At 68.3% G+C, this 113825-nt stretch carries 104 protein-coding genes, 1 tRNA gene and 1 pseudogene (1 of these 106 running past the window's edge); 69 read left to right on the top strand and 37 right to left on the bottom strand.

Annotation, left to right across the window (positions count from 1 at the left end; translation table 11 throughout):
• Positions 1 to 947, bottom strand: partial view of a Pls/PosA family non-ribosomal peptide synthetase gene (locus AC5RV3_RS07510; RefSeq protein WP_494121583.1) — the 5' portion only. The gene continues 3184 nt to the left of window position 1, outside the view; the window shows 947 of its 4131 coding nt (coding positions 1-947); its start codon is at positions 945 to 947; the stop codon falls past the left edge of the window.
• Between the two features lie 445 nt (positions 948 to 1392).
• On the opposite strand from AC5RV3_RS07510, the gene AC5RV3_RS07505 reads away from it, so the two are divergent.
• Positions 1393 to 2100, top strand: coding sequence for an AfsR/SARP family transcriptional regulator (locus AC5RV3_RS07505; RefSeq protein WP_494121582.1), 708 nt, complete (start codon positions 1393 to 1395; stop codon positions 2098 to 2100).
• Between the two features lie 50 nt (positions 2101 to 2150).
• On the opposite strand, the gene AC5RV3_RS07500 is transcribed toward AC5RV3_RS07505, so the two are convergent.
• The 12 genes from AC5RV3_RS07500 to AC5RV3_RS07445 all read right to left on the bottom strand — a co-directional run bounded on the left by AC5RV3_RS07500 (position 2151) and on the right by AC5RV3_RS07445 (position 12383).
• Entirely contained in the window at positions 2151 to 3251 is a 1101-nt protein-coding gene (locus AC5RV3_RS07500) for a carboxylate-amine ligase (RefSeq protein WP_494121581.1), read from the bottom strand.
• 123 nt (positions 3252 to 3374) lie between these two features.
• Entirely contained in the window at positions 3375 to 3779 is a 405-nt protein-coding gene (locus AC5RV3_RS07495) for a fluoride efflux transporter FluC (RefSeq protein ID WP_494121580.1), read from the bottom strand.
• On the bottom strand, positions 3776 to 4234 hold the full coding sequence (locus AC5RV3_RS07490; protein ID WP_494121579.1) for a fluoride efflux transporter FluC: 459 nt from the start codon (positions 4232 to 4234) through the stop codon (positions 3776 to 3778). The genes AC5RV3_RS07495 and AC5RV3_RS07490 overlap by 4 nt, the downstream gene beginning before the upstream one ends.
• A complete protein-coding gene (locus AC5RV3_RS07485; RefSeq protein WP_494121578.1) occupies positions 4231 to 4956 on the bottom strand; it encodes a metal-dependent transcriptional regulator in 726 nt (241 codons plus the stop codon). The genes AC5RV3_RS07490 and AC5RV3_RS07485 overlap by 4 nt, the downstream gene beginning before the upstream one ends.
• Positions 4957 to 4996: 40 nt before the next feature.
• Complete coding sequence (locus tag AC5RV3_RS07480; protein ID WP_494121577.1) at positions 4997 to 5890, bottom strand: metal ABC transporter permease; 894 nt, start codon at positions 5888 to 5890, stop codon at positions 4997 to 4999.
• Entirely contained in the window at positions 5877 to 6656 is a 780-nt protein-coding gene (locus AC5RV3_RS07475) for a metal ABC transporter ATP-binding protein (RefSeq protein ID WP_494121576.1), read from the bottom strand. Before AC5RV3_RS07475 ends, AC5RV3_RS07480 begins: the two co-directional genes overlap by 14 nt.
• Positions 6653 to 7564, bottom strand: coding sequence for a metal ABC transporter substrate-binding protein (locus tag AC5RV3_RS07470; protein WP_494121575.1), 912 nt, complete (start codon positions 7562 to 7564; stop codon positions 6653 to 6655). Before AC5RV3_RS07470 ends, AC5RV3_RS07475 begins: the two co-directional genes overlap by 4 nt.
• 64 nt (positions 7565 to 7628) lie before the next feature.
• Positions 7629 to 8387: a class I SAM-dependent methyltransferase gene (locus AC5RV3_RS07465; RefSeq protein ID WP_494121574.1), complete on the bottom strand. Its 759-nt coding sequence runs from the start codon at positions 8385 to 8387 to the stop codon at positions 7629 to 7631.
• Between the two features lie 25 nt (positions 8388 to 8412).
• Positions 8413 to 9297: a histidinol-phosphatase gene (hisN, locus tag AC5RV3_RS07460; RefSeq protein ID WP_494121573.1), complete on the bottom strand. Its 885-nt coding sequence runs from the start codon at positions 9295 to 9297 to the stop codon at positions 8413 to 8415.
• 67 nt (positions 9298 to 9364) lie between these two features.
• Positions 9365 to 10468, bottom strand: a complete 1104-nt coding sequence (gene rsgA, locus AC5RV3_RS07455; RefSeq protein WP_494121572.1) for a ribosome small subunit-dependent GTPase A — start codon at positions 10466 to 10468, stop codon at positions 9365 to 9367.
• A 2-nt stretch (positions 10469 to 10470) separates the two neighbouring features.
• Positions 10471 to 11796 carry a 3-phosphoshikimate 1-carboxyvinyltransferase gene (gene aroA / locus AC5RV3_RS07450; RefSeq protein WP_494121571.1) on the bottom strand — a complete coding sequence of 442 codons (1326 nt, stop codon included), beginning with the start codon at positions 11794 to 11796 and terminating at the stop codon, positions 10471 to 10473.
• 5 nt (positions 11797 to 11801) lie between these two features.
• Positions 11802 to 12383: a DoxX family protein gene (locus AC5RV3_RS07445; protein WP_493989211.1), complete on the bottom strand. Its 582-nt coding sequence runs from the start codon at positions 12381 to 12383 to the stop codon at positions 11802 to 11804.
• A gap of 328 nt (positions 12384 to 12711) precedes the next feature.
• Here AC5RV3_RS07445 and AC5RV3_RS07440 point away from each other — a divergent pair, with 328 nt between their 5' ends.
• Both AC5RV3_RS07440 and rsrA read left to right on the top strand, forming a co-directional pair.
• Positions 12712 to 13416, top strand: a complete 705-nt coding sequence (locus AC5RV3_RS07440) for a sigma-70 family RNA polymerase sigma factor (protein ID WP_494121570.1) — start codon at positions 12712 to 12714, stop codon at positions 13414 to 13416.
• Positions 13413 to 13676, top strand: a complete 264-nt coding sequence (rsrA, locus tag AC5RV3_RS07435; RefSeq protein ID WP_493989213.1) for a mycothiol system anti-sigma-R factor — start codon at positions 13413 to 13415, stop codon at positions 13674 to 13676. The genes AC5RV3_RS07440 and rsrA overlap by 4 nt, the downstream gene beginning before the upstream one ends.
• Before the next feature lie 127 nt (positions 13677 to 13803).
• On the opposite strand, the gene AC5RV3_RS07430 is transcribed toward rsrA, so the two are convergent.
• The 5 genes from AC5RV3_RS07430 to AC5RV3_RS07410 all read right to left on the bottom strand — a co-directional run bounded on the left by AC5RV3_RS07430 (position 13804) and on the right by AC5RV3_RS07410 (position 20080).
• Entirely contained in the window at positions 13804 to 13878 is a 75-nt protein-coding gene (locus AC5RV3_RS07430) for a 50S ribosomal protein bL37 (RefSeq protein WP_369299106.1), read from the bottom strand.
• A gap of 89 nt (positions 13879 to 13967) precedes the next feature.
• Positions 13968 to 14564: a PadR family transcriptional regulator gene (locus AC5RV3_RS07425; protein ID WP_494121569.1), complete on the bottom strand. Its 597-nt coding sequence runs from the start codon at positions 14562 to 14564 to the stop codon at positions 13968 to 13970.
• Complete coding sequence (locus tag AC5RV3_RS07420) at positions 14564 to 15388, bottom strand: DUF4097 family beta strand repeat-containing protein (protein ID WP_494121568.1); 825 nt, start codon at positions 15386 to 15388, stop codon at positions 14564 to 14566. The genes AC5RV3_RS07425 and AC5RV3_RS07420 overlap by 1 nt, the downstream gene beginning before the upstream one ends.
• Positions 15389 to 15585: 197 nt before the next feature.
• Positions 15586 to 16185, bottom strand: a complete 600-nt coding sequence (locus AC5RV3_RS07415) for a GDSL-type esterase/lipase family protein (RefSeq protein WP_493989216.1) — start codon at positions 16183 to 16185, stop codon at positions 15586 to 15588.
• 85 nt (positions 16186 to 16270) lie between these two features.
• Positions 16271 to 20080: a multifunctional oxoglutarate decarboxylase/oxoglutarate dehydrogenase thiamine pyrophosphate-binding subunit/dihydrolipoyllysine-residue succinyltransferase subunit gene (locus AC5RV3_RS07410; protein ID WP_494121567.1), complete on the bottom strand. Its 3810-nt coding sequence runs from the start codon at positions 20078 to 20080 to the stop codon at positions 16271 to 16273.
• Positions 20081 to 20479: 399 nt separating this feature from the next.
• On the opposite strand from AC5RV3_RS07410, the gene guaB1 reads away from it, so the two are divergent.
• The 6 genes from guaB1 to AC5RV3_RS07380 all read left to right on the top strand — a co-directional run bounded on the left by guaB1 (position 20480) and on the right by AC5RV3_RS07380 (position 27748).
• Positions 20480 to 21934 carry a GMP reductase gene (gene guaB1 / locus AC5RV3_RS07405; protein ID WP_494121566.1) on the top strand — a complete coding sequence of 485 codons (1455 nt, stop codon included), beginning with the start codon at positions 20480 to 20482 and terminating at the stop codon, positions 21932 to 21934.
• A gap of 393 nt (positions 21935 to 22327) precedes the next feature.
• Positions 22328 to 23671: a hemolysin family protein gene (locus AC5RV3_RS07400; protein ID WP_494121565.1), complete on the top strand. Its 1344-nt coding sequence runs from the start codon at positions 22328 to 22330 to the stop codon at positions 23669 to 23671.
• Between the two features lie 8 nt (positions 23672 to 23679).
• Positions 23680 to 24729 carry a hemolysin family protein gene (locus tag AC5RV3_RS07395; protein WP_494113625.1) on the top strand — a complete coding sequence of 350 codons (1050 nt, stop codon included), beginning with the start codon at positions 23680 to 23682 and terminating at the stop codon, positions 24727 to 24729.
• A 163-nt stretch (positions 24730 to 24892) separates the two neighbouring features.
• On the top strand, positions 24893 to 25945 hold the full coding sequence (locus tag AC5RV3_RS07390) for a metal ABC transporter solute-binding protein, Zn/Mn family (RefSeq protein WP_494121564.1): 1053 nt from the start codon (positions 24893 to 24895) through the stop codon (positions 25943 to 25945).
• A gap of 112 nt (positions 25946 to 26057) precedes the next feature.
• A complete protein-coding gene (locus AC5RV3_RS07385; protein WP_494121563.1) occupies positions 26058 to 26852 on the top strand; it encodes a metal ABC transporter ATP-binding protein in 795 nt (264 codons plus the stop codon).
• A 2-nt stretch (positions 26853 to 26854) separates the two neighbouring features.
• Entirely contained in the window at positions 26855 to 27748 is an 894-nt protein-coding gene (locus AC5RV3_RS07380; protein ID WP_494121562.1) for a metal ABC transporter permease, read from the top strand.
• On the opposite strand, the gene AC5RV3_RS07375 is transcribed toward AC5RV3_RS07380, so the two are convergent.
• The gene (locus tag AC5RV3_RS07375; protein ID WP_494121561.1) at positions 27745 to 28188 is read right to left on the bottom strand and encodes a Fur family transcriptional regulator; all 444 of its coding nucleotides are present in this window, start codon (positions 28186 to 28188) and stop codon (positions 27745 to 27747) included. The two genes, AC5RV3_RS07380 and AC5RV3_RS07375, sit on opposite strands and share 4 nt — an antisense overlap.
• A 129-nt stretch (positions 28189 to 28317) precedes the next feature.
• Between AC5RV3_RS07375 and AC5RV3_RS07370 the strand changes: the two genes are divergently transcribed.
• The 4 genes from AC5RV3_RS07370 to AC5RV3_RS07355 all read left to right on the top strand — a co-directional run bounded on the left by AC5RV3_RS07370 (position 28318) and on the right by AC5RV3_RS07355 (position 31738).
• Positions 28318 to 28977 carry an MBL fold metallo-hydrolase gene (locus AC5RV3_RS07370; protein ID WP_494121560.1) on the top strand — a complete coding sequence of 220 codons (660 nt, stop codon included), beginning with the start codon at positions 28318 to 28320 and terminating at the stop codon, positions 28975 to 28977.
• Positions 28978 to 29084: 107 nt separating this feature from the next.
• A complete protein-coding gene (locus AC5RV3_RS07365; RefSeq protein ID WP_494121559.1) occupies positions 29085 to 29918 on the top strand; it encodes a sulfurtransferase in 834 nt (277 codons plus the stop codon).
• A 109-nt stretch (positions 29919 to 30027) separates the two neighbouring features.
• Complete coding sequence (locus tag AC5RV3_RS07360; RefSeq protein ID WP_494121558.1) at positions 30028 to 31188, top strand: NAD(P)-dependent alcohol dehydrogenase; 1161 nt, start codon at positions 30028 to 30030, stop codon at positions 31186 to 31188.
• 121 nt (positions 31189 to 31309) lie between these two features.
• Positions 31310 to 31738, top strand: a complete 429-nt coding sequence (locus tag AC5RV3_RS07355; RefSeq protein ID WP_494113633.1) for an HIT family protein — start codon at positions 31310 to 31312, stop codon at positions 31736 to 31738.
• A 390-nt stretch (positions 31739 to 32128) separates the two neighbouring features.
• On the opposite strand, the gene hrpA is transcribed toward AC5RV3_RS07355, so the two are convergent.
• Positions 32129 to 36130, bottom strand: coding sequence for an ATP-dependent RNA helicase HrpA (gene hrpA, locus AC5RV3_RS07350; protein ID WP_494121557.1), 4002 nt, complete (start codon positions 36128 to 36130; stop codon positions 32129 to 32131).
• 370 nt (positions 36131 to 36500) lie between these two features.
• On the opposite strand from hrpA, the gene AC5RV3_RS07345 reads away from it, so the two are divergent.
• The 3 genes from AC5RV3_RS07345 (at position 36501) to AC5RV3_RS07335 (ending at position 39282) form a co-directional block, all read left to right on the top strand.
• The gene (locus AC5RV3_RS07345; protein WP_494121927.1) at positions 36501 to 37490 is read left to right on the top strand and encodes an ABC transporter substrate-binding protein; all 990 of its coding nucleotides are present in this window, start codon (positions 36501 to 36503) and stop codon (positions 37488 to 37490) included.
• Positions 37491 to 37592: 102 nt separating this feature from the next.
• Positions 37593 to 38492 (top strand): ABC transporter permease, encoded by a 900-nt coding sequence (locus tag AC5RV3_RS07340; RefSeq protein WP_494113415.1) that lies wholly within the window; start codon positions 37593 to 37595, stop codon positions 38490 to 38492.
• A gap of 1 nt (position 38493) precedes the next feature.
• A complete protein-coding gene (locus tag AC5RV3_RS07335) occupies positions 38494 to 39282 on the top strand; it encodes an ABC transporter ATP-binding protein (RefSeq protein WP_493989231.1) in 789 nt (262 codons plus the stop codon).
• A 56-nt stretch (positions 39283 to 39338) separates the two neighbouring features.
• Here the strand turns inward: AC5RV3_RS07335 and AC5RV3_RS07330 are convergent, their stop codons facing one another.
• The gene (locus AC5RV3_RS07330; protein ID WP_494121556.1) at positions 39339 to 40316 is read right to left on the bottom strand and encodes a helix-turn-helix transcriptional regulator; all 978 of its coding nucleotides are present in this window, start codon (positions 40314 to 40316) and stop codon (positions 39339 to 39341) included.
• 248 nt (positions 40317 to 40564) lie between these two features.
• On the opposite strand from AC5RV3_RS07330, the gene AC5RV3_RS07325 reads away from it, so the two are divergent.
• Positions 40565 to 41122 carry a DinB family protein gene (locus tag AC5RV3_RS07325; RefSeq protein WP_494113417.1) on the top strand — a complete coding sequence of 186 codons (558 nt, stop codon included), beginning with the start codon at positions 40565 to 40567 and terminating at the stop codon, positions 41120 to 41122.
• Positions 41123 to 41299: 177 nt separating this feature from the next.
• Here the strand turns inward: AC5RV3_RS07325 and AC5RV3_RS07320 are convergent, their stop codons facing one another.
• Entirely contained in the window at positions 41300 to 41467 is a 168-nt protein-coding gene (locus AC5RV3_RS07320; protein WP_494113418.1) for a hypothetical protein, read from the bottom strand.
• Positions 41468 to 41548: 81 nt separating this feature from the next.
• On the opposite strand from AC5RV3_RS07320, the gene AC5RV3_RS07315 reads away from it, so the two are divergent.
• Both AC5RV3_RS07315 and AC5RV3_RS07310 read left to right on the top strand, forming a co-directional pair.
• Entirely contained in the window at positions 41549 to 42547 is a 999-nt protein-coding gene (locus AC5RV3_RS07315; RefSeq protein WP_494121555.1) for a GlxA family transcriptional regulator, read from the top strand.
• Positions 42548 to 42714: 167 nt separating this feature from the next.
• Positions 42715 to 43344, top strand: coding sequence for a hypothetical protein (locus tag AC5RV3_RS07310; RefSeq protein ID WP_494113420.1), 630 nt, complete (start codon positions 42715 to 42717; stop codon positions 43342 to 43344).
• Between the two features lie 94 nt (positions 43345 to 43438).
• On the opposite strand, the gene AC5RV3_RS07305 is transcribed toward AC5RV3_RS07310, so the two are convergent.
• Positions 43439 to 43511 (bottom strand) — tRNA-Arg (locus tag AC5RV3_RS07305).
• Between the two features lie 217 nt (positions 43512 to 43728).
• Here AC5RV3_RS07305 and argS point away from each other — a divergent pair.
• The 23 genes and pseudogenes from argS (at position 43729) to murA (ending at position 68165) form a co-directional block, all read left to right on the top strand.
• Complete coding sequence (gene argS / locus AC5RV3_RS07300) at positions 43729 to 45372, top strand: arginine--tRNA ligase (RefSeq protein ID WP_493989237.1); 1644 nt, start codon at positions 43729 to 43731, stop codon at positions 45370 to 45372.
• Entirely contained in the window at positions 45372 to 46847 is a 1476-nt protein-coding gene (gene lysA, locus AC5RV3_RS07295) for a diaminopimelate decarboxylase (RefSeq protein WP_494121554.1), read from the top strand. The genes argS and lysA overlap by 1 nt, the downstream gene beginning before the upstream one ends.
• 56 nt (positions 46848 to 46903) lie before the next feature.
• Complete coding sequence (locus tag AC5RV3_RS07290) at positions 46904 to 48229, top strand: homoserine dehydrogenase (protein WP_494121926.1); 1326 nt, start codon at positions 46904 to 46906, stop codon at positions 48227 to 48229.
• A complete protein-coding gene (gene thrC / locus AC5RV3_RS07285; RefSeq protein ID WP_494113423.1) occupies positions 48230 to 49330 on the top strand; it encodes a threonine synthase in 1101 nt (366 codons plus the stop codon).
• Positions 49323 to 50309, top strand: coding sequence for a homoserine kinase (gene thrB, locus AC5RV3_RS07280; protein WP_494121553.1), 987 nt, complete (start codon positions 49323 to 49325; stop codon positions 50307 to 50309). The genes thrC and thrB overlap by 8 nt, the downstream gene beginning before the upstream one ends.
• Positions 50310 to 50628: 319 nt before the next feature.
• Complete coding sequence (gene rho, locus AC5RV3_RS07275) at positions 50629 to 52737, top strand: transcription termination factor Rho (protein ID WP_494121552.1); 2109 nt, start codon at positions 50629 to 50631, stop codon at positions 52735 to 52737.
• Between the two features lie 140 nt (positions 52738 to 52877).
• Positions 52878 to 53957, top strand: coding sequence for a peptide chain release factor 1 (gene prfA / locus AC5RV3_RS07270; protein ID WP_494113426.1), 1080 nt, complete (start codon positions 52878 to 52880; stop codon positions 53955 to 53957).
• A 6-nt stretch (positions 53958 to 53963) separates the two neighbouring features.
• Positions 53964 to 54809, top strand: coding sequence for a peptide chain release factor N(5)-glutamine methyltransferase (prmC, locus tag AC5RV3_RS07265; RefSeq protein ID WP_494121551.1), 846 nt, complete (start codon positions 53964 to 53966; stop codon positions 54807 to 54809).
• Positions 54810 to 54827: 18 nt separating this feature from the next.
• Positions 54828 to 55487 (top strand): annotated as a pseudogene (locus AC5RV3_RS07260) (L-threonylcarbamoyladenylate synthase); the annotation flags it as partial.
• An 11-nt stretch (positions 55488 to 55498) separates the two neighbouring features.
• Positions 55499 to 57385, top strand: a complete 1887-nt coding sequence (locus AC5RV3_RS07255; RefSeq protein WP_494121550.1) for a polysaccharide biosynthesis protein — start codon at positions 55499 to 55501, stop codon at positions 57383 to 57385.
• The gene (locus AC5RV3_RS07250; protein WP_494121549.1) at positions 57382 to 58395 is read left to right on the top strand and encodes an MraY family glycosyltransferase; all 1014 of its coding nucleotides are present in this window, start codon (positions 57382 to 57384) and stop codon (positions 58393 to 58395) included. The genes AC5RV3_RS07255 and AC5RV3_RS07250 overlap by 4 nt, the downstream gene beginning before the upstream one ends.
• Positions 58396 to 58484: 89 nt before the next feature.
• Positions 58485 to 59000 (top strand): Cg1360 family ATP-synthase-associated protein, encoded by a 516-nt coding sequence (locus AC5RV3_RS07245; protein ID WP_494121548.1) that lies wholly within the window; start codon positions 58485 to 58487, stop codon positions 58998 to 59000.
• Positions 58990 to 59262: a hypothetical protein gene (locus tag AC5RV3_RS07240; protein ID WP_493989248.1), complete on the top strand. Its 273-nt coding sequence runs from the start codon at positions 58990 to 58992 to the stop codon at positions 59260 to 59262. Before AC5RV3_RS07245 ends, AC5RV3_RS07240 begins: the two co-directional genes overlap by 11 nt.
• An 86-nt stretch (positions 59263 to 59348) precedes the next feature.
• Positions 59349 to 60155, top strand: coding sequence for a F0F1 ATP synthase subunit A (gene atpB / locus AC5RV3_RS07235; protein ID WP_494113431.1), 807 nt, complete (start codon positions 59349 to 59351; stop codon positions 60153 to 60155).
• Positions 60156 to 60220: 65 nt separating this feature from the next.
• On the top strand, positions 60221 to 60424 hold the full coding sequence (gene atpE, locus AC5RV3_RS07230; RefSeq protein WP_074701684.1) for an ATP synthase F0 subunit C: 204 nt from the start codon (positions 60221 to 60223) through the stop codon (positions 60422 to 60424).
• A gap of 48 nt (positions 60425 to 60472) precedes the next feature.
• Complete coding sequence (locus AC5RV3_RS07225; RefSeq protein ID WP_493979718.1) at positions 60473 to 61021, top strand: F0F1 ATP synthase subunit B; 549 nt, start codon at positions 60473 to 60475, stop codon at positions 61019 to 61021.
• On the top strand, positions 61021 to 61830 hold the full coding sequence (locus AC5RV3_RS07220; RefSeq protein ID WP_493979719.1) for a F0F1 ATP synthase subunit delta: 810 nt from the start codon (positions 61021 to 61023) through the stop codon (positions 61828 to 61830). The genes AC5RV3_RS07225 and AC5RV3_RS07220 overlap by 1 nt, the downstream gene beginning before the upstream one ends.
• Positions 61831 to 61933: 103 nt before the next feature.
• Positions 61934 to 63571, top strand: a complete 1638-nt coding sequence (atpA, locus tag AC5RV3_RS07215) for a F0F1 ATP synthase subunit alpha (RefSeq protein WP_494000121.1) — start codon at positions 61934 to 61936, stop codon at positions 63569 to 63571.
• A gap of 70 nt (positions 63572 to 63641) precedes the next feature.
• On the top strand, positions 63642 to 64535 hold the full coding sequence (locus tag AC5RV3_RS07210) for a F0F1 ATP synthase subunit gamma (protein WP_494113432.1): 894 nt from the start codon (positions 63642 to 63644) through the stop codon (positions 64533 to 64535).
• Positions 64536 to 64593: 58 nt separating this feature from the next.
• A complete protein-coding gene (gene atpD / locus AC5RV3_RS07205) occupies positions 64594 to 66057 on the top strand; it encodes a F0F1 ATP synthase subunit beta (protein WP_493979722.1) in 1464 nt (487 codons plus the stop codon).
• Between the two features lie 5 nt (positions 66058 to 66062).
• Positions 66063 to 66359, top strand: coding sequence for a F0F1 ATP synthase subunit epsilon (locus AC5RV3_RS07200; protein ID WP_494121547.1), 297 nt, complete (start codon positions 66063 to 66065; stop codon positions 66357 to 66359).
• Positions 66360 to 66365: 6 nt separating this feature from the next.
• Positions 66366 to 66797 (top strand): DUF2550 domain-containing protein, encoded by a 432-nt coding sequence (locus AC5RV3_RS07195; protein WP_493989254.1) that lies wholly within the window; start codon positions 66366 to 66368, stop codon positions 66795 to 66797.
• 87 nt (positions 66798 to 66884) lie between these two features.
• Positions 66885 to 68165 (top strand): UDP-N-acetylglucosamine 1-carboxyvinyltransferase, encoded by a 1281-nt coding sequence (murA, locus tag AC5RV3_RS07190; RefSeq protein ID WP_494121546.1) that lies wholly within the window; start codon positions 66885 to 66887, stop codon positions 68163 to 68165.
• Between the two features lie 93 nt (positions 68166 to 68258).
• On the opposite strand, the gene AC5RV3_RS07185 is transcribed toward murA, so the two are convergent.
• Positions 68259 to 68462, bottom strand: coding sequence for a cold-shock protein (locus AC5RV3_RS07185; RefSeq protein ID WP_136787594.1), 204 nt, complete (start codon positions 68460 to 68462; stop codon positions 68259 to 68261).
• A 311-nt stretch (positions 68463 to 68773) separates the two neighbouring features.
• The gene (gene nucS / locus AC5RV3_RS07180) at positions 68774 to 69469 is read right to left on the bottom strand and encodes an endonuclease NucS (protein WP_494113435.1); all 696 of its coding nucleotides are present in this window, start codon (positions 69467 to 69469) and stop codon (positions 68774 to 68776) included.
• A 156-nt stretch (positions 69470 to 69625) separates the two neighbouring features.
• On the opposite strand from nucS, the gene AC5RV3_RS07175 reads away from it, so the two are divergent.
• Positions 69626 to 69952: an Rv1322 family protein gene (locus tag AC5RV3_RS07175; protein ID WP_493989258.1), complete on the top strand. Its 327-nt coding sequence runs from the start codon at positions 69626 to 69628 to the stop codon at positions 69950 to 69952.
• Between the two features lie 9 nt (positions 69953 to 69961).
• Here the strand turns inward: AC5RV3_RS07175 and AC5RV3_RS07170 are convergent, their stop codons facing one another.
• Positions 69962 to 71278: an AI-2E family transporter gene (locus tag AC5RV3_RS07170; protein WP_494121545.1), complete on the bottom strand. Its 1317-nt coding sequence runs from the start codon at positions 71276 to 71278 to the stop codon at positions 69962 to 69964.
• Between the two features lie 321 nt (positions 71279 to 71599).
• On the opposite strand from AC5RV3_RS07170, the gene AC5RV3_RS07165 reads away from it, so the two are divergent.
• The 8 genes from AC5RV3_RS07165 (at position 71600) to AC5RV3_RS07130 (ending at position 81849) form a co-directional block, all read left to right on the top strand.
• A complete protein-coding gene (locus tag AC5RV3_RS07165) occupies positions 71600 to 73426 on the top strand; it encodes a DUF8094 domain-containing protein (RefSeq protein WP_494121544.1) in 1827 nt (608 codons plus the stop codon).
• Positions 73427 to 73504: 78 nt separating this feature from the next.
• Entirely contained in the window at positions 73505 to 74470 is a 966-nt protein-coding gene (locus AC5RV3_RS07160) for a tetratricopeptide repeat protein (RefSeq protein WP_494121543.1), read from the top strand.
• The gene (locus AC5RV3_RS07155) at positions 74471 to 75583 is read left to right on the top strand and encodes an NADH:flavin oxidoreductase/NADH oxidase (protein WP_494121542.1); all 1113 of its coding nucleotides are present in this window, start codon (positions 74471 to 74473) and stop codon (positions 75581 to 75583) included.
• Positions 75584 to 75631: 48 nt separating this feature from the next.
• Positions 75632 to 76594, top strand: coding sequence for an ABC transporter ATP-binding protein (locus AC5RV3_RS07150; protein ID WP_494121541.1), 963 nt, complete (start codon positions 75632 to 75634; stop codon positions 76592 to 76594).
• Entirely contained in the window at positions 76576 to 78147 is a 1572-nt protein-coding gene (locus tag AC5RV3_RS07145) for a transporter (protein ID WP_494121540.1), read from the top strand. Before AC5RV3_RS07150 ends, AC5RV3_RS07145 begins: the two co-directional genes overlap by 19 nt.
• Before the next feature lie 91 nt (positions 78148 to 78238).
• The gene (locus AC5RV3_RS07140) at positions 78239 to 78547 is read left to right on the top strand and encodes a DUF3039 domain-containing protein (protein WP_493979734.1); all 309 of its coding nucleotides are present in this window, start codon (positions 78239 to 78241) and stop codon (positions 78545 to 78547) included.
• Between the two features lie 87 nt (positions 78548 to 78634).
• Entirely contained in the window at positions 78635 to 80065 is a 1431-nt protein-coding gene (locus AC5RV3_RS07135) for an MFS transporter (RefSeq protein WP_494121539.1), read from the top strand.
• Positions 80062 to 81849: a DEAD/DEAH box helicase gene (locus tag AC5RV3_RS07130; protein ID WP_494121538.1), complete on the top strand. Its 1788-nt coding sequence runs from the start codon at positions 80062 to 80064 to the stop codon at positions 81847 to 81849. The genes AC5RV3_RS07135 and AC5RV3_RS07130 overlap by 4 nt, the downstream gene beginning before the upstream one ends.
• 186 nt (positions 81850 to 82035) lie before the next feature.
• On the opposite strand, the gene AC5RV3_RS07125 is transcribed toward AC5RV3_RS07130, so the two are convergent.
• A complete protein-coding gene (locus AC5RV3_RS07125) occupies positions 82036 to 82653 on the bottom strand; it encodes an isochorismatase family protein (RefSeq protein ID WP_494121537.1) in 618 nt (205 codons plus the stop codon).
• Positions 82650 to 83981, bottom strand: a complete 1332-nt coding sequence (locus AC5RV3_RS07120; protein WP_494113791.1) for a nicotinate phosphoribosyltransferase — start codon at positions 83979 to 83981, stop codon at positions 82650 to 82652. Before AC5RV3_RS07120 ends, AC5RV3_RS07125 begins: the two co-directional genes overlap by 4 nt.
• Positions 83982 to 84068: 87 nt before the next feature.
• Here AC5RV3_RS07120 and clpS point away from each other — a divergent pair, with 87 nt between their 5' ends.
• The 11 genes from clpS to AC5RV3_RS07065 all read left to right on the top strand — a co-directional run bounded on the left by clpS (position 84069) and on the right by AC5RV3_RS07065 (position 92895).
• Positions 84069 to 84401, top strand: a complete 333-nt coding sequence (clpS, locus tag AC5RV3_RS07115; RefSeq protein WP_494121536.1) for an ATP-dependent Clp protease adapter ClpS — start codon at positions 84069 to 84071, stop codon at positions 84399 to 84401.
• Positions 84402 to 84974, top strand: coding sequence for a DUF2017 domain-containing protein (locus AC5RV3_RS07110; protein WP_494113789.1), 573 nt, complete (start codon positions 84402 to 84404; stop codon positions 84972 to 84974).
• A 296-nt stretch (positions 84975 to 85270) separates the two neighbouring features.
• Positions 85271 to 86227: a glutamate racemase gene (gene murI, locus AC5RV3_RS07105; RefSeq protein WP_494121535.1), complete on the top strand. Its 957-nt coding sequence runs from the start codon at positions 85271 to 85273 to the stop codon at positions 86225 to 86227.
• Positions 86224 to 87018, top strand: a complete 795-nt coding sequence (locus AC5RV3_RS07100; protein WP_494121534.1) for an MBL fold metallo-hydrolase — start codon at positions 86224 to 86226, stop codon at positions 87016 to 87018. Before murI ends, AC5RV3_RS07100 begins: the two co-directional genes overlap by 4 nt.
• A 126-nt stretch (positions 87019 to 87144) precedes the next feature.
• Positions 87145 to 87933, top strand: a complete 789-nt coding sequence (gene rph, locus AC5RV3_RS07095) for a ribonuclease PH (RefSeq protein WP_493979743.1) — start codon at positions 87145 to 87147, stop codon at positions 87931 to 87933.
• A 52-nt stretch (positions 87934 to 87985) separates the two neighbouring features.
• On the top strand, positions 87986 to 88606 hold the full coding sequence (rdgB, locus tag AC5RV3_RS07090; protein ID WP_494121925.1) for an RdgB/HAM1 family non-canonical purine NTP pyrophosphatase: 621 nt from the start codon (positions 87986 to 87988) through the stop codon (positions 88604 to 88606).
• A gap of 63 nt (positions 88607 to 88669) precedes the next feature.
• Positions 88670 to 89347, top strand: a complete 678-nt coding sequence (locus tag AC5RV3_RS07085) for a DedA family protein (RefSeq protein ID WP_494121924.1) — start codon at positions 88670 to 88672, stop codon at positions 89345 to 89347.
• Positions 89348 to 89768: 421 nt separating this feature from the next.
• On the top strand, positions 89769 to 90158 hold the full coding sequence (locus AC5RV3_RS07080) for a GntR family transcriptional regulator (RefSeq protein ID WP_494121533.1): 390 nt from the start codon (positions 89769 to 89771) through the stop codon (positions 90156 to 90158).
• On the top strand, positions 90155 to 91081 hold the full coding sequence (locus AC5RV3_RS07075; RefSeq protein ID WP_494121532.1) for an ABC transporter ATP-binding protein: 927 nt from the start codon (positions 90155 to 90157) through the stop codon (positions 91079 to 91081). The genes AC5RV3_RS07080 and AC5RV3_RS07075 overlap by 4 nt, the downstream gene beginning before the upstream one ends.
• A complete protein-coding gene (locus AC5RV3_RS07070) occupies positions 91078 to 91767 on the top strand; it encodes a hypothetical protein (protein ID WP_494121531.1) in 690 nt (229 codons plus the stop codon). Before AC5RV3_RS07075 ends, AC5RV3_RS07070 begins: the two co-directional genes overlap by 4 nt.
• A gap of 111 nt (positions 91768 to 91878) precedes the next feature.
• Positions 91879 to 92895 carry a 3'-5' exonuclease gene (locus AC5RV3_RS07065; RefSeq protein ID WP_494121530.1) on the top strand — a complete coding sequence of 339 codons (1017 nt, stop codon included), beginning with the start codon at positions 91879 to 91881 and terminating at the stop codon, positions 92893 to 92895.
• 30 nt (positions 92896 to 92925) lie between these two features.
• On the opposite strand, the gene AC5RV3_RS07060 is transcribed toward AC5RV3_RS07065, so the two are convergent.
• Complete coding sequence (locus AC5RV3_RS07060) at positions 92926 to 93852, bottom strand: SDR family NAD(P)-dependent oxidoreductase (RefSeq protein ID WP_494121529.1); 927 nt, start codon at positions 93850 to 93852, stop codon at positions 92926 to 92928.
• A gap of 4 nt (positions 93853 to 93856) precedes the next feature.
• A complete protein-coding gene (locus tag AC5RV3_RS07055; RefSeq protein WP_494121923.1) occupies positions 93857 to 94900 on the bottom strand; it encodes an ADP-ribosylglycohydrolase family protein in 1044 nt (347 codons plus the stop codon).
• A gap of 295 nt (positions 94901 to 95195) precedes the next feature.
• On the opposite strand from AC5RV3_RS07055, the gene AC5RV3_RS07050 reads away from it, so the two are divergent.
• The 4 genes from AC5RV3_RS07050 (at position 95196) to AC5RV3_RS07035 (ending at position 101888) form a co-directional block, all read left to right on the top strand.
• Positions 95196 to 96209: an MIP/aquaporin family protein gene (locus tag AC5RV3_RS07050; protein ID WP_494121528.1), complete on the top strand. Its 1014-nt coding sequence runs from the start codon at positions 95196 to 95198 to the stop codon at positions 96207 to 96209.
• Between the two features lie 90 nt (positions 96210 to 96299).
• Entirely contained in the window at positions 96300 to 97460 is a 1161-nt protein-coding gene (locus AC5RV3_RS07045; protein WP_494121527.1) for an exonuclease SbcCD subunit D, read from the top strand.
• Positions 97457 to 100495 (top strand): AAA family ATPase, encoded by a 3039-nt coding sequence (locus AC5RV3_RS07040; RefSeq protein ID WP_494121526.1) that lies wholly within the window; start codon positions 97457 to 97459, stop codon positions 100493 to 100495. The genes AC5RV3_RS07045 and AC5RV3_RS07040 overlap by 4 nt, the downstream gene beginning before the upstream one ends.
• Positions 100496 to 100577: 82 nt before the next feature.
• On the top strand, positions 100578 to 101888 hold the full coding sequence (locus AC5RV3_RS07035) for an MFS transporter (protein WP_494121525.1): 1311 nt from the start codon (positions 100578 to 100580) through the stop codon (positions 101886 to 101888).
• A 40-nt stretch (positions 101889 to 101928) separates the two neighbouring features.
• Here AC5RV3_RS07035 and AC5RV3_RS07030 read toward each other — a convergent pair whose 3' ends face one another.
• On the bottom strand, positions 101929 to 102642 hold the full coding sequence (locus AC5RV3_RS07030) for an IclR family transcriptional regulator (protein ID WP_493989282.1): 714 nt from the start codon (positions 102640 to 102642) through the stop codon (positions 101929 to 101931).
• 428 nt (positions 102643 to 103070) lie between these two features.
• On the opposite strand from AC5RV3_RS07030, the gene AC5RV3_RS07025 reads away from it, so the two are divergent.
• On the top strand, positions 103071 to 104453 hold the full coding sequence (locus AC5RV3_RS07025) for an MFS transporter (protein WP_494111235.1): 1383 nt from the start codon (positions 103071 to 103073) through the stop codon (positions 104451 to 104453).
• Positions 104454 to 104550: 97 nt separating this feature from the next.
• On the opposite strand, the gene AC5RV3_RS07020 is transcribed toward AC5RV3_RS07025, so the two are convergent.
• A complete protein-coding gene (locus AC5RV3_RS07020) occupies positions 104551 to 105219 on the bottom strand; it encodes a phosphoribosyltransferase (RefSeq protein WP_494121524.1) in 669 nt (222 codons plus the stop codon).
• A gap of 498 nt (positions 105220 to 105717) precedes the next feature.
• Between AC5RV3_RS07020 and AC5RV3_RS07015 the strand changes: the two genes are divergently transcribed.
• Positions 105718 to 107277 carry an MFS transporter gene (locus AC5RV3_RS07015; protein WP_494121922.1) on the top strand — a complete coding sequence of 520 codons (1560 nt, stop codon included), beginning with the start codon at positions 105718 to 105720 and terminating at the stop codon, positions 107275 to 107277.
• Positions 107278 to 107282: 5 nt separating this feature from the next.
• On the opposite strand, the gene AC5RV3_RS07010 is transcribed toward AC5RV3_RS07015, so the two are convergent.
• The 5 genes from AC5RV3_RS07010 to AC5RV3_RS06990 form a co-directional block, all read right to left on the bottom strand.
• Complete coding sequence (locus tag AC5RV3_RS07010; protein WP_494121523.1) at positions 107283 to 108131, bottom strand: Rieske (2Fe-2S) protein; 849 nt, start codon at positions 108129 to 108131, stop codon at positions 107283 to 107285.
• Between the two features lie 182 nt (positions 108132 to 108313).
• Positions 108314 to 109411 carry a 3,4-dihydroxyphenylacetate 2,3-dioxygenase gene (hpaD, locus tag AC5RV3_RS07005; protein WP_494111238.1) on the bottom strand — a complete coding sequence of 366 codons (1098 nt, stop codon included), beginning with the start codon at positions 109409 to 109411 and terminating at the stop codon, positions 108314 to 108316.
• A 31-nt stretch (positions 109412 to 109442) separates the two neighbouring features.
• A complete protein-coding gene (hpaE, locus tag AC5RV3_RS07000; protein WP_493989288.1) occupies positions 109443 to 110972 on the bottom strand; it encodes a 5-carboxymethyl-2-hydroxymuconate semialdehyde dehydrogenase in 1530 nt (509 codons plus the stop codon).
• A 111-nt stretch (positions 110973 to 111083) separates the two neighbouring features.
• Entirely contained in the window at positions 111084 to 111794 is a 711-nt protein-coding gene (locus tag AC5RV3_RS06995) for a GntR family transcriptional regulator (RefSeq protein ID WP_494121522.1), read from the bottom strand.
• Entirely contained in the window at positions 111749 to 113221 is a 1473-nt protein-coding gene (locus AC5RV3_RS06990) for a fumarylacetoacetate hydrolase family protein (RefSeq protein WP_494121921.1), read from the bottom strand. The genes AC5RV3_RS06995 and AC5RV3_RS06990 overlap by 46 nt, the downstream gene beginning before the upstream one ends.
• 299 nt (positions 113222 to 113520) lie before the next feature.
• Between AC5RV3_RS06990 and AC5RV3_RS06985 the strand changes: the two genes are divergently transcribed.
• Positions 113521 to 113825, top strand: a 305-nt coding sequence (locus AC5RV3_RS06985; protein WP_494121521.1) for a hypothetical protein, incomplete at its 3' end; no start/stop codon positions are given.

Raw genomic sequence — 113825 nt, 5'->3', positions numbered from 1 at the left:
CCGGAAACCAGTAGGAACCGCAGGTCGGGCAGTTCCTCGTCGAGGGTGGCCAGCAGCGTTGGAACGCAGCACATGGCGGTCACCCGCTGGTCCCGCAGGAACTGGCCCAGTTCCATGCCAAGAAGGCTGACGCCGCCGGGTTTGGGCACCAGCGTTGCACCGACCATCCACGGGACCCAGGTCTCCTCCACCGAGAAGTCGAAGGCGATCGTCATGCCTTGGTAGACGCGGTCCGTCGGCTGGTAGCCGTACACTTCGGCTGCCACGAGCACGAAGTTGCAGATGCTGGGATGGTCGATGGCCACACCCTTGGGGCGGCCGGTCGAGCCGGAGGTGTAGATGATGTAGGCCAGATCGCCCGCGGGCCCCGCCTGTTCTCCCCGGGACAAGCGCGAGGGATCCTGCGTGGCCACCAGCGGTTCATCCTCGTCGAGGCAGAGGATGGTCGCAGCCGTTTCGGGCATCCGGTCACGCAGGTGGGAGAGCGACAGGACAAAATTCACGCCCGCATCCTCGACAATGTACGCGAGACGCTCGGAGGGGTATCCGGCGTCGAGGGGAACAAATGCGGCACCGGCCTTCAGAACTCCCAGGATGGCCGTGTAGGACCGGATTGGCTGGTCAAAGAGCAGCGCGATCCGGTCGCCCGGCCGCGCGCCGCGCGAGATCAGGTACCGCGCAAGCTGGTTCGCCCGGGCGTCGAGCTGATTGTAGGTCAGCGACTGCCCGGCGCTGTCGACGGCGAGCCGTCCCCCCTCGCCGTCGCGCCGCAGCTCGTCGCAGCGGTTCTCGAAGAGCCGTTCGAGCCTGTCCCCGTCGTGCCAACGTGCCGCGCCGTTGCCGGGGGCGCCGGTGAGGATGGTGCTGGCGGCCGCGGCGGGGCCGGGGCGTTTCGGGGTGTGGTCTGTCTGCCGATGCCGGGCACTGCGGTCTGCAGGAGCGCTCATGCCGCTTCCTGCTGCCGCTTGCCCGGTTGCCGGACAGCCTCGAACACGATCGCGCAGGCGGTGGACTCGAGTAAGTCCGAATATGTCGCCATGGCAGTCCTCCTCGCCTCAGGTACCGGCAGGGGCCTGGCAGTAGTGTCGATCAATTCGCCGATGACGGGCCTCTAGACGACATTGGACGATGTCCGGTGTTACGCAGGCGTTATTGGACTAACTGCCATCGGCCAAGGCCCGGCACCGGCCAGGATCTTGAAGAACCGGCTAGGCAGCAGCTGCCATCCGAACGCCGGAGCCCGTCAGCGGCCGGGCTCTCTGTCACCGGGATCAGGTCCCTTCCGGATGCATCCTTTAGCTGCGTTGACAAGGCGGTTCGCGGTGGGAACCTAGAATCGGGGAGACGTTCGGCAGTGGCTTGGGGGCCACAATGCCCTTGGGGGGCACGAAAATGAATGCAACAGAGCCCATGTGGGAAGTCCAATTACTGGGAGGGTGGCAGATTCGCCATGGAAAGCTTCCCGTCAGGGTAACTATCCGACAGCAGCGCCTGATTGCCGTCCTGGCCCTTTACGGCAGCGAGCCGCGCGCTTTCCTGGCCGGGCTGCTCTGGCCGGACAGCTCGGAGAGGCAGGCAACGGGTAGCCTGCGGGAGACGATCTGGACGATTTCGCACCAGTTGCCTGGACTGCTGGCGGAGCGCAGGGATCCGCTGGCACTGGCTCCGGACGTGGCAGTGGACGTTCACGAAGTTCGCCGGCGACTCGCCGCCCTCGACGGGGACCGCGGGCTCCGCCTTCGGCCGGCCATGCTCGACCTGCTGCGCACGGCCGAACTGCTGCCCGGGTGGTACGAGGACTGGGTCACGGCCGAGCAGGAACGGTGGAGGCAGTTGAGGCTGACGGCCCTGGAACGCCTCGCCAGCCAGTATCTCGAACGCGGCGAGACCGACCAGGCGACGGACGCCGCGAGATTGGCCATCGCCATCGAGCCGCTGCGCGAAAGCGCGCAGCGGCTGTTGCTGGAGACGCACATCGCCGACGGCAATTATGCGCAGGCGCTGCAGGCGTTCGAGGTCTTCAAGTCCCGGCTCTGGAAGGAATTCGGGGTGGAGCCTTCGGCCCAGATCATGAAGCTCATGGCACCCCTGCTCACGTAGCCGCTGCCGCGTGCAGCGCACCAAACCGGGCAGCCCGCCAGCGCCGCGGACTAAGGCTCGGCGGTCAGGGATGAGGCATACAGGTCCATCAGCGCCGGCAGCCCGCCGGATTCCATGGCCCTGCGCTGCCGGTCGGCGCCGGTTCCCGTGGCGAAGAGCCGTTCGATGCTGGCATCAACCCAGGCCGAGTCGCCTTCCTCCTCGAGTGCCGGCCGAATGTAGCGCAGCAGCATGCCCACCACATCCCGTGCCGGCAGCAGCACGCCGGACTCCGGATCCACCAACCGGTCGGACAGGCCTTGGCGTCCCGCCTGCCAGACGGCAGCATCCAGAAGCTCCGGCTCGGGCTGCAAAAAGGACCGCGCGGACGCTTCGTCGGTCAGCACAGTGGATATCAGTCCCCGGACTACCGCAGCGATCAGCACGGAGTCCTGGGCCTCGAGCTGCACGTCGGCGGCACGGACCTCCAGGGTGGGGTAGCGGTCGGACAGCCGTGCCAGCCACGTGATGACGCCCCGGTCGATGACCACGCCGGAGTCGACCAGGCGCTGGATCCGGCGCTCGTAGTCGGCCGCGTCGCGGAAGACCGGCGCGCAGCCCTGGATCGGCCAGCGGCGGTAATGGACGATCCGCCAGCTGCCGAACCCGCTGTCGCGGTCCAGCCAGTAGGGCGAGTTGGCACCCAGCGCCACCACCGCCGGCAGCCACGGCCTGATCCGGTTCAGGGCCTGCACCCCGGCTTCCTTGTCGGGGACGGACACGTGCACGTGTTGGCCATTGACGAACTGGTCGGCCACAATGCCCTTCGCACTGGCCTTGAGCTGGTGGTAGCGCTGCTTGTCCGTGACCTCCGGATAGTCGTCCTGGATCCGTGGTGCCGTGCCGGTGGCCGCCGCCCGCACCCCGGCCTTCCGGGCGGCGGCATCCAGTTCGCGGCGGAAGTTGAGCAGCGACTCCTCGGCCTCGGTGAGCGTGGCGCAGACTGCGGTGGCAGTTTCGATCTGGCAAGTGAGCAGCTCCCGCTGGATGTCATCCCTGGCTACTTGCAGTGAGCCCTCCAGGTTTTCGGCGACCGCGTCCGCCACCGGGGCGGGTAAACCGGTGGCCGGATCCAGCAGCAGGTATTCTTCCTCAATTCCCAGAGTTGCCATGGGGCACCTTTCTTCTGCCGACGCTCAGACAAGCCGAGCCTAACCGATCCGCAGGCGGTTATGCTCACGGCCGGGACCGCCCGGGCCCCGCCGGATAGCCGTCCGGCGGGGCGTTCGGAGGCCTCAGGGCAGCGGCACGGTCAGGGCGGCTGCCGCGAGTCCGAGCGCGGCTGCGGCGGTGCCCAGCAGCAGGTTCGCCGCTAGATTGACGACGGCGGCGCCCGCGCGGCGCTCTGCCCACAGCTTAACAGTGGCGACGGTGAAGGAACTGAAGGTGGTCAGTCCGCCGGCCAGGCCACTGGCCAGGGCCAGGCGCCAAGGGTCCGGCATGGCCGGCTCCTGGCCGACCACCCCGCCGGCGACGAGCCCGAGGATGAACGACCCGGTGACATTGACCAGCAGGGTAGCCCAGGGCCAGTGCTGCTCCGGCCGCCGGCGGGCAGCCTGCAATTGGGCGAGCCAAGTGTCGGCGGCGAAGCGCAGCAGGGCGCCGCCGGCGCCGAACAGCCCGACGAGCAGCGCCGTCACGCGGCAGCCCCCCGGGTAATCCGGCGGCCCAGCTTGCGGCCGCAGTACAGCCCGGCGACGGCGGCGGCGAGGCCCGCGGTCAAGGACAGGCCCAGATACAGCAGCCAGTCGGCGTGGCGGCCCTGCGCCGCCAACCGGTCGATGGCCAGCGCCACGGCCGAGAAGGTGGTGAAGGACGCCAGCAGCCCCGGCCCCAGCGCTGCCCGCAGCCAGAACGCGGCGCCGGGGCGTTCGGTCCAGAGGGCCGTGAGCATGCCCAGCAGCAGGCTGCCCGAAATGTTGATGGCCAGCGTGGTCCATGGAATGGAGCCGTCTTCAGGGAAGGCGATACCCAGCAGGTAGCGCGCCTCGGCGCCCGCGAAGCCGCCGACCGCAACGGCGGCCCAGGCGCCCCAGCCGGGCAGCGCAGACGGCGCCGCCGCGATGCGAAGCCGCGCGCGCGGCGTCGTGCTCACGAAGCGAGCCGGCAGCCGGGATGCGGATCACCGTGCACCCACAGGGCGGCGGCGGCCTGGTCGCCCAGATCCAGTTCCCGGGCCGCCCCGTCGGGGCCGAACCGGACCACCAACGCACCGCCGAAGGGGCGCCGGCCGACGACTTCCACGCGGTCGTCGAGTCCGATCCGTTCGGCGCTGAAGAAGCGCAGGAGGTCGGCATTGGCGTCGCTGATCCGTGTGATTCGGCCGGTGTGTCCGCCGTCGAGCTCTTCCAGCTGCACGGCGCTGGGCACGTGGACGGTACCGTCCGCCGTCGGGATGGGGTCGCCGTGCGGATCGCGCTGCGGGTTGCCGAGCTTGGCCGCCATCCGGTCGATGAACATATCGGAGACGGTGTGTTCGAGCAGTTCGGCTTCATCGTGGACCTCGTCCCAGGCATAGCCGAGTTCCTGGACCAGGAAGGTCTCCAGGATCCGATGCCGGCGGACCATGGTCAGGGCCAGCCGGCGACCGGCGTCGGTCAGTTCGATGGCGCTGTACGGCCGGTGGTCCACCAGCTGCAGCTCCACCAGCTTGCGCACCATCTCGGAGACCGACGAGTTGGCCACGCCGAGCCGGCCGGCCAGCTGCGAGGACGTGATGGGCTTGTCCTGCCACTCGGTGAAGGCATAGATGACCTTCACGTAGTCCTGCACGCTGGACGAGCCGCTGCTGAGCGCGGTCTTCCTGGCCGGGGGCATGCGTCTCACTCTCTCGTCGAACGTCTGCCAAGAAGGCAGGCTACTGGGTGGCGGCGCCGGTGCCGGACTGCACGGCGGAGCCCTGCCCTGCGCGGCGCCGGGCCATCTGCCAGATTACCCCGGTCCGCGGCGCGCCCAGGTAGACCACGAGGAAGACCAGCGCCTGGGCCAAAACCACCGCAGCGCCGGTGGCGACGTCCAGGTAGTAGCTGGCGTAGATGCCGGCGACCGAGGCGGCGGCCGTGAGCGAGGCGGCAATCGCCAGCATGGCATCGAACCGCCGGGTCAAGAGGAACGCGGTGGCCCCCGGGGTGATCAGCATGGCCACCACCAGCACGATGCCGACCGCCTGCAGTCCGACGACGACGGTGAGCGCCAGCAGCCCGAGCAGCAGCACCGACAGCCAGCGGGTGTTGAGCCCGATGGCGTGGGCGTGGATGCGGTCGAAGGCGAACAGCGTGAGGTCGCGGCGCTTGAACAGCAGCACGCACAGCGCCACGGCGCCGAGGATGAGCACCTGCAGCAGTTCGCCGTCGCTGACGCCCAGCACGTTGCCGAACAGGATGTGCTGCAGGTCGGTCTGGCTTGGCGTTTTGGAGATGATGGCCAACCCGGCCGCGAAGAACGCGGTGAACACCACGCCGATCACGGTGTCGCCCTTCAGGCGGGTGGAGGACCGCACGCCGCCGATCAACGCCACCGCCGCCGCGCCGAAGATGAAGGCGCCGAGCGAGAACGGCACCCCGACGATGTAAGCCAGCGCGACACCGGGGAGCACGGCGTGGGAGACCGCGTCGCCCATCAGCGACCAGCCCATCAGGATCAGCCAGCAGGACAATACTGCCGACACGACGGAGGCTGCCAGCGTGACCACCAGGGCGCGGGTGAGGAACCCGTACTGCAGCGGTTCCAGCAGCCAGCTAAACAACTCCACTGCGTGATCCTTCCCCTGGGCCGGCCAGCGCGGAGCCAAAGGCCAAGGCCAGGTTTTCGTTGGTGAGCACGTCTGCCGGCCGGCCGTGCGCCAGTATTTTCTGGTGCAGCAGGATGGCCTCGTCGCACAGTTGCGGGATGCCGGCCAGATCATGGGTGGAGATCAGGATCGTCCTGCCCTCGTCGCGCAGTTCCTTCAGCAGGGCGATCAGGACCGCTTCGGAGGCCTTGTCCACTCCGGCGAATGGCTCGTCGAGCAGCAGCAGGCCGGCGTGCTGGGCTATGCCGCGGGCCACGAAGGCGCGCTTGCGCTGGCCGCCGGAGAGTTCGCCGATCTGCCGGTGCTGCAGATGGCGCAGGCCGGTGCGTTCCAAGGCTGCGTCGACTGCCTCGCGGTCGGGGCGGCGGGAGCGACGCATGGGTCCAAGCCGGCCGTAACGGCCCATCATCACCACGTCGCGCACCGAAACCGGAAAAGTCCAGTCCACGTCTTCGGACTGCGGCACGTAGCTGGCCAGGTTCAGCTTCCTCGCCTGCCGGGGCGACAGCCCAAACAGTTCCACCTTGCCCGACTCCGGGTGGACCAGCCCCATCAGCGACTTGAACAGCGTCGACTTGCCGGAGCCGTTGACCCCGATCAGCCCGCAGATGGTTCCCCGTGCCACCGTGGCGGAAACGCGGTCCAGGGCGACGACGTCGTTGTAGGCCACGGTGAGGCCGAGCACCGAAATGGCGGCGGCGCCGGCCGGGATGTCGGGCGTGCTCACGGGACCAGTCCTTCCTTGATCAGGGAGATGTCGTGCCGGATCAGCTCCAGATGGGTGGGGACCGGGCCGTCCGGTCCGGAGAGGGAGTCCACATACAGCGGCGTGATGAGCCGGGCCCCGGTGGCGGCGGCGACCTGCTGCATCGACTCCGGGTTGACGGTCGATTCGCAGAACACCGACGGGATCCGGTGTTCGGCGACCTGTCCGATCACGTCCTTGATTTGCCCCGGCGTGCCCTCGGCGTCGGAGTTCACCGGCCAGAGATAGGCCTCACGCAGCCCGGCGTCGCGGGCCAGATAGGAGAACGCGCCTTCACAGCTGACCAGGGCAGGAACGGCGGTCGGATCGGCGAAGGCCGACTCCAGGTCGGCCATCAGGACGTCCAGTTCCCGCCGGTATTCCGCGCCGTTGCGGCGAAAATCGGCCGCCTGTGCCGGCAGCAGGCGGCTGAAGGCGTCCACGATGTTGTCCACGTAGACCTTCGCTGCCTTCGGAGACATCCACGCGTGCGGGTTCGGCTTGCCGGCATAATTCCCGGCGGTGATGCCCACCGGCTCCACGCCGTCGCTGAGGACCACATGCGGGGCCGGCACGGCATCCAGGAACCGTGCGAACCAGCGTTCGAGGCCCAGCCCGTTGTCCAGGATGAGGTCCGCGTCCTGGGCCCTCACCAAGTCCGACGGCGTGGGCTGGTAGCCGTGGATCTCCGCGCCGACCTTGGTGATGGACGCGACTTCCACGTGGCCGCCGCCGATCGTGTCGGCCATGTCCGCCAGCACGGTGAACGTAGTCAGCACCAGGGGCCGCTCGGCCGTCGCGGCGGCGGACCCCGGCGGCGGAGCGCAGCCGGTCGCCGCCAGCACGAATGCAACGGCCAGCAGGATCCCCCTCGCGCAAAGTTTCGGCATGCCTAAATTTTGCAGGACGGACAGCCTCAAAACAAGCGCCGGAGGGGAAATGCCCGGGACCGGATCAGGTTTTTCTGGCCCGCCAGCTGTGCGTCAGGTAGGGCAGGTCGATCAGGGCCCCGGGGGAGTGGCCCAGGTGGTCGTGGAGGTACCAGTCGAGGTTGCCCAGGACTTTCGCCCGGGTGGCCTCGTTTGCGCGCAGGTAGTAGCTGCGGGTCTTGACCAGCTCCATCACGTCGCCGGTGCTGAGCGGGTCCCGCCACCGGGTTTCATGCCCTTCCAGCGCGCCGAACTCCCGGCCGACGCGGGGGCGGAAATCGGGTTTGAGCACGTCGCCGGCATGCATGATGCGGGAGAGGCGGTGCACCCACGGCACACCGGTATCCAACTGGTTCCACACCAATCCCAAGGTCCCGCCGGGCCTGAGGATGCGGGCGGCTTCCGTGCTCGCCCGCAGCGGATCGATCCAGTGCCAGGCCTGGGCCACGGTGACCACGTCCACGACGGCGTCGGGGAGGCCGGTATCCTCGGCGGTCCCCACCACGGTGGTCACGCCCGGAAGGTTGCGCTCCAGCTGCGCCAGCATGTCCGCCGAGGGATCCACCGCGACCACCCGCAGACCGCGGGCGGTCAGGGCGGCCGTGTACTTTCCGGTGCCGGCTCCAACGTCGGCGGCGTCCCGGGCGCCGGCCGGCAGCAGCCAGTCGACGGCGTCGTCGGGGTAGCCGGGGCGGATGCGGTCGTAGTGTTCGCCGCCCTGCTGGAAGGTGCCGGCGTAGGCGCGCCGCTGCTCATCGTCCATGCGGGGGCCGCTGTGTGCCACGTGGTGCTCCTCGTGCGGCGGGGCGCTACCGGCCCTCGCCGGCCGCTTCGACGCTGCCGGCAGCTTCGTCGTCGTAGGCCGCCGAGGCCGACCCGGCGGGACGCTGTCCGCGCAGTTCGGGGTTCAGGCGGTGCAGGGCCTCCGCATGGAGCAGGCCGTTGGTGGCCAGCGCGTTGCCGCCGAACGGACCGTCTTCGCCCTCCAGCGAGCTGAACCGCCCGCCGGCTTCGGTCACGATCGGCACCAGGGCGGCCATGTCGTAGAGGTTCAGTTCCGGTTCGCAGGCGATGTCCACGGCGCCTTCGGCCACCAGGCAGTAGGACCAGAAATCGCCGAAAGCGCGGGTGCGCCAGACGGATTCGGTCAGGCCAAGGAAGTGGTCCAGGTTCCCGCGTTCCTTCCAGCCGCCCAGGCTGGAGTAGGACAGCGACGCGTCCTCCAGCCGGTCCACGGCGGAAACCTGGAGCCGGGTCGCGGTGGCCAGCGAGCGTCCCGTGTAGGCGCCGGTTCCCTTGGCGGCCCACCAGCGCTTGCCCAGCGCCGGCGCGCTGACCAGGCCGACGACCGGCTGCCCCTCGTCCACCAACGCGATCAGGGTGGCCCAGACCGGCACGCCCCGGACAAAGTTCTTGGTGCCGTCAATCGGGTCGATGATCCAGCGGCGGGCGCCGTGGCCGCTGCTGCCGAATTCTTCGCCGAGCACGGCGTCGCGCGGCCGGGAGCGGGAGAGCTGCCCGCGGATTGCTTCTTCGGCTGCACGGTCGGCGTCCGTGACCGGAGTCAGGTCCGGTTTGGTCTCCACCTTCAGGTCGAGGGCCTTGAAGCGGGCCATGGTCTGCGCATCCACGGAGTCGGCCATCACGTGGGCCAGGCGCAGATCGTCGTTGTAGCTTTGCGAAGCGTGGGTCATAGGTTTCAACCTATCGGTAAGTGAAGTGCGGACGCGGGAGGCGGAGCCTCCAGCCGGGCAGGAGGCCTCAGACGGTGCCGAGTTCCTTGGCCTCGGGGCGCTCTTCGGCCCCCAGCAGGCGGCGCAGCGACGCGAGCCTCGCCGCACCCGCGTCGCCGGCCCCGCCGTCCGCGACGTAGGGGCCCAGCCCGCAGCCGATGGCGGCCGCGTCGTGTTTGCAGCCGCGCGGACAGTCGGCGGTGCCCGGCTCCAGGTCCGGGAAGGCGGACAGGATCCGGTCGGGGTCCACGTAGGCAAGCCCGAAGGAACGGATGCCCGGGGTGTCGATGATCCAGGTGCCGGCCGGCGAGTCCTGGACCTTCAGTGCCAGGGCCGACGACGACGTGTGCCTGCCGCGCCCGGTGACAGCGTTGACTCCGCCGGTGGCGCGCTGGGCTCCGGTGAGCGCGTTGACCATGGTGGACTTGCCGACGCCCGAGTGGCCGAGGGTGACGGTGACCTTGCCATCGAGATAACCGCGCAGCTGGGCCACGGCCTCGGTATCGAGCCGCGCCGACAGGCCCTCGTCGGAGGCGGTGTCCACGCCGAGGGCGTCGGCGGCCGCGGTGCGGCTGACGATGACCGGCAGCTCCAGGTGCTCGTAATTGGACAGCAGCTCGGCGGGATCCTTTAGGTCAGCCTTGGTGACGCACAACAGCGGGCGGATCCCGGCGTCGTACGCGGCCACCAGCGCCCGGTCGATGAACCCGGTGCGGGGTTCGGGGTTCGCCGCGGCCACCACGATGACCAGTTGGTCGGCATTGGCCACCACCGCGCGTTCAACCGGGTCGGTGTCGTCAGCGCTGCGGCGCAGCAGGGTGCGCCGTTCCTCCACCCGGACCAGCCGGGCGAGGCTGTCGGGTTCGCCGGAAACATCGCCGACCAGGGCCACGAAGTCTCCGGTGACCACCGGGGTGCGGCGCAGCTCGCGGGCTCGGGCGGCGACGACGATGCGCTCGCGGGGAGTGTCTTCATCGACGACGGCGGTGTACCGGCCGCGGTCAACGGTAACAATCCGCCCGAGCTCTGCATCCTCGTGGGCCGGGCGGTCCTTGGTACGCGGACGGGAGCCGCGCTTGTTCGGGCGGATGCGCACATCCGATTCGTCCCAGCTGCCGGTACTGCGCGACACCGTCAGCCCTCGGTGGCCGAGGCGGCCGGAGCAACGGTGAACATGTCCTGCCACAGCTGCGGGAATTCGGGCATGGTCTTCGCCGTGGTTTCGATGTCCTCGACCTCCACGCCGCGCACGGCCAGGCCGAGGATCGCGCCCGCGGTAGCCATGCGGTGGTCCTCGTAGGAGTGGAACAGGCCGCCGTGCAGCGGCCTTGGCCGGATCAGCAAACCGTCGTCCGTCTCCTCGGCGTCACCGCCCAGCCGGTTGATTTCCGCCACCAAGGCGGCCAAACGGTCCGTCTCATGGCCACGCAGGTGGGCAATGCCGCTCAGGCGGGACTCGCCGTCGGCCAACGCACACAGCGCTGCCGCGGTCGGCGCCAGCTCGCTGGTGTCGGCGAGGTCGGCGGCGGTGATCGACGCGCCGCCGGTGACGGTCAAGGTGCCGCCCTCCAGCGTGACGGTGGCGCCGAGCCGCGGCAGGATGTCCCGCCAGGCGTCGCCGACTTGGGTGGTGGCAGTGGGCCAGTTGGGGATCCTGACCCGGCCGCGCGTGGCCAGGGCCGCGGCCAGGAACGGGCCGGCGTTGGAAAGATCCTGCTCGATCCGGGTGTCGAAGGCACGGATCGGGCCCGGGGAGACCACCCAGTGGTTGGGGGTGGAGTCGTCGACGCCAACACCCAGGTCCCGCAGCAGCTGGACCGTCATCGAGATGTGGTCCAGGCTGGGCACGCGGTCGCCGGTGTGCTCGAGGTGCAGTCCGTCGCGGAAACGGGGACCGACCAGCAGGAGGGCGGAGACGAATTGCGAGGAGGCGCTGGCATCGATCGCCAGGTGGCCTCCGGCCACTTCACCGCTGCCGGTGATGCGGAACGGCAGGCTGCCGTGTCCGCCATCATCCACCGCCACGCCCAGCTGGCGCAGTGCATCGATGGTGGGGGACATGGGCCGGCGCCGCGCAGCCGGGTCGCCGTCGAACTCCACTGCTCCGCTGCACAGCGCGGCCAGCGGCGGCACGAACCGCATGACCGTGCCAGCCAGCCCGCAGTCGATGGCGGCAGCGCCCAGCGGACGCGACGGGTCGATCGGGTCCACCAACAGATCCGGGCCGAACCTGCCGTCGCCCTCGGTCTCGGTGATGCCGGCTCCCAAGGACCGCAGCGCCTCCACCATCAGAACGGTGTCCCGCGAGTGCAGCGGGGAGCGTAGCCGGGAGGGGCCGTCGGCCAGCGCGGCGAGCACCAGGTAACGGTTGGTGAGGGACTTGGAGGCCGGAACCTCTACTGTTGCATCGATCGGCCGCTCCGCGAAGGGGGCGGGCCAGTGGTTGGCAGTGTGGGGCATTACGTTCAGGATGCCACCACGTCCGTCGTGGCTTCGCGCACCGCGCGCTCGGCCTTCTTCAGCTGCTTCCGTGCGTCATGGCCGATCGAACCGGCATTGCGGCGGGCGTCTTTGCCGATGGAGCGGACGTTGCGCCGGGCGTCAGCGGCAAGATGCTCGGCCCGCCACACCAGGCCGGGCCGGCCATTGGTATCCACAGCGGCGAGCAGGACCGCCCCGATCAAGGACAGATTCTTTAACAGGTGGTTGCGGCGGGTGCGCCTGGCTTCCGGCGTTGCGGAATCGGCGGCGCGGTAATCCACCACGGTATTGAGGGCCGTGGTGCCGGCCAGTACGGCAGCCGCGAGCCGCGAGAACTTGCCCATGCCCAAGAGCACACCTGCTCCCACCTGGGCCGCGCCGATAGCGCGGGCCATCAGCTTCTCCTGCCCGGCCAGGGCGCCAGCCGCGGGAAGGACGGATTCCGTCTGCTGGACCAGCGGCCGCAGGGACACCGCCGTTTCGTCGGTGTGGCGCAGACGGTCTATGCCGGTGGCTACAAAGCTTGTGGCCAGCAGCGGGCGGGCGGCAAGGCGGACGATTGACATTGGAAGCCTCCTGGCTGTCAGCGTGCGTCGAAGGATCTGCGCCTTTCCCGGAGCCGGGCCCCGGGAAGGTGGCACTGGACACTAGTCTGGCACTTTTGTTGCCACCGCACACCTTGCGGGGGCGTTTGTCGGGGTCGGCGGGGAATAGTTGCGGGGCATCGGCGGTTAGCCATGGGAGGAAGGCCGGTGCATTGTCTCCGGCCGACAAGGTGTCGGAACGGAGGGAGATCCTGTGGCTACAGCGCTTGCCGAACGGGGCCCTGCAGGTCCGGTTGCGGGCGCAGCGTCCGCCCCGGCGTCTGTGCGGCTCAGCGTAGACTGGGAGCCAATGACGACTGAGAATTCGGACGCCACCCAGGACCGCGTTATCCCCGCCACAACGGGGGAGCCGGACGAGGTCGACGTCCAGACGGAAACCGCCGACCAGCGCCGTGCCCGGTTCGAACGCGACGCCATGCAGTATGTGGACCAGCTCTATTCGGCAGCGATGCGGATGGCACGCAATCCCAGCGACGCCGAGGACTTGGTGCAGGAGGCCTACACCAAGGCGTTTTCGGCCTTCCACCAGTACAAGCCGGGCACCAATCTGAAGGCCTGGCTGTACCGGATCCTGACCAATACGTACATCAACCTCTACCGGAAGCGGCAGCGCGAGCCGCAACAGTCCAACACGGACCAGGTAGAGGACTGGCAGATGTTCCAGGCCGCAGCGCACACGTCCTCCGGGCTCCGGTCGGCGGAAGCGGAGGCACTGGACCACCTGCCGGACTCGGACGTGAAGAACGCCCTCCAGGCGATCCCGGAGGAATTCCGGCTGGCCGTCTACTTTTCGGACGTGGAGGGCTTCGCGTACAAGGAAATATCGGAAATCATGAACACCCCCATTGGCACCGTGATGTCCCGCCTGCACCGGGGACGCAAGTTGCTGCGCGAACTGCTCGCAGATTATGCGCACGAACGTGGCATGTCAGACACCAAGGACAAGAAAAACGCCGCGGCGGCGGTGGGGACACAACAGGAGAACGGTAAATGAGCGACTGCCACGGACTGGGCGACTGCGAAGACGACCGGATGCAGCGGATCTACGAGTACGTCGACGGCGCACTCTCCCGCGATGACCTAGCGGAAATCAAGGCGCATCTGGACAGCTGTCCCGAATGCGCCGAGGAACACAACCTGGAGTGCCTGATCCGCTCGGTGGTGAAGCGCTCCTGCCAGGAGCACGCGCCACAGACGCTGAAGGAACGGATCCTGGACAGGATCAGCCACATCAGGGAAGCCGACACCGTGTAACGGGCCTGCCGGCGGCGCTCATCCTGCAGGGAACGAGCCGGGCACAACGAAAGAACCCCCGCGGCCCAATCGGGCGCGGGGGTTCTTCGTTCAGCAGCTTCAGCCGCGCGGGCTGTTGTCCGGCTGCTTAGGTGTTGGGGCGCTTGCCGTGGTTTGCGCCGCCGCGCTTACGGTCACGGCGCTTGCGTGCTCGCTTGCTCATGGCTGCCTCCTTTGCTGGATGAAAAAGAACTGCGCACCAGTCTGTCATATGCCCGCCCCACCTCCTAACCGGAGGAGGGCCCGGACCGGTCAGCGCAGGGCCGCGGTGATGGAGGCCCTGGCCTGCTCCAGCACTGTCCTGATGGTCTGCACGGCGACTTCGTCCACGGTGCCGGCCGCCGTGCGCCGGCGCAGGTGCACCCTCACGTCGTCGCGGAAGTCGTTGAGCAGGTGTTCCAGTTCCTTGACCGTGCGCTGTCCGGCGGCCTCGGCTGCGCGCGGGGACTTCCTGGCGTTGGCGCGGGCGGCCTCCGCCGAGGCGGCGAGGTCGGCCCGCAGTCCCTTCATCGAACTGCGCAGTTCCTCCCGCAGCTCGTCCGCCAGGCGCCGCACCGAAGCGGAGATGTCGGCTTCGACGCCGGCCAGTTCTTCCCGGCGGGCCGCCAGTTCGGCCCGCCCGGCATCGGTGATGCTGTATACCGTGCGCCGCCCATCGGACGAGGTGGCGACCAGCCCTTCGTCCTCGAGTTTGGCCAGCCTGGGATAGACGGTGCCCGCGCTGGGGGAGTAGGTGCCCCCGAACCGGTCGCTCAGGGCGCGGATGATGTCGTACCCATGCTTGTCGCCTTCCGCCACCAGCGCGAGCAGATAGAGCCGCAAGGCGCCGTGGGCGAAGACCGGAGCCATCAGCCGACCTGGCTTCCGGCACTGTCCCGGTGGAAGACCGCCAAGGTGCCCGAAACCGTGGTGGACCGGATGGTGAGCCCGCGGCCTTCGGGTCCTATCCGGGTCTTGACCTTCTCGGAAAGGCCGAAAAACTTCTGGTCGTTCACCGTGATGCTGCCGGTGGCCGAAGAAGCAGCCACTTCCACGCCGCATTCGTCCGGGACGCGGACCGTGACGTCGCCGGAGACGGAATTGACGGCCAGGTCCTCCGGGGCGCCGTGCAAATCAAAACCCAGGTCCCCGCTGACCGTGCTGGCCCGGACGTGGTCCAGGAAGCCGGAAGCGGTGATTTCGCCGGAGACGCTCTTGGCCACGAGATTCCCGCTGTGCCGGCGGACGATGATGTCCCCGCTGACCGTATTGACGGTGAGCATTCCGGCGGTGTCGTCCGCCATCATGGACCCGGAGACCGTGCTGACATCCGCCCCGGCCGCCGCACCGCACACCAGGCCGTCGCCACTGACAGTGGCGGCCTTGACGAGCAGGTCCCGGGGAATGCCGATACTGATGACCGCTTCGTCCCGGGCTCCGGGAAGCACCAGGTTGACGTGCCGGGCGAGGAAACCCAGCGGCCCGTCGCCGGCCTTGCCGTGGCTGATGTCCAGGGTGCCGTTGCGCAGGGTCATTTCCAGGGGTGTCCCGGTGACCTCGGAGACCTCCACGCGGACCGTCGGCTCGTCATGGACGATGATGTCCAGCCGCCCCTTGACGATGGATGCTCTCAGGGAGCGGACATTGTCGACATCGATCGTCCGGGGACTGTCGATGCTCCAGGTATCGTTCATGGCCCGTCCTGCCTGCGACGATACACCGCTCCAAACGCGATATATCTTGTGATGCAGAACACGATATATCGCGACCGTCGTGCCCGCAAGGGGGGAGCACGCACGTCCTTAACTGCAAGGGCGGGACCGGAGCATCCTCCGGTCCCGCCGTCGCGGTGTTTCAGCCCTGTGCGGCACGCGCGTGCCTTTGCGGGCCGTTAGAAAGGTTCGGGCAGGTCCAGCCAGGGGTACCACCCGCGGTGCAGGACCAGCCAGGCCAGCAGCCCGTAGCCCGCTTGGCCGGGGCCTCCGCCGTTGCTGGCCAGGTCGGTGCGCCACTGCTCGTGGTTCAGCAACGGCGTGAAGGTGTCGACGAAGACGTGCTTGCGCCGCGTGGTGACATCCCCGAAGGCGGTCGACAGCTCGGCCAGCTGGATGTTGCGGTCGGGGTCCAGTCCCGGCGGCGGACCCACGACGAAAACCTTGACGCTCAGCTGCGCCGCGCCGTCGAGGATGTTCGCCAGGTTGAGCCGGCTGCGGGCTGTGGACAGTCCGAGCTCGAGATCGCGGCCGGACAGTCCAATGACGAGCCGGTTTTCGAAGCCGTCATCGAAACGCCGCCCTGCTTCCTGCAGCCAGCGGCCGGCCAGTTCCTCGGTTCCTTCGTTGGGCGAGGCCAGCACGAAGGACTCCAGGGTGGCTGGATCCGGGTTGGTCCGGGCCAAGGTGCGGCCGAGCCAGCCGAGGGCGCGCGGGTCGCCCACACCGGCCAGCAGTTGATCACCCACGGCGGCGATCCTGATTCTGCGTTGCTCCACGGGTAGCTTTCTGGTTCGACGGATTGGAAGCGTGCTTAAACGAAAGTGGGCGGGGCGCCCTGCGGCACCCCGCCCACCATCTTACTTAGCGGCGTTCGAAGGCCTTCTTGACCAGAACATCCTGCTCCACGGCGTGGCGCTTGGCCGAGCCGGTGGAAGTGGCAGCAGATGCCGGGCGGGACACCAGGCGCAGCGGCCGGTCCAGGGCCTCGGGCAGGTACAGGCCCATGAAGGGCCACGGGCCCTGGTTGGCCGGTTCGTCCTGCGCCCAGACGATGTCCGCGTTCGGGTACTTGGCCAGTTCCGCCTTGATCTCGTCGACCGGCAGCGGGTAGAGCTGCTCCACGCGGATGAGCGCGGTCTTGGTGTCGGAGTTCTTCTGGCGCGCAGCCAGCAGGTCGTAGTAGAGCCGGCCGGAGACCAGCACCACCCGGTCGACGTCCTGGCCGTTCAGGTCCTGAACGTCCCCGATGACCGGCTGGAACGTGCCGCTGGTGAAGTCCTCCACCTTGGCCGCGGCGGCCTTCAGCCGCAGCAGTTGCTTCGGCGTGAAGATGATCAGCGGCTTGCGCGGCCGGCTGTAAGCCTGGCGGCGCAGCAGGTGGAAGTGCGAGGCCGGGGTGGTCGGATTGGCCACGATCATGTTGTCCTCGGCGCACATCTGCAGGAAGCGCTCGATCCGGGCCGACGAGTGGTCCGGGCCCTGGCCTTCGTAGCCGTGCGGCAGCAGCAGCACCAGCGACGACCGCTGGCCCCACTTCTGCTCGGCCGAGGAGAGGAACTCGTCAATCACGGTCTGGGCGCCGTTGACGAAGTCGCCGAACTGGGCCTCCCACAGCACCAGTGCGTCCGGGCGCTCGACCGAGTAGCCGTATTCGAAGCCCATGGCCGCGTACTCGGACAGCAGCGAATCGTAGATCCACAGCTTGGCCTGGTCGTCGGACAGGTGGCTCAGCGGGGCCCACTCTTGGCCCGTAACGCGGTCGTGGAAGACCGCATGGCGCTGCACAAAGGTGCCGCGGCGGGAGTCCTGGCCGGCCAGGCGTACCGGCACCCCTTCCATCAGCAGCGAGCCGAAGGCCGCGAGTTCGCCGAAGCCCCAGTCGATGTTGCCCTCGCGGGACATCTGCTCGCGGCGCTCCAACAGCGCCTTAAGCTTCGGATGGACGGAGAAGCCTTCCGGTACTTCCACGTGCGCCTTGCCGATCCTCGCCATCACTTCGCCGGAGACGGCGGTGCCGGCCGGCACGTTGGCCCTGTCCTCGGTCTGCTGCGAGAGCGGACGCTCCAGGTCGGACACGGCCTCGGAGTCCTTGGTGATCACCGGGATCGGCGACGTCTGCGCCGCATGGGTCTCGGCGAAGACGCGCTCCAGCCGTTCCTGGTAGTCGCGCAGGGCCTGGTCAGCTTCGTCCTGGGTGATGTCGCCGCGGCCCACCAGGGCCTCCGTGTACAGCTTGCGAGTGGAACGCTTGGCCTCGATGAGGTTGTACATCATCGGCTGCGTCATCGAGGGATCGTCACCCTCGTTGTGTCCGCGACGGCGGTAGCAGACCATGTCGATGACGACGTCCTTGTGGAAGCGCTGGCGGTACTCGTAAGCCAACTGTCCCACGCGGACCACGGCCTCGGGGTCGTCGCCGTTCACATGGAAGACCGGGGCCTGGATCATCTTCGCCACGTCGGTGGAGTACACCGAGGACCGCGAGGCATGCGGCGAGGTGGTGAAACCGACCTGGTTGTTGACCACGATGTGCACGGTGCCGCCGGTGCGGTAGCCGCGCAGCTGCGACAGGTTCAGGGTTTCGGCCACCACGCCCTGGCCGGCGAAGGCGGCGTCGCCGTGGATCATGACCGGCAGCACCGGGAACTCGTCGCCCCTGTCCAGGCGGTCCTGCTTGGCGCGGGTGATGCCCTCGAGCACCGGGTCGACGGCCTCCAGGTGGGAGGGGTTGGCGGCAAGGTAGACCTTGGTCTCGTTGCCGTTGTCGGAGGTGAACTTCCCTTCCGTGCCCAGGTGGTACTTCACGTCGCCGGAGCCTTGGACGCTGCGCGGGTCCTGGGTGCCCTCGAACTCGCGGAAGACCTGTGCGTAGGTCTTGCCGGCGATGTTGGTGAGCACGTTCAGCCGGCCGCGGTGTGCCATGCCGATGGCCACTTCGTCCAGGCCGTCGTCGGCGGCGTCGGAAATCACCGCATCCAGGAGCGGGATCAGGGATTCGCCGCCCTCCAGCGAGAAGCGCTTCTGGCCCACGAACTTGGTCTGCAGGAAGGTCTCGAACGCCTCGGCGGCGTTGAGCTTGCCCAGGATGCGCAGCTGCTCTTCGCGGCTGGGCTTGGCATAGGGGCGCTCCAGCTCGTTCTGGAACCATTCGCGCTCGGCCGGATCCTGGATGTGCATGTACTCGATGCCGGTGGTGCGGCAGTAGGCATCGCGCAGCACGCCCAGGATGTCGCGCAGCTTCAGGCGGTCCGCGCCGCCGAATCCGCCGGTGACCCACTCGCGGTCCAGGTCCCACAGCGTCAGCCCGTAGGTGTTGATGTCCAGGTCCGGGTGCTTGCGCTGGACGTACTCCAGCGGGTTGGTGTCCGCCATCAGGTGGCCGCGGACGCGGTAGGCGTGCACCAGTTGCTGGATGCGGGCCACCTTGTTGATCTGCAGTTCGACGTCCACCTGGTTGTCCGGCCGCCAGCGGACCGGCTCGTACGGGATGCGCAGTGCTTCGAAGATCTCATCGTAGAAGCCCTGTTCGCCCAGCAGCAGCGATTCGATCAGGCGCAGGAACTCGCCCGAGCCGGCCCCCTGGATGACGCGGTGGTCGTAGGTGGAGGTAAGCGTGATGATCTTGCCGACGCCTTGCGCGGCGATCGTCCGTTCGCTGGCGCCGCGGAACTCGGCGGGGTACTCGAGGGCACCGACGCCCACGATGGTGGCCTGGCCCTTGGACAGGCGGGGGACGGAGTGGACCGTGCCGATTCCGCCCGGGTTGGTCAGCGAAGCCGTGGTGCCGGCGTAGTCGTCGGCGGTGAGCTTCCCGGCGCGGGCCCGCTTGATCAGGTCCTCGTAGGTGTGCCAGAACTCGGAGAAGTTCATGGTTTCGGCGCGCTTGATGTTCGGCACCACCAGCAGGCGGCTTCCATCCGGCTTGGGCATGTCGATCGCGATGCCGAAGTTCACGTGGGCCGGCTGGACAGCGGCGGGCTTGCCGTCGATCTCGTCGTAGTGGACGTTCTGGCTGGGGAACTGGCCCAGCGCCTTGACCACGGCGTAGCCGATGAGGTGGGTGAAGGAGACCTTGCCGCCGCGGGCGCGGGCCAGGTTCGAGTTGATCACCAAACGGTTGTCGATCAGCAGCTTGGCGGGAACCGCGCGCACCGTCGTCGCGGTTGGCACGCTCAGGCTGGCGTCCATGTTGGTGGCAATGGCCTTGGCCGGGCCACGCAGCACGGAAACGGTGTCTTCTTCGGCCAGTGCGCTGGGCGCGGATTTGGGCAACTGGGCGGGGATCGGGGCAGGCTTCGCCTCCGCCTTTTCGGCCGGCTCAGCCTTTGCCGCCGGCTTGGCCGGGGCGGCGGTGCTGCTCGTGGAGGTGTTGGGAGCAGGCTCATTGTCGGCGGGAATCGGTGTGGGTCCTGCCTGCTCCGTGGCCGTGCTCTCGCCCGAGGCCTTGGGTGCGGCATTTGCCGTGGTGGGGCGGGACGGCGCGGCGGTGCCGGCCGAGGAAGCTGCAGTGTCGTTCGAGTTGCCGTCGCCGCCGTTGGCCGCCTCGAAGATGCTCCACCATTTCTTGTCCACGGAATTCTTGTCTTGGAGGTACTGCTCGTAGATTTCGTCAACGAGCCATTCGTTACCGCCGAATTCTTCGGGTAGACGAAGGTTGGGATGCTCTGGCACTTGTGATACGCCTCTTCCGTGAATTGCCGCTTGCCCTGCAGATCACACGCTTCCCCTGGCTGCCTTCCGAACCTGCCGACCAGCAGCGGAATTGCGAGTGCGCATCTGCCGCGCACTAGATCTGGACCAGTAGCCAGTCTAATGACACTTTCGCAACGCAGGCTAATCTTTAGCGTTTAAGCGGGCCAACTTCGTGCCGATTCGTCCCGAGGCGCGGTGGCCCTAGACTCTCAGGGGTGCGGGAGATTTTCAGGCGGCCGGGCCGCCCTCCGCTGTGCAGCGCCGCCAGCGCACGGACACGACGGATCCGGCCACCCGACCCGCAGCCCCATTCACCTGACCGACTGCCGCGCCGCCTGGCCGTCCCGGCCTGCACGGCGACGAGGAAAGAGAGCAGCCATGCGCCTGATCAACGAGCCGATGACCGACTTGACCTACTCGGACGTTTTCCTGGTGCCGTCGCGCTCGGATATCACGTCGAGGCTGGATGTCGACCTCTCGGCCGGCGACGGCACCGGGAGCACCATTCCCCTGGTCGTGGCGAACATGACCGCCGTGAGCGGCCGCCGCATGGCGGAGACGATGGCGCGGCGCGGCGGGTTGGCCGTGCTGCCGCAGGACGTCCCGCTGAACGTCCTGGCCGAGGTCACCGGTTGGATCAAGGACCGCCACATCGTCTTCGAAACGCCGTTGGAGCTGGCCGCGGGCAACACCGTGATCGATGCCGTGCACCTGATGGACAAACGCGCGCACGGCGCGGTTGCGGTGGTGGACGACGCCGGCAAGTGCGTGGGCGTGGTGCGCGCCGAGGACTGTGAGGGCGTGGACCGCTACGCGTCGCTGGAGTCGGTGATGGCTGCCCACCCGCTGCTGCTGGATGCCTCCATGTTCAACGCAGGGGCGGACACCGCGCTGCGGCAGGCCTTCGACCTGTTCGACTCGGCCTCGGCATCCTTTGCGCCGGTCGTGGACGACGACCGCGTGCTGGTCGGCGCGCTCACCCGCGCCGGCGCGTTGCGCTCCACCATCTACACCCCCGCGCTGGATCCGCAGGGCCGGCTGAAGGTAGCCGCCGCCGTCGGGATTAATGGCGACGTCCGCGCCAAGGCCGAGGCGCTGCTGCAGGCCGGCGTGGACGTCCTGGTGGTTGATACAGCCCATGGCCACCAGCGCAAGATGTTCGACGCCCTCGAAGCAGTACGCAGCCTGGACCCGCAGGTTCCGGTGGTCGCCGGCAACGTGGTCAGCGCGGACGGCGTGCGCGACCTGGTGGCAGCCGGCGCGGACATCGTCAAGGTCGGCGTGGGGCCGGGCGCCATGTGCACCACCCGCATGATGACGGCGGTGGGCCGCCCGCAGTTCTCCGCCGTGCAGGAATGCGCGGAGGCGGCCCGCGAGCTCGGCGCCCACGTGTGGGCCGACGGCGGGGTCCGTTATCCGCGGGATGTCGCCCTGGCGCTGGCGGCCGGCGCCAGCCAGGTGATGATCGGTTCCTGGTTCGCCGGGACGCACGAGAGCCCCGGAGACCTGCTCACGGACAGCAACGGCCGCAAATACAAGGAAAGCTTCGGCATGGCGTCGGCCCGCGCGGTGCAGAACCGGACCCGGCGGGAGGACGCCTTTGAGCGGGCGCGCAAGGCACTCTTCGAAGAAGGCATTTCGTCCTCGAAGATGTACCTCGACCCGCTGCGCCCCGGCGTCGAGGACCTCCTGGACGAGATAACTTCCGGCCTGCGCAGCTCGCTGACCTACGCCGGCGCACAGAACCTGGTGCAGTTCCGCGAACGTGCCATCGTGGGGGTGCAGTCGGCCGCCGGCTATGAGGAAGGCCGGCCGCTGCCCGAGAGCTGGTAGGGGTGCCGGCAGCCGGTGCCGGCCGCCCGGCCCGCACCGGCGGGGGAGGGTGGCTGGCGGGCACCGCCCGCCGGTACGCCGGCGGCAGAACGGCCACCGGGGACTGCCCGCGGCGTAAGCCCGCCTGCTACGCTATAGCCCATAATGGACAGCTATTCTAGGAGCCGGTCCGTGACGCGCCCCGCAGGGCAGGCAGCATGCCAGACCGCGGGAGCACAGGCAGCCCAAGCGGGCGCCGCCTGCGAGGCGTCACCCAGCACCGGCAAATCCCGTGCACGTGCCCATCACACACTTGCCGCCCGCGCGGCCGGTCAGGAGCCTCCTAGTCCGGGCTCGGACGACCCCCCGCCAGGTCCATCGAACCGCCTGAAGTTCAGGACGGTGGCGAGCTAAATGGAATGGATCCAAATCGCCGCCGGCATGCTGCTGATCCTCGGCACCGGCTTCTTTGTCGCCGTGGAATTCGCTTTGGTGGCCCTTGACCAGCCCACTGTGCAGCGCGCCATCGACAACGGCGACCGCGGTGCAGTGCCGCTGATGAAATGCCTGAAGTCCCTCTCCACGCAGCTTTCCAGCTGCCAACTCGGCATCACCCTCACCACGCTGCTGACCGGTTTCCTGATGGAACCGGCCATCAGTTCGCTGCTGCGTCCGTCGCTGACCGCGCTGGGACTGGCCGACGCCGTCATCCAGCCGGTCGGTGCCGTGATTGCCATGGTGATCGCCACCCTCCTCTCCATGCTGCTGGGCGAACTCGTGCCCAAGAATGCGTCCATTGCCCTGCCGATGGCAGTCGGCAAGCTGGTGGCCCGGCCGCAGCTGATCTTCACCGCGGTGTTCAAGCCTTTTGTGCTGATGCTCAACGGCTTCGCTAACAAGGTGCTGCACCTGTTCGGGCTGGAGGCCAAGGAAGAGCTTTCCGGCGCCCGCACGCCTTCCGAGCTGGCATCGCTGGTACGCCGCTCCGCGGAAATGGGCACCTTGGATGCCGGGACCGCGAACTTCCTCGCCAAGACCTTGTCCTTCTCCGGCAGGACCGCAGCCGACGTGATGACGCCGCGCATCCGGGTGGAGTTCATTGACGCGGACCAGACCGTGGCCGACCTCATCGCCGCGGCCCGCCGCACCGGCTACTCCCGGTTCCCGGTGCTCGGCGATTCCCCCGACGACGTCCGCGGCGTCGCGCACATCAAAAAGGCGATCGGCGTGCCGCGCAAGAAGCGCCCGCACCTGGCCGCGGCCACCATCATGGCCGACGTGCTGCGCGTGCCCGAGACGGTGCATCTGGATTCGCTGCTATCGGAGCTGCGGGCCGCAAACCTTCAGTTCGCCGTGGTGCTCGACGAGTACGGAGGCACCGCCGGGGTGGTGACGCTGGAGGACCTGATAGAAGAGATCGTTGGCGAAGTCGCTGACGAGCACGACCGGGTGAAGCCGGGCGTGCTGCAGAGCGCGACCGGAAACTGGTATTTCCCCGGCCTGATGCGTCCGGACGAGGTCAGCGAGCAAATCCCGCAGCTGACCGTGCCCGACGGGGCCAGCTACGAAACGGTCGGCGGCTTCATCATGGCGCAGCTGGGCAGGATTGCGGTGGTCGGCGACACGGTGCCCGTGGACGGCGGCACGCTGGAAGTCGAGCGGTTGGACGGACGGCGGGTGGACCGCGTCCGCTTCATCCCCAGTCCGGCAACCGGTGCCGTGCTGCCTGAGACCGGCCTCGCGGGCGGTGCGCTCTGATGGCCGCCATGGGTATTTTCTGGCTGGTAGTGCTGCTGCTCGCCAATGCGTTCTTCGTCGGCGCCGAATTCGCCGTCATGTCCGCCCGCCGCAGCCAGATCGAGCCGCTGGCAGACAGCGGATCCAAGCGCGCCAAGACCACGCTGTGGGCCATGGAGCACGTCTCCCTGATGCTGGCCTGCGCGCAGCTGGGCATTACCGTGTGTTCGCTGCTGATCCTGAACGTGGCCGAACCGGCGATCAAGGAACTGCTGCTGCTGCCGCTGGAGGGATGGCTGGGCATTCCGCACGAGATCTCCTACGGCATCTCGTTCGCCGTGGCGCTGCTGCTGGTGACGTTCCTGCACGTGACCTTCGGCGAGATGGTCCCGAAGAACATGTCCGTGTCCATGGCCGACAAGGCCGCGCTGCTGCTGGCCCCGCCGCTGGTGGCGGTCTCCAAGGTGGTGCGGCCGGTGATCTCCACCCTGAACTGGACCGCGAACCACTTGCTGCGGGCCGTGCGGATCGAGCCGAAGGACGAGGTCTCTTCCACGTTCACGCTGGAGGAAGTCCAGTCCATTGTGCAGGAGTCCACCAGGCACGGACTGGTCGACGACGACGCCGGTTTGATCTCGAGTTCGCTGGAGTTTTCGGCAGTGACCGCCGCCGCCGTGATGGTGCCGCTTGACCAATTGGTCACCATCGGCGTCGACACCACGCCGGAGCAGTTCGAGCGCGCGGTGGGACGGACAGGGTTCTCCCGGTTTGCCGTGGCCGATGCCAACGAGAACCTCACGGGGTACCTGCACCTCAAGGATGTAATGACCATCCCGGAGGACAGGCTCAACAAGACGATTCCGGTCACCAAGGTCCGCACCCTGGCCAATCTGGCGCTCGATGACGAGATCGAGGACGCGCTCGCCGTCATGCAGCGCACCGGATCGCACCTGGCCCGTGTGCTGGGATCCGACGGCAGTACGCACGGCGTGCTGTTCCTCGAGGACGTGTTGGAAGTGCTGGTGGGCGAAATCCGCGACGAAACGCAGGCCCAAGGACTGCGCCGGACCGGCGAATAGTCCCGCGGGGCGCGGGGCGGGAAGAGTGCCCCGCGCCCGTGCCCTGCCGCGCGGGGCGGAAGGGTGTCCGGTGCCCGTGCCGAATGCGAACGGTTCGCAACTGCGCTAAGCTGAAAACCCTTATTGTTACTGATTCTCATTATGAGTAGAACCGAGGTTGCCCGTGAGGCACTCACGTACCGCTCCTGCACTGGCAGGACTGGCCGCCGCGGCGGTGCTGCTGTCCGGCTGCGCCGCTGCAGGGGGAGAGACCGAAGGCGACGGCAAGCTGAGCGTGGTCGCTTCCACCAATGTCTACGGCGGCGTGGCCCAAACCATCGGCGGCGAGCACGTCGACGTCACATCGATCATCGACCGGATGGCGCAGGACCCGCACTCCTATGAAGCGACGGCGCGGGACAAGCTGGCGATCTCCCAGGCCGACCTGCTGCTGGAAAACGGCGGGGGCTACGACACCTTCATGCACACACTGGCGGACGAGACCGGCGTCGACCACAACTACGTCATCACCGCGGTGGAGCTGTCGCCGCTGTCCGGAGCAAAGGGCGCCGAAGCAGGGCATGCCCACGGAGACGACGCCGGCGCGGAACGCACTGACGGCGGCGACGCGGAGAGCGCGGACGGCAGCCACGCGGACGGCGCTGACGCGGGGCACGCGGAGGACGGCAGCCACGCGGGCCACAGCCACGGCGGCTTCAATGAACACGTTTGGTACGACCTGCCCACCATGGCCGCCATCGCGGAGACCATCGCCGAGAAGCTCTCGGCGTTGGACCCGGAGCAGGCCGAAACCTTCCGGGCCAACGCCGAGCAGTTCCGTACCGGGATCGAGGGCCTCCAAAGCGACATGGATGAACTGGCTGCCACGGCGGGCGGGGAAGCCGTAGCGGCCACAGATCCGGTGCCGCTGCACCTTTTCGATGCGCTGGGACTGGAGAACAAGACCCCGGCCGGCTTCATGGAGGCGGCCGAGGAAGGCAGCGATGCCGCCCCGGCAGCGCTGAGGGAAGCCGAGGAACTGATTACCGGCGGGGCGGTACGGTTCGTCGCCTACAACGAACAGACCGAAGGCCCGCAGACACAGCGCCTGCGCCAACTGGCGGAAAAGGCGGGCATCGACGTCCTCAACTTCACCGAGACCCTGCCCGCAGACCAGGACTACCTGGCCTGGATGGCGGAGAACCTGGAATCGGTGGACCAGGCGCTGCGCGGGTGACCGGCCAGGCCGCCGGGATGTGGTTAACTGAGGCGGTCCAAGCCGGACGCCTCAATTGCCCCCGCGTCCCTCTCGCGCGATGCGCAGCACGAAAGCTTCAAGGAACACTGCCATGACCCCCGCCGTCCGCTTGCAGGGTGCCTCGCTGTCCTTCGGCCAGCGCGTGCTGTGGCATGACCTCGACCTGACCATCAACCCGGGGGAGTTCTTCGCGGTGCTGGGCCCCAACGGCTCCGGCAAGACCAGCTTCCTGCGCGTATTGCTGGGCCTGCAGCCGCTGAGCCATGGCATGGCCGAGGTCAACGGGCGGCCGCTGGAACGCGGCAGTCGGGACATCGGCTACATCCCCCAACAAAAGACCTTCGCGCCGGAGACTCCGCTGCGGGCCCGCGACCTGGTGGGCCTGGGCCTGGACGGCCACCGGTGGGGCATACGGCTGAACGGCCGCAAGCATCGCCGGCGGGTGGACGAACTGCTGCAGATGGTGGGCGCCTCCGGTTACGCGGAAGCCCCGGTAGGGCAGCTGTCCGGCGGCGAGCAACAGCGGCTGCGCGCGGCCCAGGCGCTGGCCTCCGATCCCCGGGTGCTGCTCTGCGACGAGCCCTTGCTCTCGCTGGATTTGCACCACCAGCAGGCCGTGAGTTCCATGATCAACAGGCAGTGTCATGAAAGGAACAGCGCGGTCGTCTTCGTCACGCACGAAATCAACCCGATCATCGACTATGTGGACCGGGTGCTCTATCTGGCCGGCGGCCAGTTCCGCGTCGGCACGCCGGAAGAAGTGATGACCACCGAGGTGCTGTCGCACATGTACAACAGCCACGTCGAAGTAATCCACAACCAGGGCCGGATCATCGTGGTGGGCCTTCCCGACGCCACCACCCACCGCCACGGCGAGGTGGTGTAGGCATGGATCCATCGGAGCTGCTGAATGCGGTCTTCAACTTCAACGACTACGGCGACCTGCTGCCGCTGGTGCGCAACTCGCTGATTGCCGGCGCCGTCCTGGGCCTGGTCGGCGGCCTGATCGGCGTGTTCGTGATGATGCGGGACCTCGCCTTTGCCGTGCACGGCATCGCCGAGCTGTCCTTCGCCGGGGCGGCATTCGCACTGCTGATCGGCGCCAATGTGGTGTTCGGTTCGCTGGTGGGATCGGTGATCGCGGCCGTGGTCCTGGGCATGCTGGGCATGCGGGCACGGGACCGGAATTCGATCACAGGCGTGATCATGTCCTTCGGGCTGGGCTTGGGGATCCTGTTCCTCTCGCTCTATGAGGGCCGCTCGGCGAACAAGTTCGGCCTGCTGACCGGGCAGATCGTGTCCGTGGACACGGTGCAGCTGAACCTTCTGACCGGGGGTTCAGCCGTGGTCGTGCTGGGGCTTTTGGCCATCTGGCGTCCGCTGACCTTCGCCAGCGCCGACCCGGACCTGGCCGAGGCCCGCGGGGTGCCGGTGGGCGCCCTGGCGATCGTGTTCATGTTCCTGCTGGGACTGGCCGTGGCGCTGTCCATCCAGGTGGTCGGTGCCCTGCTGGTGCTGTCCCTGGTCATCACGCCGGCGGCCGCGGCGCTCCGGGTGAGCAGTTCGCCGCGCGTGGTCGTGCTGTTGAGCGTGTTGTTCGCGGTAACCGCTGTGGTTGGCGGGATCCTGCTGGCCCTGGGCGGCAGCCTGCCGATCAGCCCCTACGTCACGACGATCTCGTTCCTGATCTACGTGGTCTGCCGGATGGCTGGGGCGCGGCGGCAACGGCGCGGCAAGGTGGGGCGGCGCGACGTCGCCGCGGTAAGGGTTACCGCCGGCTAAGCACCGCCGGGGGCAGCGCTGCATTCCGGGCACAGCCCGTACATTTCCACGGTGTGGGCAACCTGGGTGAAGCCGTGCTCCGCCGCCATCCTGGCCGCCCATTGCTCCACCGCCGGAGCTTCAATTTCGACGGTCTTGCCGCAGGTCCGGCAGAGCAAGTGGTGATGGTGGTGCTCGACGGCGCAGCGCCGGTACACGGCCTCGCCCTCGCCGCTGCGCATCACGTCCACTTGCCCGTCGTCGGCCATGGCCTGCAAAATCCGATATGTAGTGGCCAGCGAGACCGAATCGCCGCGGTCCTGCAGCAGGCGGTGCAGTTCCTGCGTGCTGACGAAGTCCTCCAGGCTGTCCAAGGCGGCGGCCACGGCCACGCGCTGGCGGGTCACCCGCTGTTCCGAACCGCGGCGCTGCGCCTGCGGTTTCGCTGAAGGAACGGACATGTCCGCTTCGGCTCCTCGCTGTTGATACCGGCACCCGTAGGCTGCATCCCAGCCTACCAGCAGGCCTGATTGACGAGGCAGGCCGGACCGCCGGGACGCTGGCCGCCGCGCGCGGCTAGGGTGTGTTTCATGAAGCTGACAAAATTCACCCACGCGTGCGTCCGGCTTGAGCAGGACGGCCACGTCCTGGTGATCGACCCCGGCAACTTCTCCGAAGTGGAGCAGGCCCTCGAAGGGGCTACTGCCGTCCTGGTGACCCACGGGCATGCGGACCACATCGACCAGGACCGGGTCCCGGGCCTGCTGGCAGCGGCGGACGACATGCAGTTGTATGCCCCGGCCTCCGTGGCCGCTGACCTCCGGGCGCTCGCACCGGGAGCATCGGGGCGGATCCATGCCGCCGAACCGGAGACGGAGTTCGAGGTGCCCGGGTTTCGCATCCGCACCTTCGGCGGCCAGCACGCCCTGATTCATCCACACATCCCGGTGGTCGCCAACATCGGCTACGTCATTAATGACAGCCTGTACCATCCGGGCGACTCCTTCATCGTCCCGCACGGGCTGGACGTCAAAACCGTCCTGGTGCCCGTGCACGCGCCCTGGTCGAAGACCGGCGAGGTGATCGACTTCGTGACCGCGATGCGGGCCGAGCGTGCCTACCCAATCCACGACGCCGGGCTGAGCGACCGCGGCCTGCCGTTGGTGGAGAAGCACGTGGAGCGGATCGGCGGCCACTACGGCACCAGTTACCGGCACCTGTCGCCGGGGGACAGCGTGGAGCTGGCCTGACCGTCGGTTAAAGCCTGGCCGGCAGCTTGGCCCAATACCTGCTGCTGTGATGGACTGTCGGGACACCGGCGGGCAACGACGCCCGCCAGCAGTCAGGAGGAGATCTCATGAGGACTCTGATGGACGTGCAGACACTGCGTGAACGGATGATCTCCGGACAGCGCACCGTACTGCTCGATGTGCGCTGGAAGCTCGGCGACGACGCCGGCCACAGCCACTACCGCCAGGCCCACATTCCCGGTGCCGTCTATGTTGACCTGCCCTCGCAGTTGGCGTCGGCGCCCACGCCGGTTGGCGGGCGTCATCCGCTGCCGGAGCCGGAGGCCCTCCGCGAGGCGGCACGCGATTGGGGCATCAACAACGACGACGTCGTCGTGGCGTACGACGACAATGGCGGCATGGCCGCGGCCCGCGTATGGTGGCTGCTGCGCGACGGCGGCTTCGACTCCGTCTACCTGCTCGACGGTGGGCTCGCCGCCTGGCGCGGCGAAGGGTATGAAGTGGACAGCGGCGACGAGCTGGCCTGCCTGGGCAACGTCGAACTGGGCAGCGGCAGGATGCCCAGGCTTGAGCTGGACGACGTGCTGGATTTCGCGGGCACCTCGCTGCTGCTTGATGCCCGCGCAGCCGAGCGTTACCGCGGCGAGCTGGAGCCGGTGGACCCCCGCGCCGGCCACATTCCCGGCGCCGTCAGCGCACCGACCACGGCAAATCTGGCCCCGGACGGGCGCTTCCTGGCGCCCGCGGAACTCGCGGCACGGTTCAGGAAACTGGGGGCGGAAGGACGGAAGGTGGCCGTCTATTGCGGCTCCGGCATCACCGCCGCCCACCAGGTCGCGGCGTTGGCCGAGGCTGGCATCGACGCGGCCCTTTTCCCGGGCTCCTGGTCGCAGTGGTGCGGACATCCGGAGCTGCCGGTAGCGACCGGGAGCGCGCCGTAATCGGCCGCCGGATCGGCCGCGGCCCGGCGCCGTGCACCACCGCACCCGAAGCGTCACACTCGGTGTGCCGTGGTGGCATGGCGAAGCAGCAAACGGTAGCGTCAGGCCCATGACACTTGGCCGTCCGGCACCGCCGCCGCTGGGGAAACCGCTTTCACCCGAGCAGGAGCAGCAGGCCCTCGCGGCAGCAGACCTGCAGACACCGAGGAGCAGCATGAGGACGGTGGCGGCCTATGGAGTGACGGCGCCGGGTTCCGGAATGGTCGCGCTGCAGATTGAACGCCGCGCCGCGGGACCGCACGACGTGGAGATCGCCATCGCCTTCTGCGGCCTCTGCCACTCGGATGTCCACACGGTCCGCGGCGAGTGGCGCGAGATCGAATACCCGCTGGTGCCCGGCCACGAGATCGTTGGGCGGGTCACGGCCATCGGCCAGGACGTCACCCTGCATGCCGTCGGCGACCTGGTGGGTGTGGGCTGCATGGTGGATTCCTGCCGCGACTGCTCCGCCTGCGGGGAAGGACTTGAACAGTACTGCGACAAGGGCGCGGTGGGCACCTACGGCGCCCGCGACCGGCGCCACGGCGGCGAGGTGACGCAGGGCGGGTACGCGACGTCCGTCGTCGTCGATGAAAACTTCGTGCTGCGCGTGCCCCCGGAACTCGACCCCGCCGCCGCAGCCCCCCTGCTGTGCGCCGGCATCACCACGTACTCACCCATGCGCTACTTCGGCGTCGAAGCCGGCGACTCAGTCGGCGTGGTGGGCCTTGGCGGGCTGGGGCACATGGCGGTCAAACTGGCGAAGGCCATGGGGGCGTCGGTGACCGTCTTCACCAGCTCGGCGGACAAGGCCGACTCGGCCCGCGCGCTCGGTGCCGACCACGTGGTGGTGACCGGCGACGCCGAGGCGCTCGCGGCAGCCCGGCGCAGCGTTGACTTGGTCATCGACACGGTGGCCGCGGCCCACGACCTTGCCCCGTACCTGCGGGCCATCCGCCGCGACGGTGCGCTGATCCAACTGGGCGTGCCGCCCGAGCCGATGCCGCCGGTGCCGGTCAACCTGCTGATGCGCGAGCGCGTTGCCTACGGCGCCTCGAAGATCGGCGGTATAGCCGAGACCCAGGAGATGCTGGACTTTTGTGCCGAACACGGGATCACGGCCGACATCGAACTGGTGGGCGCGCCGGACCTCGACCAAGCCTATGACCGCATGGTGGCCGGCGACGTTGCCTACCGGTTTGTCCTGGACATCGCCTCGCTGAACCGCTGAATGATGCGCTGACCGTGATGGATGGACGGGCCGGGCCGTGACTGCACCCAGGCGCCGGGCCGACTCGAACCTGACCGACTCCCACTGACCCCGAGTAACCCAACCGACAAGGATTGCGTACATGAGCACCATTTTCACCAAGATCATCGACGGCGAGATCCCCGGCCGCTTCGTCTGGAAGGACGACGACGTGGTGGCGTTCCTGAGCATCGGCCCGCTCGCGGACGGGCACACGTTGGTGGTGCCGCGGCAGGAAGTCGATCGCTGGACCGACGCCCCGGCCGACCTGCTGCAGAAACTCACCGCGGTCGCCCAGGCCATCGGCAAGGCCCAGGTGGATGCCTTCGGCGCCGCCCGAGCCGGCCTGATCATCGCGGGGTTTGAGGTAAACCACCTGCACCTGCACGTCTGGCCCTCCAACTCGGAGGCCGAGTTCGACTTCAAGCGGGCCCAGCAAAACCCGGACCCGGACGTGATGGAGGCATCAGCCAAACGCATCCGGGCGGCGCTGCGCGAGGCCGGCCACGGGGACGTCGTCCCCGCCGACTGACGCGGAATCGCCGTTTCCTGCCGCGTGGGCGAACCGGCGCGGGGCGGGGGACCGCGGCGCCGCAGGGCGGGAACCTGCGCGCGGTGGGAGTGGCAAACCTGCGGCGCGCATTGGCCCGCAGCCGCGCGCGCGACGCGGGTGGCAACCCTGGGCCGGACCAGTGTCAGTTCCCGAGGCCTGTCGTCGAGGTCCACCCCTGGCTTCGAGGACAGGGTCAATAACTCCTGTCTTGGCAGCCAGACCCTGTCCTGGTGCCGAGGTCAGGGTCAGTAGGGGATGACTTGGCAGCCAGACCCTGTCCTGGTGTCGGGGTCAGGGCCAGCGGGGGATGACTTTGGCAGCCGGCTCCTGTCCTCGCCGCGGTGGCACGGACGGTGCCGGTGCCGCGCGTCAGTCGGCGAGGGCCTCGTTCAGCGCAGTTCGGACGCGCTTCTCGGACACCGAATACGCGGTGCCGAGTTCCTGCGCGAAGAAGCTGATCCGCAGTTCCTCCAGCATCCAGCGAACCCTGTCCAGCCCGGAGCCGTCCAGGTTGCCGGGTTTCAGCGCCGCCCGCGCGTCGTCGTACTCGTCTTCGAGCCGCTGCACCACTGCCATGTGCTGCACGTCCCGTCCCACGGCGGTCGGCAGTTTTTGCAGCCGGCGCTCGATCCCCTCCAGATAGCGCGGCAGCTGGCTGAGCTGCGCATAGCCCGTGGCCGCCACGAATCCGGGGAAGACCAGCTGCTCCAGTTGGCTTTTGATGTCGGAGAGCGGGCTGATCAGGGCCAGGCTGGCGTTGGACTTCAGCTCCTTCTGGATCCGCCGGGTGCTGGAGAGGATCTTCTCCACGATGGCGGTCACGGTGAAGACGGTGTCGATCAGTTCCGCGCGGACCTGCTCGTACAGTGCGTCGAATCCGGCCCGGGTGAACGGCAGGTCGGCCGGCACCAGCTTGTCCACCGCGGCCTGCGTGCAGTCGTCGATCAGCGACGCCACCGAACCGTGCGGGTTCTGCGTGAACGTCAGCTTCTCCGTATTGTTCAGGTGGTCCAGCACGTACCGCTGCGGCGAGGGCACCCGCAGCACCAGCAGCCGGATGATGCCCGAGCGCATGGCCGCCTGCTGGCCGGCCGGTGTCTGGTAGACGCGGACACCGGCGGTGCTGCCTTCGTCCACCAGGGCCGGATACCCGGTCACGGTGTGCCCGGCCACCTCGCGCCTGACCTCGCGGGGGAGGTCGCCGTCCGGCCAAGCGGTTAGGCCGCTGCGTTCCTGCAGGCCCGGGGCGGCCTGTCCGGAAGTGCCCGACGCCGGTGTCCCGGCAGCGGGTGCCGCACCGGTGCCGGCCGCGCGGGCGCCGGCGCCCTGGCCGCCGCCGCGCTTCTTGCCGGGGGCGCCGCGGCCCTGACCCGGCGACGGCTGGGCGGTCTTGGGCGTCGCGCCCAGCGACTCGGCGATGGCCCGCCGGTTGGCCGGCGCAAGTTCCTGCTGCAGCCTGGCCAGGTCCTTGGCCTCGTCCAGCACCTTGCCGTTGCCGTCGAGCACGCGGAACGTCATGCGCAGGTGCGGCGGCACTGTGTCCCAGTTCCAGGAGCCGGGCGGGATGATGTGCCCCTTCAGCCGGCGCAGCACCAGCTCCAGCGAGGGCTCCAGTTCATCTTCGGCCGGATCGAAGTCCGCCGCCAGGGCCGCCGCGGCGCTCCGGGCAACGTCGGGGGCCGGAACGAAGTTCTTGCGGATCTGTTTGGGCAGCGACTTGATCAGTGCGGTCACCAGCTCCACCCGAAGGCCCGGGATCTGCCAGCGGAAGGGGGCTGCGTCCAGCTGGTTGAGGAACAGCACCGGCACGTGCACCGTCACGCCGTCGGACGAATCCGGGGTTGCCCCCGGTGCCACCGGCGAGAATTCGTAGCTCAACGGGAGTTCGAAGGTCCCCTGTTGCCAGGTCTTCGGGAACGCCGAGGTGTCCAGTTCCTCGGCGTCGGCGGCCAGCACGGCGTCCGGATCGAAATCCAGCAGCGCGGGATTTTCCGCCCGGGCGTCCTTCCACCACTTGTCGAAGTGGCGTTCGGAGACCACCTCGGGGCCGATCCGTTCGTCGTAGAACTCGAACAGCGTTTCGTCGTCCACGCGCAGGTCGCGGCGGCGCATCCGGGTCTCCAGTTCCTCGACCTCGGCCAGCAGCTTGCGGTTGCGGTGGAAGAACTTGTGGTGCGTGCGCCAGTCGCCCTCCACCAGGGCATGGCGGATGAACAACTCGCGGCTGAGTTCCCGGTCAATCCTGCCATACTGGATCCGGCGCTGCGGGACGATCGGCACCCCGTACAGGGTGACCTTCTCGTAGGCCATCACGGAGCCCATCTTCTTGGACCAGTGCGGCTCCGAATACGTGCGCTTGCACAGCTGCGGTGCAATTTCTTCGGCCCAGGAGGGATCGAATCTAGCCGCCACCCTGGCCCACAGCCTGGAGGTTTCCACCAGCTCGGCGGCCATCACCCAGTCCGGCGACTTCTTGAACAGCGCCGAGCCGGGGAAGATGGCGAACCGGGTGCCGCGCGCGCCGGCGTATTCGCGCTTGCGCTCCTCGTACACGCCGATGTGGCTGAGCAGGCCGGCGAGCAGGGACTTGTGGATGTCGTCGTGCCTGCCCACGGGGTCAACGTCCCGCCCCGACTCCAAGGAGATGCCCAGCGGCTTGGCCAACTGGCGCAGCTGCGCGAACAGGTCCTGCCACTCCCGGACCCGCAGGTAGTTAATGAACTCGGTGCGGCACAGTTTGCGGAACTGGGTGGAGGAGAGCTCCTGCTGCCGCTCCTGCAGATACCGCCACAGGTTCAGGATGCCGGTGAAGTCGGACTTCTCGTCCACGAAGCGCTTGTGCTTCTCGTTGGCCTGCTGCTGCTTGGCCGCGTTGTCGCCATGGGAACGTTCCCGCGGGTCCTGGATGGTCAGCGCCGCCGCCAGGACCATCACCTCGCGCACGCAACCGCGCTGGCCCGCTTCCACGATCATGCGGCCCAGCCGCGGGTCCACCGGCAGTTGCGCCAATTTGCGTCCGACGGCGGTGAGCCCCGCCTTGGCCGCGGGGGCTCCCTTGGCGCCGGGCTCGGGCAAGGCGCCGAGTTCGCGCAGGAGGGTGACGCCGTCGTTGATCGCGCGGGACTCGGGCGGCTCCACGAACGGGAACGCTTCGATGTCCTTGGGGCCGCGGGCCACGCCCATGGCGGTCATCTGCAGGATGACCGCGGCCAGGTTCGTGCGCAGGATCTCGGGGTCGGTGAACTCGGGCCGGGACTCGTAGTCCTCTTCGGAGTAGAGCCGGATGGCGATGCCGTCGCTCACGCGGCCGCAGCGGCCCGAGCGCTGGTTGGCCGAGGCCTGGGAGATGCGCTCGATCGGCAGCCGCTGGACCTTGGTCCGGTGCGAGTAGCGGGAGATGCGCGCCGTGCCGGTGTCGATCACGTACTTGATGCCCGGAACGGTCAGCGACGTCTCGGCCACGTTGGTGGCCAGCACGATTCTGCGCTGGCCGCCCGGGGAGAAGACACGATGCTGCTCCGCCAGCGACAGCCGGGCGTACAGGGGCAGGATCACGGTGCCGGCCAGCCTGCGGTTGGTCTTGATCCTGGCCGCGAGGGCATCGGCGGCATCGCGGATCTCGCGCTCGCCGGAGAAGAAGACCAGGATGTCGCCCGGGGCCTCCAGGGACAGCTCGTCCACCGCGTCACAGACGGCGTCGAGCGGGTCGCGGTCTTCTTCGAGTTCGTCCACGTCCGGGTTGTCGGGGTCGGTGGCCGCCGGCTGGTTCAACGGGCGGTAGCGGATTTCCACCGGGTAGGTCCGGCCGGAAACCTCGATCACCGGCGCCGGTTCGTCGCCGCTGCCGAAGTGCCGGGCAAAGCGGTCCGGATCGATCGTCGCGGAGGTGATGATGACCTTCAGGTCCGGACGCTTGGGCAGGATTTGCCTCAGATAGCCCAGGATGAAGTCGATGTTGAGGCTGCGTTCGTGGGCCTCGTCGATGATGATCGTGCTGTACTTCTTCAGGAGTTTGTCGTGCTGGATCTCGGCCAGCAGGATGCCGTCCGTCATCAGCTTGATCCGGGTATCCCGGCCGACTTCGCCGGTGAAGCGGACCTGGAAGCCGACCTCCTGGCCGATCTTCACGTCCAGTTCCTCGGCGATGCGTTCGGCCACCGTCCGGGCCGCCAGCCGCCGGGGCTGGGTGTGGCCGATCAGCCCCTTCTCGCCCAGGCCGAGCTCCAGGCACATCTTCGGGATCTGCGTTGTCTTGCCGGAGCCGGTTTCGCCGGCGATGACGGTCACCTGGTTCGCGGCGATGGCCGCCATGATGTCCTCGCGCCGCTCTGAAACCGGCAGGGCCGCGGGGTACGTGATGTTCACAGCCATGATTGACCTCAGTCTAGTCGCTGGACCGGCCGCCCCGGACCGGCCGCAGGAGCAGCCCGGGGAGGCGCGTGCCCGTGGACGAAAATAACTATCCGGCGACAACCGGAGGCAATTTGTCCTGTGGACGAGACATATCTCATATGGTTGTCCTGACCCCGCGGTTCTGATTAGACAATGTGACTCGGTTCACAGGTAAGATCTTCAGGACGCTCCCGCAGGGTTGCCTGCCATAACCGCCGGCGCCGATGACGACGCCGCGTGTGGCGGACCGCTTCAGCCGCGCCGGGGAGGGGCGGCAAGGCGGAAAAGTGCCGGACTATCCGGCACGTGATGGACATTCGAAAGGAACATTGTGAAGAAACGTTCGACCATGTTCGGCCTGGGGTCTGGCCTGCTGGCCACCGCCCTGCTTGTTTCCGCGTGCGGCAATGCGGGATCGACCGAGGGCAATGCCGCCGAAGGCAGCACCGAATCGGTGGAAATCGGCATCAGCCAGATTGTCTCGCACCCGTCCCTGGACGCGGCCCGCGAGGGGTTCAAGAAGGCGCTGGCCGACAACGGCTACGTCGAGGGCGAGACCGTGACCTACGACGAGCAGAACGCGCAGGGCGACCAGGGCACCGCCACCTCCATCGCCGGCAAGTTCGCCAGCGACCAGAAGGACCTCATCCTGGCCATCGCGACACCCACCGCCCAGGCGGCCGTGCAGGCCATCGTCGACACCCCGATCCTGTTCACCGCAGTCACCGATCCGGAGTCCGCTTCGTTGGTGGAAAGCATGGACGCTCCGGGATCGAACGTCAGCGGTACCTCGGACCGCAACCCGGTCGAAGAGCAGTTGGCCCTGGTCAAGGAGCTGAACCCGGACGCGAAGTCCGTGGGCATCGTCTACTCCTCGGGCGAGGTCAACTCCACCGTCCAGGTGGAATGGGCCAAGGAAGCGGCCAAGGAACTGGGCCTGGAGATCAAGGAAGCGGCAATCTCCAACTCCGGTGAAGTCCAGCAGGCCGCCGAGTCCCTCGACGTCGACGCGTTCTACGTACCGACCGACAACAACGTGGTGTCCGCCCTGGAGTCCCTGATCCAGGTGGCAGAGTCCAAGAAGATCCTGACGATTGCCGCCGAGGGCGACTCGGTGAAGCGCGGCACGGTGGCCACCTACGGCATCAACTACGAAAAGCTGGGTTACCAGACCGGCGAGATGGCAGTGAAGATCCTCAAGGGCGAGGCAGAACCGGCATCCATGCCGGTGCAGACACAGTCCGAGCTGGAACTTTACGTCAACCCGGCTGCCGCCAAGCGCATGGGTGTGACCCTGCCGGACGGCTACGCCGACACGGCTGACCACGTCTTCGAGTAAGCCCGAACCTCCAGCTCGAGCCGAAGAAGTCCGCAGTCCATCCGGCGGCCGGCCAGCCCGGCCGCCGGATCGACGCCACGAGAGAACCAAGGTCCTTTACCTATGATTACCGCGGTTGAGCTTGGGCTGATCTACGCGATCATGGCCCTGGGGGTCTACCTGACCTTCCGCATCCTCGATTTTCCCGACCTGACGGTCGACGGCAGTTTCACCACCGGCGCCGGAGTCGCCGCCATCAGCATCATCAACGGGATGCCGCCGGTCACGGCCACCATCCTGGCTTTCATCGCCGGCATGGCTGCCGGCACCGTCACCGGCCTGCTGCACACCAAGGGCAAGATCAACGGTCTGCTGGCCGGCATCCTGACGATGATCGCCCTCTACTCCATCAACCTGCGCATCATGGGCCGGGCCAACCTGCCGCTGTTGCGCGAAGATACCCTGATCACCCCGCTGCGCGAGTCGGGCATGCTCGGCGGCATCGGCGCCATCGCCATCTTCCTGCTGGTCGCACTGGTGGTGAAGGTGATCATGGACTGGTTCCTGCACACCGACATCGGACTGGCCATGCAGGCGACCGGCGACAACGAACAAATGATCCGCAGCTTCGGCGTCAGCACGGACAACCAGAAGATCCTTGGCCTGGCCTTGTCCAACGGGCTCGTGGCGGTCTGCGGCGCGTTCATCGCCCAGTACCAGGGCTTCGCCGACATCGGCATGGGCATCGGCCTGATCCTGGCCGGCCTGGCTTCGGTGATCATCGGCCAGGCGATCTTCGGAACCCGCCTGATCTGGATCGCCACCTTGGCCGTGGTGCTCGGTTCCGTGCTGTACCGCGTGGTCATCCAGTTGGCCCTCCAGGCCGGCCTGCAGCCGAACGACATGAAGCTGGTCTCGGCGGTGCTGGTGGTCATCGCGCTGGTGCTGCCCCAGTGGAAGGTCTTTCGCCGTGTCGGCGGGCTCGGAAAAATGAAGAAGTCCCTGACGGGAGCGAAGGGCTGACATGCTGGATATCAAGAACGTTCACAAGACCTTCTTCGCGGGCACCGTCAACGAGCGCGTTGCCCTGCAGGAGATCAACCTGTCCCTGGCCGCGGGCGAATTCGTCACGGTGATCGGCAGCAACGGCGCCGGCAAATCGACCATCCTCAACATCACCTCCGGAAAGCTGCGCCCGGACGTCGGCACGGTGAGCATCGACGGCAAGGACGTCACCAGGCTGGCCGACCACCAGCGGGCCCGCTTCGTGGGCCGCGTCTTCCAGGACCCGATGGCGGGAACGTCACCGGAGATGACCATCGAACAGAACCTGGCCATCGCCTACGAACGCGGCAAGCGCCGCGGCCTGCGCCCCGGCGTGACCCGCAAGAAGCGCGAATTCTTCAAGGAAGAACTGCGTTCGCTGGAGCTCGGGCTGGAGAACCGGCTCAAGGCCAAGGTGGGCCTGCTCTCGGGCGGCCAGCGGCAGGCACTGTCGCTGCTGATGGCCACGTTCAGCAGCCCGAAAATTCTGCTGCTGGATGAGCACACCGCGGCCCTCGATCCGCAGCGTGCGGAGCTGGTCAGCCGCCTGACCGCGGAAGTGGTCGACCGGCACCGCCTGACCACGCTGATGGTGACCCACAACATGGAGCAGGCGCTGCGGCTGGGCACCCGGCTGATCATGATGCACGAGGGCCGGATCATCCTGGATCTGGACCAGGAGCAGAAGCAGAAGGCCACCGTGCCGGACTTGCTGCATGAGTTCGAGAAGATCAAGGGCGTGGTCGACGACCGCACCATGCTCCAGTAGCGTCCGCGCGCCCGGGGGCATGAACCGGGTTTAACGTACGACGGCGGCTGTCCCACCTATGCGGTAGGGGCGGCCGCCGTTCCCGTGCCGGCGGCAGCAGCCAGCCGGCCCGCGAGCTCCGCGGCGCGCTCCCGGAATTCCGCCGGCTCCAGGATTTCGAACGTAAAGCCGGTGGCGGCCAGCTCCACCAGTGGGTAGTCCAGTGAATCGTAACCCGCCCGCAGCAGGGTGGCGCCGCCGTCGTCGGACAGGACGGCGATATTCGGCGGGATCCTCTCCGCGACCGCCTGCAGCGGAGCGTCGATCCGTACCACCACGTCGAACCTGTACGGGGACCTGGTGATCGATTGCTGGACGTAGGCGGCCAGATCCGGCTGCGGCAACTGCCGCGGGGCGAAGCGTTCACGGGCCGTGGGAACCGATTCGAACCGGTCCACCCGGAAGGTGCGCCAGTCCTGCCGGCCCGTATCGTAGGCCACCAGATACCAACGGCGGCCGGTGTCCACCAGCCGGTACGGTTCGGCCAAGCGGCGGCCGGACTCGCCGTCTGCCTTGGCGTAGCGGAAGCCGATCACGCGCCGTTCGGCAATGGCGGTGGAGATCGCGGTCAGCACCTCGGGATCCACGGCGGCGGTGGGGCCGGCCAGGGTGACCACAGCGTTCTTCAGGGTGGAAAACTTGGGGCGGAGCCGCGCCGGCAGCACCTGCTCCAGCTTGGTCAGCGCCCGGAGGGAGGCCTCGCCGACGCCGGCCACCGGGCTGGCGGTCACCGCCCCGAGGCCGAGCGCGACGGCGAGGGCTTCGTCGTCGTCCAGCAGCAGCGGCGGAAGCTGCGCGCCCGCGCCCAGCTGGTAGCCGCCGGCGACGCCGGGGGACGCATTGATGGGATAACCGAGGTTGCGCAGCTTGCCGATGTCGCGGCGCACCGTGCGTTCGGTGACGCTCATCCGCTCGGCCAGGGCGGAGCCGGTCCACTCCCGGCGCATCTGGAGCAGGGAGAGCAGCTGCAACAGCCGCGCGGACGTTTCGAGCATGGCCCACCTGTCATCAGCAGCCCGAGCGTGCGGCGTCATGCAGCACGCGCGGGTGCCGGTCGTTCCGGCAACAGGGCCACTCTAGTCTCGATTGAGGACAAGAGCTGTCCGGTATGAGCCCCGGGGTGGTGCCGGAAAACCTGCGTCGTGCCGCGGCCGTGGCCCGGCTCTGGGCAAACGGCGGGCCGCCCGGCATGATGGACTCCCGGGCTCCGGAGCCGAGGAGCCGCCGTTGGGGAGGAGCCGGCATGCCGTTCAATGCAGCCGAGGAGTTGCTCGAGCAGCTGACCTGGCATTGGGACGCCCAGGCCCGGCCACGGCTGGAGGGACTCACCGACGAAGAATACTTCTGGGAGCCGGCCGAGGGCTGCTGGAACGTGCGCCACCGCGGCACGAGTACCGCACCGATGGCGGTGGGCGCCGGTGATTTCACGATCGACTTCGCGCTTTCGGAGCCGGTGCCGCCGCCGGTGACCACTGCCGCCTGGCGGCTGGGCCACATTCTGGTGGGCGTGCTGGGCAGCCGGAACGCCTCGCACTTCGGCGGTCCGCCGGTCTTCTACGAATCGTTCGACTATCCGGGCACGGCGTCAGGGGCGTTGGAGCTGCTGGACGAATACTACGCGCGCTGGATTGCGGGGGTCCGTGCGCTCGGCGAGGAGGGGCTGGCGCTGCCCTGTGGGCCCGCCGAGGGCCCTTACGCCGATCGCTCCATGGGGACGCTGGTGCTGCACATCAATCGGGAAATGATTCATCACTTGGCCGAGATCGCACTGTTGCGCGACCTCTTCGCCCACCGCCAGTAGCCCGGGCCCGGGCGGACCCGCGGGGCCAGGTTCGGCCGGACGTGCCGGCCGGGGGAAGGCCCCGCAGGTCCCTCCGGGAGGCAGAGCGGGGGGTGCAGGCCCCGCAGGGCCCGCCGGGAGGGAGCCCGTAGGTGCGGACAGGTCCCGCAGGTCCTCCCGGAGGGTCCCGTGGGCGGGTCAGGCCAGTCGGGCGAGGTCGGTGTAGGCGCGGCTCGGGGTGGAGCCTGCCGTCCAGTCGGCCTGCGAGCGTTCCGGCGGGGTGATGCCCCGTCCGTCACGGAAGATCAGCCGGAGGGTTCCGGTGATGACGAGGAGTGCCAGGGCGGTGATCAGGAGGAGTTCCATGCCTCCATGGTGGTCCTGCCGCCGCCAAAAAAAGAGTGGCAGAAACGACCATAAAGCATAAAAAACTGCCATACTGGAGGCATGTTGAAAAAGGTGGCCCTGATAGTGCTTCCGGGAGCGGCCCCGTTCGAATTCGGGGTGGTCTGCGAGGTCTTCGGCATCGACCGGTCCGACCGCGGGACTGGCGTCCCGGCGTTCGACTTCCGGATCTGCACTCCTGAGCCGGGGACTGTCGGTACCAAGCTGGGGTTCTCCCTGAACGTCCCGCTCGGACTGGATGCCGCCGCCGACGCAGACCTGGTGGTGGTGGCACCGTACCAGCGCATGGACCAACCCCCCGAGGCACTTTTGCAGGCCCTGCAGGCCGCACATGCCCGCGGCGCCTGGGTGTTGTCCGTGTGCTCTGCGGCCTTCGTGCTGGCCGAAGCGGGGCTGCTGGACGGCCGGCGCGCCACCACGCACTGGCAGTACTCACACCAACTGGCTGCCGAATATCCCCGGGTCGACGTCGACGAAAACGTGCTTTACGTGGAAGACGACCGCATCATCACCAGCGCCGGCACGGCCGCGGGAATCGACGCCTGCCTGCACCTGGTCCGGACCGAACTCGGGGCATCCGTGGCGACGGCCATCGCCAGGGACATGGTGGTGCCGCCGCACCGGGCCGGAGGGCAGGCGCAATATATTGACCGGCCCATGTCGCTGGCCGGCTGCCACACCCTTAAAGACCTGCTGGCGTGGCTCACTGAAAACCTGGCCCAGGAGGTTAGCGTTGCCCAGCTGGCCGCCCGGGTGCATATGTCCGAGCGCACCTTCGCCCGGCGGTTCCGGGCCGAGACCGGCGCGACGCCGGCCGCCTGGATCAACGCCCAGCGGGTGCTGCGCGCGCAGGAGCTGCTGGAGGAATCGGACCTGAACGTCGAAGAGATTGCCCGGATCACCGGGTTTGGGCAGGCGGTGCTGCTGCGCCACCATTTCGCCAAGGCCGTTGGCGTGAGCCCTGCCTCCTACCGCCGCACCTTCCGTGGCAGCGGCGCCACCGCCGGCGCGCGGCAGCCGGCAGGCAGTGCGGCCGGCTAGGAGCTGGTTCTCCCCCCGGCGACCGGGGGAGTGGCCTTGTTCCGCGGCCGGTGTGCATGCACAATCATAAGTGTGCTTAGTAGTCCGGCGGGCGGTGCGCGGCGGACGACCACGGCGCATCGAGTCGCCGGGTGCGCGCACCCGAAGCGAATTAAGGAGAACCGGTGATGAGTTCAGCTGCAGAAGGGGCCAGGAGCCCGAAGCAACGACGCAATGAAGTGGTAGCGGCGGAGAGGCGCCAATTCGGCGGCATCAAGTGGGGTTCGGCATTCTTCGGCTGGCTCGCGGCTACCGGGATCGGGGTCATCCTGACGGCGCTGGTAGCCGCCATCGGCACGGCAGTCGGGATCGCCGAGAGCGCCGATCCCGCGCAGGTTGCCGATCAGGCGTCCCGGAACCTGGGGACGGTCGGAATAGTGGGCGGCATCATCCTGGCCGTCATCTTGTTCATCTCGTACTTCTGCGGCGGATACGTCGCCGGCCGGATGGCCCGCTTCGACGGGGTCAAGCAGGGGTTGGCCGTGTGGCTGTGGGCAATCGTGGTTGCCATTGTGCTGGCCATTCTCGGGCTGATCGCCGGCAGCCAGTTCAACGTCCTGAGTTCCCTGAACAGTTTCCCCCGCGTGCCCCTCGGCGAGGGGGAGCTGACGACCGGCGGCATCGTTTTTCTGGTCGTCGCGGCGCTGGTCTCGCTCGCCGGTGCGATTCTCGGCGGCAGGTCCGGAATGCATTTCCACCGCAAAGTGGACCAGGTGGGCGTCGACCGCCGCTTCGACGGGGCGGCCGACGGCGAGTGACGCTGGTCCGGCGTTGGCCGGCTGCCGTTAATGAGAGTTAACGAGAGAATCCCCGGCGGTTTCGCCGGGGATTCTCCCTTGTCCTGCGCTTCAGTGCCCTCGATAGGATTCGAACCTACGGCCTTCTGCTCCGGAGGCAGACGCTCTATCCCCTGAGCTACGAGGGCGCGGCACCGGCTGTTGGCCCGGTGCCCTGCGGGACCTATTGAGCTTATCAGTATCTGCGCCGCCAGAAGAAATGCGCCCGGACCGGCCGCGACGGCGACCCGGCGGGAAGCGGCCGGTCCGGCCGGCACGTCCGGCCGGCAAAGCCCGCCTGCGAGCCCGGTCACAGCCAGCCCGCCGAAAGCCGGGCGGATCAAGGGATTGCCCTATGCTTGTGGGGTGACTCCTGAAGAACTTTCCGCTGCCATTGCCGCCTGCCTGCAGGCCGCCGTCGACGCCGGCGACTTCGCCGTCGAAATGCCCAGCGAGGTCCGCGTGGAGCGCCCGAAGAACCGCGAGCACGGGGACTGGGCCACCAACATCGCCATGCAGCTGGGCAAGAAGGCCGGCATGAGCCCGCGCCAGTTCGCCGAAATCCTCAGCGCGCGGCTGGAGAAAATCGACGGCGTCAGCCGGGTGGACATCGCGGGACCCGGATTCCTGAACATCACCGTGGACGCCGCCGCCGCGGGAACGCTGGCCCGCAGCATCGTGGAGGCCGGGAGCGCCTTCGGCACCGCCAGCGACCTGGCCGGCCAGCGGATCAACCTCGAATTCGTCTCCGCCAACCCGACTGGTCCGATCCACCTGGGCGGGACCCGCTGGGCGGCACTGGGCGATGCCCTGGCCCGCATCCTGGCCGCGCAGGGCGCCGACGTCACGCGCGAGTACTACTTCAACGACCACGGGTCGCAGATCGACCGCTTCGCCCGCTCGCTGCTGGCGAAGGCAAAGGGCGAACCCGCCCCCGAGGATGGCTACGGCGGAGACTACATCGGCGACATTGCGCAGGCGGTCCTGCGGCAGAACCCGGATGCGCTGTCGGCGGCCGACCCGCAGGAAGAGTTCCGCAGCCGCGGCGTCGAACTGATGTTTGCCGCCATCAAGGAATCGCTGCATGAGTTCGGTGTGGACTTCGACGTCTACTTCCACGAAAATTCCCTGTTCGAGGACGGTGCGGTCGAAAAGCTGCTGCAGCAGCTCAAAACCTCGGGCAGCCTCTATTTCCAGGACGGCGCCTGGTGGTTGAGGTCCACCGACTTCGGCGATGACAAGGACCGCGTCGTCATCAAGTCCGACGGCAACGCCGCGTACATCGCCGGCGACATCGCGTACTTCAAGAACAAGCGGGACCGCGGCTTTGACCTGTGCATCTACATGCTCGGCGCCGACCACCACGGCTACGTCGCCCGGCTGAAAGCCGCCGCGGCTGCCATCGGCGACGACGCCGACCGGGTGGAAGTGCTGATCGGCCAGATGGTCAACCTGGTCAAGGACGGCAAGCCCATGCGGATGTCGAAGCGGGCCGGCACGGTGGTGACCATGGAGGACCTGGTCGATGCGGTGGGCGTGGATGCCGCCCGCTATGCCCTCACCCGTTCGCACGCCGATTCCAACATCGACATCGACCTGGACCTGCTGGTTAAGCACAGCAACGACAACCCGGTCTTTTACGTGCAGTACGCCCATGCGCGCACCTGCGCCGTCGCGCGCAACGCGGCCTCTTCCGGCGTGGACCGCAGCGCGTTCAATGCATCGCTGCTGGACCACGCCACGGAGAACGAACTGCTGGCGGTGCTCGGGGCCTACCCGTCGGTGGTCGCCACGGCCGCGAAGCTGCGCGAACCGCACCGCATCGCCCGGCACCTGGAAGTCATCGCCGGCGCGTACCACCGCTGGTACGACGCCTGCCGGGTGACGCCGATCGGCGACGGCGAAGTCACCGACACGCACCGTACCCGTTTGTGGTTGAACGCCGCTGTGACCCAGGTCCTGGCCAACGGCCTCGGCCTGCTGGGCGTCAGCGCGCCGGAGAGGATGTAATGCCCGCAGCACACGAAACCGCCGCCGCCTCTCCGCTGGCTCCGGACTGGCTCACCTGCCCGCAGGACGTCAACCGGCTCGACGCCAAGCTCTGGGCCCGGGACGTGTCCCGCGGCGCGGCGGGCGAACTGGAAATCTCAGGCCTCGGCGTCGCCCGGCTCAAGGAACAGTTCGGCACGCCGCTGTTCGTGGTGTCCGAGGACGACTTCCGGGCACGCGCGCGCGAGTTCAAGCAGGCCTTCGACGAGGCTTTCAGCACGCTCTGCGGCGGCGTGGATGTGTACTACGCCGGCAAGGCGTTCCTCAGCGTGGAAATCGCCCGCTGGGTGGCGCAAGAGGGGCTGAGGCTGGACACCTGCAGCGGCGGCGAGCTGGCCGTGGCCGCCCGGGCCGGCATCCCGGGGGAGGACCTGGGCCTGCACGGCAACAACAAGTCGGACGCCGAGCTCCACCGCGCGCTGGACATGGGGCTGGGCCGCATCGTGGTGGACAGCCTGGACGAACTGGCACGCCTCGGAGCCATCGCCGCGGCCCGCGGCGAGATGGCCAACGTGATGCTGCGGCTGACCCCCGGCGTGCACGCGCACACCCACGAGTTCATCGCCACGGCGCACGAAGACCAGAAATTCGGCCTCTCGATGGCCAGCGCGGACGACGGCGCGGGGCGCGACGCCGGTGCGCAGCCCCGGTCGGCCGGCTCGCCGGCCGCGCAGGCCGTGGCGGCGGCGCTGGCGCACGAGTCCATCAACCTGCTGGGCCTGCACTGCCATATCGGATCGCAGATCTTCGAACCGGAAGGCTTCGCGCTGGCGGCCGAACGGCTGCTCACGTTCGTGGCCGAGGTCAAGCAGGTCCACGGCGTGGAACTGCACGAACTGGACCTGGGCGGCGGTTACGGCATCGCCTACACCGAGGCCGACGCCCCCCGCCCGCCGGCCGAACTCGCCCAGGCGATGGCCGCCGTCGTGCGGTCCGTCACCGAGCGGCTGGGCATCCGGGTGCCGCGGATCTCGATCGAACCGGGCCGGGCAATCGCCGGGCCCAGCACGTTCACGCTGTACTCGGCCGGCACCCGCAAGACCGTCCAGGTGGACGTGGACGGCGGCGGCAGCAGCCCGCGGCGGTACGTGTCCGTGGACGGGGGCATGAGCGACAACGCCCGCCCCGTGCTCTATGACGCCGACTATTCCGCCGCGCTGGCCTCGCGTGTGACGGACGCGGCCCCGATTATTTCCCGCGTGGTTGGTAAACACTGCGAGAGCGGTGACATTGTAGTCAGGAACGTTTACCTGCCCGAGGACATCGAGGCAGGGGACCTGCTGGCCGTGCCGGCGACCGGGGCCTATTGCTGGGCGCTCTCCAGCAACTACAACTACGTCGCCCGGCCACCTGTGGTTGCCGTGCGCGGCGGCGAGGCGCGGTTGATCATCCGAGGCGAAACCGAAGCCGACCTGCTGGCCCGCGACCTGGGCTGACCGCCGGTCGGGCAGCAGCCAATGCGAGTGAACAAAAGACTGAGAGTTTGGGCAGCATGAAAACGCTGAAGGTAGCACTGTTGGGATGCGGGAACGTCGGCGCCCAGGTGGCCCGCATCCTGATTGACGACGCCGATGTGCTCGCCGCACGCACCGGCGCGCGGCTGGAACTAACCGGCATCGCGGTGCGCAATGCCGCGGCCAAACGGGCGGTGGAACTGCCCGCCGAGCTGTTCACCACCGACGCCGCGACGCTGGTCAAGGACGCCGACATCGTGATCGAACTGCTGGGCGGCCTGGAACCGGCCCGGACGCTCATCCGCACCGCGATCGCCAACGGGGCCGCCGTCGTCACCGGCAACAAGGCCCTGCTGGCCGCCGACGGACAGGAGCTGTACGCGCAGGCCGACGACGCCGGCGTCGAGCTCTCCTTTGAGGCGGCCGTGGCCGGGGCCATCCCGATCCTGCGGCCCATCCGCGAGTCGCTGGCGGGGGACCGCGTCACCAAGGTGATGGGCATCGTCAACGGGACCACCAACTACATCCTGGACCAGATGGATTCCACCGGCGCCCAGTTTGCCGAGGCGCTGGCCGCCGCGCAGGAGCTCGGCTACGCCGAAGCCGACCCCACCGCCGACATCGAAGGCCATGACGCCGCCGCCAAGGGCGCCATCCTGGCCGGGCTGGCCTTCCACACCGCGGTCGACCTGGCCGACGTCCAGTGCCAGGGCATCAGCTCCGTCTCCGCGGACGACATCGCCGCGGCCCGGGACGCCGGCTACGTGATCAAGCTGCTGGCGATCGCCGAGCGGCTGCGCGGCGCCGACGGCCGCGAGGGCGTGTCCGTGCGCGTCCACCCGACCCTGCTGCCGCGCCAACACCCGCTGGCCGCCGTGCACGGAGCGTTCAACGCCGTCTTCGTGGAAGCGGAAAACGCCGGCGAACTGATGTTCTACGGCCAGGGTGCCGGCGGTGCGCCGACCGCCTCGGCCGTGGTCGGCGACGTGGTCAGCGCCGCCCGGCGCATGGTCGGCGGCGGCCCGGGCCGGACCGAGACGGCGACGGTGGACCTGCCCGCCGTCGGGCTCGACTCGGTCAGGACCAGCTACTACATCGGCCTGGACGTGGCCGACCGGCCCGGTGTGCTGGCCCAGATTGCCGGCGTCTTCGCCGAGCACGGGGTCTCCATCGAGACCATGCGCCAGACCATCCACACCGAAGGCCCCCTGGATGCCGCCCACGACGGCGGCCAGGTGACCGCCGAACTGCGCTTCGTCACCCACCGGGCCTCCGAGGCGTCGCTGGCCGCAACGGTCGAAGCCGTGCGCGGGCTCGACATCGTCAACGCTGTTACCTCTGTCCTGCGAGTAGAAGGAATCTAAGTGGCCCACCAATGGCGCGGCGTCATCCGTGAATACGCGGACCGGCTGCCGGTAACGGAGCAGACCGAGATCATCACCCTCGGCGAAGGCGGCACCCCGCTGGTGCAGGCCAAGGCCCTCTCCGAACTGACCGGCTCCGAGGTCTACCTCAAGGTGGAGGGGATGAACCCCACCGGCTCCTTCAAGGACCGCGGCATGACCATGGCCATCACCGCGGCCGTGGAGGCCGGCGCCAAGGCGGTGGTCTGCGCGTCCACCGGCAACACCTCCGCCTCCGCTGCCGCCTATGCCACCCAGGCCGGGCTGAAGTGCGCGGTGCTGGTGCCGGCCGGCAAGATCGCCATGGGCAAGATGAGCCAGGCGATCGCGCACGGCGCCGAGATCATCCAGATCAACGGCAACTTCGACAACTGCCTGGAGGTGGCCCGCAAGCTCTCCGAGGCCTACCCGGTGTTCCTGGTCAACTCGGTGAACCCGGCACGCATCCAGGGCCAGAAGACGGCGGCCTTCGAGACCGTCGACTATCTGGGCGACGCCCCGGACATCCACGTGATGCCGGTGGGCAACGCGGGCAACATCACCGCGTACTGGAAGGGGTACCAGGAGTACGCGGCGCCGTACGAATCGGCCGTTGCCGGCATGCTCCCGCCGGTCGCCACCAAGACCCCCACGCTGTGGGGCTTCCAGGCCGCCGGCGCGGCGCCGCTGGTGCTGGGACACCCGGTGACCGAACCGGAAACCATCGCCACCGCCATCCGGATCGGCAATCCGGCCTCCTGGGACACCGCCGTCGCCGCACGCGACGAGTCCGGCGGGCTGATCGACTCGGTGACCGACGACGAGATCCTGGCCGCGCACCGCTGGCTCTCCTCCCGGGAAGGCGTCTTCGTGGAGCCGGGCTCTGCGGCGGGCGTTGCCGGCGTGCTCAAGAAGCACGCGGCCGGCGAGGTGCCCGCGGGCAAGACCATCGTCATCACGGTCACCGGCCACGGGCTGAAGGACCCGCAGTGGGCGCTGCAGACCCAGGACGGCAGCGAGGTGGCGCCGGTCAAGGTGGACTTCGACGTGGTCAGCGTGGCCAGCGCCCTTGGTCTTGAGTAGCAGCACCTTGCCGGGGGAGGACACCGCGGTGGCCGGCCGCATCGCGCCCGGACAGCGCGTCACGGTGCGGGTGCCGGCCACCAGCGCCAACCTGGGCCCCGGCTTCGACAGCCTGGGCCTGGCGCTGGCGTACTTTGACACCGTCACCGTGGAATCGACCGACGACGGCGTCTTCCACGCGTCCGTGACCGGCGAAGGCGCGGCGAACCTGCCCTCCGACGAAAGCCACCTGATTATCCGCACCCTGCGCAGCACGCTGCGCGAAGCGGGGTACGACGTCGGCGGGCTGCGTCTTCAGGCCCGGAACCTCATTCCGCACGGCCGCGGCATGGGTTCCTCGGCCGCCGCCGTCGTGTCCGCCGTGCTGCTGGCCGACGCCCTGCTCCCGGAGCGCGAACGGCTGGGGGCGGACAAAATCCTGCAGGTTTGCTCGGCGCTGGAGGGCCACCCCGACAACGTGGCTCCGGCCCTGGGCGGACAGTTGGCCATCTCCTGGGAAGAGGACGGCGTGTTCTCCAGCACGTGCGTGCCGATCTGCCCGGACATCGTTCCGGTGCTGGCGATCCCGGCCTATGAGCTGTCCACGGAAACCGCGCGCAACCTGCTGCCCGAGTCCGTGCCGCACCACGTTGCCGCCGCCAATTCCGGCCGCGCCGCGCTGCTGGTCCACGCGCTGACCCGCGATCCGTCCCTGCTCAGGGCCGGAACCGAAGACTGGCTGCACCAGCGGCACCGGGCGCCGGCCATGGAACCCAGCGCCGCGCTCATCGCGGCGTTGCGCAGCCAGGGCCACGCCGCCGTCGTCTCCGGTGCCGGACCCACCGTGATGACACTCGCAGCGGACGAGGCCGAAGCGGCGCAGGTCCAGCGGGCCATCGCCGCGCACCTCGAACGCAGCGACATGCCGGGAAACTGGCGTGTGCTGAAACTGGCAGTGGACACAGATGGTGCTAAAGTGGAAGTGCACCCCCGGGATTAACCGGCGAGGACACCTGCCGGATGCTCCGGATCAAGCAAGCCGAGTAGCCGTTTGGGCAGGATCCCCGTTCCAGGTGCAGCCTTTCAGGAGCCTTCCGCGGCACTCAACGGCGTTGCTGCCGGCCATCGGCCGGACAGGACCTCACTCGTTCCATCCGGACGGCTTGTTTCAAGGTTTTCATCTCTGATCACCCGGACTTGTTTCGGCATGACGCCGCAGGCAATACCGGACCCAGCCGGGCTTCTCATGCATCGGCCGGGTGGCAAACAACGCGGTGCGCTTCATATGCACACCGCCCGACGAGGGGGAAGGATCCTTCGTGACCGAAACCACTGACCTGACCGCAGGTGTGGAAACAATAGACTCTCCTGCACCGAAGAGTGCAGGCCTTGCCGGCCTGAAGCTGGCCCAACTGCAGGTGCTGGCGGGGCAGCTCGGCATCACCGGCGGCTCGCGGATGCGCAAGGGCGACCTGGTCGCCGCGATTTCCGACCACCAGCGCGGCTCTTCCGTGGCCGACCGGACGGCCAAGAAGGCCGACCAGCCGGTGCGCACCGAAGCGCCGGCGGCGGCCAAGGAAGAGACCGCCGGCCCGGCCGGCGACGGCGCAACCGGCGGCACGCCCGGTGGCGACCTGACCAAGGCGGCGGAGCGGGTCGCCCGCACCCGCAACCGCAACCGCCGCGCCAGCAGCGACGGCACCGTGGCTTCCGCCAACGGGGAAGCAACGGCCGCCGCCACCGAAGCGCCCGCCGAAGCTCCGGCCCAGGCCCCCGCCCAGGCCCCCGCTGCGGACAACGCTCCGGCCGACGGCGAAGGACGCCCGGAGCGCCGCAGCCGCGGACGCAACCGCCGTTCCGAGTCCAGCCAGCAGGACACGCCCGAGACCAAGGCCGACGCCCCGCAGGAAGCCGCCGAGGGCAAGCCGGCCGAGGGCAGGCAGGACGAGAAGAAGGACGGCCAGGACGGCTCCGGCCAGCAGCAGGCCGGCCGCGGCGACGGCCAGTCGGATCGCCGCAACCGCAACCGCAACCGCAACGAAGCCGACCGCGACACCCGGGACAACCGCGACACCCGGGAGCGCGACACCCGCGACACCCGCGACACCCGCCAGGATGACGGCGACGAGGGCGGCCGCGGCCGCAACCGCAACCGCCGCAACCGCCGCGACAACGACAGCAACAACACCCGCTACCGCGACCGCAACGAGCGGCGCCGCGGCCGCGACCGCGGTCCGGAGGTCGACGACACCGAGATTTCCGACGACGACGTGCTGCTGCCCGTCGCCGGCATCCTGGACGTGCTGGAGAACTACGCCTTCGTGCGCACCTCCGGCTACCTGCCCGGACCGAACGACGTGTACGTCTCGCTGGCCCAGGTCAAGAAGCACAACCTGCGCAAGGGCGACGCCGTCGTCGGTGCCATCCGCGCTCCGCGTGACGGCGATTCCGGCGGCCAGAGCAGCCGGCAGAAGTTCAACGCGCTGGTCAAGCTCACCTCCGTCAACGGCAAGCCGGTGGAGGAGAACAAGGACCGCGTGGACTTCACCAAGCTGGTTCCGCTGTACCCGTCCGAGCGACTGCGCCTGGAGACCGAGCCGAAGAAGATCGGCCCCCGCGTTATCGACCTGGTGGCTCCGATCGGCAAGGGCCAGCGCGGCCTGATCGTCTCCCCGCCGAAGGCCGGCAAGACGTTGATCCTGCAGTCCATCGCCAACGCGATCACCACCAACAACCCCGAGGTCCACCTCATGATGGTGCTGGTCGATGAGCGGCCCGAAGAAGTCACCGACATGCAGCGCACGGTCAAGGGCGAGGTCATCGCCTCGACCTTCGACCGCCCCGCCGATGACCACACCACCGTGGCCGAACTGGCCATCGAGCGCGCCAAGCGCCTGGTGGAGATGGGCATGGACGTGGTCGTCCTGCTGGACTCGATGACCCGCCTGGGCCGCGCCTACAACCTGGCCGCCCCGGCCTCGGGCCGCATCCTCTCCGGCGGCGTGGACTCGTCGGCGCTGTACCCGCCGAAGCGCTTCTTTGGCGCCGCCCGGAACATTGAAAACGGCGGCTCCCTGACCATCCTCGCCACCGCGCTGGTGGAGACCGGGTCCAAGATGGACGAGGTCATCTTCGAGGAGTTCAAGGGCACCGGCAACATGGAACTGCGCCTGTCCCGCTCGCTGGCAGACAAGCGCATCTTCCCGGCCGTCGACGTCAACGCCTCGGGCACCCGGCGCGAGGAGAACCTGCTCTCGCCCGAAGAGGTCAAGATCATGTGGCGCCTGCGCCGCGTCCTTTCCGGACTGGACACCCAGCAGGCGCTGGAACTGCTCACGGGCAAGATCCGGGAGACGCAGTCCAACGTCGAGTTCCTGATGCAGGTCCAGAAGACGACGCTCGGCTCGAAGTCCGAAAACGACAAGTAGCTGCCCCAGCCGCCCACATGTGCCGGCCCCGCCTCTGTGCGCGGGCCGGCGTGTGCTGGGCGGCTTGTCGTTTAAGGGCGCATCGCCCGCACCCCCGCCATTGCTATCTAGACTTGTTGTGAGTCGAAAGAGGTTTGAAGATGTTTGAGTCCGTTCAGGGGCTTCTTGACGAGCACGCCGCGCTCCAGAAGGAATTGAGCGACCCCGCCGTCTATGCCGACCAGGCGCGCGCGCGGAAGCTGGGGCGGCGGTCAGCGGAGCTGAACGGCATCGTCGAAGCGCACAAGCGCTGGTCGCACCTGTCAGACGATCTCGAAGCGGCACGCGAGCTCGCCGACGAGGATCCCGAACTGGCGGCCGAGGTGCCCGGGCTCGAAGCCGAACTCGAAATCGCCCAGGAACGGCTCCGCCGCCTGTTGATCCCGCGCGATCCGGACGACGCCCGCAACGTGATCATCGAGGTCAAGGGCGGCGAAGGGGGCGACGAGGCGGCCCTGTTCGCCGGCGACCTGCTCCGGATGTACATGCGCTACGCCGAGTCCCGCGGCTGGAAGACCGAGATCATCTCCGCGACCGAGTCCGATCTGGGCGGTTACAAGGACGTGCAGATGGCCATCAAGGGCAGCTCCAACGACCCGGCCGAAGGCGTGTGGGCCCGGCTCAAGTTCGAGGGCGGCGTGCACCGCGTCCAGCGCGTTCCGGTGACCGAATCGCAGGGCCGCATCCACACCTCCGCCGCCGGCGTCCTGGTGCTTCCCGAAGTGGACGAGCCGGAAGAGATCGACCTCAGCCCGAACGACCTGAAGGTCGATGTCTACCGCTCCTCCGGGCCCGGCGGCCAGTCCGTGAACACCACCGACTCGGCGGTGCGCATCACCCACCTGCCCACCGGCATCGTGGTCGCCATGCAGAACGAGAAGTCCCAGCTGCAGAACCGTGAGGCCGCCCTGCGCGTGCTCCGGGCGCGGCTGTTGGCCCACCAGCAGGAGCAGATCGACGCGGCGAACTCCGAGACCCGCAAGTCGCAGATCCGCACGATGGACCGCTCCGAGCGCATCCGCACCTACAACTTCCCGGAGAACCGGATCGCGGACCACCGCACCGGCTACAAGGCCTACAACCTGGACGCGGTGATGAGCGGCGAGTTGGAACCGGTGATCCAGTCCGCCATCCAGATGGACGAGGAACACCGGCTGGCCGCCCTCGGCGAGGAAAACTAGCCAGCAGTGCCCGCCACGAACCTGGCCGAGGCCTTGTCCGCCGCCACCGCGCGGTTGGCCGAGGCCGGCGTCCCCTCGCCGCGGGTCGACGCCGAACTGCTCGCCGCCCACCTGCTGGGGGTTTCGCCGGGGCGTGTCCGCGCGCTGGCGCTGATGGGAGCGGAAGCTCCGCCCGGGCTCGAGGACCTGGTGGCCGAGCGCGCCACCCGCATCCCGCTGCAGCACATCACGGGCCGGGCCTATTTCCGGCATCTCGAACTGCAGGTGGGACCGGGCGTGTTCGTCCCGCGGCCGGAAACCGAAACCGTCGCCCAGCACGCGATCGACCGCGCGCGGGCTTTGGCCGCGGCCAAAGTGGTGGACCTGGGCACCGGCTCCGGCGCGATCGCCGCCGCCGTGGCGAGCGAAGTTCCCACGGCCACCGTCTACGCGGTGGAACTGAGTGCCCTGGCCCACGCCTGGGCCGAACGGAACCTGGCGCCGCTGGGCGTTACCCTCCTGCGGGAGGACCTGCGCACGGCGCTGTCCGCGCACGACGGAACCTTCGACGTCGTCGTCTCCAATCCGCCGTACATCCCCGCCGAAGCGGTCCCGCGCGAGCCCGAAGTGGCCGACCACGACCCGCAGATGGCGCTCTACGGCGGGGGAGCGGACGGCATGGAACTGCCGGCGGCCACGGCGGCCTCGGCCGCGCGGCTGCTGAAGCCGGGCGGCCACTTCATCATGGAGCATGCCGAAGTCCAGGCCGCCGCCGTGCTGTCCCTCCTGCGCTCGGCCGGATGCTGGCAGCAGGTGGCCACCCAGTACGATCTGACCGGACGCGAGCGGGCCACGTCGGCTCAACGGTTATGAGAATGGAACAATGAGACTGTGAGCACTACGTATAACTGCGACGACGCCGCAGACCGCAGCGAGGGACTGGCGGCGGCACAGGCCGCCATCGCCGACCGGCAGTGTGTTGTCATGCCTACCGATACCGTCTACGGGATCGCCGCCGACGCGTTCTCGCCGCAGGCCGTGGCCACGCTGCTGGCCGCCAAGGGACGCGGGCGCAAAATGCCCCCGCCCGTGCTGGTGCCGCGGCCGCAGACCATGGACGGGCTGGCCGCTGACGTGAGTGACGAGGCCCGGGCCCTCGCCGACACCTTCTGGCCCGGCGGGCTGACCCTGATTTTCCGCGCGCAGCCGTCGCTGACCTGGGACCTGGGCGAAACCAAGGGCACCGTTGCCCTGCGCATGCCCAATGACGAACTGGCGCTGGAACTGCTGGCAGCCACCGGGCCGCTGGCCGTTTCCTCCGCGAACCGCACCGGCCAGCCGTCGGCGCAGACGGCCGCGCAGGCCCTGGAGCAGTTGGCCGAGTCCGTGGACGTCTACCTGGAAGACGGCTTTCGGCCTGTCGGGGGGACGACGGCGGTGCCCTCCACCATCGTTGACTGCACTTCCGCCACGCTGCGGGTAGTGCGCGAAGGCACCATCAGCCTGGAGACATTGCGAACCGTCGTGCCGGGCATCCTGGGCCTGGGGGAGACGGCAGAGGCATGAGCCGCGATTCCGCTCTTCCCCGCGGCAAGACCGCCAGCAGCGACCGTGCCCTGTGGCTCTGGTCGCAGATCCTGCTGGACTCCCTGGCCTGGGTCCTGGCCATCGTCCTGGCCGTCTTCCTGCGCTACGAGATGACGCTGAGCCTGACCAAGGTCCCGGGCATCATCCTGCTCTGCGCGGTGGCCATCGCGGCCCAAATGGCCGTCGGGTCCGCCTTCGCGCTCTATAAGGGGCGCTACAGTTTCGGCAGCTTCCACGAGGCCAAGCTGCTGGTCATGGTGACCATCTCGGTGTCGTTGATCCTGAGCGTCGGACTGCTGCTGTTCGGCATCTCGCTGGGGATCGCGCGCGGCACCGGCCTGATCGCCTTCCCCTTCGCCTGCCTGTTCATGGCCGCCGTCCGCTACCTGAAGCGGATGTACGTGGAAAGCAAAGCCAAGCCGGGCGACGAGGCCGAGCGGACGCTGATCTACGGCGCCGGGTTCGTCGGCAACAACATCGTGACCCGGATGAGCAACGACCCGGCCTCGCCGTGGCTGCCGGTGGGGCTGATCGACGACGATCCGGCCAAGAAGCACCTGCGCATCGCCTCCGTCCCGGTCCTGGGCCGGATGGAGGACCTGCCGGAGATCGCGCACCGCACCGGGGCGACCGTGCTGCTGGTGGCGATCGCGGACATCGACTCCGCGCGGATGCGACAGATCTCCGACAGCATCGCGGGCCGGAACATGCGGGTGCTGGTGGTACCGCCGCTGAAGGAGATGCTCACCGGACGGCAGGACTTCTCCTTCCGCGAGGTGGACATCGAGGACCTCATCGGGCGGCAGCCGGTGGACATCCACGTCGAAGAGATTGCCCACTACGTCACCGGCAAGCGGGTGCTCGTCACGGGCGCCGGCGGGTCCATCGGTTCCGAGCTGTGCCGCCAGATCCACGCGTTCCAGCCGGCCGAGCTGATCATGCTGGACCGCGACGAGACCGGGCTGCAGGGCACGCAGATCTCGATCACCGGCAAGGGCCTGCTCACGGGCAGGGACACCGTGCTGGCCGACATCCGCGACCCCGCCGCCCTCGAGGCCATCTTCCTGGACCGCAAGCCGGAAGTCGTGTTCCATGCTGCGGCGCTCAAGCACGTGTCGTTGCTGGAGCAGTATCCGGAGGAGGCGTGGAAGACCAACGTGCTCGGTTCGCTGAACGTGCTGCGCGCCGCCCGCGCCGCGCACGTGGCGACCTTCGTCAACATCTCCACCGACAAGGCCGCCAACCCCACCACCGTGCTGGGCCATTCCAAGCGCGTGGCGGAAAAGCTGACGGCCTGGGTGGCGCAGGAAACCGGGCAGAAGTATGTCTCCGTCCGGTTCGGCAACGTGCTGGGCAGCCGCGGCTCGGTGCTGCCGCTGTTCAGCGAGCAGATCCGCAAGGGCGGTCCGGTCACGGTCACCGACGCCGCGGCCACGAGGTTCTTCATGACGATTCCGGAAGCCTGCCAGCTGGTGATCCAGGCCGGCGCCATTGGCAGCGGCGGGGAAGTGCTGATCCTCGACATGGGCGAACCGGTGAAAATCCTGGACGTCGCCGAGCGGATGATCGCGATGTCGGGCAAGGACGTGGAAATTGTCTTCACCGGCCTGCGCCCCGGCGAGAAGCTGCACGAGGACTTGATCGGGGAGGGCGAAAGCGATTCCCGGCCGCTGCACCCCAAAATTTCGCACGCCTCCATCGAGGGGCTGGACCCGGACCGGATGAGCCTGGCCGAGTGGAAGAGCCGGCAGGACCTGGTCGCGGCCTCGACGGGCGCGATGGACGTGGTCCCGGCGGCAGCGGCCGCCGATGACGAACTCGAGGCCGGACTCAAGGCCGACGGGCGGGAGCGGGCGTCGTGACCGCAGCCGTGGTGGCCGTTGCCGCGGCCCTTCTGCTCAGCCTGTTGCTGCCGGTCGCGCTGATCCCGATGCTTAAGCGGCTCGGCGTACTCGACGTGCCGAACGAGCGGTCCTCGCACACCCGCGTCGTAGTCCGCGGGGTGGGCATTACCGTGGCGGCCGGGCTGCTGGCCGGGCTGCTGATCGCGGCGCTGGGGGGTGCCGCCGACGCGCCGCGGCTGCTGCTCGCCGTCGCCGGGGTGTCCGCCGCCGCCGCGCTGTTGGGCTGGATCGAAGACTTCCGGGGACTGTCCATCCGCGGACGGGCCGCGCTGCAACTGGGCATCGGAGCCGGCGGCACCGCGCTGGCCATTGGACTCACCGGCCAGACCTGGTGGTGGCTGCCGCTGGGCGCCCTGGCCCTGGCGGCCTACATCAACATCGCCAACTTCATGGACGGCATCAACGGGATTTCCGGGTTGCACGGCCTGGCTGTCGGACTGATGTTCGCCGCTACCGGGGCCGTCACCGGCCACGGCTGGCTCGTGGTCGGCGGGACCGTGGTGGCGGCCGCGTTTGTGGCGTTCCTGCCGTGGAACCTGGGCCGCGGGAACGTCTTTCTGGGCGACGTCGGCAGCTACCTGCTGGGGGCGAGCCTGACCATGCTGGGCATCACCGCCTTTTTGGACGGCGTGCCAGCGGAGTACCTGCTGGGACCGGTGGCCATCTACCTGGCCGACACCCTCGCCACGCTGCTGCGCCGGATCAGCGCGGGGGAGCGGTGGTACGCGCCCCACCGCCAGCACGCCTACCAGCGGCTGACGGACGTGGGCTTCAGCCACGTGCAGTCGGCGCTGCTGGTCACCGGCTGTTCCTTGCTGACCGGCTTCTGCGGTTACCTGGCGGCCGAATCGGTCCTCGCGGGCAAGGCGGCAGCCATCGCCGCGTGCGCCGCCGTCGTCGTTTTCTACCTGCGCGCGCCGGTGCTCTTCAGCCGCCGCTCTTCAAACGCCGCAAGACCGCCGGCGTAACAGCCGGGCCCGACTCGTCGGCAAGTTCTATCTCATGTAGAATAAACCCGGCCGTTCCGGCCCCCACAGCGATCGAAAACGGACTTCCAATGCGCGCTTCCCGCCACGACGGCTACCCCGCCGCTGGCGCAGCTGTCGCTGCATCCGGTCCCACGCGGTCGCCGTGGTTGAAGATCCTGCGGTCCGCCCTGGTCGCCGGCGGCGCAACCGCCGTGCTGATCATCGTGATGTCGACGCTGGCCGCGGGTGCGGCCGGTGCGCTGAGTGCCCTGCTCGGCGCGGCGCTGGTCGTGCTGTTCTTCGCCATCAGCCTGCTGGTGGGCCATTTTGTGGGACGGTCGAATCCTTCCGGCGCCATCGGCGCCTTCATTGCCACCTACATCATCAAAGTGGTGGGTTTTGGGGCCGCGCTCTTCCTCATCGGCACCCCGATGTGGCTCGAGCGGACCTGGTTCTTCGTGGCGGCGGTGGCCACCGTGGTGGTCTGGCAGGCGGCAGAAGTGTTCGCCTTCTCGCGGACCCGCCACCAGTTGTACGCCGATCCCGAACCGGACCCGGCAGACAGCCGGCCGCACACGAAAGGGGAGACCGGACATGGCAGCTAAAGGCACTTCCGGCCCCGCGCGGAGCGGTTCCGGCGACGACTCCACCTACCAGGGCGGCAACACCGTCCTCACCTATATCCTTGGCGGGATCATCGCCTGGGGTTTGATAGGCTGGGGTTTGGACTATCTGTTGGATACCCGCTGGCTGATTTTCGCCGGTGCCGTTCTGGGCGCTGGAGGCGGATATTATCTGGCCCGCAAACACAACCTCACGCGCGGCGCCCGGCGCCGCCATGAGGACGGCGCGGGGGACCACACCTAAATGTCAGAAAACTTCATATGGTGGCCTGCCTCGATGGCGACCCACCCTGAAACGCCCAAAGATGGACACTGCAGAGAGGAAACGCGTTGATCGCGCTTGCGCTTCCGGCGGCCGCTGATGAAGGTGGCTTCGTCCCACCGAGCCTCGAAGATATGCATCTACCGGAGGTTCTCCCGTGGATGGCCCCGTACGGTGAGGGTTTCGGCAAGCAGATGCTGCTGGTCCTGTTGTCCGTTGCACTGATTTCCTGGTTCTTTGTGGCGGCCTCCCGCCGCCGCCAGCTTGTCCCCGGCAAGCTGCAGCACCTGGGCGAGATGAGCTACAACTTTGTCCGCAACTCGGTGGGCAAGGACATCATCGGTGAGCGCGATTTCAAGCCGTTCGTCCCGCTGCTGATGGCACTGTTCTTCTTCATCCTGGTGAACAACCTCTTCGGCTCCATCCCGCTGCTGCAGCTGCCGACCCCGTCCCACGTGGGCACGGCCTACGCCCTGGCCGGCGTCGTCTATATCACCTGGATCGCGCTGGGCATCAAGAAGCACGGCATCGCCTACTTCAAGCTCGCCGTCGTTCCGTCCGGCGTGCCGAAGGCGATCCTCCCGCTGGTCGTCCTCATTGAGATCATCTCCACCTTCCTGGTCCGCCCGGTCACGCACAGCCTGCGTCTGTTCGCCACCATGCTGGCCGGCCACCTGATCATCATGCTGGCCGCCGCCGGATCCGAATTCCTGATCATGGATGCCGACTTCTGGCTCAAGCCGCTGGGCATCCTGACCCTCGCCGGCGGCGTGGGCATGTACTTCTTCGAAATCCTGATCCAGGTCCTGCAGGCGTACGTGTTCGTCCTGCTGACCGCGATCTACATCCAAGGCTCCCTGGCCGAGGAACACTAAATTTCCCCGCTGGGGAAGAACCTGAACCAACAACCTGCCCGCGTGGGCATCTTGAAAGGAAAATAATGGAAGGCAATATCAACCTCGTCGGTTACGGTCTCTCCGCTATCGGCGGTGCCATCGGTGTGGGCCTCGTGTTCGCTGCTTACATCAACGGCGTTGCCCGTCAGCCGGAGGCACAGCGCGTGCTGCAGCCGATCGCATTCCTGGGTCTCGCGCTGACTGAAGCTTTGGCCATTCTTGGTCTGGTGTTCGCGTTCGTCCTCTAACCAGGGCAACGCGGACCATCCACACCGAGTAGATAGGACGGGTGAGATATGAATCAGGCAATGATCCTCGCCGCCGCGGAGGGTGCCAACCCTCTGATCCCTAACATCTGGGAAATCGTCGTCACGCTGATCGGCTTCGCGATTCTCATGTACATCGTCGCCAAGTTCGTCGTTCCGGCGTTCGAGAAGACGTATGCGGAGCGCACCGAAGCCATCGAGGGCGGGATCGCCAAGGCGGAGGCCGCCCAGGCTGAAGCCAGCGCTGCGTTGGACGAGTACAAGCAGCAGCTGATGGACGCCCGCGCGGAAGCCAACCGCATCCGCGAGGACGCCCGCGCCGAAGGCGCCCAGATCCTGGCGGAGCTGAAGGAAAAGGCCCAGGCAGAGGCTGCACGCATCAGCGAGCAGGCCCAGGTCCAGATTGACGCAGAGCGTCAGGCAGCCGTGACATCGCTGCGCAGCGAAGTCGGCACCCTGGCCACCGAACTGGCCGGCAGGATTGTCGGCGAGTCGCTGAACGACGACGCACGCGCTGCCCGCGTCGTGGACCGCTTCCTCGCCGACCTTGAGTCTCAGAGTGCAGGTGCTGCTAAATAATGGCCGGTGTATCGAGCGAGTCACTGAAAGCGGCACAGCAGGAACTGGAGGCTAAGCTTCCCACCGCTTCGCTGTCCCTGGCAGAGGAACTCTTTGGGATCCTGGGCCTGCTGGACAGCAATGCCGGTCTGCGCCGTGCCCTGACCGATCCGGCGCGCGACAGCACGGAGAAGGCCGACATGTTCGGCCGCCTCCTCGAGGGTAAGGTCTCGGCTGATGCCCGGGCCATCGCGACCTCGTTGGCTGCCGCGCGTTGGGCCTCTGCGCGCGACATCGGGGACGCCTTGGAGACCTTGGCGGCCACCACGGCTGTCGCCGTTGCAGAGGGCCAGGGTGTTGACGGACTCGAAGGTCTGGAGAGGGACCTGTTCGCGTTCAACCGCATTGTCGGGTCGGACCACGACCTGCAGCGTGCCCTGCTTGAACCCCAGGCATCGGACGAAGCCAAGTCGGCGCTGGCACTGAAGCTGGTGCCGGCCGCGGGTCCCGTGGCACAGCTGCTGATCCGGCAGGCGGTGACCGCCCCGCGCGGCATCAAGCCCACGGCCCTGGTAGAGCGGTTCATCCAGTTGGTGGCCAAGCGCCAGCAGCGTTGGATCGCGGAGGTCAGCGTTACCCGTCCGCTGACCAGCGAACAGATGAGCCGCCTGCAGGCCGGGCTCAACCGGTTGTACGGCCGGGAGCTGCGGATCCACTTCAACGTAGATCCACGGCTGGTTGGCGGAGTGCGGGTCATGGTCGGGGATGAGGTCGTGGATGCGTCCGTGATCTCCCGCTTGGCCGAGCTCCGCCGGAGTCTCGCGGTTTAGTCTCCTCACGGAGACTGGGCCGGAAGCCTTACACAGACTGAAAAACACACCGGTCGTCGCGCACCACGCGATGATCATAAACACAGGAGAGCAGGGACTGCAGATGGCCGAATTGACCATCAACGCCGACGACGTCCGCAATGCGCTGAACGAGTTCGCGGCGTCCTATGAACCCGGAAGCGCCGAGCGGGTCGAAGTCGGCCACGTGACTACCGCCAGCGATGGCATCGCCCGTGTCGAGGGTCTTCCCTCGGCCATGGCGAACGAACTGCTGCGTTTCGAGAACGGCGTCCTGGGCCTGGCCCAGAACCTCGACACCCGCGAAATCGGCGTGGTGATCCTCGGTGAATTCACCGGCATCGAAGAAGGCATGGAAGTTCACCGCACCGGTGAGATCCTGTCCGTACCGGTCGGCGATGCCTTCCTCGGCCGTGTCGTGGACCCGCTGGGCCTTCCCATCGACGACAAGGGCCCGATCGAATCGCACGAGCGCCGCGCACTGGAGCTGCAGGCCCCGGGCGTTACCCAGCGCAAGTCCGTGCACGAGCCGCTGCAGACCGGCATGAAGGCCATCGACGCGATGATCCCGATCGGCCGCGGACAGCGCCAGCTGATCATTGGCGACCGCCAGACCGGCAAGACCGCCATCGCCGTCGACGCCATCTTGAACCAGAAGGCCAACTGGGAGTCCGGCGACGTCAACCGGCAGGTCCGCTGCATCTACGTGGCGATCGGCCAGAAGGCATCGACCATCGCCGCCGTCCGCCAGACCCTGGAGGACAAGGGTGCGCTGGAGTACACCACCATCGTGGCGTCCCCGGCGTCCGATCCCGCCGGTTTCAAGTACCTGGCGCCCTACGCCGGTTCGGCCATCGGCCAGCACTGGATGTACTCCGGCAAGCACGTCCTGATCATCTTTGATGATCTCTCGAAGCAGGCCGAAGCCTACCGCGCCGTGTCGCTGCTGCTGCGCCGCCCGCCGGGACGCGAAGCCTACCCGGGCGACGTGTTCTACCTGCACTCCCGCCTGCTGGAGCGTTGCGCCAAGCTCTCCGACGAGCTGGGCGCGGGTTCGATGACCGGCCTGCCGATCATCGAGACCAAGGCGAACGACGTCTCGGCCTACATCCCGACCAACGTCATCTCCATCACGGACGGCCAGATCTTCCTGCAGTCCGACCTGTTCAACGCCAACCAGCGTCCCGCCGTGGACGTCGGCGTGTCCGTCTCCCGCGTGGGCGGTGCGGCACAGGTCAAGGCCATGAAGAAGGTCTCCGGCACGCTGAAGCTGGACCTGGCCCAGTACCGGGACATGCAGGCGTTCGCCATGTTCGCCTCGGACCTCGATGCGGCGTCGCGCCAGCAGCTGACCCGCGGTGCCCGCCTCATGGAGCTGCTGAAGCAGGGCCAGTACACGCCTTACCCCGTGGAAAACCAGGTTGTGTCCATCTGGGCCGGCACCAACGGCTACCTGGACGATGTTCCGGTCGAGGACGTCACCCGTTTCGAGACCGAGTTCCTCTCGCACCTGCGGCACCGCAGCTCGGTGCTGACGACGATCGCCCAGACGAATCTGCTCGAGGATTCCACCGTGGACGAGTTGAAGTCGCAGATCGTGGACTTCAAGCAGGGCTTCTTCGGGGAGGGCGACAGCCGCTTGGTTGGCGCCGGCCACGAAGAGTACGACCCCCTGGCCGAAGACGAAGTCGCCCAGGAACAGATCGTCAAGCAGAAGCGCTAATTCATCTTCGTTGGCCGGGCGGAACCACTAACGGTTCCGTCCGGCCGCCGAGGACGAGGAAAGGAAGAGTATGGGAGCCCAGATTCGGGTCTACCGCCAGAAGATCGCATCGACTTCGTCGCTGCGGAAGATCTTCAAGGCGATGGAGCTGATCGCCGCCTCACGCATTGGCAAGGCCCGCAGCCGCGTCGCGGCCTCGTTGCCGTACGCCAATGCGATCACCCGTGCCGTTTCTGCCGTGGCCTCGCAGTCCGAGATCGACCATCCGCTGACCACCGAGCCGGAGCAGATCCGCAGGGCCGCCGTGCTCGTGCTGACCTCCGACCGCGGTCTGGCTGGATCGTACTCCGCGTCGGTGCTGAAGCAGGCCCAGTCCCTGACCGAGCTGCTTCATGGAGAGGGCAAGGAAGTCCGCCACTACCTGGTCGGCCGCAAGGCACAGGCCTACTTCGACTTCCGGAACATTGAGTACCAGGAGGTCTGGACGGGCGGAACGGACGCTCCGGAGTTCGCGACCGCCCGCGAGATCGGCGAGGCACTGCTCTCCGACTTCAACACGGCGTACGAGGAAGGTGGCGTAGACGAGCTCCATATCGTCTACACCCGCTTCAAGTCCATGGTTACCCAGGAGCCTGCGGTCATCCGACTGCTGCCGCTGGAAGTCGTGGAAGAAGAGGCCACCGCAGAGACCGATCTGCTGCCGCTGTACGAGTACGAGCCGGAGCCCGAGCAGGTCCTGGACGCACTGCTGCCGCGCTACATCGAGTCGCGTATCTTTGCCGCCCTGCTCCAGGCCGCTGCCAGCGAGCTGGCCGCACGCCAGCGCGCGATGAAGTCGGCCAGCGACAATGCCACGGACCTGATCGAGAAGTACACCCGGCTGCGCAACAACGCGCGCCAGGCAGAGATTACGCAGGAACTCACCGAGATTGTCGGTGGCGCGGACGCCCTGGCGGCGTCCTGAGAAGTCCCTGCAGCAACAGCACACATAACCACGCCATCGAAACTGAGAAGTGAGAAAGATGACTGCCCAAACCATCGAGCACGGAACCGGTTCCGTCGCTACGGGCGCTACCGGCCGTATCGCCCGTGTCATCGGCCCGGTTGTCGACGTCGAATTTCCGGCGGACGCAATCCCCGCAATGTACAACGCCCTCACCGCTGAGGTCACCCTCAACGGCGAGACCCGCACCATTACCTTCGAGACCTCGCAGCACCTGGGCGACAACCTGGTCCGCGCGATCTCGCTGCAGGCCACCGACGGCCTGGTCCGCGGCACCACGGTCCAGGACCTTGGCTCCCCGATCACCGTGCCCGTGGGCGACGGCGTCAAGGGCCACATCTTCAACGTCCTGGGCGAGCCGCTGGACGTCGAAGCATCCCAGCTGGAAATCACCGAGCGCTGGCCGATCCACCGCAAGGCACCGAACTTCGCCGAGCTGGAAGGCTCCACCGAGATGCTGGAGACCGGCATCAAGGTGATCGACCTGCTGACCCCCTACATCAAGGGCGGCAAGATCGGCCTCTTCGGCGGCGCCGGCGTGGGCAAGACCGTGCTGATCCAGGAAATGATTACCCGTGTGGCCCGCAACTTCGGCGGTACTTCGGTGTTCGCCGGCGTCGGCGAGCGTACCCGCGAGGGCAACGACCTCTGGGTGGAAATGGAAGAAGCCGGCGTGCTCAAGGACACCGCCCTGGTGTTCGGCCAGATGGACGAGCCGCCGGGAACGCGACTGCGCGTGGCCCTGTCCGCCCTGACCATGGCGGAGTACTTCCGCGATGTGCAGAAGCAGGACGTGCTGCTGTTCATCGACAACATCTTCCGCTTCACGCAGGCCGGTTCCGAGGTTTCCACACTGCTGGGCCGCATGCCCTCGGCCGTGGGCTACCAGCCGAACCTGGCCGACGAGATGGGCGTGCTGCAGGAACGCATCACCTCCACCAAGGGCCACTCGATCACCTCGATGCAGGCGATCTACGTCCCCGCGGATGACTACACCGACCCGGCTCCGGCGACGACCTTCGCCCACTTGGACGCGACCACGGAACTGTCCCGTGAAATCGCCTCCCGTGGCCTGTACCCGGCTGTGGATCCGCTGACCTCGACCTCGCGCATCCTGGATCCGCAGTACATCGGGCAGGACCACTACAACACCGCGGTCCGCGTGAAGCAGATCCTGCAGAAGAACAAGGAACTGCAGGACATCATTGCCATCCTCGGCATTGACGAACTGGGCGAAGAGGACAAGATCGTCGTCGCCCGTGCCCGCCGCATCCAGCAGTTCCTGTCGCAGAACACCTACACCGCCAAGCAGTTCACCGGCGTCGAGGGTTCCACGGTCTCCATCAAGGACACCGTGGAAGGCTTCCGGGCCATCTGCGACGGCGAGCTCGACCACATCGCCGAGCAGGCCTTCTTCAACGTGGGCGGACTGGACGACGTGGAGCGCCAGTGGGCCAAGATCCAGGAACAGACCGGGAAGTAAGGCCTGTGGCTAACATTTCTGCTGAACTGGAAGTTGAAATTGTTGCCGCGGACCACTTCGTGTGGTCCGGTCCGGCGACAATGGTCAGGGCGCGGACCAGCGACGGCGAGATCGGGATCCTGCCCGGGCACAGCCCGGTGCTGGCAGTCCTGGCCGCCGGCGAGCTGGCCATCGAGCCGGTCTCCGGTGAGCGCATCAACGTGAATGTCGACGGCGGGTTCTTCTCCGTCGACAGCAACCGGGTTGTCATCGTCGCAGACAATGCGACGATTGGCGACGGGGTTACGGCGGGAACCCGCTAGCCGCCGGTGAACGGTCTCGACGTCACGTTCGCCATACTGGCCGCAGTCTTCCTGCTGCTGGTGTTGGCACTGGTCGCCTTCGGGGTGCGCCGCTACCAACTGCGGCGCGCCCTGGGCACCTTCGACGCCTCCATCGCCATGCTGCCCGGCAGCTGGCAGATGGGGGTTTGTCGTTATACGGACACGCATCTGGAATGGCTGCGCCTGCTGTCGTTGAGTCCCAAGCCGCGCTACCGGTTCCGGCGCAGTTCGCTGGAACTGCAGGGCTGGCGGCAACCGACCGAAACCGAGCGGGCCAAGATCCAGCCCGGTGCGATCGTCGTGATGCTCACGCACGAAAAACAGGATCTGTCGATGGCAATGACCTTCGACGTCTACGCTGGTCTCTCGTCCTGGCTGGAAGCCGGACCGGTGATCGGCATCGGCACCTGGCGTTAAGACCAATGTGCGGCGCGGCTCTCCCGGGGGCCGCGCCGTCCGCCTTTTAACCAGCACAGCCGTGCATCAACCCTAGGATGGTTTTTCATGGAGAACGTGATTGTGGTGCACGGGCCCAGCTCGCTCAACGGGCGGGTGGAGGTTCCCGGCGCCAAGAACAGCGTCTTGAAGCTGATGGCCGCGGTGTTGCTGGCTGAGGGCCGTTCCACGATCACGAATGTGCCCGACATCCAGGACGTCTGGATCATGTCGGAACTGCTGCGCCGGCTCGGCTGCGCGGTGGATTACGACGTCGACGCCGCCAGTGTCCATATCGACGTCCCTGCCGCACCGGCCCACCAGGCCGACTACGACCTGGTCCGCGCCATGCGGGCATCCATTTCCGTGCTCGGCCCGCTCGTGGCACGCTGCCGGCAGGCGGAAGTGGCACTGCCCGGGGGAGATGCCATTGGCAGCCGCGGCCTGGATATGCACCGGGCCGGGCTGGAACAGATGGGCGCCCGCATCAGCATCGACCACGGCTACCTGGTGGCCAAGGCGCCGCAAGGGCTGCACGGCACCCATCACCGCCTGCCGTATCCGTCGGTCGGCGCCACCGAAAACCTGATGATGGCCGCGACCCTGGCCCGGGGAGTGACGGTGATCGACAACGCGGCGCGGGAACCGGAGATCACCGATATTGCCGACCTGCTGGTCTCGATGGGCGCCCGGATCGAAGGAATCGGCTCGCCCACGCTGGTCATCACCGGCGTGGAGAGCCTGCACCCCGTGCACCACAGCACCGTGCCGGACCGGATCGTCGCCGGGACCTGGGCCTTCGCCGCCGCCATCACCGGGGGGACAGTGGACGTGGCCAGGTCCAATCCCGGCCACCTGGCCGTGGTTCTGGACAAGCTGGCACAGGCCGGGTGCCGGATCACCAGCAGGGACGACGGCTTCACGGTGGAAGGACCGCAGCGGCCGCGGCCGATCAACGTCTCCACGCTGCCGTACCCCGGATTCCCCACGGACCTGCAGCCGTTCGTCGTCGCGCTGAATGCCGTCGCGGACGGGCACGGGATGGTGACGGAAAACGTGTTCGAGGCGCGCTGGGGTTTCACCTCCGAATTGGCCCGGCTGGGAGCGGTGGTGCGGCTGGACGGGCACCACGCGCTGATTAAGGGGGTACCGCAGCTCTCCGGCGCCCCCGTGGAGGCCAACGACATCCGCGCCGGTGCCGCGCTGGTCATCGCCGGGCTGGTGGCCGACGGCACCACCGAAATCCACGGCGTGGAGCACATCGACCGGGGATATGAGCGGTTCGACGAGCGCCTGCGCGCCCTGGGCGGAGACGTGGTCCGGCTGGGACCGCCGAAGCTGCCCGCCTGACGCCGGAAAAGAAGAACCCCTCCGAAAGCATCGGAGGGGTTCTGCGCAACGGTGCGGTGGCGTGGACGGCCCCGCTCCGCTAGGCGTAAGCGGCTAGATGACGGTGACGCCGGTGGCCTGCGGGCCCTTGGCTCCCTGGCCAATCTCGAAGCTCACGCGCTGGTTTTCGTCGAGGGTCTTGAATCCGCCCGACTGGATTTCAGAGTAGTGAACGAAGACGTCGCCGTCGGCCTCATCCGGTGTGATGAAGCCGAAGCCCTTTTCCGCGTTAAACCACTTAACGGTCCCCTGTGCCATTTAAATCTCCTCATCGTGGAACAAAAACAAGCCGGCACACCTCGTACCAACCCGGTTACTCCGTGGAAGATCCAAACGACACGGCCTGCGGGCCGGACGCCGTGGAGCTTCACACTCGCAACACGTCTTGCGAGCATGAAAACCACACCTACACAAAGACTGAGTTAAGCATCACATAAGCCCCATGGGCGGTCAACGGTACAAAGGACAATTCAATCTTTTATTAAGGAAGAGTTCGATCCGCGGTTAAGTGCCGGGCCGGGGGGCGCCGGCCTGCAGGAAGCGCGCGTTGTTTTGCGACTCCCGGGGCGTCAGAACAGGCGGGATTCGGCGTCGTCCACGCCGCGCATCTCGTCGTAGTCCAGGGTCAGGCATTCGATGCCCCGGTCGGTGGCGAGCACCCGCGCCTGCGGCTTGATCTGCTGGGCCGCGAAAATCCCCTTGACCGGAGCCAGCAGAGGATCGCGGTTGAGCAGCTCCAGGTAGCGGGTCAGCTGTTCCACGCCGTCGATGTCGCCGCGCCGCTTGAGCTCGACGGCCACGGTGCCCCCGTCGGCGTTGCGGGCCAGGATGTCCACGGGGCCGATCGCCGTCATGTACTCCCGCCGCACCAGCGTGTGGCCGGGGCCGAGGCGGTGGATCTGTTCGGCCAGCAGGCGCTGCAGGTCGGCCTCCACGCCGTCCTTGACCAGCCCCGGGTCGACGCCGAGATCGTGGCTGTATTCGTGCAGGTGCTCGTGGATGCTGATCACCAGGCGGTCGTCGCTCTTGGCGTGCTGGACGTGCCAGACTTCCTGGACGCCCGAGTCGGCGTCGTCGGCCTCCGGCTCCGCCACGCGGAGATTGGCCGGCGGGCTCATCCAGTTAAGCGGCTTGTAGGAACCGCCGTCGGAATGGATCAGGACGGAGCCGTCAGCCTTCACCATCAGCAGGCGGGTGGCCAGCGGCAGGTGGGCGCGGAGACGGCCGATGTAATCAACGGAGCAACGGGCAATGACAAGACGCACAGTAGGCCACTTTACCGGTGCCCGGTGCGTGGTCGGTCCGGCACATGTCTGGACCGCCCGGCACCTGTGGACCGCCCGGCACCTGTGGACCGTCCCGGCTCAAGTGCGGACGGGCGCGGTTCGGTCCGGGCCGCGCCGGTGGGGCAGAATGGTGGCATGCCCCGTTCCAACCGCCCGCGCCGCCGCTCAGGCACGGGCAGCAGCAAGTGGACGCGGGCCAACGAGCTGGACCTGGACCGCGCCCGCGCGGGCATCCCGGAGCGCCAGAACGCGCCCGACGGCGAATGGAACGTGCGGCGGATCACCCCGCCGAACGCCGCCAAGGAGTACACCTGCCCGGGCTGCAACCGGACGATCGGACCGGGCATCGAGCACCTGGTCGCCTGGCAAGCCGACTCGTTGTTCGGTGGCGAGACGGCGCTGGCCGAGCGGCGGCACTGGCATCCGCGCTGCTGGCAGACCCGCAGTTTCCGCTACCGCTGACCGGATCCGTCAGTTCCGGTCCTGCCGGACGATGAAGACGTCCTTCAGCAGCAGCATCACCGATGCCGCGGCCGGAATCGCCATCAGCGCGCCCAGCACACCCATCAGCGAACCGCCGGCAATCACGGCAATCACGGCCACGGCCCCGGGCACGGCCACCGCGCGCTGCATGATGCGCGGCGACACGAAGTACGCCTCGATCTGCAGGTAGGCAAAGTAGATGATGGCGAACAGCACCGCCGGCTGCCAGCCAACGGTCAGGGCAACCAGCGAGACGAACACGCCGGCAATCACGGCGCCGATCAGCGGGATGAAGGCCAGCAGGCCGACGACGAAGGTCAGCAGTGCGGTGAACGGCACCTGCGCAATGCTCATGGCGATGAATGCCACCGCCGCGTTGATCAGCGCCACGCAGGCCTGGCCGATCACATAGCTGCCCACGCTGCCGGTGATCTCTTCGGACAGGCGCTGCACCTGCCGCCGCTTGGACCGCGGGGCCAGCCGGTAGGCCCAGACCTTCAGCGCCGGAAGCGATGCCAGGAAGTACAGCGTGAGCACCAGCACGATCAGCGCCCCGAACGCTCCCTGGAGGACGGCGCTGCCGACGCCGAGGACGCCGCCGAAGATCCCCGTGACGTTCTCCGAACTGGCAAAGAACCTCTCCAGCTCGATGTCGATGCGCTCCCGGACCTGGAACTGCTCATCAATGGTCTGGAAGAAGGCCGAGTTCAGGATGTCCTCGACATAGCGGGGAGCGTTGGCCACGATCTGGGTGGTCTGGTTGACGATGGTCGGGATCAGCGTGGAGATGAACGCCGCGATCAACCCGGCCAGGATCAGCACCACAATGATGACGCCGGCCGGACGCGGCAGCCCCTTGCTTTCCAGCCAGCGGACGATCGGATCGAGCCCCAAGGCAATGAAGAGTGCCGCCGCGATCCACGCCAGCAATTCACCGACGTTGGTGAGAACGAAGTAGAGCAGCAGCGCGAAGCCGACTCCGACCGTTGCCATGAATCCGAAATGGATCGGGTGCCGGGCGGGGGAGAAGTCGGTGCTGACGCGCCCGTCGCGGGCGGCGGCGGGTGAGTCGTCCTCGGGCGGCATTTGGAAGCGGACGCGCGGCCGGGCACGGGGCATGGACGCCCCGATGCGCCCGAGGGCGCCCAGGACCGCATGCCGGCGCGCCGCCATGACCGGCGCCGAAGCGGGTGACGCCGGCGCCGCGGCAGGATCCGGCACGGGTGCATCGACGTCAGCCGGCAGGCCCTCGGCCGGCGGTCCGTTGCCGCCAGCGGGCGTGGGAGCATCCCGGTGTTCGCTCACGCAGCATCCTCTCTTCCGCCTGCAGCCGCTGAAGCAACGGGCGGGCGCGCTCGTCGCGCGCTAAGCAACAACGGCGCAGGATAGGGGCAATTCTGAGCGAAAGACTACCAGTCCGGTATGGTGTGGCATCGGATGACGGCGGCAAAAGGGCAAAAGGTTGCCCGCGGCGGACGGAGTAATCCGGCCGCGCACGGGCGGCGGAAAGGGTTCGTTACCATAGGGTTATAAAGCATGACCGATGGCGGGCACCCTGCCGGCCCCTGAAGGCTTGGGCGTCCCTGCGGCCCTTCCTTCCTGCAGCGATCGACGATTGGTATTTTTGTGCGTTTTAAGATTTCAGTTGCCCTGATGGTGATCGGCCTGCTGGCCATCGCGCTGGGCATCGCCCAGCGGACCGTCTGGGCACCGCCCGAGCGCGCATCGGCCACCTACACGGCAGCCGATGCAACCGCCCCCGTGACCGTCATTGAGCCGGAAGTCTTCGGTGTCCACGAAGAAGAAGTGGACGTGTCAGTGGAGGCCGACGGCGAGTTCCTGCTGGCCATCGGCCGCGCGGGCGACGTCGAGGCCTGGGTCGGAGAGGCAGCGCACACCTCCCTGACCGGCATCGAGGACGGGCAGCTGCAGGGGACCGTGACCGAGGGTGAGGCCAAGGTGCCGAACCCGGCCGGGTCCGACCTCTGGGTGAGCCAGCAGCAGGCCGAGGGCAGCCTTGAGCACCGGTGGGTGGCCCCGGCCGACGGCGAGTGGTCCATCCTGCTGGCCGCGGACGGCACCGAGCCGGCGCCGACCACGGTGACCGTCACCTGGCCGAACGACACCTCCGTGCCGTGGTCGCTGGCCTTGATGATCATCGGCGCCCTGCTGCTGGTGCTCGGGGTGGCGATGGCCGTGGTGTCCCGCCGTCCGAACCGGCCCGTCCCCGGCGACGACTCCGACCCCCGGGGCGGAAGCGGCCGGCCGGACGCAGGCGGCCCGGAAACGGCGGCGCTGGCACAGCCGGGCCGCGGCGTCCCGGAAACGGCGGCGCTGGCACAGCCGGGCCGCGGCGTCCCGGCCGAACGTTCCGGGCAGGCCGTGCCCGGAGGCGCCGGCCTGGAAAAGCCCGAAGAGGGCGACCGGTCGGCGGGCCGCCGTTCCCTGATGGTCCGCCCGAAGCTGGGCCTGCGCGCCGCCGCCGCGGCGGGTGCGGCCATGGTCCTGGCGTCCGGCGCGGTGCTTCCCGCCCAGGCCGCGTCTCCGGCTCCCTCCCAGGACGCCGGGGAAGCCGCCGGCCACCCGGTGGTGCTGGAGGGCCAATTGACCCGGATCATGGATTCCGTGGCAGCGGCAGTCTCGGATGCCGACTCGGCGCAGGACTCCGGCAAGCTGAAGCCGCGGGTCGCCGGGGCCGCCCTGACCGTCCGCGAGGCCAACTACAAGGTGCGGGCTGAAAACGGCGAGGCGGCGGCTCCCGTTCCGGTGGCCGCCGGGCCGATCCTGACCTCGATGGTCAGCACGAGTGCCGAGTGGCCGCGGACGGTCGTGACGGTCACGGAGGGCGAGGACAACCCGGTGCCGCAGGTGATCGTGCTGGTGCAGCAGGATCCGCGCTCGAACTACCGGATGGTGGGCGCGCTCCAGATGCTGCCGGGCACTACGTTCCCGCAGGTCTCCACCGAGAGCGGCGGAACACCGGCCGTGGCGCCGGACGCCGAGGAAGGCCTGCTGTACTCGCCGCAGGCGGCCGTGAAAATGGTCGCCGAGAATCTCGACGACGGCAAGCACAAGGACGCGATCGGAAAGAACACCTTCTCCGAGCAGATCCAGGCGTTCCAGAAAGACCAGGTCAAGTCCAACGAAAACGCCGACATCTCCTTCAGCCGCAGCGTTGACGACGGCTCGTTGCGTGCGCTGGGCACCGCCGACGGCGGCGCCGTAGTGTTCGGCCACATGGAGTCGGTGATGAGCAGCCTGCCGGCCGAAGCCGGTGCCACCGTGGAACTCTCGCCCGAGTTCGCGGCGCTGGCCGGGGATGACTCCACCACGGAGGGCGTGGACGTGACCTACGGTGAGTCCGTCTTCCTGTACGTGCCGCCGGCCGGCTCCGAGGACCGGCTCACGTTGGTGGGCGTTGCCCAGGGCCTGGTGGACGCCGAGCTGAAGTAGGTCCGCGCCCGACCGGGCCGCGCCGCCGGCCCGGTCGGGAAATTCCGGACGCCGACCGAGACGTATTAGTGTGATGTCATGACCACTCCAACTCCAGGACAGGGCCCCGCGCCGTCTTCCGTCAGCCTCCGCGGCGCCGTCGACCTGTCCGCGCTGAAAAAGCCGCAGCCGCCGGCGGGAGGCATGCCGGCCCCGGCCGCCGGGGCGCCGGCAGCGGGCGAAGGCGAAGCACCGGGCTACATCGTCGAGGTCAACGAGCAGAGCTTCCAGGCGCTCGTCCAGTTGTCCGCACAGGTCCCCGTGATCGTGGAACTGACCGCGTCGTGGAGCGATATTGCGCAGCAGCTGGCCTCCGCCATGGCGGAGGTGGCGAACGAGTTCGCCGGCCGCTTTGTGCTGGCCCGGGTAGACGTCGATGCCAGTCCCGGCATCGCACAGGCCTTTCAGCTGCAGAGCGTGCCCGCCGCCGTCGCGCTCCTGAAGGGGCAGCCGATCCCGCTGTTCCAGGGGGCCGCCACGGCCGACGAGCTGCGGCAGTTCGTCAATGAACTGCTCAAGGTGGCCCAGGCCAACGGCGTGACCGGCACGGCCCCCGGAGCCGGGGAGGCTCCGGCCGAGGAAGAGAAGCCGCTGCCGCCGCTGCACCAGGAAGCGTTCGATGCCATCGAGGCCGGCGACTTCGATCGTGCCGCCGCGGCGTACCAGAAGGCCCTGGCCGAACAGCCGGCGGACGACGAGGCCCGTACCGGCCTGTACCAGGTCCAGCTGCTGCAGCGGCTTCAGGGGGCCGATGCGGCCGGGCTGCGCGCCGCTGCCGCCGACCGGCCCGACGACCTGCAGGCCCAGCTGGCAGTCGCCGACCTGGACGTTTCGGGCGGCCATGTGGAGGACGCTTTCGCCCGCCTGGTGGGTTTCATCAGCCGCCATGCCGGGGATGAACGGGAGACCGCCCGGGCACGCCTCGTGGAGCTGTTCGACGTGGTGGGAGCCACCGACCCGCGGGTATCCAAGGCACGCCAGGCCTTGGCCAGGGCGCTCTTCTAAATGGCGCAGGCTGTGGCCGGCGGCCTCTTCGAGCCGCTGAGACTGCGCGGGTTGCAGCTCAGGCACCGCGGGTGGGTGGCGCCGATGTGCCAGTACTCGGTGCGGCGCGAGGATGCGCCCGGGACTCCGAACGACTGGCACCTGATGCACCTGGGACAGTTCGCTGCCGGCGGGGCCGCGCTGATCCTCACCGAGGCGACCGCGGTAAACGCCACCGGCCGGATCAGTCCCGAGGACACCGGCATCTGGACGGACGAGCAGGCCCAGGCGTGGGGCAGGATCACGGAGTTCGTGCACCGCTACGGCTCGGCGGACACCAGGATCGGGATCCAGCTGGCCCATGCCGGGCGCAAGGCGTCGACCTACGCGCCCTTCGCCCCGGAATCCGGCTCCGTGCCGCCTGCCGCAGGCGGGTGGCGGACCGTGGGCTCCACGGGTGAGGCCTTTGGACGCTACGCGGCGCCGGACGCCCTGGACGAGGCCGGCATCCGGCAGGTCATCGCCGACTTCCGCGACGCGGCGGCCCGTGCCGTCTGGGCCGGCTTCGACACCATGGAGATCCACGCCGCCCACGGCTACCTGCTGCACCAGTTCCTCTCGCCGCTGGTCAACACCCGGACCGACGGCTGGGGCGGTACGGCCGCCAAGCGTGCCCGGCTGCTGCTGGAGGTGGTGGAGGCTGTCCGCGGCGTCATCCCGGACGCCATGCCGCTGCTGCTCCGCGTCTCCGCCTCCGACTGGTCGGACGGCGGGCTGGAACCGGAGGCCGTGGCCGACGTGGTGGAACAGGCGGCAGCCCGGGGAGTGGACCTGGTCGATGTCTCCAGCGGCGGCGCGGTGCACGGGGCGAAGATCCCGCTGCAGCCGGGGTACCAGGTGCCCTTCGCGGCCGCCATCCGGCGCCAGGCCGGCATCCCGACCGGCGCCGTCGGACTCATTACCACGGCCGCGCAGGCCGACTCCATCATCACGGAGGGCTCGGCGGACGCGGTACTGCTCGCCCGGGCGGCGCTGCGGGACCCGCACTGGTGGCAGCGCGCCGCCGTCGAACTGGGCCACGAACTGGACTGGGCGCCGCAATACGAGCGTGCCGCCGTGACGGAGAAATATTAGTCCTTGGGGATGACGTCCCGGTGAACCCCCGGTTGTTAGCGTGGACACATGACTTCGCACCCATCACAACCTCCGGTCCAGCAGCCGGACGAGCAGAACAACGGCGCGGTACCGGTACCGGGCGACGGGGCCCCGCACGGGAGCCCGCCGGGAACCGCGGTACCGGGCGACGGGGCCCCGCACGGGAGCCCGCCGGGAACCCCGCCCGCGCCCGGAGACCTCGCCTCGGCGCCGGCTGCCGCACCCGCCCAGGCTCCCGTTCCCGCGCTGGCGGTGCGCGGCCTGGCCAAGCGTTTCGGTGACAAGATCGCCGTCAACGGCGTCAACCTGGACGTTCCCGCCGGGTCCTTTTACGGTCTGGTGGGGCCGAACGGGGCCGGCAAGACCACCTCGCTCTCCATGGCCACCGGGCTGCTGCGGCCGGATTACGGCCAGGTGTGGGTGCACGGCGTGGACGTCTGGGCCGAGCCGCTCAAGGCCAAGCGCCTGATGGGCGTGCTGCCCGACGGCGTCCGGCTGTTCGACCGGCTGACCGGCGAACAGCTGGTCACCTACGCCGGTCTGCTGCGGGGCATGGACCGGGAGACCGTGGCCGCGCGCGTACCGGACCTGCTGCGGGCCATGGACCTGACCAACGACGCGGGCACCCTGGTGGTGGACTATTCCGCCGGCATGACGAAGAAGGTCGCCCTGGCCACCGCACTGATCCATGCGCCGAAGCTGCTGGTGCTGGACGAACCGTTCGAGGCAGTAGACCCGGTCTCCGCGGCAAACATCCGCGACATCCTGCACGACTACGTGGACTCCGGGGGCACGGTGATCGTCTCCAGCCACGTCATGGACCTGGTCCAGCGCATGTGCGACCACGTGGCAGTGATCGCCGGCGGCAACGTGCTGGCCGCCGGCACCGTGGACGAAGTGCGCGCCGGTGCCAGCCTCGAAGAGCGCTTCGTGCAGCTGGTCGGCGGGCGGACCCAGGCGGAGGGGCTCGAGTGGTTGCGCACCTCGTAAGGCTGAAGCCGGCGCTGCTGCGCAACGGCTTCAAACGCAGCCCCTGGCAACTGGTCGGCGTGATCCTCGGCGGCCTGTACGCGGTGGGCATGCTGGGCCTGCTGATTTCCGGGCTGTTCTTCCTCAGCCACACGGAGCCGGACATGGCGCGCATGGTGGTGGTGCTGGGCGGCTCCGCGGCCTTCCTGGGCTGGGCACTGATCCCGATGATGGCCACCGGCATCGACATGACACTGGACCCGGCCCGGTTCGTGACCTATGCCGTGCCGATGCGCCAGCTGCTGCTCGGGCTCGCCATCGGCGGGCTGGTCGGCATCCCGGGCGTGGTGACGCTGCTGGCCGCGCTCGGACACGCGGCCGCGTGGTGGCAACACCCGGCGGCGCTCGTGGCCGCCGTCGTGTGCGCCCTGATCGCCACGCTGACCTGCGTGGTGCTCTCCCGCGTGACGACGTCGGCGTCCACGACGCTGGCCAGCTCGCGCCGGTTCAAGGATCTCAGCGGCGTCATCGGCGTCATCCCGCTGGTGCTGCTGGGACCGATCATGGTCGGCATCGTCCAGGGTTTCCGCAGCTCGCAGGACTTCCTGCCGGCCCTGACCGAGGGTCTGGCCTGGTCGCCGCTGGGCGCGGTCTGGGCCGTGCCGGGCGACCTGGCCCTGGGCAACTGGGGCGCGGCCGGGGCCCGGCTGCTCATCGCGGTTGTCTTCCTGGCCGTGCTGGCGTGGCTCTGGAAGCTCAGCCTGGCCCGTGCGCTGGTCACGCCGCCGTACAACGCCGTGTCCCGGAAGGCGGGCGGCCGGCTGGGCTGGTTCTCCCGGATGCCGGGCACCCCGGCAGGAGCCGTGGCGGCGCGCGCGCTCATCTACTGGTTCAAGGATCCCCGCTACGGGGCGTCGCTGGTATCCATTCCGCTGATTCCGGTGGCGGTCTTCTTCGGCCTCGCGCAAACCGGCGACTTCACCTTCATGCTGTGGCTGGGCCCGATGATCGCCTTCCTGCTGTCCTTCGGCATCGCGGCGGACATCGCCTACGACAACACGGCGTTCGCGCTGCACGTCACCACCGGCGTGAGCGGGCGGGCCGACCGGATCGGCCGGGCCGCGGCCTGCGCGGTGATCGCGCTGCCGGCCACCGCCGTGCTGACCGTGCTGCCGTTCGTTTTCATCGGCGGGTGGCACCTGCTGCCGCCCGTTTCCGGCGTCGCCCTCGGCGTGCTGCTGACCGGCCTGGGCCTGTCCAGCCTGGTCTCGGCCCGTTACACCTACAACGTGCCGCTGCCGGGGGAGAGCCCGTTCAAGACCCCGCCCGGGTCGACCGCCCGGATGATGGTGGTCCAGCTCGGCGGCCTCGGCGTGCTGGTGCTGCTCTCGCTGCCGGAGCTGGTGCTGGCGCTGATCGGTGTCTTCACCGGCGACGCGCTGTGGGGCTGGCTGGCGCTGGTGGTCGGCCTCGTGCTCGGCGCGGTCCTGCTGGTGGTCGGCATCGAGCTGGGCGGCCGCTGGTACGACCGCCGGACGCCGGAACTCCTCCAGGCCGTGGCCAAAAACAAATAGCACACAAACCCGGCCGCAGCGGCGGGCGACGACGACGGGGGAGCCGGGCTCCGCCGTCGTCGTTCCTGTTTCAGGGGTTAAGATGGGTGGCATGAGTCTTCCTCCGGATCCTTTCGAAAACGACCCCCGCGCGCCGCAGACCCCGGGCGGGTCCACCGCGACGATCGAGCGTGAAGAACTCCGCGAAGAGCTTGAGCCCGGTGACCGCGAACGCTTTGCGCACTACGTCCGCAAGGAAAAGATCATGGAGTCGGCGCTGTCCGGCGAACCCGTGATCGCCCTGTGCGGCAAGGTGTGGGTGCCCGGCCGCGACCCGAACAAATTCCCGGTATGCCCGGACTGCAAGGCCATCTACGAGGGCCTGCGCCCCGGCGGCGACGATTCCGGTAAGAAGAAGTAGCAACCGTTCCCCCTCTACACGCGCGGGCGCGTCCGGTGCCCGCCGCGCTGACTCCTGCCTGCAAAGAAAGCTAGCCCTGGTTCCTTGATGCCCGAATCCACTGCCGTCCGCGCGCCCGGCGCCATGTCGGCTGCCTACCGGCCGCTGACCATCGGCCTGCTGACGGTGATCACGCTGGCGGCGTTCGAGGCGGTGGCGGTGGCGACGGCGATGCCGGTGGTGGCGGCCGACCTGGACGGAAAGTCCGCCTACGGGCTGGCGTTCTCCATGTTCCTGACCGCTTCGCTGCTGGCCAGCGTGGTGGCAGGGGTCTGGTGCGACGCCAAGGGGCCGCGCCCGGCGCTCGCCGCTGGGCTGGTGCTGATGGTCGCCGGCCTCGTCCTGTCCGGGGTGGCCGGGGAGTTCTGGATCTTCACCGCGGGCCGGGCCGTGGCCGGGCTGGGCGGCGGCTTCGCGATCGTGGCCGTCTACGTGATCATCGGGCAGGTCTATCCGCAGCGGCTGCAGCCGGTGGTCTTCGGCTGGCTGGCCGCGGCCTGGGTGCTGCCGTCGCTGGTGGGGCCGCTGGCCGCCGGCGTCGTCGCCCAGTACCTTTCCTGGCGCCTGGTGTTCTACGGCGCGGCGCCGATCTTCCTGCTGGCCGTGCTGGTCATCTGGCCGCAGACCGGGAGCGTGGGAGCCCCGGAGGACCCAACCACGGACAAACGCCGCGGGCGCCTGCAGGCCGTGCGCGGCCTGCTGCTGGCCGGCGGCGTGTTCCTGACCCAGTGGTCCTTGTTCGAAGCGGTCGCCGGCGGGTCCGCCGGGAAGCTGGTGCTGTTGTACGTGCTGGCGGCCGGTGGCGTGGTGCTGGCGCTGGTGGCCCTGCCCAGGCTGATGCCGCCGGGCACCCTGCGGCTGCGCCGCGGGCTGCCCAGCGTGATCGCCACCCGCGGACTGATCAACCTGGCGTTTTTCGGCGCCGAGGCGTTCATCCCGCTGATGCTGGTGGCGGCGCACGGCGTCTCGCCGGCGACCGCGGGCCTGGCCCTGACGGCCGGTGCGGTCGGCTGGAGCATCGGCTCCTGGCTGCAGGCACGCGTTGAGGCCGCGCGGCACCGGCTGCTGGTGATCGGATCCGGCATCCTGACCGCCTCCATGGGGCTGATGGCGCTGGTGTCCGCACCGTCGGTGCCGCTCGGGGCGCTCATCGTCGTCTGGGCGCTGGCCGGGTTCTCGATGGGAATGGCGCTGTCCACCACATCGGTGATGGTGCTGAAGCTGTCCGCACCCCAGGAGCGCGGACGGAACTCCGCGTCGCTGCAGCTGGCCGACCAGCTGGGCGGCGTGGTGGGTACCGCCGGGGCGGGCGGATTGTTCGCCCTGCTGCGGGATCCGGACAACCCGGGCTCGGTCGGCGTCTACGTGGTGATCTGGCTGGTGCTCGCCGTGGTGGCGGCGGGCGGGATCGCCACCGGCTGGCGCAGCGCGGAACGGATTGAAAACGGGCAGGAACAACGGGAGGAGGCCAGCAAATGAGCAACGACACACTATTCGGCGCCGGACCGGTGCTGCCGCCGGCTTACCCGGAACGCGCCGCCTGGGGCACCGCCCCCAAACTGCGCCAATGGCAGGCCGAGGCCCTGCAGAAGTACTTCGACATGGCCCCGCAGGACTTCCTGGCCGTGGCGACCCCCGGCGCGGGCAAGACCACCTTCGCGCTGCGCGTGGCCACCGAGCTGGTGGAACGGGGGATCGTCAACCGGATCACCGTCGTGGCCCCGACCGACCACCTCAAGCGCCAGTGGGCCGACGCCGCGGCGCGGGTGGGGCTGGCCATCGATCCGAACTTCAAGAACTCGGACGGTTCGCACGGCCGCGACTTCATCGGCGTCGCCGTCACGTACGCGCAGGTGGCCATGAAGCCGCTTTTGCACCGGGCCAAGACCGAGGCCGCCAAGACGCTGGTGATCCTTGACGAGATCCACCACGGCGGCGACGCCCTCAGCTGGGGCGACGGCATCCGCGAGGCCTTCGAACCCGCGGCCCGGCGCCTGGCGCTGACCGGCACCCCGTTCCGCTCGGATACGGCGGCGATCCCGTTCGTGGAGTACGCCGAGGACAGGGACGGCATCCGCCGCTCGCGGGCCGACTACACCTACGGCTACGGCAGCGCCCTGCGCGACCACGTGGTGCGCCCGGTGATGTTCATGGCCTACTCCGGGCAGATGCGCTGGCGCACCAGCTCGGGAGACGAGTACGCGGCGTCGCTCGGCGAGGCCGCCGTCACCAAGGACATCACGGCGCAGGCCTGGCGCACGGCGCTGAACCCGCAGGGGCAATGGATCCCGTCGGTGCTGGCTGCGGCCGACAAGCGGCTGACCGAGGTCCGCCGGGCGGTGCCCGACGCCGGCGGGCTGGTGATCGCCACCGACCACGAGGACGCGCGCGCCTACGCCGGCCAGCTGAAGAAGATCACCGGGGAATCCGCCACCGTCATCCTTTCGGACGACGCCGGTGCCTCCGAAAAGATCGAGGCCTTTTCCGCCGGGGACAGCCGCTGGATGGTCGCCGTCCGCATGGTCTCCGAAGGCGTGGACGTGCCCCGGCTGTCGGTCGGCGTGTATGCCACCTCGACGGCCACCCCGCTGTTCTTCGCGCAGGCGGTGGGCCGCTTCGTGCGCGCCCGGAAGCGCGGCGAGACGGCGTCGGTGTTCCTTCCGTCGGTGCCGAACCTGATGGAACTGGCGAACCAGATGGAGCTGGAGCGTGACCACGCGCTGGACCGGCCGGACAAGGACAACGACGAGGGCTTCATTCCCGAAGAGGCCCTGATGGAGCAGGCCAACCGGGAAGAGAAGGCTTCGGAGGAGCTGACCAAGCAGAAGTTCGAAGCGCTGGACTCCCAGGCGTCCTTCGACCGGGTGCTGTTCGACGGCGCCGAGTTCGGTACCGGGGGAGAGCTCGGCAGCGAAGAGGAACTGGACTTCCTGGGCATCCCGGGGCTGCTGGACGCGGAGCAGGTGGGCATGCTGCTGCGCCAGCGCCAGCAGGAACAGCAGTCGCGCAAGCGCAAGCGTTCCGGCGGGGCCGTGGATCCGGAGCCGGCGCCGGCCGTGGTTGACCACCGGCAGCTGACCGAACTGCGCAACCAGCTGGCCAAGAACGTTTCCGCCTGGTCGGCGCGCTCCGGCATGCCGCACGGCGTGGTCCACTCCGAGCTGCGCCGGGTCTGCGGCGGCCCGCCCGTGGCCCAGGCCAACGAGGAGCAGCTGAACAAGCGCCTGAAGAAGCTCCAGGACTGGTTCATCGGCCGGAAGTAACCCGAGGATTGCGCCCGCTCCCATGTTTCCGCGGTAGCTCGATCGTTTCCCCTGGTCAGCGCCGCGAGTGGCGCCAAGACACGGGAAGTTACGGCTAGGGAGCGAACCTCCTCACGCGCGGATGGCAGAGGTTCCCGACGCACGCGAAACGAGCGAGGTAGCGTGCGCTTCCGGCAGCCCGCCCGGCTACTCGATGACGTCGATGCCGTAGTCGCTGAACTCGGCCAGGGTCTTCTCGACGCGTCCGGCGTTGATTCCCGCCGACAGCGCCAGGTTCACGGCGGTGGCGTACCCGGCCTGGACGGCATCGAGGGCGGTCTGGCGGACGCAATAGTCGGTTGCCAGCCCGGCCACCACCACCTCATCCACCCCATGCTCCTGCAGCCAGTCGTCCAGGCTGGGCATTTCGATGTCTTCTTCCTCCTCGTCGCCCTCGCGTTCACCGGTGGCTACCTCGTCCGCCGGTGCCAGCAGGCCGTCGAAGCCGGAATAGCCGGCGTCGTACTGGCCCTTGCGGAAGTAGGCGTCGATCCGGTCGGTGTCCAGGTCGGGATGCAGGTCCGCCCCGCGCGTCCCGGCGACGCAGTGCCGCGGCCAGCTGTCCACGAAGTCCGGCGCGTCGGAGAAATGGCCGCCCGGATCCACGTGCCAGTCCTGCGTCGCGACCACGACGTCGTACTCATCCGGCCGGGTCTCCAAATGCTCGCTGATGTCGGCGGCAGTTTTCGCTCCACCGTCGACGGCCAGGGCACCTCCCTCGCAGAAGTCGTTCTGGACGTCGACGATGATCAGTGCGCGTGTCATGACTGCTCCTCGAATTCGGTGGGGATGGCGGCCTCGCCGCGCTGCAGCCGGTTCACGGCGCCGGGCAGCTCGGCCATGGAAGCGGTGTGGCGTTCGGCGGCGCGGCGGACGCCTTCGGCGCCGGTCCAGCCGTCCGCCAGCTTGCCGTTGGTGACGAACTGCTGCAGCAGCGGCCGGTCGTTGCCGTCGTCGAAGGGCCGGTGGCCAATGCCGACCACCTCGGCCGTGGCGGCCCCGTGCTCGTCCAGCCGGCGCAGCGCGTATTTGCGTCCGCCTACGGAAATTTTGTTCTTCGACGCCTTCGCCACCGACACCTGCTCGCCGTTGCTGCCCTCGCGGCTGACCAGCTTGTAGACCATGCTCGCGGTGGGGGCGCCGGATCCGGTGACCAGCGCGGTGCCGACGCCGTAGGAGTCCACCGGAGCCGAGGCGAGGGCCGCGATCGCGTATTCGTCCAGGTCGGAGGTGACGGTGATGCGGGTGTGGTGGTTGCCCAGGTCGTCCAGCAACTGGCGCACCCACTGGGCCTGGGCGATCAGGTCGCCGGAATCCAGCCGCACGCCACCCAGCCCCGGACCCGCCAGGTCAACGGCAGTACGGACGGCGGTCTCGACGTCGTACGTGTCCGCCAGCAGGGTGGTTCCCACACCCAGCGACGCCAGCTGCGCTTCGAAGGCCTGCTGCTCGGTGTCATGCAGCAAGGTAAAGGAATGGGCGGCGGTTCCCACCGTCTTGACGCCGTATCGGTAGCCGGCTTCCAGGTTTGAGGTGCTGGAGAAGCCGCCGATCACCGCGGCCCGGGCAGCAGCCACGGCCGACTCCTCGTGCGTGCGCCGGGACCCCATCTCGATGCAGGGCCGGCTGCCGGCCGCGCCGGTCATCCGCGAGGCCGCCGAGGCGATGGCGCTGTCGTGGTTCAGCACGGACAAGATGAAGGTCTCCAGGACGCACGCTTCGGCAAAGCTCGACTCCACCACCAGGATCGGCGAATAGGGGAAGTAGGCCTCGCCCTCGGCATAGCCGTAGATGTCGCCGGAGAAACGGAAATCGGCCAGCCAGTCGATGGTGCGCGCGTCCACCACGTCCGTGCGGGCCAGGAAATCCAGCTGGTCCTCGGAGAACGTGAAGTGTTCCAGGCCCTCCAAAATCCGGCCGGTTCCGGCCACCACGCCGTACCGGCGTCCTTCCGGCAGCCGCCGGGCGAACGCCTCGAAGACCGAACGCCGGTGGGCCGCGCCGGAATGCAGGGCGGCCTGGAGCATGGTCAGCTCGTAATGGTCGGTGTACAGGGAGGTGCTGGGATGCGTCCAGCCTGCTGCATTGTTCACATCCCCGACTCTAATCCTGTTTCGCCGTCTGAGTAGATCCGCGCCGCCGTCAGGCCCTCTTGGCACGCCCTGCCTACAATGGAAGCCATGACCGTGAGCATCCTTCCCTCCTGCACAACCGTGCTGGACGCGGATATCGAGACGTCCCGCCGGACGGAATCCGCCGAACTTACGGCCAAGGACACCCCGTGGGTCGTCATCGTGTGGAACGATCCGATCAACCTGATGAGCTACGTCAGCTATGTCTTCCAAAGCTACTTCGGCTATTCGGAAACCAAAGCCCGCAAGCTGATGCTCGAGGTGCACCAGCAGGGCAGGTCGGTAGTGGCGACGGGCAGCCGCGAGCAGGCCGAGCGGGACACCGTGGCGATGCATTCGTTCGGCCTGTGGGCCACGTACCAGAAGGCGGACCAGGCGTAGATGGCCAAGGCATTCAAGCACACGCGCAAGGGAATCACCGGGTACCTGGAGCCCGCCGAGCGGGACCTGATCCGGAAGCTGTTCGGGGACGTCATCGCCATGCTGGAGGTTGACCGGCAGGACGAGGATCCCCTGGCCGCGATGGTGGGCTTGGACATGGATGCCGCCAAACCCCGGGACCCAGCGCTGCTGCGGCTGCTGCCGGATGCGGTGGAGCACGACGACGGCGAGGCGCTGGAGTTCCGCAAACTCACCGAACGCTCGCTGCGGGAGGACAAGCTCGGGGCGCTGCGCGCCAGCGCGCTGCTGCTTGAGCAGACGCCGCTGCACCTCACCGACGAGCAGGCCCGGCTGTTCGCCCGTGCCGTGAACGACGTCCGCCTGGTGCTGGCCGAGCGGCTGGAGATCCGCACCGACGAGGACGCCCAGGCCCTGCATGAGATCGACGACTGGTCCCAGGCAGAGGACCTGGAAACCTACCTGGCGTTGGTCTACAACTTCATGACCTGGCTCCAGGAGACCCTGATGCAGGCCCTGCTGGACGGACTGGGGCACGCGTCAGGCCACCGCTGAGCAGCGCCGCGGCGCGTCTACAACTGACTCGAACCCGAGGCAGAGCCCCCGACGGGCGGCCCCGTGGACGGGCCTCCGGGTTTCCCTCGCACCCGGGGCGGGGCTCCGCCGGCGGCCGCCGTGGACGGGCCGCAGCCTCCGCGAGCCCAAGCCCTGCGGTGCCCGGGCCGGGAGGCCGCCGTCGGCGGGGGAAGCACTGTGAGATGGCTAACAGAAGCCGCGCTGAAGTTCGCCCAAGCGCACACTGACGCCTTATCCTCTAGAGAAATATGAGCCTGGAAGGCAGTGACATCCCGATGTTGATCCAACCCGCAGCTCCGATCGGCATCTTTGATTCCGGGGTGGGCGGGCTGACCGTGGCCCGCGCAGTGATAGACCAGTTGCCCAACGAGTCCATCCTGTACGTTGGCGACACCGCCAACGGGCCCTACGGTCCGCTGCCGATTGCCGAGGTGCGGGCAAATGCGCTGGGCGTGATGGATGAACTGGTGGACGCCGGCGTGAAGCTCCTCGTGATCGCCTGCAACTCCGCTTCCGCCGCCGTCCTGCGCGACGCCCGGGAGCGCTACACCGCCCGCTACGGCATTCCGGTGATCGAGGTGATCCAGCCGGCCGTCCGCCGCGCCGTCGCCTCCACGCGGAGCGGCAGGATCGGCGTGATCGGCACGTCGGCCACCGTCGGTTCCCGCGCCTACGAGGACACCTTCGCCGCCGCACCGCACCTCGACGTGACCTCCGTGGCCTGTCCCCGCTTCGTGGAATACGTGGAAGCCGGTGTCACCGCGGGCCAGGAGTTGTTGGCCACCGCCGAGGAGTACCTGGCTCCGCTCAGGCGTGCCGACGTGGACACGCTGGTGCTCGGCTGTACGCACTATCCGCTCCTGACCGGCGTGATCTCCTATGTCATGGGCGACGGCGTGACGCTGGTTTCGAGCGCGGAAGAGACGGCCAAGGACGTGTACCGGTCGCTGGTTTCCCACGATCTGCTGCGGCCGGAAGGGACGCCGGGCCAGCACCACTTTATTGCCACCGGTGACGCCGCGTCCTTCGAGGTGCTGGCGCGCCGGTTCCTGGGGCCGGAGGTGATCGCCGTGGAGCAGGTGGACCACGTGGCCGCGCACTATCCCACCGGCAGCATGGCCAGGATCACCCCCGAGATGGTTGCCGCCGCACGCACCGAGGGGCAGGCGGGCCCGAAAATTTCGCCGTTTGCCGGTGCGTCGGGGCAGTACAACCTGGGGGAGCGGGCATGAACCTGACCATCATCGGCTGCAGCGGCTCGTTTCCCGGGCCGCTGTCCCCGGCGTCGTGCTATCTGGTCAGCGCCTACGACGGCGAGCGGACCTGGCGCATCCTGCTGGACCTGGGCAACGGCGCCCTGGGCACCGCGCAGCGCTACATGGCGTTGGAGGACATCGACGCCGTCTTCCTGAGCCACCTGCACCCGGACCACTGCATGGACCTGTGCGGCCTGCACGTGGCGGTGCGCTGGAATCCCGACGGCTGGACCAAGGGGCGCATCCCCGTGTGGGGCCCGGCGGCCACGGCGGACCGCATGGCCACTGCCTACGGGCTGGAGTTGGATCCCGGCATGAAAGAGGAGTTCGATTTCCACCTCTGGGCGGAACGGGAGCCGGTGAAGCTGGGCCCGTTCACCATCACCCCCTATCCGGTGCGGCACCCGGTCGAGGAGGCCTACGCCATCCGGGTCGAGGCTACGGAGCCCACCCCCGAGGGGCCGGTCACGCGGGTGCTCGCCTACTCGGGTGACACCGACAGCTGCCCCGAACTGGTCGAGGCGGCCTTCGGCGCGGACATGTTCCTGTGCGAGGCCGCCTTCCACGAAGGCCGCGACGACGGCGTCGACGGCGTGCACCTCACCGGAAAGCGGGCCGGCGCCGCCGCCACCGAGGCCCAGGTCCGGCGGCTCCTGCTGACCCACCTGCCCGTCTGGAACGACTCGGTGCGCACCGTCACCGAGGCCCGCGAAACCTACGTCGGCGATCTGGCCGTCGCGGTAGCCGGTGTGAGCTACGTCGTCTGAGCTGCTGAGAGGCGCCGTGCGCGACGACGCGTGAGCGGCTGAGAGCCGCCGTCTGAGCGGCTGAGAGGTGCCTTGCGCGACGACGCGTGAGCGGCTGCGGCCGCTGCGAGCCGATAGGGTGGACCCATGATTGACGTTGATCCCGGTTCCGCCATGCCCGCTGCCGCCGCCCGAGCCGACGGCCGGACACCCGAACAGTTGCGTCCGATCAGCATCACGCGCGGCTGGTCCAACCAGGCCGAAGGATCGGCGCTGATCGAGTTCGGCAACACCCGCGTGCTCTGCACCGCATCGGTGACGGCGGGCGTTCCGCGTTGGCTGAAGGGCGAAGGACGCGGCTGGGTCACGGCCGAATACGCGATGCTTCCCCGCGCCACCAACACCCGTTCCGACCGCGAATCCGTCAAAGGCAAGATCGGCGGCCGCACCCACGAGATCTCCCGGCTGATCGGCCGCTCGCTGCGCTCGGTGATCGACACCAAGGCGCTGGGGGAGAACACCATCGTCTTGGACTGCGACGTGCTCCAAGCCGACGGCGGCACGCGCACCGCGGCCATCACCGGCGCCTTCGTGGCCCTTGCCGACGCATTGCACTGGGCGAAAGAGCAGAAGCTGATCGCCCGATCCGCCCGGCCGCTGACCGATACCGTCGCCGCCGTGAGCGTCGGCATCATCGACGGCGTGCCGATGCTGGACCTGCCCTACGTCGAGGACGTTCGCGCGGAAACGGACATGAACGTCGTGGTCACCGGATCCGGCCAGTTCGTGGAAGTCCAGGGCACCGCAGAGGGCGCGCCGTTCGACCGTGCGGAACTCGACGCACTGCTGGACCTGGCGCTTGCCGGCACGGCCCAGTTGGCCCAGATCCAGCGGGACACGCTGGCGGAGACGCTGGGAGAAGTCATCCGTGGCTGACGCCGGGGCAGCAGGCACCGGGCTCGGCGGGGCGCCTGCCGCCGGGCCGGAGATCAAACCCCGGCTGGTCCTGGCCACCCGCAACCAGGGAAAGCTGCGTGAACTGCGCGAACTGCTGCGCGGCCAGATACCGGGGCTGGACGTGGATACGCAGGTGATTGACGCGGCTACGGCCGGGGTCCCTGACGTACCCGAAACCGGATTGACCTTCGCCGAGAACTCCCTGCTGAAGGCACGCGCCGTCGCCGAAGCCACCGGACTGGTGGCGGTGGCCGACGACTCGGGCCTGGCGGTTGACGTACTCGGCGGGGCGCCCGGCATCTTCTCGGCCCGCTGGGCCGGAAAACATGGCGACGACGAAGCGAACCTGCGCCTGCTCTTGAACCAATTGTCCGATATCGCGCCCGAGCATCGCGGGGCCGCGTTCGTCTGCGCAGCAAGCGTTGTGTCGCCGCGCCTCGAAGCCGTCGAGGAGGGCAGGCTGGAGGGTACCCTGCTGGCCGAACCGCGCGGCTCCGGCGGATTCGGCTACGACCCCATCCTGCAGCCGGCCGGGATGGACCGCAGCTGTGCCGAACTGCGGCCGGAGGAAAAGAACGCCATCAGCCACCGCGGCCAGGCGTTCCGCGCCCTGCTGCCTCACATAGTGGCGGCACTCGGCCAAAAGCCCTGATCGCCGGGACCTCGTCCGGTTCGGCCTCAGACGCGCGGTAAGGCAGACTTGTACACGATGAGCATGCTGATCCCTTTCTTGATGTCCGGTCCCCGCCCAGCCCAGCCCGCAGACGATTCCTCTGCCCTCACGGGGGTAGCCGAGTGGGCCGTGGGGCTGATGGAAGGCATCGGGGCACCCGGCGCCGGCCTGGCTATCGCGCTGGAGAACCTTTTCCCGCCGCTGCCCAGTGAAGTGGTGCTCCCGCTGGCAGGCTTCACGGCCAGCCGCGGCAATTTCAGCCTTGTCGAGGCGCTCGTTTGGACCACTCTGGGCTCGATCATCGGCGCGTGGGTGCTTTACGGGCTGGGCGCTTGGCTGGGCCGAACGCGCATGCGCGCCATCGCCGACAAGCTTCCGTTGGTCGACGTGGAAGACGTGGACAAGGTGGAAGCCTGGTTCAACCGCCACGGTTACCAGGCCGTCTTCTTTGGCCGCATGATTCCGATCTTTCGCAGCCTGATTTCCATCCCGGCCGGCATCGAGCGCATGCCCATGGGCAAGTTCCTCGGACTGACCGCAGCCGGGAGCCTGATCTGGAACAGCATCTTTGTGCTGGCCGGCTTCTATTTGGGGGAGAACTGGCACATCGTGGAGGAGTACGCCGGCGTCTTCCAGAAGATCGTGATTGTCGTCGTCGTTGTTGCGGGCCTGTACTGGCTCACCACCAGGATCCGTAAGATCAGGAACCGGCGGGCGTAGCCGCAGCTGCCAAGGGCCGATCTCCTTTCCCGCAGGCCCGTTTCCGGCCCTGCGGACCCTTCCCGATCCTTCAGCTCCTTCCACGGCGCCGTGAATCCAGGCGGCCTGTCATCCCAGGCCGCCGCCACGGCTGAGCCGTCCGAGACGTGAGCTTCCCGCAAGATCTTCTTCCCGGCCGTCCCGCGCTGCCCGGAGGCCCTTGACGGGCTACTACCGTCATCGCGCTGCCCACAGGCCCTCCCGGGGGCCTGCGCGCGACCACGCGTCCGAGCCCGGGACCGGTCCTGCCGCCGTTCGGCACAAGAAACCCCGCCCCTCTCGGGCCAGTTGACGCTTCCGTCACGTGTTTGTATGGTTAGTTACATGAGTAATGAACCACTTCACCGAACAAGCGTGCAGTGGACTCGGGGAAGGAGCGGCCGTGATTGACGACTCAAGGCCGATCTTCCTGCAGATTGCCGAACGCATTGAGAACGACATCGTCGACGGCGTGCTGGCCGAAGAAGGCCAAGTGCCGTCCACCAATGAGTTCGCCGCCTTCTACCGGATCAATCCCGCCACTGCGGCGAAAGGCGTCAACCGCCTGGTCGATGACGGGGTTCTGTACAAAAAGAGGGGGATCGGCATGTTCGTAGCCGCCGGTGCCCGCTCCCGTTTAGTGGCCCGACGCCGTGACGACTTCTACCGGGAGTACGTTCAGCCGATGGCCCGGGAGGCACGAAAACTAGGCATCAGCACCGAACAGTTGACCGCAATGCTCAACCGCACCGAGTCCACCAGCGACATGACCGAGGGAAGCGTGTCCCCATGAACGACCAGAACACACCCGCCATCGAACTGAGGCAGGTGAGCAAGTCCTACCGCGACGCCAAGGCGCTGGACAACGTCAGTCTTCGCCTGGACGGCAACCGGATCTACGGGTTGCTGGGCCGAAACGGCGCCGGCAAGACCACCCTGATGTCGGTGCTCACCGGCCAGGGCTCCCAGAGCAGCGGTGAGGCGCTGGTCTTCGGGCAGCACCCGTATGAAAACGACGCCGTGCTGTCCCGGATCTGCTTTATCCGGGAATCACAGAAGTACCCGGATGATTTCACCCCCAGGCAGGCCTTCAAGTCCGCCGCCCTGTTCTTCCGCCACTGGGATCAGGCCTACGCGGACCGATTGGTCGAGGATTTCCAGCTCCCGCCCAAACGGCGGATCAAAAAACTTTCCCGCGGCCAACTCTCCGCCGTCGGCGTGATCATCGGGCTGGCGTCCCGCGCGGAGATAACATTTTTCGACGAACCGTATCTGGGGCTCGACGCCGTCGCCCGCCAGATCTTCTATGACCGGCTGGTCGAGGACTTCGCCGACCATCCGCGCACCATCATCCTTTCCTCGCACTTGATCGACGAAGTGGCGAACTTGCTGGAGCACGTGGTGCTGATCGACCGCGGCCGGATCATCATGGACGACGCCGCCGAAGCGATCCGCGGGACGGCCTTTACCGTTGCCGGCAACGCGGCAGCCGTCCGCTCCTTCGCGGCCGGACGGCAGGTGTTGCATCGGGAATCTCTGGGCTCGCTGGCCTCGTGGACCATCGAAGGCAGGCTGTCCGATGCCGATCGTGCCGAGGCTGCGGAACTCGGTGTGGAGTTGGCGCCGGTGTCGCTCCAGCAATTGGTGGTGCGGAAGACCACTGCTGCCACCGATGCCGCCGCCGATACCGACTCCGAACTGGAGGTCCTGAAATGAATCGAGTCATCAACGTAGCGCGCATGCAGCTGATCAATAAGTGGACCTTCCTGGGCATCCCCGCCGTGATCCTGCTGGCTTCGTTCCTGATCACCCTGGCCATCTGGGCGATGATCCCTGCCACCGGCGAGACGTTGTACTCCGGGACCGCGCAGGCGGTGATGTGGTACTTCCTGGCGCTGGGCATCCAGTCGCTGACACTGACGTTCCCGTTCTCGCAGGCGATGAGCGTGAGCCGCCGTACCTTCTACCTCGGCACCGTCGGTCTCTTCGCCGTCGTCGCCCTTGCCGTCAGCGTCCTTTACTACCTGCTGGGCCTGCTGGAAGTTGCCACCGGCGGCTGGGGCTTCAACGGCCGGCTGTATGCCCTGGACTGGATCGCCGACAGCAACCCGGTGGTGCAGATCCTGTTCTACTTCATCGTCATGGTGGCGTTGTTCATGATCGGTTTCTGGTTCGCCACCATCTACAAGCGCTGGCAGGCGACCGGGATGTTGGTCACATGGATCGCGATCGCCGTGGTCCTGATCGGCTTGCTTGGCCTGATCACCTGGCAGGGCTGGTGGCCGGCCGTGGGCGGGTGGCTCGTGGCCCAGACACCGCTGAGCACTTCCGGCTGGACGGCGCTGTTCTGCGCGGTCCTGGCGGGCGGATCCTACCTGACCCTCCGCCGGGCCACGCCCTGATCAGACTCGACCGGACAGCAGGACGGCGGCTCCCGGCGCTCGTGCCGGGGGCCGCCGTCGGCGCGTGTTGCAGGCGCAGAACCGTCCGTGCCGTCACTTAGGGTTGAACGCGTGGCAGTTGACTTCACGGCGATCGATTTCGAGACGGCAAACGGTTTTAGGGGCTCACCATGCTCAGTGGGCTTGAGCAAGGTTCGTGACGGCCGGATCGTCGAGGAAGCGTCCTGGCTGATGCGCCCGCCGGAGGGCTTCGACCACTTCGACCGGCGCAACGTCCAGATCCACGGCATCACCGCGGGCATGGTGGCGGGAAAGCCCCGTTTCGGCGAGATCTTCGCCGACCTGGCAGCCTTTATCGGCTCCGACGTGCTGGTAGCCCACAACGCCGCCTTCGATATGGGCGTGATCCGATCCGCTCTGGAGGTCTCGGAACTCTCCGGGCCGGCCTACGACTACGCCTGCACCGTCATCCTGTCGCGGCGCAGCTATTCGCTGGTGTCCTATTCCCTGCCGTTCGTCGCCGAGGCCGCGGGCGTGCCGCTGCACAACCACCACGACGCCGTGGCGGACGCGCGGGCCTGCGCCGGCATCATGATCGACATCGCCAGCCGGAATTCGGCCGGCAGCATTCCCGACCTGCTGACCGCGATGCAGTTGCGCGCCTCGCGGCTGGAGGCCTACCTCCACGGCAGCGCAGCGGTATCCAAACCCACCAGGACGGCACTGGAGCGGCAGGCGCTGGGTGCGGCCGGGGGAGCGGCGCCGTCGTCGGCCTGGACGTACTGGCCGGACGAGGGGGACAACCCCGAGCCCAACCAGGACGCCGACGATTCCCACCCGCTGTACGGCCAGACCGTGGTCTTCACCGGCAATCTGGGCCTGTCCCGCCAGGAGGCGAAGAACCGCGCGGCGGAGCTGGGAGCACAGCCTGCCAGCAACGTCACCCGGAAGACCACTGTGCTCGTCGTCGGCGACGGTTTCGTCGCCTCCGACCTCAAGAGCGGCCGGGTCACGGCCAAGGCGCACAAGGTGCTGCAGCTGCACAGCAAGGGCCAGCAGATCGAGGTGCTGTCCGAAGGCGAGTTCCTGCAGATGATCGGCGGCCGCTGGCCTGCGCACAGCGCCTGACCGCCTGGTCCCCGGCCCGGCGACCCGGAGTCAGAGCCGGAGGCCCACCCCGGTGAGCTGCTCGGACAGGTCGATCAGCCGGGAGGCGGCGTTGCGCTCGCGGGCGTGCCGCCGCGGCGCGACGGCGGCGGGGCGTCCGGTCAGCTGCAACAGTCCGTCCGGCCCCCAGTAGTCGCCGTTGCGGACGTCCGCGCCGGCTGCCGCGTGCACCAGCGGACGGGCTCCGGCGTCCTTGCCCTGCGCCACCAGCCCGAAAAACACCCGTTGCCACCCGGCCGCCGGGCGGGAGAGCTTTAAACCCGGCCGGTCGGGCGTGAAGTACTTCCGCGCATAACCGGGATGCGCCACCACGGAGGAGACCGGCGAGCCGACCGCGTCCAGCCGGTGCGCCAGCTCGAATCCGAAACTCATCACCGCCAGTTTGGACAACGCATAGGAGCGGTGGCTGGAGTACCGGGCCGGCACAGCCGCGCGGCGGAAGTCCGGCCACACCCAGCGGTGGCTGATGCTGCCCACGTGCACCACGCGGCTCCGGCTGCGGCGGAGGGCGGGCATCAGCCTGGCCACGAGTGCGAAGTGGCCCAGGTGGTTGGTGCCGAACTGCAGCTCGACGCCGTCGGCGGTGAACTGCAGCTCCCGGGAACCGATCACCCCGGCGTTGGCCAGCAGGGCATCAATGCGACCCAGCCCGGCCAGCTCCTCTGCCGCCTGCCCGACCGAGGCCAGGTTGGCAAGATCCAGCTCCTGGAATCGCACGTCCGCGCCGGGCACCGTGCGGCGGACGGCCTCCATGGCTGCCCGCGCGCGTGCCGCATCACGGGCCGCCATGACCACCGTGGCTCCCGCCGCCGCCAGCTGTTCGCTGGCGAAGTAGCCGAGGCCGGCGCTGGCACCGGTCACGATGATCGTCTTCCCGTCCTGGCGTGGCAGCGCCGGCGCCGTGCGGTCGTGGCTCACGGGCTCACGCCTGGGTTTGCGCCAGGAAGCGCTCCGCCATGCCGAGGATGACGTCGGGGGCCTCCAGCACGGCCAGCCATTCGGCGGGCAGCGCCGCTTCGCCGTAATGGGCGCCCAACAGGTTCCCGGCGAGGCTGCCGGCCGAGTCGCTGTCGCCGTCGTGATTGATGGCCGCGGCGACGGCCCTGCGGAAATGGTGCTCCGGCGTCGGGCTGTCCGCCGTGGCCAAGACTGCGTACAGGGCGATGGCCAGGGCCTCCTCGGCCACCCAGCCTTCGCCCAGCGTGGCGGTCAGCTCCGCCGGCGCCACCGGACCGCGGGCCGACAACTCGATGGCGGCGCGCAGCCGCCCGGCCAACTCGGCGGCACCCGGGTCCTGCTCGGTACGGGCCAGCATGGCCACGGCGACGCCCGGCAGGGTCGCCTGTTCATGCACCAGCAGCCGGATCAGCGTCGCGAACGCCGCCGCACTCTGGTGTGCCGTCGGATGGCCGTGGGTGAGCGCCGAGCCGTCCGTGGCCAGCCGCTGGACCGTCTGGTCGTCGACGAACGGCAGCAGCCCGAACGGAGCCGACCGCATCACCGTGCCGCAGCCCTTCGAGTCCGGGTTGACCGGGCGCGCGCGGGTTCCCATCTCGCCGGTGGCCAGGCCGGAGAGGCAGGCGGTGCCGGGGGCGCGGCGCGCGTGCAGCACTTCCTGTCCGTCGATCCAGCGCGGCTGGGGTTCCGGAGCGTTGTCGGGAAAGCGGCCTTCCTGGGTGGCGTACCAGCGCAGATAAGCCAGCCAGAGGCAGGCGGCTTCGTCCGCGGAGGTGCCGGCGTTGGCCCATTCCAGCGCTTCGGTCAGCCCGTCGAGGGTATAGAGCGTCATCTGCGTGTCGTCGGTGAAGTGGCCGGGCTCCGGCAGCTGGGAGAAGTCCAGCAGCCCTTCGGCCCCGAAGCGCCCGGCGATCGAGTCAAAGGAGTCGAATTCCACGGCGGCCCCCAGCTGGTCCCCGAGGGCGCCTCCGAGCAGGCAGCCGCGCACCCGCGACGCGAAATTTGGCACCGCCTGGGCCGTCGTCTCCGGCTGGGTCTCGGGCGGCGGCTGGACGGTGCCGGGCGCGGGCTGGACGGTGCCGGGAGGGGGCGGCGCGCTGCCGGCGAAGTCCGGCGCGTCGGCAGAGGGGGAACCGGGGAGCTGGGCATCGTTAGTCACGACTACCAGCTTAGGCGCGGCACCGGACGTTCGCCGGGCCTCCTTCCCGGGAAGCACTCAGCGTTTTCCCAGACCCCGGTGCCAGAGTGGAGTAGTTTTGAGAGAATCGCCGGCGGCTAGCCGGCCCGGCAGAAGGACAGTATCCATGGCAGCAGCCCACCCGGCGTCACCGGCCCCGGCCGTCCCCGCCGCCCCGCCCCGGCTCGGCGAGGGGCGCAGCTACTCCGCCCGCATCGGCGCCGAAATGGCAGGATCGTTCCTGCTCTTCTTCGGTGCCCTGGGGATCGGCATGTTCAATCCGCAGGGCGGTTTCGGCGTTCCCTTCGGCTTCGGCCTGGCGGTAATTGCCGGCATGCTTGCCTTCGGCCATGTCTCCGGGGGCCACTTTAACCCGGCCATCACGCTGGGCAGCGCGCTCGCGGGCCGCACCTCCTGGAAGTCGGTCCCGCCCTACGTCCTGGCGCAACTGGCCGGCACCTCGCTGGCCGCCGTCGTGCTCTGGGTCATCATGGGCAGCCATCCGGTCAGCGCCCAGTCGGCCGCCGTGTTCACGTCCATCTCCAACGGCTACGCCGGCGGCGACGAACTGGGCTTCTCGATGGCGGGTGTGTTCCTGGCCGAAACCGTCGCCACCGGACTGCTCGTGGCGGTCTACCTGGGCGCCACCTCGTCCCTGGACCGGCTCCGCAGCGCCCCGTACGCGGTAGGGCTTGCCTTTGGCGTGCTGACCGCTGTGATGCTCCCGATCTCCAACGCAGGGCTGAACCCGGCCCGCTCCACGGCCGCGGTGTATTTCGCGGACGGCAGCCCGCTGGGCGAACTGTGGCTGTTCTGGGCGGCCCCGCTGCTCGGTGCCGTTATCGCCGGACTGCTCTACCGCAGTGCCGAACTGGTGCCGGGGCCGCGCAAGGCAACCAACGACGGCGGTGCTCCGGCTGCGTCTTCCACCCAACCTGTGGAGGGGAAGACTGCCGTCGGCGGCGGCGCCGCTTCCGCCGGCACGGTGCCGGCCGGGTCCGCGAACGCCGGACGTGAGGTTCCCGACGTCGCGGTGGAGGACCAGCCGGACGAGCCGGCGCCAGTGGACGACCAGGGCGCCGCCGAAGCGCGCGACTTCTTTGACCGCAAGCCGAAGCGCACACGCCCGGACGGCGAATAACCACAAGCCCCGCACAACGGCACGTCCCGATTTCGGGACGTGCCGTTGTGCTTGTCCGAAACTGTCCCAGCCGCCGGATAGTTTGGAAATATGAGGTTACTGCACACGTCGGACTGGCATCTGGGCCGTTCCTTCCACGGCGTTGGGATGCTGCAGGCGCAGCACGCCTTCGTCGAGCGACTCCTGCAGACAGTCCGCGAGGAGGGCATCGACGTGGTGCTCATCGCCGGCGACGTGTACGACCGCGCGCTGCCCGGTGTGGATGTCGTCAACCTCTTTTCCGATGCCTTGTCGCGCATCCGCGCTGCCGGGGCAACCGTGATCCTGACCAGCGGCAACCACGATTCGGCCACCCGGTTGGGCTTCGGCTCCGGCATCCTGGCCCACGGCGGGGTCCATATCCGCGCCCGGCTCGACCAGCTTGCCGACCCGGTGGAACTGGACCTGGACGGGGCCACGCTTGCCGTGTACGGCATTCCCTACCTCGAGCCGCGGATGTGCGCTGAGGAACTGGGCGCGGAGGCTCCCAGCCACACCGCCGTCACGCGGGCGGCGCTGGGCCGCATTCGTGCCGACCTTGAGCAGCGGAGGGCCGGCGGCACCGTGCATTCCCTGGTCATGGGGCACACCTTCGCCAGCGGCGGCATCACCTCGGACAGCGAACGCGACCTGAGCATCGGGGGAGTTGGAGCGGTGCCGCTGGATTTGTTCGACGGCCTTGACTATGTGGCGCTGGGGCACCTGCACGGGCGCCAGAAATTGAGCGAAACCGTGCGCTATTCCGGGTCGCCCCTGCCCTATTCGTTTTCCGAGGCCGGACACGAGAAGGGCGGCATCATCCTCGAATTCACCGCGGCCGGACTCACATCCGTGGAAAACGTCAGTTGGCCCTCACCGCGCAAGCTCGCCGTACTCAAGGGGACCATGCAGGACCTGCTGGAATCTGCCGACCATGCCTGGGCCGAGGAAGCCTACTGCCAGATCACGGTCACGGACGACGAGCGCCCAACGAAGGCAATGGAACGGCTGCGGGCACGCTTCCCCGACACGCTGGTGCTCAACTTCGAACCCGCCTCCGGACCGCGCCGGGACACCATGAGCTACAGCCAGCGCATCGCGAAGGCCCAGGACGACCTGGAGGTCTGCTGCGGATTCCTGGACCATGTCCGCTCCCGGCCGGCCGGCGAGGCCGAACGCGCACTGCTGGCGCATGCGCTGGAGGCCGTGCAGGCAGCGGAGGCATCGGCATGAGGATCCACCGGCTTGAAATGCAGGCCTTCGGGCCTTTCGCTGCCCGGGAAACCATCGACTTCGACGAGCTGGGCGCGCAAGGGCTCTTCCTGCTCAACGGGCCGACCGGGGCCGGTAAGACCAGCATCCTGGACGCCATCTGTTTTGCGCTGTACGGGTCGGTTCCCGGCGCACGCCAACAGGGCAAGCGGCTGCGCAGCGACCACGCCGAACCCGGGACAGAGCCGGAAGTCGTGTGCGAATTCTCCGCGCGCGGCAGGCGGTTCGAAGTAACCCGCAGCCCGCAGTGGGAACGCCCCTCGTCCCGGGCCCGGTCCGGGTCGGTGACGGAGCAGGCTCGCACGCTGTTGCGCGAGAAGATCAACGGCGCCTGGGTCCAGAAAAGCGGCCGCAACGACGAGGCCGCGGCTGAACTGCTGGCCGTCTTGGGCATGAGTTTGGAGCAGTTCACCAAGGTAGTCCTGCTGCCGCAAGGCGACTTTGCGGCGTTCCTGCGCGCCGATGCCAAGGAACGCCGGCCGTTGCTGCAACGCCTGTTCGCGACCGACCGCTACGAGGCAGTCGAGCAGGTCCTGGCCGACGAAGCGGCCAAGGCCCGCTCGGACTACCAGGCAGCAGTGGCAGCATCCGAGCAACTCCTGGCGCGGGCAACAGAGGAAGCAGCCCGGCATCTGGCGGCCGAGGACATGCCGGACCAGTCAATGCCTGCCGCGGACCTGCTCGCCACGCTTGAGTCCTCGATGGCGTCCGCGGCCGCCTCCGTCCGGGACTTGGCCGAGCGCGGACAAGATAAGCTGGGCCGGCTGCGGGACACCATCGTCAGTCGTGAGCGGGCGTTGGCCGATCACGCGGAATTGGCGGCGCTGGAAAACCTCGCCGCGGAGCACCGCAACGGCGCCGACGGCCACGCCGCCCTGACCGAAACACTGGCATCGCACCGATCCGCGGAACTGTTGGCGTCGCCGATCCGGCACCGGGATCAGGCTGCGCTCGCTGCGGAACGCGCCGGGAAAGAATTCCTGGACCGGATCGACGCGGCCGAAGCCCATCCGCTCTACCCGTCGTTCGTTTCCCGCCGCCCCGACCCCGATGCTGCGGGACAGGCGTTGCTCGAGGAGGCGGCGGGACAGCTCTCCGCCGAGCTCGGACGAATCCGCGCCCTGCTGCCGGAGGAGCAGCGGCTGCAGGCGGCCGGTGCCGAGGTGCGGCGTTTGGAACAGCACGCGGGGCAGCTGGCGAGGGACATCGGTGCCGCGGAAAGCACCCGGGAACGGCTGGCCGGCATCGGCCGCGGGCTGCAGGAGGAGCTGGCCGAGCTGGCGGCAGCCGCCGACGACGTCGGCCTGCTCACCGAGCGGTTGGAACAAGCCCGGCAGCTGCGCGACACCGTGGCCGAGTACGCCGCCTGCCTGGCCAAGACCGGCGAGGCCCGCCGGAATCGCGATGCGGCGCAGGCCAGGCAGCTTCAGCTGAAGGAAGCCTGGTTGTCGCTGCTGGAACAGCGCCTCGATCAGGCCGCAGCGGAGCTCGCCGCCAACCTCGCCGAGGGAGACCCCTGTCCGGTGTGCGGCGGAACAGAACATCCGCAACCGGCCTCGGCCGGCGGCGGAGACCTGGTCACCCGCGAGCAGGAAACAGCAGCCCGGGAGGACCACGCGGCGGCCGAAGCCAAGTACTCCAAGGCCCGCGAGGCCTGCGCGGAACTGGAACAGCAACTTTCCGCCCTGGCCTCCCGCGGCGGGGCGACCGATGCCGCCGAGGCAACCGACGCCCTCGCCGCCGCCCGTGCCCGCTTGGACGAGGCCGTCGCGGTGAGGGAGCGGCGGACGAGGCTGCAGGAACGGGCGGATGCCACGACGCAGCAGCTTGACGAGAACGGCCGGCAGCTGTCGGCCCTGGCGGTAGCCAAGGCCTCTGCCGACTCCGAGCTCAATACCGGCAGGGAACGCGTGCGTGAACTCGAGCAAAAGCTGCGCGAGGCACGTCCCGACGGAGGCAGCCTGCACGAACACGCGGCCTCACTGTCCCGCCTCGACCAGCTCCTGGCCGATGCCCTGGATGTTTTAAGTCAGCACCGCCACTGCGGCAAGGCGTTGGAGCAGGCGGAAGCCGATCTTGCCGCGGCGATCGGGCAATCCAGCTTCGCCTCGGAGGACGAGATCCGGGTGTCCCTGCTGGCGCCGGCACAACTGCAGGAACTCCAGCGGCGCCACACCGCCTACACCGAAGCAGGCCAGCGGCTGCAGGTGCTGGAGTCCTCCGAAGCCGTCGTCCGTGCCCGCACGGCGCTTGAAAAGGGCGAAACGCTGCCGGGGACCGCGGAACTGGACGCCGCACGCGAGGAAGCCACGGTCTTGGACGGCGTGGTGCAGGAGCACCACGTGCGGCACGGAGTGCTGACAGCGTCGCTGCAACAACTTGCCAGCTACCGCCGGCGTTTCGACGAGGAACAAGTCCGCTTGGCACCGATCGCCGCACGGCACGAACTGTTGCAGTCTGTGGCGGACACGGTCAGGGGACTGGGCGAGAACGAACGCAAGATGACGCTCACCACCTACGTCTTGGCCGCGCGGTTGGAGCAGATTGCGGCGGCAGCTTCGGAGCGCCTGATTGCGATGACGGACGGGCGGTACACCCTGGTCCACGACGACTCAAAGTCCGGCAACAAGAAGTCGGGCCTTGGTCTACACGTCAGCGACGAATGGACGGGGCAGCGGCGCGACACCTCCACCTTGTCCGGCGGCGAATCCTTCATGGCCTCGCTCGCGCTGGCGCTCGGTTTGGCCGACGTGGTCCAGGCAGAGGCAGGCGGCGTGGACATCGAGACGCTGTTCGTCGATGAGGGGTTCGGCAGCCTGGATGAGCAGGCCTTGGAACAGGTCATGGATGCGTTGGAGGGACTCCGCGACGGGGGCCGGGTCATTGGCCTGGTCAGCCACGTGGCGGACATGAAGCAGCGCATCGGTGCCCAGCTCCAGGTCACAAAGGGGCGCCACGGCTCCTCCGTCCGCACCGTGCTCACCGGGGCCGCCTGACCGCCGGTATGATGGTTATGTTATACGGGTTGTGCGCATCGGGAGGCGGGACGGTGCGCGGTTCGAACCAACGGAAAAACCGATGACTTCTTCTGATCCCGGCGCGCCCGCACAGGAACACCTTTCCAGCGACGACACCGCCGGCCGGCGCAAGACCCGAAACCCCTTCGGCCGCTACGCGCGGCTGGCACGGATGGCCGGAACCTCCTTCCTGGCCATCGGATTCGTTGCCCGGCTGCCGCTGGCGATGCTGACGGTCGGAGCCCTGACCCTGGTCACGGTCAGCACCGGATCCTATGCCTCGGGCGGTTTCGCCGCCGGCGCCGTCGGGATCGGCTCGGCCGCCGGTGCGCCGTTGTTCGGCTATCTTGCCGACCGGGTCGGTCAACGGCCCGTGCTGCTGGTCGCGGCCGCCGCACACACCTGTGCCATCGTCGTCCTGCTGACCTCCGTCTACATAGGAGGCAGTGGAGCCGGCACGGTGGCCGTGCTGGCGGCCTCCTTCGCCGTCGGGGCCACCTGTCCGCAGGTCGGCCCGCTGGCGAGGGTGCGGTGGATGGCGATGACGCGCAACGACAAGCCGGTACTGGATACCGCGCTGTCCTATGAGAGCACCGCCGATGAACTGACGTTCGTGCTGGGACCGGCATTGGTCGGGCTGCTCGCGGCGCTGATTGCCCCGTGGCTGCCCTTCGTTTTGGCCGCTGCCCTGACCGTAACGATGGTTACTGCCTTCGCCGTCCACCCCACCTACCGCGCCGTCGTTCCGGTGACGCCGGGACTGGTCAAGGCGCACCCGGGAGCCGCTGCGGCGGCCTCGCCGGTGCGGATCAACTGGCCGCTGGTCGCCATCCCCGTGCTGGGCATGGTGGCCATGGGCGTGTTCTTTGGCGCAACCCAGAACGCCCTGAGTGCTTTCGGCGGCAGCTTTGGCGCGGCCGACACCGCCGGCCTGCTCTATGCGCTGCTGGGCCTGACGTCGGCCTTCGGTGCCCTGTCCGTCGCCTACTGGCCCGCACGGTGGAAACATTCGAGCCGCTGGGTCGTGTGCGCGGCGGCGATGACGGCGTTCTGCGTACTGCTGCTGCTGCCCGACGAAGTGCTGCCGATGATTCTCGTGCTGCTGTTGGTCGGCGTGCCCGTTGGGCCCACGATGGTCACCATTTACGGCATCGGAAGCCTGGTCGCTCCGGATGAGCGGCTCGGTACGGTGATGACGCTGCTCGCCAGCGGGGTCGTCCTCGGCTCTGCCATCGGTTCGGCAGTAGCCGGTGCACTGGCCGAGAACCTGGGCCACTCCGGTGCGTTCCTGGTGTCGGTTGCCGCTTCGGCCATGCTGCTGGTGCTCGGCCTGATCGCGGCTGCCGTCGTCCGGCGCCGACAGGGCGCCTGACTTCCGCTCCGTCATCCGGCGCGGCACGGCTAAGCCCGGCTCAGTGCAGCTCCGCCTCGATGACGGCGGCGGAACGCTTTAATGCCTCCGCAATTTCCTCATCGGGCGTATCGGTCCTGATGTAGACCACGGCGACGGCCGCCGGGAGCTGGCCCGGGACGGTGACCGGCACAGCGACCGACGAGACGCCGGGGATCACCTCGTCATGGCTGATGGCATAACCGGCGTCCTTGGCCAGCCGGGCTTCCGGACGGATCGGCTGCCCAGGAGCATGCTGCTCCCACTGGTCCCGGGTCAGGGCCGATTGGATGGCGATGCCCGGGGCTCCCGCGGCGAAGGAATGCCGGGTGCCCGGACGCTGCACCAGCGCCGTCGTATGCCGCGGCTCCACGGTCAGCAGCGTGACGCAGTCGTGCTGGTCCCAGACCGCGATGAAGGCTGTCATCATCAGGTCGTTGGCCAGGGCAGTCAGCTCCGGCAGCGCCGCCGACTGCAGGTCCCGCGAAACACCGCGGGCCAGCGCGGCCAGGCCGGGCCCCGCCTGCACCCGGCCCGCCGAATCGCGCATCAGCAGCGAATGGTCTTCGAGCGTGCGCAGGATCCGGTAGGCGACCGAACGGTGCACCCCCAACGCCTCGGACAACTCGGCGATCGTCATCGGCGACTGCGCTTCCGCCAGGATTTCCAATGCCTTGATGCCGCGGGAAAGGGTCTGCGAGTGCGCCGGGGCGGGTTTGGTGGGGGTCTGGCTCATCGGTCCATCCTCTGAAAAAATCCTGGCTAGGGGAGCTGCTGGGGGACCGAACATGCGTCCTGTGTCGGTCCTCACAGGTCCTATTGTTCTATATCAGGACAAACCGTCCAACTATAGAACGCAATCCCGGCGCGTTCCGGGCCGCTGCCTTTGAATACCCGTCGCTAAGGTGCGGGCGCCCGGCCACCCGGTGGCGAGGGGAGGGCCGCGGCAAGGACGCGCCCGCCACCCGTCGCGCTTGCTGTCCGCGAAACCGGGCGGCGTCGTTCCCGCGCCGGGCAAGCGTTGTCGGGACGCGACCCCGCATCGCGGGGGCGTTATGGAAATGATATGGCGGCCCTATGTGTGGCCTGTCACTGTCCGGTAATATGGCTCCAGTCACATTACCGACCGTTCGGTAACCCGTTCTGTGAATACACGGAGAAAATATGTCAACGTCAGAAGAGCTGGCAGGCAATCTTAGCCCAGCAGCCCGCCGTGAAGAGCGCAAGGTGCTCGCCGGCACCTTGGTCGGGACCACCATCGAGTGGTACGACTTCTTCATCTATGCGCAAGCCGCCGGCCTGGTGCTGGCTACGTTGTACTTTGCCCCGCTGTCCCAGGAGAGCGCCGGCCTGGCGCAGATCGTCGCCTGGGCGTCGCTGGGCATTAGCTTCCTCTTCCGCCCGCTCGGCGCCATCGTCGCCGGACACCTCGGGGACCGGCTGGGGCGGAAGCTGATGCTGGTCTTTACGCTGATGCTGATGGGCGTGGCGACTGCGCTGATCGGTTTGCTGCCGACCTACGACCAGATCGGCATCGCGGCTCCGATCCTGCTCGTGGTGCTCCGCATCCTGCAGGGCTTCTCGGCCGGCGGTGAATGGGGCGGCGCTGCCCTGATGTCCGTCGAGCACGCCCCGATCAACAAGCGCGGCTTCTTCGGCGCGTACCCGCAGATCGGTGTTCCCTGCGGCATGATCCTGGCCACCGGCGTGATGTGGCTGCTCACGACCGTGATGAGCGAGGACCAGTTCCTGGCCTGGGGCTGGCGTATTCCCTTCCTGTTCTCGATCGTGCTGATCGTGGTCGGCTACATCATCCGGCGCGCCGTGGACGAGTCCCCGGTGTTCAAGGAGATGCAGGAACGCAAGAAGGAATCTGCCGCTCCGCTGCGCCTGCTGTTCCGGCACAACTGGAAGCAGGTCATCCTCACCGCGCTGATCTTCATTGCCAACAACGCCGCCGGCTATCTGCTGATCGCGTTCTTCGCCTCGTATGCCACCAAGGATGTCGAGGCCGGCGGCCTGGGCATGCACCGCCCGTCCGTGCTCCTGGCGACGACGCTGGCGGCCTTCGGCTGGCTGGCCTTCACGATGTACGGCGGCATCCTCTCGGACAAGATCGGGCGAATCCGCACGTTCCAGATCGGCTACGTCTGGGTACTGCTCTGGCAGATTCCGATGTTCATGCTGATCGACACGGCGAGCATCGTGCTGATGGGCATCGCCATGTTTGTCCTGACCATCGGGCTGGGCCTGTCGTACGGTCCCCAGTCAGCCCTGTACGCGGAAATGTTCCCGGCGAACGTGCGGTACTCCGGCGTCTCTATCGGCTACGCCATCGGCGCCATCCTCGGCGGCGCGTTCGCCCCGATGATCGCCGAGCTGCTGCTGGGCCAGACCGGAAGCACGATTCCGATCGGCATCTACATCATGGTGTTGTGCGTGATCTCGCTGGTCGCCGTTTCCATGGTCAAGGAAACCAAGGGCGCGAACCTTCGGGCAATCGACCCCGAGATCGAGCACCTTAAGCGGCACCCTGAGGCGCACTAGGTTCTCGACACGCAGCAGAACCAGCTGAAGGCAGGACCGCCGCCGGGTGATTGCACCCGGCGGCGGTCCGCTGTTGCAAGCGCTGCAGACGCAGCCGCTACCGGGGAAGGGCTGCCAGTACCTCGTCGTCGCTGACCTGGCTAAAGTACTGGTAGGCCTCGCCGACGGCCCTGAAGTTGCGCGGCCTGCGCAGGCAGAACACGACGTCGGCCAGTTTCTCGAGCTCGGCGCAGGCCTGCGGCGGGCCCACCGGCACCGCGACGACGATCTCGCGGGGTCCGCTTTGCCTGACGGCGTTGATCGCGGCCTTCATGGTGGCACCGGTCGCCAATCCGTCGTCGCAGAGAATGGCGGTTCGGCCGCGGACCTCTGCCGTCCTGCCGTGGAGATACGCCTCCTGCCGCCGCTTCAGTTCGGCACGTTCCCGGTCTTGGACCTGCCGCAGGAGCTCGTCGCTGTAATTGCGGCGGCGCAGTTCTGCCAGTATCGGTTCCACCATGACGACGGCGGTGTGCCCGCCGTGGGCGGCCAAGGCACCGAAGGCCACCTCCGGCTGGCCCGGGATGCCTAATTTGCGAACGATGAGCGCGTCAAAGCCGGCGGCCAGTTCTTTCGCCAGCACCGCGGCCACCGGCACACCCCCGCGCGCCAGTCCCAGCACGGTGACGTCGTTGCGGCCGCGGTAGGCTCCCAGTTCGGCCGCCAGCTGTCGTGCCGCATCGGGCCGATCGGCGAAAGGGTCAGGGGCCCCGCTCAACAATCCCACGGCTTTAGTATCCTCTTGCGTTCCCGAGGTCGCGAGGGGGAGCGAACGCCGCTGCGGTGGTGGCTGCACGCCGGGTGGCGGGGAGCGTCCGCCCGCTGCGGTGGCTAAATGTCCGGCGAGAAAGATCGTCCGCTACGGTGGCTGGACGCCAGATGACGGGAGAGCGCCACCGACCGTGGAAGTCTTGCTGAACCGCTTAACCGGCATGGGTAGTTCTCCCCATCGCGGGCTAATGGCATCCCGGATAGGCTCGAAACAACGGTGGGGCTCGGAACGGGGGCCCGCATCGCGTCGCCTGGACTTGGGTCCGGGCGTGGAAGAGCCGGACCCGCAGGTTTCCCCCAACGCCTGCCGCTCCGGCTCTTTCGTTTAACTGTCGCCGCGCAGCACTCACGGTTTGGCAGCAGCCCCGTCCCGGCGTATGAATGGTAGGTGACTCAAGCCTCCGATTCCGTTCCAGAAAACCGTCCCGCGCCCGCACCGGCCGGCCCCGACGGCGTGGAGGCTGGCTTCGTCCCGGATCCGGGCCGCTGGCGGATCCTGGCGGTGCTGCTGGTGGCCATCTTCATGTCGCTGGTGAGCGTCAGCATCGTCAACGTGGTGCTGCCGTCCATCCAGATCGGGTTGGGCGCGACGGACTCGGACCTGCAGTGGGTGCTATCCGGCTACGCGCTGACTTTTGGTGTGGTGCTGGTGGCCGCCGGCCGGGCGGGGGATATCCTGGGCCGCGGCCCGCTGTTCATCGCCGGCGTCGCGATTTTCACGCTCTCCTCGGTGGCCGCAGGACTCGCTCCCGACCCCCTCAGCCTGAACATCACGCGCTTTGTGCAGGGGCTGGGGTCGGGCCTGCTGAATCCGCAGGCCGTGGGCATGATCCAGCAGTATTTCCGCGGCGCGGAACGCGGCCGTGCCTACGGGGCGCTCGGCAGCGTGATTGGCATTTCGGTGGCCATCGGACCCCTGCTGGGCGGGATGATCATTGAGTTCGCCGGGGTCCAGGACGGGTGGCGCTGGACCTTCCTGGTCAACGTACCGGTCGGGATCCTGGCAATCGTGCTCGCGCTGATGTGGTTCAAGCCGCGGCGCGCTGCCGACCGCCCCGGGGCTGAAGACCGCGAAGGCGCCGCCGCCAATGATCGTCGCACCGCCGCGGCCGGAGCAGCAGCGCCCGACACCGCCGCGCCCGGAGCCGCCGCGCCCGGGACCACCGGGACCCGCGTAGCCAAAGCCGAGCGTGACCTCGATCCCGTCGGGGCTGTGCTGCTGGGCCTGGCCGTGCTGGCGCTGCTGCTGCCGTTCGTCGAACGCGGGACCGGTGCATGGATCTGGCTGCTGCTTCCCGGCGGCGCGGGACTGCTGGCGCTGTGGGCGTGGTGGGAACATTCCTACCGCCACCGCGGACGCAGCCCGATGGTTGACCTGCGGATCTTCCGCACCCGCAGCTTCTCCGCCGGCTCGCTGATCGCCGGCCTGTATTTCATGGGCGTGACGAGCGTCTGGGTGCTGGTGGCGCTCTATATCCAGCAGGGGCTCGGTGGCAGCGCACTCGAGGCAGGGCTGATCGGGCTGCCTGCTGCACTGTTCGGGGCGTATTCGTCGCACTGGTCCGGCAAGCGGGTGCTGGAGCGGGGACGGCAGATGATCGTCGTCGGGATCCTCTGTGCGTTGCTGGGGCTGGCGCTGACCATCGCCGTCATCCAACTGGAGGCGGCAGGCCTGCTCAGCATCTGGTGGATGTTGCTGACATTGTCGTTCATCGGCATGGCGCAGGGCCTGATTATCACCCCCAACCAGACGCTGACCCTGGCCGACGTGTCGTTGGAGTACGCGGGCAGCGCCGGGGGAGTGCTGCAGACGTCCCAGCGCATCGGCACCGCCGTGGGAATCGCGGTGATCACCGCCGTCGCCTTTTCCGTCCAGGCCCGGTCAGGCTGGACGGAGGCGATCACCGCCGGCCTGGCTGTCACCGCCGCGTCGGTCGTTGCCACGCTCGTCATTGCCGGATCCGACGCCCGCCGGGCCTCCCGCGGGCCCAAGACGCGGTCTCCGAGGGGCTGATCCGGTCAGCTCAGCCGGACCTCGACCTGCCCTTCGCGGACGCGTGTTTCGTAGGCCGGCTGCTCGGAGCTGGCCGGACCCCTGACGATGCTGCCATCGGCCAGGCGGAACTGGCTGCCGTGCCAGGGGCAGGTGATGCAGCCGTCGTCGACCTGTCCTTCTGCCAGCGGCCCGCCCATGTGGCTGCAGACGCTGTCCAGCGCCCGGACGGTGCCGTCGCTGCGATACAGGACCAGCGACACGTCTCCCGCGTGCGCCAGCTGCGGCCGCCCCTCGGCCAGCTCGTTCTCCGCCAGGACAGGGGTCCACTCGACGGGACCTTTTCGCCACGCGGTGTGATTGACATTGACGCCGCGCGCGTAGCTCAGATGACCGCCCAGGTAGCCGCCGGACATGACCAGCCCGAAGCCGCCCAGGGCGAGCACCTTGGCGAACCCCCGGCTGCCGCTGCGGCGGGCCAGGAAGGAAGCGGCGAAGCAAGCCAGCGCCGCTGAATTGGATGCGGCGTGCACGATGCCGAGCCGGCGGTCCTCGCCCTGGGTATACGACCAGTCGTTGAGCCCGGCCCATGCCGTGGGTGCGGCCGTGATGATCCCGGCAGCGACCAGGAGGTCGGCCGCGGGCTCGGAACGGCGGCCGCCCACGGTGTCGAGCAGCGTGGACATGGTCCAGGCACCGATAGGAAAGTCGGTCATGAGCGGATGCAGCGGATGGCCCACAAAGCTGCCGCTGAGGATGTTCCTGATCGGCCGGGGGCTGACCATCCTGCCCACCAGTCCGGCCACCGGCTCGGCAACCTTGTCCAGAGCCTCGGTTCGTTCTATACGTGCAACGACGGTGCGGAGAATATTCACGCCGTCCCCCCAATCCCCTAGAACGGTCGGCAACCGGGGGCGGCCCTGTCGGCCGGGCACCGGCACCGCAGTTAGGTGCCAGTGTGGCATCCCGCGGCAAGGTGGACAAGGCCACAGACGCCGCTGGGCGGCTTCCGTGCGGAAGCCGCCCAGCGGCGTCGTCATGTGGTCGAGGACCAGGATTAAACCTGGTTGCCGATCTTAAAGCCCTTCGACGCCTGGCCGCGGAAGGTGCCGTCCTCGTCGTCTTCCCGGGTGAAGGAGAACCCGTCGGCGCCGATGGTCACCTCCATCTCGGAGTTGTCGGTGCGCTCGATGACTTCCTGCGGGTTGCCGTCGAGGTCCAGCACCAGGGACGCCTCGGTGTACCAGGACGGGACCACGGGGTTGCCCCACCAGTCGCGGCGCTGGTTGTCGTGGACGTCCCAGGTGATGACGGGGTTGTCCGGGTCGCCGGTGTAGTAGTCCTGGGTGTAGATCTCCACGCGGTGGCCGTCCGGATCCAGGATGTACAGGTAGAACGCGTTGGACACGCCGTGGCGGCCGGGGCCGCGTTCGATCCGGTCGGACATGCGCAGGGCGCCCATCTTGTCGCAGATCTGGATGATGTTGTGCTTCTCATGGGTAGAGAAGGCCACGTGGTGCATGCGCGGGCCGTTGCCGCCGGTCAGGGCGGTGTCGTGCACGGTGCCCTTGCGGTGCATCCAGGCCGCGTAGGTCACGCCGTCGGAGTCCTTGATGTCTTCGGTGACCCGGAAGCCCAGGTCTTCCAGGTACTTGCGCCCGCGCGGCACGTCCGGAGTGACCTGGTTGAAGTGGTCCAGGCGCACCAGCTCGCCGGCGGAGTAGAGGTCGTAGCGCATGTGCAGGCGCTCCACGTGGTCCACCTCGTGGAAGAACTCGTACGGGAAGCCCAGCGGGTCCTCCACGCGGACCGAGTCGCCGATGCCCTTGACGAAGCCTTCCTTGCGGCGCTCGGTCCGGCAGCCCAGCTCCTGGTAGTAGGCCTCGGCACGGTCCACGTCCTCCGGGGAACGCACGCGGTAGGCGAAAGCCGCCACCGCGGCGATCGGGCCCTTGCGCAGCACCAGGTTGTGGTGGATGAACTCTTCGAACGAGCGCAGGTAGATCGCCTCGTCGTCTTCGTAGGTCACGTGCAGGCCCAGCAGGTCGACGTAGAAGGCGCGCGACTTGGCCAGATCGGTGACCACGATCTCCATGTAGGCGCAGCGCAGGATGTCCGGGGCCGGAACCGAGGGCTTGGGGATTTCGTTGCTCATAATTCTCTCCTTCGAGCGGTGGGGGTAAGTGTCAGGCGTCCGGGATGGCGGCGGCGTCCTCGGCCTTGCCGAAGACCGGGTTGTGCACCTCGCCGAGGTTGATGTGCACGGCCTGCTGGTCGGTGTAGAAGTCGATGGAGCGGTAGCCGCCCTCGTGGCCCAGGCCGGACGCCTTCACGCCGCCGAACGGGGTGCGCAGGTCGCGGACATTGTTGGAGTTCAGCCACACCATCCCGGCCTCGACGTTCTGGGCGAAGTTGTGGGACCGCTTCAGGTCGTTGGTCCAGATGTAGGCGGCCAGTCCGTACTTGGTGTTGTTGGCCAGTTCAAGGGCCTCCTCGTCCGTGTCGAACGGGGTGATGGCCACGACCGGCCCGAAGATCTCCTCCTGGAAGATCCGGGCGTCCGGGGCCACGTCGGCGAAGACGGTCGGCTGGATGAAGTTGCCTTCCGGGAACTCCTCGGGGCGGCCGCCGCCGGCCGTCAGGCGGGCCTCCTGCTTGCCGATCTCCACATAGGACATGACCTTGTCGAAGTGCTCCGGGTGGACCAGGGCGCCGACCTCCGTCGTTTCCTCGTGGGGGAGGCCGACCTTGACCCGCTTTGCCTGGGCGGAGTAGCGCTCGACGAACTCGTCGTAGATGCTCCGCTGGACCAAGATGCGCGAGCCCGCGGTGCAGCGCTCGCCGTTGAGGGAGAAGACTCCGAAGATCGTCGCGTCGATGGCTGCCTCCAGATCGGCATCCTCGAAGACGACGGCGGGGGACTTGCCGCCCAGCTCCATGGACAGGCCCTTCAGGTACGGAGCCGCGTTCGCGAAGATGATCTGGCCCGTGCGGGACTCGCCCGTGAAGGAGATCAGCGGGACGTCCGGGTGCTTGACCAGGGAGTCCCCGGCGAAGCCTTCCTCCCCGTAGCCGTGGACGATGTTGAAGACGCCCTCGGGCAGGCCGGCTTCTTCGAAGATTCCCGGCCACAGGGATGCGGAGAGCGGGGTGAACTCGGCCGGCTTCAGGACCACGGTGTTGCCGGTCGCCAGCGCCGGACCCAGCTTCCAGGACTCCAGCATGAACGGGGTGTTCCACGGCGTGATCAGGCCGGCAACGCCGATCGGCTTGCGGTTGACGTAGTTGGCCTGGCGGCCGGGAACCTTGAAGGCGTCGTCGTGCTGGGCGACGATGAGGTCGGCGAAGAAGCGGAAGTTCTCCGCCGCGCGCTGGGCCTGCCCCAGGGCCTGCTTGATGGGCAGCCCGGTGTCGAAGCACTCCATCTCGGCCAGTTCCTGGCCGCGGGACTCGACGATGTCGGCGACCTTGTGCAGCACGCGGGAGCGCTGGCGCGGAAGCATGGTGGGCCAGGGACCGTTCTCGAAGGCGTCCTTGGCGGCGGCAACGGCCGCGGCGACGTCGGCGACCTTGCCGGAGGCAGCCTTGAGGTAGGGCTTGTTGGTGACCGGGTCCAGCACGTCGAAGGTGTCGCCGTCGATGGAGTCGACAAGCTTGCCGCCGATGTAGTGCTGCAGGTGGGTGGGCAGGTTGTCCGGGACAAAGTGCTCGGCCATGATGGTCCTTTCCATTGGGGGTTGAATGGTCGGTAGTCGGTGAGGTCTGGGTTGTGTAGGGTGCTTGACCGCTGACGACGGCGGGATGTCGCCTTCCGCAGCGGGCGCGGCCTACAGGGGCGAGGGCGGCAAGCCGTCCGCGGCCAGGTAGGCGTTGAGCGTGTTGGTCCGGTGGGCCCGGGCCGCCTTCTCCACCTCGCCGGTGCTGGCACCGGCGTCGATCAAATCCAGCAGTTGCTCGTGCTCCTCGACCGAGGAGCGGGCACGGCCGGGGATGTGGCTGAAGCTGGAGGCCCCCATGGCGTTGAGCCGGTTCCAGCCCCGGTGTACCAGATCCAGGATGTGCGGGTTCGGGCAGCGTTCGTACAACCCCGCATGGAACCGGTCGTTGAGCTGGGTGAAGCGGCGCGGATCGAAGTCCTCCAGGCACCGGCGCAGCTCGGCGTTGACCGCGCGGGCCTCGGCCAGGTCCACGGCGGAGAGCAGCGGCGCGGCCAAGGCCGTTGCCGCGCCCTCGATCACGGCCAGCGTCTCCATGGTGTGCAGGTACAACTCGGCGTCGACGGCTGCCACCGTCGCCCCGATATTGCGCTCGAACGTCACCAGGCCCTCGGCCTCCAGCCGGCGGATCGCCTCGCGCACCGGGACGGTACTGCAGCCAAGCTCCGCGGCGATGGTCCCGAGGACCAACCGGTAGCCGGGCACCAGCTCGCCCTTGGCGATCCGCTCGTGCAGCAGCTCGTAGGCCTGTTCCGACTTGCTGGGGGCCAGGGTGGTCACTTCGGCTGCTCCGCGACCCAGGCCTCGTAGCGTGCGCGCCATTCGGCGTTCATCGGGAACAGGCCCTCGATCTTGTGGCCTTCCTTGACCATTTCGAAGACGAAGCTGTCCTGGCGTTCCTGTTCGACGACCTCGTCCGCGATCTCGGCGGCCAGGGCGGGCGGTATCACCAGGATGCCGTTGTCGTCGGCGACGACGATGTCCCCGGGCTGGATGGTGGTGCCGCCGCAGGCGACTGTCACGTCGGTGTCCCAGGGCACGTGCTTGCGCCCCAGCACCGCCGGGTGGGCGCCGTTGTAGAACGTCGGGATGTCCAGCGCCGCCACCTCGGAAAGGTCGCGGACACCGCCGTCGGTAATAATGGCTTCCGCACCGCGCACCTGGGAGCGCAGGGCGAGGATGTCCCCGAGGGTGCCGGAGCCCTTCTCGCCGCGGGCCTCCATGACCAGGATCTCGCCCGGGCCGAGCGCGTCGATGATGCGCTTCTGCGCGTTGTAGCCGCCGCCGTGGGACTTGAACAGGTCCTCACGGTTGGGCACATACCGCAGCGTGCGGGCGGTGCCGATGACCTTCTGGCCGGGCTTGGTGGCCAGCAGGCCGTCAACGCTGACGTTGTTCAGCCCCCGCTTCCGCAACGCGCCGGAGATGGTGGCCGTGGCGACCGAGAGCAGCTTGGCCTTGACGTCCTCGGTCAGCGCGGACTTGCCGGTAACTGCCGGGGCCAGGCCGGCCGCTTCCTCGCTGCCGAAGGCATCGATCCGGTCGGTGTCGGTGATCTTGGGAGTGTTGCCGAAGGACGCGAATTCCGCCTCGCCCTGGGTGACGGTGGTCGACAGGCGGCCGGTGCTCAGCCCGGCGGCTTCGTCGGAGACCTCGACCTCGACGACGTCGCCCGGCACGATCACGGAGGAGCCGGCCGGGGTTCCGGTGAGGATAATGTCTCCCGGGTGCAGTGTCATCAGCTGCGACAGGTCGGCGACAATGCGGGCGAAGGAGAAGATCAGGCCGGCGGTCGTGTCGTCCTGGGCGACCTCCCCGTTGACCCAGGTGCGGATCCGGAGGGCGTCCGGGTTGACCGTCGCGGCGGGCAGCAGGGCCGGGCCGATCGGCGTGAAGCCGTCGCCGGACTTGGAGCGGACGTTGGAGCCCTTGTCCGCGTACTTGATGTCGTAGACGCCCAGATCGTTGCTGGCGGTCACATGGCCCACATAGTCCCAGGCCTCCTCGACGGTCACGCGGCGGGCAGGCTTGCCGATGATGAGGGCGATTTCACCCTCGAAGGCCAGCAGCTCGGTGCCCGCGGGGCGCTCCACAGTGCCGCCCGAGAGGGCCAGCGAGGAGGAAGCCTTCATGAAGTAGGAGGGGTTAGCCGGAACCCGTCCACGCTGTTCCGCCCGGGAGTTGTAGGACAGATGTACGGCCAGCACCTTGCCGGCGTCCTCCAGGATCTGGGTATCCACCGCCTGCAGCGTGCCCGCGGACTGGGTGACGTTGGCTTCGGACAAAGCATCCTCCTGTGAAGTACGAAATCGTATATGATCCATCATGGCCTGTGGCGGGGGCCACGTCAAGGGCGGCTGGAAGGTTTTCGACCGACTGATCGGTGAGATGGTGGCGGCTACCGCCGGCCCGATTGGTCGGTGAGTGGTGGCGGCTAGCGCTGGCGTGTTGGCCGGTTAGTTCGGGTCTCTCAAAAAAGCCACCCACTATTCCTACACAATGGTTCTTTTCGGTGGCCATCGAATGTATGTACGAATAAAATTGTGGTATGGCTCTTGCACCGTTGGACCGCACCGGGGAGATGGGAACATCCCTGGCCCAGGCGTTTGTCCTGCTGCAGGAGGTCGCTGACCGCTTTCCCGCCGAGTGGGCGTCCCTGTGTACCCGGGATCTGGCCAATACCGTAGCTGCGGTGGAGGACGTTTCGAAGCTGGTGGAGTTCCTGCAGGCAGCCGGCGCCCAGGCCGTGGAGCAGACGGACATCGCCGCCAACGGGGAACACGCGACGGCGCCCAGACCCGGACCCGGCGCCGGCACAGGCGCCGATGCCGGAGCCTGTGCCGGGGCGGGGGA

This window comes from Arthrobacter sp. Y3221114, assembly GCF_059092625.1.
Note: the sequence above shows the minus strand (reverse complement) of the source record. Positions and strands in the feature narration are given on the sequence as shown.

What these genes read in the sequence shown, in the direction of transcription:
- AC5RV3_RS07505 (WP_494121582.1), top strand. Translation starts at nt 1,393, where the DNA reads ATGAATGCAACAGAGCCCATGTGGGAAGTCCAATTACTGGGAGGGTGG.
- AC5RV3_RS07500 (WP_494121581.1), bottom strand. Translation starts at nt 3,251, where the DNA reads ATGGCAACTCTGGGAATTGAGGAAGAATACCTGCTGCTGGATCCGGCC.
- AC5RV3_RS07485 (WP_494121578.1), bottom strand. Translation starts at nt 4,956, where the DNA reads ATGCCCCCGGCCAGGAAGACCGCGCTCAGCAGCGGCTCGTCCAGCGTG.
- AC5RV3_RS07470 (WP_494121575.1), bottom strand. Translation starts at nt 7,564, where the DNA reads ATGCCGAAACTTTGCGCGAGGGGGATCCTGCTGGCCGTTGCATTCGTG.
- hisN (WP_494121573.1), bottom strand. Translation starts at nt 9,297, where the DNA reads ATGACCCACGCTTCGCAAAGCTACAACGACGATCTGCGCCTGGCCCAC.
- aroA (WP_494121571.1), bottom strand. Translation starts at nt 11,796, where the DNA reads ATGCCCCACACTGCCAACCACTGGCCCGCCCCCTTCGCGGAGCGGCCG.
- AC5RV3_RS07445 (WP_493989211.1), bottom strand. Translation starts at nt 12,383, where the DNA reads ATGTCAATCGTCCGCCTTGCCGCCCGCCCGCTGCTGGCCACAAGCTTT.
- AC5RV3_RS07440 (WP_494121570.1), top strand. Translation starts at nt 12,712, where the DNA reads ATGACGACTGAGAATTCGGACGCCACCCAGGACCGCGTTATCCCCGCC.
- rsrA (WP_493989213.1), top strand. Translation starts at nt 13,413, where the DNA reads ATGAGCGACTGCCACGGACTGGGCGACTGCGAAGACGACCGGATGCAG.
- AC5RV3_RS07425 (WP_494121569.1), bottom strand. Translation starts at nt 14,564, where the DNA reads ATGGCTCCGGTCTTCGCCCACGGCGCCTTGCGGCTCTATCTGCTCGCG.
- AC5RV3_RS07420 (WP_494121568.1), bottom strand. Translation starts at nt 15,388, where the DNA reads ATGAACGATACCTGGAGCATCGACAGTCCCCGGACGATCGATGTCGAC.
- guaB1 (WP_494121566.1), top strand. Translation starts at nt 20,480, where the DNA reads ATGCGCCTGATCAACGAGCCGATGACCGACTTGACCTACTCGGACGTT.
- AC5RV3_RS07400 (WP_494121565.1), top strand. Translation starts at nt 22,328, where the DNA reads ATGGAATGGATCCAAATCGCCGCCGGCATGCTGCTGATCCTCGGCACC.
- AC5RV3_RS07395 (WP_494113625.1), top strand. Translation starts at nt 23,680, where the DNA reads ATGGGTATTTTCTGGCTGGTAGTGCTGCTGCTCGCCAATGCGTTCTTC.
- AC5RV3_RS07385 (WP_494121563.1), top strand. Translation starts at nt 26,058, where the DNA reads ATGACCCCCGCCGTCCGCTTGCAGGGTGCCTCGCTGTCCTTCGGCCAG.
- AC5RV3_RS07380 (WP_494121562.1), top strand. Translation starts at nt 26,855, where the DNA reads ATGGATCCATCGGAGCTGCTGAATGCGGTCTTCAACTTCAACGACTAC.
- AC5RV3_RS07375 (WP_494121561.1), bottom strand. Translation starts at nt 28,188, where the DNA reads ATGTCCGTTCCTTCAGCGAAACCGCAGGCGCAGCGCCGCGGTTCGGAA.
- AC5RV3_RS07370 (WP_494121560.1), top strand. Translation starts at nt 28,318, where the DNA reads ATGAAGCTGACAAAATTCACCCACGCGTGCGTCCGGCTTGAGCAGGAC.
- AC5RV3_RS07365 (WP_494121559.1), top strand. Translation starts at nt 29,085, where the DNA reads ATGAGGACTCTGATGGACGTGCAGACACTGCGTGAACGGATGATCTCC.
- AC5RV3_RS07360 (WP_494121558.1), top strand. Translation starts at nt 30,028, where the DNA reads ATGACACTTGGCCGTCCGGCACCGCCGCCGCTGGGGAAACCGCTTTCA.
- AC5RV3_RS07355 (WP_494113633.1), top strand. Translation starts at nt 31,310, where the DNA reads ATGAGCACCATTTTCACCAAGATCATCGACGGCGAGATCCCCGGCCGC.
- hrpA (WP_494121557.1), bottom strand. Translation starts at nt 36,130, where the DNA reads ATGGCTGTGAACATCACGTACCCCGCGGCCCTGCCGGTTTCAGAGCGG.
- AC5RV3_RS07345 (WP_494121927.1), top strand. Translation starts at nt 36,501, where the DNA reads ATGTTCGGCCTGGGGTCTGGCCTGCTGGCCACCGCCCTGCTTGTTTCC.
- AC5RV3_RS07340 (WP_494113415.1), top strand. Translation starts at nt 37,593, where the DNA reads ATGATTACCGCGGTTGAGCTTGGGCTGATCTACGCGATCATGGCCCTG.
- AC5RV3_RS07335 (WP_493989231.1), top strand. Translation starts at nt 38,494, where the DNA reads ATGCTGGATATCAAGAACGTTCACAAGACCTTCTTCGCGGGCACCGTC.
- AC5RV3_RS07330 (WP_494121556.1), bottom strand. Translation starts at nt 40,316, where the DNA reads ATGCTCGAAACGTCCGCGCGGCTGTTGCAGCTGCTCTCCCTGCTCCAG.
- AC5RV3_RS07325 (WP_494113417.1), top strand. Translation starts at nt 40,565, where the DNA reads ATGCCGTTCAATGCAGCCGAGGAGTTGCTCGAGCAGCTGACCTGGCAT.
- AC5RV3_RS07320 (WP_494113418.1), bottom strand. Translation starts at nt 41,467, where the DNA reads ATGGAACTCCTCCTGATCACCGCCCTGGCACTCCTCGTCATCACCGGA.
- AC5RV3_RS07315 (WP_494121555.1), top strand. Translation starts at nt 41,549, where the DNA reads ATGTTGAAAAAGGTGGCCCTGATAGTGCTTCCGGGAGCGGCCCCGTTC.
- AC5RV3_RS07310 (WP_494113420.1), top strand. Translation starts at nt 42,715, where the DNA reads ATGAGTTCAGCTGCAGAAGGGGCCAGGAGCCCGAAGCAACGACGCAAT.
- lysA (WP_494121554.1), top strand. Translation starts at nt 45,372, where the DNA reads ATGCCCGCAGCACACGAAACCGCCGCCGCCTCTCCGCTGGCTCCGGAC.
- AC5RV3_RS07290 (WP_494121926.1), top strand. Translation starts at nt 46,904, where the DNA reads ATGAAAACGCTGAAGGTAGCACTGTTGGGATGCGGGAACGTCGGCGCC.
- prfA (WP_494113426.1), top strand. Translation starts at nt 52,878, where the DNA reads ATGTTTGAGTCCGTTCAGGGGCTTCTTGACGAGCACGCCGCGCTCCAG.
- AC5RV3_RS07255 (WP_494121550.1), top strand. Translation starts at nt 55,499, where the DNA reads ATGAGCCGCGATTCCGCTCTTCCCCGCGGCAAGACCGCCAGCAGCGAC.
- AC5RV3_RS07245 (WP_494121548.1), top strand. Translation starts at nt 58,485, where the DNA reads ATGCGCGCTTCCCGCCACGACGGCTACCCCGCCGCTGGCGCAGCTGTC.
- AC5RV3_RS07240 (WP_493989248.1), top strand. Translation starts at nt 58,990, where the DNA reads ATGGCAGCTAAAGGCACTTCCGGCCCCGCGCGGAGCGGTTCCGGCGAC.
- atpE (WP_074701684.1), top strand. Translation starts at nt 60,221, where the DNA reads ATGGAAGGCAATATCAACCTCGTCGGTTACGGTCTCTCCGCTATCGGC.
- AC5RV3_RS07225 (WP_493979718.1), top strand. Translation starts at nt 60,473, where the DNA reads ATGAATCAGGCAATGATCCTCGCCGCCGCGGAGGGTGCCAACCCTCTG.
- AC5RV3_RS07220 (WP_493979719.1), top strand. Translation starts at nt 61,021, where the DNA reads ATGGCCGGTGTATCGAGCGAGTCACTGAAAGCGGCACAGCAGGAACTG.
- atpA (WP_494000121.1), top strand. Translation starts at nt 61,934, where the DNA reads ATGGCCGAATTGACCATCAACGCCGACGACGTCCGCAATGCGCTGAAC.
- AC5RV3_RS07210 (WP_494113432.1), top strand. Translation starts at nt 63,642, where the DNA reads ATGGGAGCCCAGATTCGGGTCTACCGCCAGAAGATCGCATCGACTTCG.
- atpD (WP_493979722.1), top strand. Translation starts at nt 64,594, where the DNA reads ATGACTGCCCAAACCATCGAGCACGGAACCGGTTCCGTCGCTACGGGC.
- murA (WP_494121546.1), top strand. Translation starts at nt 66,885, where the DNA reads ATGGAGAACGTGATTGTGGTGCACGGGCCCAGCTCGCTCAACGGGCGG.
- AC5RV3_RS07185 (WP_136787594.1), bottom strand. Translation starts at nt 68,462, where the DNA reads ATGGCACAGGGGACCGTTAAGTGGTTTAACGCGGAAAAGGGCTTCGGC.
- AC5RV3_RS07175 (WP_493989258.1), top strand. Translation starts at nt 69,626, where the DNA reads ATGCCCCGTTCCAACCGCCCGCGCCGCCGCTCAGGCACGGGCAGCAGC.
- AC5RV3_RS07160 (WP_494121543.1), top strand. Translation starts at nt 73,505, where the DNA reads ATGACCACTCCAACTCCAGGACAGGGCCCCGCGCCGTCTTCCGTCAGC.
- AC5RV3_RS07155 (WP_494121542.1), top strand. Translation starts at nt 74,471, where the DNA reads ATGGCGCAGGCTGTGGCCGGCGGCCTCTTCGAGCCGCTGAGACTGCGC.
- AC5RV3_RS07150 (WP_494121541.1), top strand. Translation starts at nt 75,632, where the DNA reads ATGACTTCGCACCCATCACAACCTCCGGTCCAGCAGCCGGACGAGCAG.
- AC5RV3_RS07140 (WP_493979734.1), top strand. Translation starts at nt 78,239, where the DNA reads ATGAGTCTTCCTCCGGATCCTTTCGAAAACGACCCCCGCGCGCCGCAG.
- AC5RV3_RS07135 (WP_494121539.1), top strand. Translation starts at nt 78,635, where the DNA reads ATGCCCGAATCCACTGCCGTCCGCGCGCCCGGCGCCATGTCGGCTGCC.
- AC5RV3_RS07130 (WP_494121538.1), top strand. Translation starts at nt 80,062, where the DNA reads ATGAGCAACGACACACTATTCGGCGCCGGACCGGTGCTGCCGCCGGCT.
- AC5RV3_RS07125 (WP_494121537.1), bottom strand. Translation starts at nt 82,653, where the DNA reads ATGACACGCGCACTGATCATCGTCGACGTCCAGAACGACTTCTGCGAG.
- clpS (WP_494121536.1), top strand. Translation starts at nt 84,069, where the DNA reads ATGACCGTGAGCATCCTTCCCTCCTGCACAACCGTGCTGGACGCGGAT.
- AC5RV3_RS07110 (WP_494113789.1), top strand. Translation starts at nt 84,402, where the DNA reads ATGGCCAAGGCATTCAAGCACACGCGCAAGGGAATCACCGGGTACCTG.
- murI (WP_494121535.1), top strand. Translation starts at nt 85,271, where the DNA reads ATGTTGATCCAACCCGCAGCTCCGATCGGCATCTTTGATTCCGGGGTG.
- AC5RV3_RS07100 (WP_494121534.1), top strand. Translation starts at nt 86,224, where the DNA reads ATGAACCTGACCATCATCGGCTGCAGCGGCTCGTTTCCCGGGCCGCTG.
- rph (WP_493979743.1), top strand. Translation starts at nt 87,145, where the DNA reads ATGATTGACGTTGATCCCGGTTCCGCCATGCCCGCTGCCGCCGCCCGA.
- AC5RV3_RS07085 (WP_494121924.1), top strand. Translation starts at nt 88,670, where the DNA reads ATGCTGATCCCTTTCTTGATGTCCGGTCCCCGCCCAGCCCAGCCCGCA.
- AC5RV3_RS07075 (WP_494121532.1), top strand. Translation starts at nt 90,155, where the DNA reads ATGAACGACCAGAACACACCCGCCATCGAACTGAGGCAGGTGAGCAAG.
- AC5RV3_RS07070 (WP_494121531.1), top strand. Translation starts at nt 91,078, where the DNA reads ATGAATCGAGTCATCAACGTAGCGCGCATGCAGCTGATCAATAAGTGG.
- AC5RV3_RS07050 (WP_494121528.1), top strand. Translation starts at nt 95,196, where the DNA reads ATGGCAGCAGCCCACCCGGCGTCACCGGCCCCGGCCGTCCCCGCCGCC.
- AC5RV3_RS07045 (WP_494121527.1), top strand. Translation starts at nt 96,300, where the DNA reads ATGAGGTTACTGCACACGTCGGACTGGCATCTGGGCCGTTCCTTCCAC.
- AC5RV3_RS07040 (WP_494121526.1), top strand. Translation starts at nt 97,457, where the DNA reads ATGAGGATCCACCGGCTTGAAATGCAGGCCTTCGGGCCTTTCGCTGCC.
- AC5RV3_RS07035 (WP_494121525.1), top strand. Translation starts at nt 100,578, where the DNA reads ATGACTTCTTCTGATCCCGGCGCGCCCGCACAGGAACACCTTTCCAGC.
- AC5RV3_RS07030 (WP_493989282.1), bottom strand. Translation starts at nt 102,642, where the DNA reads ATGAGCCAGACCCCCACCAAACCCGCCCCGGCGCACTCGCAGACCCTT.
- AC5RV3_RS07025 (WP_494111235.1), top strand. Translation starts at nt 103,071, where the DNA reads ATGTCAACGTCAGAAGAGCTGGCAGGCAATCTTAGCCCAGCAGCCCGC.
- hpaD (WP_494111238.1), bottom strand. Translation starts at nt 109,411, where the DNA reads ATGAGCAACGAAATCCCCAAGCCCTCGGTTCCGGCCCCGGACATCCTG.
- hpaE (WP_493989288.1), bottom strand. Translation starts at nt 110,972, where the DNA reads ATGGCCGAGCACTTTGTCCCGGACAACCTGCCCACCCACCTGCAGCAC.
- AC5RV3_RS06995 (WP_494121522.1), bottom strand. Translation starts at nt 111,794, where the DNA reads ATGGCGCGCACGCTACGAGGCCTGGGTCGCGGAGCAGCCGAAGTGACC.